Origin of the sequence: Sphingomonas abietis (assembly GCF_027625475.1) — a bacterium.
GTDB classification, from domain to species: Bacteria; Pseudomonadota; Alphaproteobacteria; order Sphingomonadales; family Sphingomonadaceae; genus Solisphingomonas; species Solisphingomonas abietis.
On record NZ_CP115174.1, the window covers coordinates 2,123,474 to 2,238,816 of the forward strand.

A 115,343-nucleotide genomic window follows, 5' to 3' on the forward strand; every position below is an offset into this window, starting at 1 on the left:
TGCCCGAGCAATGTATGTGGCCCAACTTGTCGACGAGGGCACGATGCGCGCCTGGATTACCAGCATGGGCAGGCGGACCAGCATCCAGCGGGCCGCCCATCTTATGTGCGAGCTCTATGTTCGCGCCACCAGCATTGGACTGTCGCTCGACGGCGTGGTTCGCTTCCCGCTATCGCAGTTGCTGCTAGCCGACGCGCTCGGCATGACCCCGGTGCATCTCAACCGGGTCCTGAAAGAATTGCGGGAGCGCGGTGTGATGACGCTGAGCCGCGGTAGCCTCTCGATTACAGATGCCAATCAGCTCCTTTCGATCGCAGGATTCGACGAGAATTATCTCCACCGCAGGCTGCGATCCGCGTAGCAGTCGATGTTCTGTGCAAAAACCCAGAGGCTTTCGGATCTGGTGAGCCAAGACCGAACCTGACTTCTGAGTATTGATGTGCATCAGTAAATGCATCTTTGTTCGCGAAAATAGCTATTATTGGACGATTTTCGTTCGCAGCAGGAACGTATGGTCGCCGCATTCGCTGAACGGATAATCCTAAAAACAAGGAAACATGCATGTTCATGCACAACAAGCGCCTGCAATATACTGTGCGGGTCGCCGAACCTAACCCTCGTCTCGCCTGCCTGATGCTCGAGCAATTCGGCGGCGCTGATGGCGAACTTGCGGCAGCGATGCGCTATTTCACGCAGGGGCTTGGCGAAATCGACCCCGGTCGCAAGGACCTTCTGCTCGACATCGCCACCGAGGAGCTGAGTCATCTTGAGGTTATTGGTTCGATCGTCGCCATGCTCAATAAGGGTATGAAGGCCCAGCTCGCCGAGGGTGCGCTCGAGGAGGCTGAACTTTATAATATGATCGGCGCGAGCAGCGCGAGCGCCAAGGAAGCGCTTCTGTTTGGCGGAGGTCCGTCGCTGACTGATTCCGCCGGCGTTCCCTGGACTGCGGCGTATATCGACAGCCGCGGCGATCCCACCTGCGATCTACGCTCAAATATTGCTGCGGAAAGCCGCGCCAAGGTTGTGTATGAACGGCTGATCAACATTACCGATGATCCCGGCATCAAGGAAGCACTCGGCTTCCTGATGACGCGTGAGATCGCGCATCAGAAGTCGTTCGAGAAAGCGCTCTATGCGATCGAGGACAATTTCCCGAGCGGCAAGCTCCCCGGCATCGCGGCCTATGCCAACCTTTACGTCAACACCTCGCAGGGTGAGGGTGATGTCGAGGGGCCATGGAATAGCGGCACGCAGTGGGATCGGATCGACGATCTCGAAAAGACGATGCCGATCGACGATGGTGACGGCACCGCGTCCGTGACGCTTTCGGCCGCCGATGAGGCCGTCGCGGCGAAGCTCGCCCTTCGCACCGCATCTGATCCTTCGACCGATCCCGAAACCGGCGTGGATCTGGGCGCGGGTCCGGGTGCAGGGTTGATCTCGGGCGAAGACATGGGCGCCGCGAAGGATATCGGCGAAGCGGTCAAGATGGCGGACGCCCTCTGACGAAGTTCGGCCGGCGGAAGCCGGCCGGGTCCTGTTTCAGGCCACCATCAAACCCGTCAATCAGGCGCAAGGTCCCCGGCCATAAGGTCCGGAGAGCCTCATATATTGGCTGTGATCGAGCCCTGATCGTCGACGATTGACTAATGTTTAGACGCGATGGCTCGAAAACGTCCATCGTCGACTTGGAAACACAACAATGGAGTGGATTATGCAGCGAATTTTGATCGCGGTCGCCATGGCGACTGCGCTTCCCACCGTCGCGTCCGCGCAGATGGCCAGCGCTCACAACCCGGCGGTGACTGATCCGTCACCCCGAACGACAAGCAACGCGGTGCAGGGGCGTAATTCCTTCACGCAATCCCAAGCGCAGGGCCGTATTGCGAAAGCCGGATACAGCAAGGTCGGCAAGCTCGCCAAGGACGAGAATGGCGTCTGGCAGGGCAAGGCGATGAAGGACGGGAAACCCGTCACTGTCGCGCTCGATTACAAGGGCGACGTCACGTCCCGCTGAACAGCTTTTTTAGAAAGACAGTTATGACCCAGACAATCACGCGGCTGTTCGACAGCTATCCCGATGCCACTTCCGCCGTCCGCGCGCTCGAGGCAGCGGGGACGTCGCACGACGATATCAGCGTCATCGCCAATAATGCCGATGGCACCCACGCAGAGCGCGCCAACGATGGCGTCGACACCCATGACGGTGTCAACGACCATGGCGATGTAACCCGCGGCACGTCAACGGGTGCCGTGCTCGGCGGTGCTGGCGGACTGCTCGCCGGCCTTGGCCTTCTCGCTATCCCGGGGCTCGGGCCGATCGTCGCCGCCGGTTGGCTTGCCGCAACCGCCGCTGGTGCCGGCATCGGCGCCGTCGGGGGTGCCGCGACAGGCGGCATCGTCGGCGCGCTCAAGAATGCTGGGCACAGTGACGAGGACGCGCATGTCTATTCCGAGGGGGTTCGCCGCGGCGGGACGCTGGTGAGCGTTCGCGCGCCAGAAGATCGCCGTGCCGCGATCGAGGCGATTTTCGACCAGAATGGCTCGGTCGATGCGGCGTCGCGCGGCCAAGCCTATCGCGGCTCCGGCTGGAACGGCTTCGATGCGGAGGCACCAGCCTATGATGCATCGCAGGTCCAGGGCGAACGCGCCCTCTATGCTCGGGACACCACGCGCGTCTGAAGATCAGTCCGCAACGGGCTCGCTCGAAGCTGAGTGGGCCCGTCGGGGCGAACGACACACACTGTCCGGATCGGATCATTTATGAAAAAGCCCATTCTTCTCGCCTCGGCCTTCGCGCTTTTTGCCTCTGCCGCCCCCGTCTGTGCCCAAGATCCCGCCTCGATGACGGGATCGATGACTGCGACAGACGTCGGCGCCTCGCCGATGACGGGCACGTCGGCGACCGACTATGTGAAGCTCGCCGCCGATGGCGACAATTACGAAATCCAGTCGAGCAAGATCGCCGAGATGCGCAGCAAGCGCGCCGATGTGAAGGCGTTCGCCAAGCAGATGATCAGCGACCATATGCAGACCAGCAAGTCGCTGATGGCGGCGCTCAGCAATGCCGACCGCAAGATCGCGCCGCCGTCGATGACCTTGTCCACGGCGAACATGTCGAAGATCCAGTTGCTGAAGAAGGCGCCGCGCGCGAGCTTCGACGACCTGTATCTCCAGCAGCAGCTTCAGGCGCACCAGATGGCCTGGTCGCTGCACAAGGGCTATGCGACGACCGGCAACGATCCGGCGTTCAAGCAGGTTGCCTCCATGGCGGTACCGGTCGTCGAAATGCACCTCCAGCATCTGAAGTCGATGACTGGCGCAATGAGCACCAACTGAGCACGATCGCCAAACCCTCGAAACGTCGGTTGAGCCGGCATACTATCGGAGACTGAACGATGCGTGCACTGTGCTGGCACGGTAAGGGCGACGTTCGCGTAGACACCGTCGCTGATCCCGAAATCAAACATCCGCGCGATGCGATCATCAAGGTGACCGCTTGCGCGATCTGTGGGTCCGATCTCCATCTGCTCGATGGCTATCAGCCAACGATGGAAGCCGGTGACATTCTCGGCCATGAAAATATGGGCGAGGTCGTGGCGCTCGGTTCCGAGGTCACCAACCTTAGGATCGGCGACCGTGTCGTCGTCCCCTTTACGATCAGCTGCGGTGAATGCTGGTTCTGCCAGAAGGGTCTGTTTGCAGCGTGTGAGCGCACCAACCCCAATGCCGAAATGGCGGTCAAGGCGATGGGTCACTCGCCTGCGGGATTGTTCGGCTTCAGCCATATGCTGGGTGGCTATTGCGGCGGGCAGGCCGAGTATCTGCGCGTGCCCATGGCCGATATCGGGCCCATCAAGGTGCCGGACAATGTCACCGACGAGCAGGCGCTGTTCCTGTCGGATATCTTCCCAACCGGATACATGGCCGCCGAGAACGCACAGATCGAGCCGGGCGATACCGTCGCAGTCTGGGGTTGCGGGCCGGTCGGGCAATTCGCGATCCGTTCGGCCCTGATGCTCGGCGCTGGTCGGGTGATCGCGATCGACGAGGTGCCCGAGCGGCTCGCTATGGCGGTTGCTGGCGGTGCCGAGACGATCAACTTCGCCGAGACCGATGTCTATGACGAGCTTCAGGCCCGCACCAAGGGGCGCGGCCCGGACAGCGGCATAGATGCCGTCGGCTGCGAGGCCGCAGGCCATGGCGGCGCAGACGCCGTGCTCGACAAGATCAAGGCTGCAACCATGCTTGCGACCGATCGCGTCCATGTGCTCCGCCAAGCGATCATGAGCTGCCGGATGGGTGGCACCGTCTCCGTCCCCGGCGTCTATGTCGGCATGGGCGACAAGATCCCGCTCGGCGCGATGATGAACAAGGGGCTGACGATCAAAACCGGCCAGACTCACGTCCAGGCCTACACCAAGCCGTTGCTCGCCCGCATCGAGGCCGGCGACATCGACCCCAGCTTCGTCGTGACCCACCCCGCAAGCCTCGAAGACGCGCCCGAGATGTATGCCAAGTTCCGCGACAAGGAGGACGGCGTGATCAAGGTCGTATTGCGGCCGGGGCTCTGACCATATCCTCCTCGGTGGCGGGTCCGCGGCTCGCTTAGGGCATTCTTCAGAGCCGTCTCAGCCGGTCTTTTCCTGATCAACCGGTGCGGTGGAAAACTCCAACAAGTAAGGAATTACTATGTCAACGCCCGAAGACCTCAAGGAAATCTACACGGACGAACTGAAGGATCTCTGGTCCGCCAATGACCAGATGGCACGCCTTCTCAAGAAGATCACAGCGAAGGCCAGCGATCCGGCACTAAAGGATATGCTGTCGAGCTCGCATGAGGGCATCATGAAGCATACCGACATCCTCAAGGAACTGATCGCCGGTCAGGATGAGAAGGTCTCCAAGGAGCATTGCAAGGGCATGGAGGGTCTGGTCGCGGAAGCGACCAAGCATTTGCTCGAAGAGGGGCCCGCCAAGGGCCCGCTTCTCGATGTCCTGATCATCGCGCAGTATCAGCGCATGACTCACTATGGCATAGCCGGCTTCGGTACGGCCGCTGCCTATGCGAAGGCTTTAGGGCTCAAGGACGACAACAAGAAGCTGCGTGAGGCTACCAAGGAAATCTACGGTGGCGACGAATATATGACGAAGCTCGCCGAAACCGGCGTCAATCTGCACGCCGAAGCGGCGTGATCCGATCGCCCATCGCCGCATGGCGATGGGCGATCCTTTAAAAGGCGATCTGCTGATGGCGTACTCCGCGATCTTCTTCGACATCGACGGTACGCTCGTCGACAGCAACGATATGCATGTCCTCGCGTGGGAAGAAGCGTTTGCGAGCATCGACGTCCATTTTGAACGATCGGAAATCCATGGTCAGATCGGCAAGGGCGCCGACATGCTCATCCCGGCGCTTTTGCCAAATGCTAGCAAGGCCGAGCGTGAAGCGCTTGCCGACGCGCAGGGCGCGGCGTTCAAGTCGAGGTTTCTCGAAATGGTCGTGCCCTTCCCCGATGCCCATGCGCTGTTGAAGCGGGCAGCGGAGGGCGGCCAGACCGTCGTTCTCGCTTCTTCCGCCTCACAGGGCCAGCTCGACCATTATCTCGATTTGCTCCACGCGCGCCGGCTTGTGAGCGCGACGACCAGCGCCGACGATGTCGGCAACACGAAGCCAGCGCCGGATATCTTTGCGATCGCATTGAAGAAGGTTGCGCCGCTCGGCCCGAGCGACGTCGTCGTCATTGGCGACACGCCCTACGACATAGAGGCGGCCGCGAAATGTGGCATCGCCGCGATTGGGCTGCGGTCCGGCAAGTTCACCGACGAGGTGCTAAACGGGGCTGGCGCGATCGCTCTCTATGACGACGCCGCAGCGCTTCTGAAGGACTATGATGCGTCGCCGCTCGGTGCTGCGCGGTAGGCGACCCCGGCTTGCGAATGGCGCTGTCGGCTCCTCCGACACGGCATCATCACTGCGTCACGTGGACTACGACATCCATGGAGAGCGCATCGTCCGGCGTCCCGAGATAGCCACCCGTTACGGGCATGATGCGCTGGTTGCTTTCACCCACCGCAACGGCGATCAGATTTGCGGCCACCATGCGGCGGTGGGTGGGGTCGAAGGCAATCCATCCTGCGCCCGGGAGGAAGATTTCAGCCCAGGCGTGGGTCGACCCGCCGTCCGGTGAGATCGGATCGGGGTCGAACAGATATCCCGATACCGCTCGTGCTCCAAAGCCAAGATGGCGGGCGGCGGCAATGAAAAGCGCCGCGATGTCGCGGCATGAACCGCTCGCGATCTCGAGAGTTTGCTCAGGTGATTGGGTGCCTTCTTCGTCCCGGACCCGGTAGGCGACCGCGCCCAGGACCCCTGCATTGAGATCCTTAAGCAGGGACAGGGTGTCGGTCGGTACCCCGGCGACGAAGGCGTCTGCCCACTGACAGACCCGAGGGGCGATCGCGTCTGCCGACGAAAGCGCGCCCAGATCTCGCAGGTCGGCCGCGGCGTAGGAAAAAGGGTAGCTATGTGCAGCGGGGTCAATGAGCAGAACCGGCCAAGCCGGTGCACATTGCTCGACCTCGGCTTGCCCTACAATCTGGAGATTGTCGGTGGGCCGATCGAAGTTCGCGGTGGCAATGACGTTCCCGGAGACATCCTGCGACCAGTGAAAGGTTGCCGTCGGCGTGCAGCACAGGCTTGATGTGAGCAGGGTCAGGTCGTGACCACTACGCGGCGTCATCATCAACCGGTGCGCCATCAGTGTCACCGGCTGCCGAAACTGATAGCGTGTCTCGTGCCTGATCAGGAGCTTCATGCAAAAGGTCCTTCGCGCAATGCTCTCACAAGCGTCGGCAGATCAAAGCTGATCGTCTATCTCGGTTCTCATGCAACGAGGTCGACCACCACACCGGTGAGCGACGCGTCGGTGCGGCACCTGCACCGCCCAAGACTGTGCCTTCACACATTCACGCGACACCGAGCGAAGCGTTACTGAAACGCCGAACGACCTCTTGGGCGACCCGCTTCGGTCGCCTGGTTGCTGTATCGATGCTGCACCAGACCGACCTGATCTCGGCGACAATCTGATCACCGCGGCGAATGACCGTGTCGAACATTGCCTTCGCACCCTGGAAGCCGGTCGCGGCAACGGTCGCGGACAGGGCATCCCCAAGGAATGCCGGGCGACGATAGGTGATCTCATGCTTGATCGCGACCCAGATTGTCGTTGCCAATTCAACATCCGATGCGAGACCCGCCCAATGCTTGACGACGACATCCTGTACCCAGCTTAGGTACACCGCGTTGTTGACGTGGCCCATATGATCGATGTCGGCCTCGATCGCACGAAGATCGAACTCGTTGCACGGGCGGCGGCCAGTTCCGGTATCGGGTGGTACGACGCGAAGGTCCGCTTGGGCGGTCTGCATGGGAGACGCGGGAGCGACGGCACTTGAGCTTGCGGACGGCATTGACTGGGTTCCTGACATGCCGGCTGGCACAATTATGGTGCGGACATCGGATGCCGTAGCTGACGCCAGCCGGCGACTTTCTAGCCTATCCAGCAAAGCACCGATTATATTAAATCAAGTTCGGTCTGCATCAGTGACGCGTGGATCTCCGTCCGTCGCACCTGGATGACGGAACTATATGGCCCGGCGCACAAGGGCATGAGACATTTCCGCCGATGCCAAAGTCAAAACTATCCAAATAGCCTTTTTACCGAATAGTCGGTACGTCTCCCGGGCATTCAGTGTCATCCGGTCACTAGCCGGTAATCCGGACAGCTATTGATATCCGCCTTACTTACGCTCTTCGGCCGCATCCTTCTGCGCCTTGAGGTTAGCGTCCTCTTCATCCGCCTTGGCTGTGTCTGGATCTTCCTCAAGGGTGTTCGGCGAGCCATTGTCCCGGTCCTTCGGCAGCTCATCCACGTCGCTTTCGAAGCCGGGTTCTTCGCCCTGGGGTGTTGTAGCCATGATATATCTCCTCGTTCCCATCAACGATCGGCCACTGAATTCGGTGCGTGCCGGGAACGTCGCGTTCTTCAAGATCCTGCATTTTCAGTCTCTCAGTTTTTTCAGTGCATCCAGAGAGGTGCGGTTAGCTTCCGCTCGACCATTCATATGAGATCGAGCCACCGAGCTGCCGCTTCACGCGGCGCTCGATAAGCGTGGTTCCGGATCCATGCGCCCCACGACCCGCGCCACAGTGGCGCCCACTACGCTCCATCCATATCAAGAGGATCTCGCCGTTATCGGAGGTGCTTGAAATGTCGAGCGTACCTGCCTTGCCAGATAGTGATCCATATTCTCGGATGCTGCGGCAATTACTCCGTCCGTGCGTTTGCTGATGTGCGGCATGCGAGGATGGCTGGTGGCGAAATCGGAACAAGACAAGAGACAACCCGATCGCTCGCAGCTGCATGCGATCATCGGACAGCTGTCCGACGGGGTGACGTTGGTCGAACCGGACGGGAGCATAAGTTGGGCGAACGAAGCTGCGCTCGCGATGCACGGCGTTCGCACGCTTGACGAACTTGGTCGGACTGTCGCCGCGTATCGCAAGCATTTTGACCTCGCCTATCATGGTGGCCGAACCGTTCCTGCCGACGCCTATCCCATTGCCCGCTTGTGCCGGGGCGAAGCATTTCAGGATGTCGTCGTCGACGTCTGCAGGGCGGGGCGCTCCGAACCGGACTGGATCCATCGCAACCGCGGCATTATCGTTCCTCATGGAGCCGACGAGGCCGACTGCCTCGTGCTGATCATCACCAACGCGACCGAGGCGTTCGAGGCGGAAGAGCGCTTCGAAAGCATGTTCAACGCCAATCCTGCCCCGGCCTTGATCGCGCGGCTGGATGATTATCGCTTCGTTCGTGTCAACGAAGGCTTCCTCGAACTTTCGGGATGGAGCCGCGACGACATCGTCGGTCACACCATCTATGATGTCGATATCCTGGGTGCGGCGGAATCGAAGGACCTGGCGAAGGCGCTGCTCAAGAAGGGCCATACCATCCCGCAAATGGAGGCGGAACTGCCGACGCCCGGCGGCGGCACCAAGCTCGTGCTGTTGGCAGGACATCCGGCCGAGATGAATAACGAGCCCTGCATGATCTTCACCTTCGCCGATCTCGAGCCGCGTCGAAGGGCCGAAATGGCGCTGCGTCAGAGCGAAGAGCGGTTCGCCACCACATTTCGCTTCGCGCCGGTGCCGATGATGCTGACGAGCCTCGATGGCCACCGCATCCTCAACGTCAATCATGCCTTCCTCGAGATCAGCGGGTGGGGCTATGAGGCGGTGGTGGGCCGAAAGCCGTCGGACATTGAGCTTTGGGAGACGGCGGCGACCCGCCGCGAGATCGAACAGAAGATCACCGAGAGCGGCTCGTTCCGCGGCTACGAACTTCAGCTGAAAACGAAGGACGAGACGCTCGTCACTTGCCTCGTCTCGGCCGAAACCGTGATGATCAACGGCCAATATTGCATCCTCGGCGCGTTCCAGGACATCAGCGATCGCAAGCGCACCGAGATGGATCTGATCGCCGCTATCGAGGGAGCCATGCAGGATTCCACCTGGCTCAGTCGGAAGATCATGGATCGTCTGGCGGCGCTCCGCGCGCCGGCGGAGCCGTCGGTATCATCGGGCGTGGGAGTCGAGCTTACGCCACGCGAGCGCGACGTCTTGAGACTCATTACAAAAGGCAAAAGCGACGATGCGATCGCGGATGCGCTTGCGCTCAAGCGAAACACCGTGCGCAACCACGTCGCGAGGCTCTATGCCAAGATCGGAGCGCATAACCGGGGCGAAGCGATCATCTGGGCGCGCGATCGTGGCCATCATCTCGGCAGGCACGACCAATAAAAGCGACCATCAGGTGCGCAGGCACTAACACCTCAGGTGCCTGTGCATCTTTGGGGGCTTCGAGAGACACACTAGATTCTTCATCGGCGGAGTGGTCCGTCCATTGCGTGGGAGATCAACATGTCCATCATCGCCTGGATCATTCTCGGTCTGATCGCCGGATTCATCGGTAGCAAGATCGTCAACCGCACCGGTGAGGGCGTGTTGCTCGACATCGTGCTGGGCGTCGTCGGCGCCGTCGTCGGCGGCTTCCTGTTCAACCAGTTCGGCGCGGCGGGCGTGTCGGGTCTCAACCTCTACAGCCTGCTCGTAGCCGTCGTCGGCGCCGTGGTCGTGCTGGTCATCTATCATCTCGTCATCCGCGGCACGGCGCGCTGAGCGCGACGGGTCCGGAATTAGCGTTCAACGACACACTTCAGGAGAGCGACATGACAAAGACCCTTACAGGCTTGTTCGACCAATATGACGACGCGCGCCGCGCCGTCCAGGATCTTGAGGCGAGCGGCGTTCCCCACCGCGACATCAGCATCGTCGCGAATAATGCGCGCGGCGCCCACAAGGCAGATGCGGTCGCATCCGAGGCGGGCGAGGACGCCGGCAAGGGCGCTGGCATCGGAGCGGCTGTTGGCGGCGTCGGTGGCCTGCTTGCCGGACTTGGACTGCTCGCTATTCCGGGCCTGGGCCCGGTCGTTGCAGCCGGTTGGCTCGCAGCGACGGCGGTGGGTGCTGTTGGCGGTGCCGCGATCGGCGGGGCCGCCGGTGGCCTCATCGGCGCGCTCACTCATGCCGGTGTTCCCGAGGAGGACGCACATGTCTACGCCGAAGGTGTGCGACGTGGCGGCAGTCTCGTCACGGCGAAGGTCGAGGAGGACCTCGTTCCGACGGCGCGCAGGATCCTGAACGACGATCGCAGCGTCGATCTGACGTCCCGGCGTGCTGCGTATCGCAACGAGGGCTGGAACGGCTTCGACGCCGCCGCACCGGAATATTCGGCCGACGAGATCGAAGCCGAGCAGGAGCGGTATCGCCGCCTCTGAACCTCTTTCAAGGATGATGATCATGAAGACGTTGATTTGTGCGTCCATTGCAGCGGCACTCACATTCGCTACCGGCGCATTTGCCCAGTCGCAGGCGGCCAGGTCCACATCGGCGATCAAGACGGCGCATACCGTCAATGACGGGACCGCTGAGGCCGGCCACAACTCGTTCACCGAGAAGCAGGCCCGCGAGCACATCGCGAAGTCCGGCTATACGGCCGTATCACCGCTGAAGAAGGGTGATGACGGCATCTGGCGCGGCACCGCGCACAAGGATGGCCGGACGGTCAACGTCGCACTCGACTTCAAGGGCAACGTGTCGACGAGCGGCCAGTAACCGACACGGTGGAGGCGCTTCGTTAAGGTTGCGCCTCCATATCGTTTCAAGTCAGGCGCTTGCAGCGCGTCTGAGTGAAGCCAGCCGGCCGGGACAAAAAGCCGCAGGCTGAGGGAGGATCGTTTGAAAGTCGGAGCCCGCGTCAGATCGATCGCCCTGTTCGAACAGCTGGGGCCTGGTTTAGTCACCGGCGCCGCCGACGACGATCCGAGCGGAATTGCCACCTACTCTCAGGCCGGCGCCCAGTTCGGTTTTCACCTGCTCTGGACGATGGTGCTGACCTATCCGCTGATGACCGCGATCCAGCTGGTCAGCGCACATATCGGACGGGTCACCGGGTGCGGCCTCGCCAAGAATATGGGCGAGATCCTGCCGCGCTGGTTCGTGACCGGGCTTGTCGCATTGTTGTTCGTCGCCAATACGATCAACATCGGTGCGGACATCGCGGCGATGGGCGATGCGGCCGAGCTCGTCGTGGGCACGGGCGGACATATCTTCACGATCCTGTTCGCCGTCGTATCGCTCCTTCTCCAGATGTTCATTCCGTATCGCCGCTATTCCAACCTGCTCAAATGGGTGACGCTCAGCCTGCTGGCCTATGTCGCCCTCCTGTTCATGGTGAAGCTGAACTGGGCTGCGGCGGCCAAGGGGCTGGTCTGGCCCGTAATTGATGGAAAGGATGCGCTGGTCACCGTCGTTGCCATCTTCGGCACCACCATCAGCCCTTATCTCTTCTTCTGGCAAAGCGCGCAGGAAGTTAAGGAAGTAGATCAGAATGATGCGGCCGAGCCCCTCGTTGACGCGCCCTGGCAAGCGCGCCGCGAGTTCCGGCGCATGCGGCTTGACACCTTCGCCGGCATGGCGGTCTCCAACCTCGTCGCGCTCGCGATCATGATCGGCACGGCAGCGACGCTAAATGCGTCCGGCCATAGCGGCATCCAGACTGCCGCTGATGCGGCCAAAGCCTTGCAGCCGGTCGCCGGCAAGTTCGCCTTCCTGCTGTTCGCGCTGGGCATCATCGGCACCGGTCTCCTCGCGGTACCCGTGCTGGCAGGCTCCGCCGCCTATGCGATCGGTGAGACCCGTGGTTGGAAATGCGGGCTCGAACACAAGCCCTGGGAAGCGGTCGGCTTCTATGTCGTCATCGGGCTTGCGACCCTGCTCGGCATAGCGATCGACTGGTCGCCGCTCGATCCGATCAAGGCGCTGTTCTACAGCGCGGTGATCAACGGTTTCGTCGCCGTGCCGATCATGGCGGCGATGATGCTGGTGGTCAGCCGTGGCTCGGCGATGGGCAAGTTCACCGCGAAGCCTCGTTTGCTGTTCTTCGGCTGGGCGGCAACGATCATCATGGCAGCAGCCGCGGTGGCGATGATCGTCGCACAGTGAGGCATGCCCTTTGTGTCCTAGTCGGCGGCGGGGTCGGCCTCGTCGCGATGTCGCCAGCGAAGGCGGATGACGTCCCACCCATCCTTACCGTCTCGGTGCGTGATACCGCAGACTTCTGGGACAATGCCGCGGGAGGCAGGAGAACCGGTACTGCAGTCCTCAACAAGCTCCAGCTCGGTGGCTCGTTCGCGGGGGACCGGCTCGGTCTGACCGGCTGGACCCTTCACCTGCAGATATTCCGCACCGACGGCAACAGCCTGAGTGATAAGGTCGGAGACATCCAGACCGTCGACAGCATCGACGCGCGTCCCGTGACGCGTCTGTTCGAGAGCTGGATCGAGAAGAAGTTCGGCGACGAGGACCGCTCGCTCGCCTTTCGCTTCGGCTTGATGGACCTGAACTCCGACTATGACTCGATCCAGACATCGAGCCTGTTCGTCAACTCCTCGCAGGGGATCGCTGCCGATCTCGCGCGGAGTGGTCGCAACGGCCCGTCGATCTATCCCATCAGCTCGCTGGGGTTTCGGATCAGCTGGTTGCCGTCCAAGGCCTGGACGTTCCGGCTCGCCGCTTTTGACGGCGTGCCGGGTGATCCGAACGACCCCAACGCGTTCGTGTCCGTGAAGCTAGGCCGGACTGATGGCGCGCTGCTGATCGGACAGGCCGACTATCACCTTTCCGACAAGGCCAAGATCGAGGCCGGTGTCTGGCGCTACAGTACGCTGGTGCCTGCTATCGGAGCACAAGCGTCTGACAGGGGTGCAGACCAGGGCGCTTACCTCTCGATCGAGGGACCAATCCCGAAGCTCGACAAATGGAGCGCCTGGGCGCGCGTCGGCGTGGCGAACGGGGCGGCGCAGCAAGTGAGCCGCTATCTTGGTGCAGGTCTCGTCGGGCAAGGCGTGGTCGCGGGACGCCCCGAGGATCGTATCGGACTCGCGATCGCGCGCGCTGAGAACGGCAACCCGGCGAGGCACACCTTCGACTTGCGAGGCGCAGAGACGAGCTGCGAACTGTCCTATCAGGTGAAGGTGCACGACACGGTCGCGCTGCAGCCAGACCTCCAATATGTTGTTCATCCTTCGGCCGAAGCGCAGGTCCGCAACGCCCTCGTGATCGGTCTACGCGTGGTGCTGACCGCCGGCTATCCGAAGAAGGCGCCCGCCAACGAAGCGACCGACCCGACCGTACCGCCGGAGGGAGCGCAGCCGACCGATGACAACGGGCCAGACAGCGGCGGCTCTTCCGGCAAGCCGAAGACCGGTTCCTCTTCTTGAGAGGCCGAGCGCGATGATGGATGGGCCGGGCTGCTCGATCATGACCGCTGGCAAGGGCTAACCCGCTATCTAAGCCGGTTAGGCCCTTCCCAAGCCGTTATCTCAATAATGGTCTGAGCTTCGCCAGATCGTTCCGGATCGTGGTTGCGGCCACACCACCTTCGCCCATCGCATGGCTGATCTGGTCCAGACCTAGCACGACATCGCCAGCCGCATAGAGACCAGCGCAGGTCGTGCGCTGGTGGGCATCGACCAGCAAACATCCCTCGTCCGACATCTCCGCGCCGGTGGGTCTAGCCAGCTCAGACCGGATGATCGATCCGAGCGCCGGATAGATGCTGTCGAAGGAGAGACGACCGGCACCAGTCGCGAGGCTCAACCTGGCGTCGTCGATGCTGAAGTCGTCCGCCGGCCCATCGATCAGGACCACATCGGCTTCTGCCGCGCTTCGTCTGTCGGAATCTTCGAGAGCATGTGGACCGTCCGGGGCGATCAACGTGACGTCGGCGGTGAAGCTACGAAGGAAGATCGCTTCGCGAAGGCCGTGACTTCCTGTTCCGATCACGGCGACTCTGGTGTCGGTGACTTCGAAGCCATCGCAGATCGGGCAATAGCGTATCAAGCCGCGGCCCAGCGCCTCGTCATGCAGGTCCACCGTCATCTCCGGGCGGCGGTTAGTGACGCCCGTGGCCAGCAGAACGGAGCGGGCATGCAAATTCATGTCCTCACATCGTATGAGGAAACCGTCCTCGTGCTTCACCAGATCGTGCACACGTCCGTTGGTGAGGATTGCCCCGGACTCCTCGGCCTGGGCCGCCATCCGGTTCAGAAGTTCAATACCCGCGATACCGCCGGGATATCCGGCATGGTTGCGGGTTTTAGGAATCAGCCGGGTCCGACTCTGGCCCGCATCAAGGACGCGGACGGCGAGATGGAAACGAGCAAGATAGATCGCCGCGGTCAGCCCGGCGGGGCCGCCTCCGACGATCACGCAATCGTACCAATTGGATACCGCGTCTATTGCCTCGTTACTGGCATCCTGCGTCATCCCCCCGACCCCGCGACAGCCCGAGGCTCGCGCTCCGGCCAATCCCTTGGGTCGACGGTCGGAAGCTGGTCGATCTCGTTCGGCGATAGCCGCGTCCGGAATGTTTCTCCGGCCTGCATGTCCTCCCACGAGATGGCACGAAGCGCCGCGCCTAGGCCTGTGGATGTGCCGCGTCGCACGACGAGGTAGGCGATCCTGCCGCTTGCGCACTCGGCCATCGCACCGACGATGTGTGCGAATGTCTGACCATCGCTGCCTTCGACCGGCCGACCCTCGAGAGACATCACCGGAAACAGGGGATTGTGATTGCTTCCGCTCTTCTCGACAGCCGCCCGCGCACCGTCCTCCAGTTTCGCACGCTGGCCGAGCCAACGGTAGACCCCGACCACGTCGACAACGCCCAGGAAGGCGTTCGACCACAGCAAATTCGGTTGGTGCGTCAGAATAGCCTCGACGCACCAGCCGATCGCGCCGATCGTGAAGACGACGAAGCCCCACCCCGTCACCCGCGTGCCAAGGTTGGCCGCGGTCATGACCGCGGCGATCATCGTGGCGGCGGGCGCTATCCAGCCAGCGATCTCTTCCACTGGAATGCCTCCGTGAACGGTCTAACAGATGTATGCGCCTGGAGCCTGATCGCGATGCCTATCGCTGATCCGCCCGGCACCTAACCAGCGGTCTGTTCGGCGTTTCCAGCGAGGGCATATGCCCGGCAATGCTCGAGATATGCGGCTTCGTGCGTGCCGGACAGATCGACCACGCTCTTCCAGAGCCAGGACGGTGCGGCGATGTCGGCGCCGCGATGCTCGAGCAACGCACCACGCCATCTCGAGCGGGTTACCGCGTCCATCTGGCGGGCATGTGCGTGCCCCACAACCCAGGCGAGGTAGCGAGCAGCGCGAACCGCCTCGCTACGGCTGAACTGTTCGACCTCGAGCTTCAGGTCCTGCGGCATGAGTTCGCGCACGAAGAGCGATCGATCGAACATCGTCGTCGCTGCCATGCGATCGCCCAGGTTCGGCGAGAGCGCCCGTGCGCCTGTCACGACGCGCAAAGCTGGATCCGAAGGCATGGATGCCGGGTCCGCCACGGGCGCTACAGGAGCAACGGCTTCTTTAAGATCGATCAGCGCGTATTTTTCTCGCTTCGATGCGCCTTTGATCGCAATGAGCGCGGCGTAGCGGAGGAGGCCAAGCGAACTGCAGCCCTTCATCCAATAGGCTGCGTCCACCAATCGCGTCGTGACGTCCTGCTCGCCTTCCTCGAGCGACAATACAGTGCTCGCGAGCCGTGGATCGGCGAACACGTTGCGCAACGCGGCGCGCTCGTCGTCTTCGATCGCCCAGAATTTCTTGCCGAGCGGGATGGCGGGCTCGATGTCGCGGATGCGTTCGCGCGCGAGGTGTCGCCAGCGCCGTCCCAGAGCATGGCGGCGAACGGTGCGGACCGCATCGGGCTCCGGACCCGCATCTTCGATCCCATCATCGGGATGGCCGAGCGCCTGTTCGTAGCCATCGACCATCGACTCCACCATCAACGCCGTCGTCACGCCCGGCAGGTCGGAGCCACGCGCGGCACTGGCCAATGAAAGTCCGAGCCGGATGATGTCCAGGGCAGGATTGCCGATGACCGTCTGGTCGAGATCACGGATCTGCATTTCCACGCGCCCGTGACCGTCGGAGAGAGGCCCGAGGTTTCCCAAATGACAGTCCCCGCAAATCCAGATGGGTGGTCCCTCCGGAAGCTTTGCCGCAGCCGGCGAGGAGGAGAGCCACTCGTAGAATTTGACGGTATTGCCCCGAACATAGGCATGGGCGGACCGCGCCATCTTGAGCGTCCTGGCCCCATCAAGGACACTCGCCCTGTCGATCTTCGCCGTCATGTGTCCCCCGAAGAGCCTAATCCTGACCCCTAGAACCCCTCAGATCGACGCATGGGCCCGGAGCATGGACTTCTGCAGGGCTGCGCTGGCATGCGAATCCGATGAAGCAGCGATCACGCTCCAGATTGAATGTCTTGCCGAACCCCCGGGCATGGTGGCGAAAAGCGTCGGAAGAGAATGCATGAGCGATTTTGCCGCAGGGCAGGTGCGGCGAGACGCATCAGACGACCTCCGATCCGGCGCTGACGATGACCCCCCAACAGGGTGCGGCGATCGCTGACGCGCAGAACAGCCTCAAGATCGGCGGGCGTGGTCTGTCAAACGACGTCGGGAACTGGGCCGGTGGCGACACTGAGAACTGGGCCCCTCGTTGATCAAACTGTAACCGGTTCAAGCGTCGCAGCGGCCTTTTGCAAAAGGCCGCTGCGACGCTTTTCGCGTAGTCGGTAGCTATCACCCCGGATGGTGATGACGTGGCTGTGGTGAAGCAAACGGTCCAGGATCGCCGTCGCGACAACCGGGTCTCCAAAAACCGTTCCCCATTCCCCCACGCTGCGATTGGACGTGATCAGCATGGCTCCCCGCTCGTATCGGCGCGATACCAGCTGGAAGAACAGATGGGCGGCATTGGGCTCGAACGGCAAATAGCCCAACTCATCGACGATGAGCAGCTTTGGCTTTCGCCAGAAAGGCGAGCCGCTCCTCAAGACGCCCCTCGCCATGGGCCTTCACCAGCGCTGCGACCAGGGCCTGGGCGGTTGTGAAAAGGACCGTGTAGTTTTGACGGATGACCTCTCGCCCGAGCGCGATCGCGAGATGCGACTTGCCGACGCCGGGCGGTCCCAGCAGCAACACCGCCTCGCCATGGGCAACCCAGCGAGCTGTCGCCAACTCGCGAATTTGAAGAGGATCGACACTGGGCTGAGCATCGAAGTCGAAGCTTGCCAGCTCACGGGCGTGCGGGAAATGCGCGATCTTCATTGCCATTTCGATCCGCCGTTCGTCCTTGCGCGCGATTTCCCGCTCGCACAAAAACGCCAACGCCTCGCGCAGCGTCAGGTCCTGACGTGCTGCCTCGTCGAGCAGCGAGTCCAACTGGTCGCGGATGGCGGTGAGCTTGAGCCGCGTCAGCCAGCCCAGCATCGTCTCGTGGTCGACAGCCATCACCACCGCCCTCCGGCCAACTGCTCATATTCGACCAGCGGACGGAGAAGCTCGGGGAACACTGGCTGTGGCATCTGAACCGCCGAGGGACGCCGTACCGGGCCAGAGGCGCCTGCGACGCCGACGAAATGTGCAGGGTCGGTCAGTCGACGGTGTCGACCTGTCGCCTCGGCATGCTCCGCGACCAGCTGGCCTGCATGGAAGACGCATACCCGCGCCGCGCTCACCACCACCTGCACGCTCTCGCCGACCAGGCGCCACGGGACGGAATAGGCGTTCGTGTCGATCTCGACCGCGCAGTCGCTGTGCACCTTGCGCACCAGTTCACGGATCTGGCGAAACGGCGGTCGGCCGTTGAGCGGCTTCAGCCGGCTGGCCTCGTCGCGCACGAAGCGCTGCAGCGGCAGCTCGCCGGTGGTGCTGTGGCAATGCAGATCGCCGACTTCGCGCATCCACCACGCCAGGTGCTGATCGAGCGCCTCCATGCTCGCAAACTCGTGCCCCGCCAGAGCATTGCCCTTCACGTAGCCGACACCGCGTTCGTCTTTCCCCTTGGTCCGCGCCCGGTACGGCGCACAGGCGCGCGGCCGGAAACCCCAGTAGCGCGAAAAGGCATGGAGCCGGTCGTTGAAAACAACCTCACGTGTCGTCGCGTCGTGGTGGGTGACCAGCGCTACTGCGTTGTCGAGCAGAACTTCCTCGGTCACGCCGCCGAAATGCTGGAACGCTCCTTCCATTCCGTCAAACCAGGCTGATTGACGCTCATGGCGAAACGCCATCGTGAAGGGACGGCGTGAATAGCCCAACGTCGCCACAAACACGTACACCCGCATCTGCTCGCCACCGACGACGACACCCATTACGATACCATGCAATTCTGCCCGTTGGGCACTTTACGTTTGTCTTGCGTCAGACCCGATCGAATGGCGGACTTCGACTGTCTCAGAATGAACATTCCGTAATGTCCAAAATGGATGTAAATCTGATCGAACTGTAGATTCCCAAAATATCGATCTTTTCCGCAGCTGCTTATGGTTTATAAATCTTAATCTGAGCTTCCGTCTATCGGCCTGCCGCAAATCCTACTCAATCATGAGTTTCTCTCACTTGACCGGATTGTGTCGGCATGTTTCAAAGATGTCGGTCCAGGGGGTATAGTGGCGTGAGCAAGATGGGGGTGGTGTCCGGCCTTGTGCTGGGCGCGGCGCTGACGCTTGGAATGGCGCCCGCGGCCGCAAAAGACGAACGCTTTCAGAGCGATGGCTGGGGCCTCGCGGTTCGGCATGATCGCTTCACGGGTCAAACGCGCTGCGTCCTGACCTCCGTCAACAGGCGGTCCCGCTATCAGCCGGGCGCCATCGGCTTCCTCATGGGCAAGCGGCGGGACACGCTGACGGCCTGGTACCGGGTCGACGACGGTGCGCCGATACAGTGGCAAGCTCGCACAGCCTCACTCATCGCGGCGAACGTCTCCATCGATGGTCCCGGCCTCGACAATCCGACGGGGGCCTGGGTTTGGATTCCGGTATCCGAGCTCGAACAGGCAAAGACGGTCGCGATCCGTGCGAACGATCAGGGCCGCATCCATCATTACCGATTGGCGGGCTTCGTTCGGATGCTCGATGCGGCCCGCCGCCTGGGCTGTGGCTCCGACGATGCCTTCCGGATCTGAGCGATGCTCCGCGGATATCGCGCGCTGGCCGCGCCGGCGCTTGCCCTTGTCCTCGCGGCGCCCGTCGGCGCCGAGACGCTGGCGGATGCGATCGCGCTCGCCTATCGGACAAACCCCACGCTCGAGAGCGGTCGCTACGATCTGCGCGCGACCGACGAGGGACTGGTCCAGGCGCGCTCGCAGCTTCGTCCCAGCGCGGAACTGGATGTGACCGGCACCTATGCCCGCACCGTGGAAGGCCGCACATCGCAGCGTGCCAACCCGTCCGGGCCGGAAGCCTTCGACCGTAACAGCAACCAGGCCGAGGTAGTGCTGACCCAGCCGATCTACACGGGAGGTCGGGCGACCGCAGCGCGTCAGTCGGCGATCGCGGCGATCCGCTCGGGGCGCGAGACGCTGCGAGGCGCGGAGGGCGATCTGCTCCTCTCGGTGATCACCGCCTATGTCGATGTTCGCCGCTACGCGGCGGCGCTGGGCGTCTGGCATGCCAGCGTCGATGATCTCGAAAAGCTCACCAGGGAAATCGACGCGCGCAAGATCGCGGGCGAGGTCACGCTGACCGACGTCGCCCAGGCGCAGGCGCAGCTCTCGATCGCCCGCCAGCAGGTGGTCGCGACGGAACAGGCGCTGGAGGCGGCGCGCACCGACTATGCGGCGCTGGTCGGACGTGATCCCGGCGATCTTGCCGAAGAGCCGACGCTGCCCAACCTGCCGCTCCGTGTCGAGGATGCCTTCGAACTGGCCGAACGCCAGAATCCCGAGCTTCAACGTGCGGTGTTCACCGAACAGGGCTCGCGCGCCAACATCGTGGCGGCGAAGGCACAGGGGCGGCCGACGCTCAGCCTGCGTGGCACGGCTGAGCTCAGCGGCAAGGCGGTGCCCTACCATCTCCACGATCAGGATCAGGGCTATACCGGCGCCGTGGTGCTGAGCGTGCCGCTGACCGCCGGCGGGCTCGTCGCCTCGCAGATCCGCCAGGCCGAGGACCGCAACGGCTCGGACCGCTTCAAGATCGAGGCGGTACGCCGTGAGGTCGACCGCGCCGTGTCCTACGCCTGGAACCAGATGGTGACCGCCGGGCAGCAAGCCGACCTCCAGGACGAGCAGCGCCGCTTTGCCGAAACCCAGCTCGACGGCATGATCAACGAATATCGGGTCGGCCTGCGTTCGACCTTCGATGTGCTCTACGCCCAGCAGCAGCTTCGTGACGCGGAAGTGGCGCTGCTCGGGTCCGAGCGCGACCGTTATGTGTCGGCGGCGACACTGCTGCGCCAGGCTGGCCTGCTCGAGGCGCGCGCGATCATGACCGGCGTGCAACTCCACGATCCGGCGAAGCATCTGCGCGATGTCGAGCACAGGAACGCGGTCCCGTGGGACAGGCTGCTCGCCGCACTGGATAAGGCGGTCGCGCCGCGGGCGCGCCAGCGCACCCTCCAGCAACCCGGCATAAGCGGCGAGACGCCTGTTATCGTAGCGGCCAGCACCAGGCCCGCGCAGCCCAGCCTGTCGCGGTCGCTCCCGCATGTGCCGATCGCCGGAACGGTCGGCCGTTCCGTCCCAGTCGATCACCGGAAACTGCACTGATGAGCGAGGCCGATTCCCATCGTGTGGACGAAAACAGCGAAAGCGGCCTCGATGCGTTCGCGACCTTGCTCGCCATGCACCGCATCGCCGTCGATCCGGCCCAGCTGCGCCATGGCCTTGGTCATCATCAGGCGGTCAGTCCGCGAGACATCGTCCGGATCGCGCAGGGGCTGGACGGCGTGCGTGCCCGGTCACGCAACGCACGCTGGAAGGATCTCGAACGGATGCCGTTGCCGGCGCTTGCCAACGGCAGGCTCGGCTGGTTCCTGATCGGGCGCGTCGCCGGCGAGGAGATTCTGATCCAGCGCCCCGACCGCACGATCGGCAAGCTGACGCGCGCGGAGCTGGACGAGGTCTGGTCGGGCGAACTGGTATTGGTCACCACGCGCGAGAATGTCGGCCTGACACATCAGGCATTCGATTTTACCTGGTTCATCCCTCAAATCGTGCGCTACCGCAGCCTGATCGGCGAGGTGCTGCTGATCACGTTGGCACTGAACCTGCTGGGGCTTGCGGCGCCGCTCTTTTTCCAGAACGTCGTCGACAAGGTGCTGGTCCACGACACCATGTCGACATTGACCGTGCTCGCCATCGGCTTCGTCGGCGTGTCGACCTGGGAGACCGTGTTTGGTTGGCTCAGGACCAAGCTCTATTCCGAGACCAGCCAGAAACTCGATGTCGAACTGGGCGCCAAGCTGTTCCGCCATCTGCTGCACCTGCCGCTCAGCTATTTCGAGGCGCGGCGTGTCGGCGATACCGCGATGCGGGTGCGCCAGCTCGAAACGATCCGCGAATTTCTGACCAACGCGTCGCTGTCAGTGCTGGTCGACCCGGCCTTCACCATCGTCTTCCTGGTCGCGATGTGGATCTACTCGACCAAGCTGTTCGTCATCTCGGTGCTGACAATCCCCGCCTATATCGCCGTCGCGGTGCTGATCACCCGGCCGCTGCGCGCGCGGGTGAACGAGAAGTTCGAGCGCAGTGCCGCCAACAACGCGCTGCTGGTCGAAAGCATCGGCGGCATCCAGACGGTGAAAGCCAGTGCGGTCGAGCCGCAATGGCAAGATCGCTGGGAGCGCCAGCTGGCCGGCTATAGCGAGGCGAGCCAGCGGGTGATCAGCCTTGGCAACACGGGCAGCCAAGCGATCCAATATATCTCCAAGCTCAACATGGCGGCGATCCTCTATTTCGGGGCGCAGGCCGTAATCGCGCACAAGATGACGGTGGGTGGCCTCATCGCCTTCAACATGTTCGCGCAGCGCGTGTCGGGGCCGGTGATCCGGATGGCGCAGCTCTGGCAGGATTTTCAACAGGTCAAGATCGCGATCGAGCGGCTGGGCGACGTGCTCAACCAGCCCACCGAGCCCGGCGCGGGGAGCCGTACCGCGCTGCCCGCGATCAAGGGTGAAATCCGCTTCGAAAGCATCAAGTTCCGCTACGACCTCGAAGGTCCCTGGACGCTTGAGGATATCGACCTCGATATTGCCGCCGGGTCGACACTGGGCATTGTCGGTTCGTCGGGCTCGGGTAAGTCGACCCTGACCAAGCTCCTCCAGCGGCTCTATACGCCGGCTGGCGGACGCGTGCTCGTCGACGGTGTCGACGTCGGGCAGATCGATCCGGCCTGGCTGCGCCGCCAGATCGGCGTGGTGCTCCAGGAGAACCTGCTCTTCAATCGTTCGGTGCGGGAGAATATCGCGCTCGCCAATCCGGCGATGCCGCTGGAGGCGGTCAATGCCGCGGCGACGCTGGCCGGCGCGCACGAATTCATCGTGCGGATGCCGCAGGGCTATGACACGATCATCGAGGAGCGTGGCGCCAACCTGTCGGGCGGCCAGCGCCAGCGCCTCGCCATCGCCCGCGCGCTAGTCACGCAACCGCGCATCCTGATCTTCGACGAGGCGACCTCGGCGCTCGATGCGGAGAGCGAGGAGATCATCCAGGCCAATCTCAAGGCGATGGCGCAAGGCCGCACCGTGCTGATCATCGCGCATCGTCTGTCGGCGATCCGGCAATGCGACCGGATCATCACGCTGGAGAAGGGCCGGATCGTCGAGACCGGCAGTCATGACGAGCTGCTGCGCCTAGACGGCCGCTATGCCGATCTTCACCGCCGCCAGATGGGCGTCACGCACGGAGTTGCCGCATGAACGCGATTTCCCACCACTGGCGGGTCGCACGCGAAGCGCTCGTTCAGGAGAAGGCGCGCGCGAAAAGCGCTAGGCGCAGCGCAGACTCGCGCTTTCTACCGGCCGCTCTCGAGATCATCGAGCGTCCCGTGTCGCCGACAGGGCGGATCACGGCATGGGTGCTGCTCATTGGGCTTGTTGCTACGTTCGCCTGGCTGATCATCGGCAAGGTCGACATCGTCGCTTCCACGCAGGGTCGGATCATGCCGACCGATGATGTGAAGATGGTCCAGGCGTCTAACACAGGCATCGTAAGAGCTATCTACGTCCGTGACGGCGACGCGGTGAAGAAGGGGCAGCCGCTGATCGATCTCGATCCGACGGTGTCCACAGCAGACCAGACGCAGGCCGAAAAGGCGCTCCTGTCGGATGAGCTCGACGTTGCGCGCGATCGGGCGATTGCCGACGCGCTGTCTGGACGCGGCCTTCATTTTACGCCGCCTGGCGGTACGCCCGCCGACGTCGCAGATACCCAACGCCGCCTGATTACTGCCCAGGTAGCTGAGAGCGAAGCCTCGATGGCGGGCATGGCGGCGGCACGCGCTTCATCGCTTGCGGAAGCAGAAGCCGCGGCAGATCAGATCAGGACTTCCGACCAGACCTTGCCGGTCCTCGATCGCGAGCTCGAGGCGATGCATGGGCTGGAGGCCAAAGGGTACGCGCCCGGTCTCAAGCTTATGGAAATGGACCGCCAACGTCATTCGGAAGCGGGACAGCGCGATATCGCCGTTGCACAGCAGGCGAGGGGATTCGCCGATGCCCGCAAGTTCGGTCAGCAGCTCGCACAGACCCGCGAACAGGCGAGGCAGACGGCGCTTGCCGATCTGGCGAAAGCGCAGAGCCAGGCGATGCTTCGCAAGGAAGAGCTCACAAAAGCCCAGCAAAAGAGCCATCTTCAGCGCCTCGTGGCGCCGGTGGACGGAACAGTCCAGCAGCTCGCGGTGCACACCGTCGGCGGTGTCGTCGAGGCGGTTCGGCCTCTCATGATCGTGGTGCCCTACGGGGCACTGACCGTCGAAGCCAAGGTGCTCAACAAGGACGCCGGTTTCGTCCATCGTGGTCAGGACGTAGCAGTGAAGCTCGAAGCCTTCCCATTCACACGCTATGGGACGGTACCCGGCCGGATCGAAAGCGTCAGTACGGATTCGGTGGACGATAAGAAGCTTGGCCCTGTCTACACGGCGCGTGTGAATCTTCTGCGGTCGACTATCGACCGAGGCGATCGCGTCGTTCCTCTTGGCCCAGGCATGACCGTCACTGCCGATATTCGGACGGGCCGTCGCTCGATCATGAGTTATCTAATTAGTCCAATTGACAAGGCCCGCCTCGAAGCGGCGCGGGAGCGATAGGTTCATGCTGCACATTATAACTCATGGAGACGATCGATGACGGCAGAGCGTATAGAGAGCAGCCAGGCGCACACCGTCAGCCACATTTTTGGGGAGATTACGTGGCTGCTTTCTCAATCTTGGCAACATTCCGATCTCTTAGTCACCGATTTGAACTGGTTGGTGATGCCGCCAATCCTCAACCAACAATTTCACATTTTCAGAAAGGCCAAGCGTCCGGTCGGGGCGGCGCTCTGGGCGCTATTCGATTCGGAACGTCAGACTAAGCTTGAGGGGAAACTCAAGCTGCCAAGTTTTGATCTGGACCCCGGTGACTGGAAAACGGGAAACGATTTATGGCTCATCGCCCTCATCGCGCCGTTCGCTAATCCCGAAAACGGCGAAGCAGAGGTCATGCTCGCCGACCTGATTGCAGGTCCTTTCGCACAAAAGCCGTTTCGAATGATATATACCGATCCCGTAACGGGCCAGCGTTCAATCATAAGGGTAAGCGAAAACGCTAAAGAAGAGCTCGTCTATAGAATGAAAAAGCAAATCCTCGAAGCTGAGGATCAGCGGTGACAATCGCTCTCGCCCTTATTATTGCATTGCAAGCCGCAATCTTGCCGCAGAACGATGCGAGCCCTGAGGTGCTCCATCGTCAGCCGTTTGCCGTTATAGAGCGGTCGGCCAGCGGAGGAGACAAATATGCGCAATTCGAGCTTGCCGAGCGTTATGAAGCTGGAATCGGAGTCGACCGAAACGTCAAGAGAGCTATCTACTGGTATAGCAAGGCTGCGAAAACTATTGTCGTTCCGACGTATGTGTACTTGGGGCCCATAGGGAAGGCTTCGCGGGGACGCGCTATAGAGATCGGCCAACCGCAAATAAGGCCTGGGCTGCCTCAGGCTGCAGCGCGTTTGAGCGCCCTCGAACCCGGCCGGAAGGCACCAATCACGCCCGGTCTTGATATACCGGCCAACTCTCCTAGCTCGCAGCCGCTAAAAGGTCTCAGCCCACCCGCGTCTGAAATTCTCGTTGCCTCCGGAGTCGATTTGGCGGTCTTGATGGCGACGCCGCCAGAGAAACCAGTTCCATTGCGTATTGCGGGAATAGATGGTTTCGCATCGTACGACCGTAATAAGTGCGCCGCTGGTGAACTGGATATCCCGTCGAGTGAGTGCCACGTCAGTTCGATAAAATTTCAGGCGAACTTCCCAGTGAAGGTGTGCATCTCGATAGAGAAAGCAGAAATCTTTTTGGAGGCCCACGGTTGGCGCACTCCAGCGGAACGGTCAAGACCGAGTTTCCACATTGGCGCAAGTGGCGAGCCGAATTTGCCTCCAATCCAAGAGGTGTTTGTCGATAGGTTTGGCGATGCAATCAGCCTGTCTCCATACCTAAAAGCGTCATGCCTTAATCAAGCGAAACTCGATCTAGCTCACGAATAGGATACCGCCATGGCATTCAATACACAAGTTGAAGCGATGTTTCAGGCGCTGAAGGTTAGTTATCTGGCGTCGGGCGGATCGTTAGCCAACTTTACAGCGTTCTATAATTCGATCTCGGCAATCCCGTCTCTCGTGTCGCGGTTCAACGATGCCCAAGAGCAAGGCACACTCAAGTCCATAGCCTTTAGTCCTGCGAACGGCTTATCGAACTACTCGAACAATTATTTGCATTGGGATCCCCGCAATAAGTGGACCGGGGTTCCGGGAGCAACAACTGGAACGATCACATTCGATCCTTCTGCGTTGAGCGGCAACGGTACCACCGCGGCTGGGCAGCGCGATCTGACGGGCGCGTTTATTGCCGCTCACGAAATCGCCCATGCCATAAACGCCACCAATGCAAATAAGGACTATATCAGTCAACTAAACGCCGCGGCAACGTATCTCGCGGCTCAACCGCAAACACAACCTATAAATGTGACTCAACAGGTCGCATCAATTATGAATACTGAGTTCAACGAAGAGGCGCGTGCGAGCTTCAGCGCCTACAATGACTTAATCACTGCGTTGGGAAACGCAGGCCAGCCAGCGACGCCTGCAGAATTGCAAACGCTAGCGTCCTCAACAGGATATGCGAGTTATTTCATCAATAGCTCCACTGGCCTATTAGATACGTCCATTCCTGTGCAGGCCAACGGGTTAATTAGCCTTGATCCGACCAGCGTTGCTGCTGGCGCGGGGCTTATGCGCTCCAAGGAACCAGACGCTATCGACAACCATGCTGTGCAGTATGGCGTCGCGGCCCTTGCTTTCATGTGCGCGCAACCGAGCAACGCGGTTCTAACCATCGATTCGAACCAACTCGGCGTCTCGAATTCGAAGGTTAGCTTTTCAGACGCACTGCTCAAGTACATTGGCGACTTCAAAACGAACCAAGTAACCCAATGCGTAATCCGGGATACGGCAAGCGGGCAACAGGCCACGGTGAACACCTCCGCTGCGGGCGCTCCACGGATTGTAGTGCACGATCCCCTTGATCCGAACGGTCCGACGACGTCGGTCACGTGGGGCGATGACGACGCAGTTGATGGGGAGAACTCATATAATGACTCGGTGACGGCTACAGTCGATTCAAGCGGGAAAGTCATTGGCGTCACAATCGTAAAAGGTGGGATTGCAATCACCTTAACCGGCGATGATTTAGGGGCTGCCGCAGCTCAGATCGCTGATCTCGTCTCGAAATCATCAAACGCGAGCCCCGAACTCCAGTATGGTGATATTTCTGAGCTATTTGAGATGGACAGCAACGTTACTGGTGGCGGAGTAACGTCTCAAATCGATGCCGACCTTCTCTCAGCCAGACTAGATGATCAAGGAAACCTGGTTTTATCGGGCCATACAACTAAGCTTCTAACCTTCGATCCGCGCAGCAGTGTCGGTCGCTTCGCAGTTAGTGCCGGCCAAGACGAGTATGGTCGGGATATTTCGCAAGAGTGGGACGTGGACCTACAAGACGGGTCACATTCCTATACCGGGATAACTCAGACATCTGATGGTGATGTAACTGTTACTAAAGACCCAAATGGCCCAACAACGATCCGCCTTACCGATTCGCCAGTTAAGATCGACTTTGTTGACGCCGCTGAGATCCTCGCTAACACATTCGGTCGCTACATTGCGGGGGATAATTTACTTACCCAGACGGTCACATCCGCCGCATTGAAGACGGTAGCCGATAACTTCGGTGATGTCCTCAATTCTGTTGCTTTTGATGGCGGCACCGCGACCTCCAATAATCTGGCACACGCTTTCGATGGCCTTGGCGAGGAGTTTGTAGCGAATTTGCGGGACGCTGGAATCGGCGCTGTGAGTTCGTATCTGAGTGCGCAGCTCGTCGATGCTATCGGTATTCACGGTTTGCCTGGGCAGTTTCTGAATACAGAGGCGAGCCAAGTTATTGACACGATCCTCAAAAACGCGGCGGACGGCAACTACATATTTAAAGGGCTAAGCGCGACGAGCCTCGAGAACACCGCGGGAGCATTTGTCGGTACGGAGCTTGCGAATACGATTGCCGACTGGGACGAGGTTGGCGAACAGATCGGGGCTCAGATCGGAAGCGCCATCGGTGCTACGATCGGTACTGCGATCCCAATTCCCTTTCTGGGCTCCGCGATTGGAGCATTTTTCGGTGATTTGATCGGAGGTCTTATCGGCGGCCTCTTCACGGGCAAGCCGGAGTCCGGCGCGATCGTTGGCTTCGATGCGGTGAGTGGGACATTTGAGGTTCAAGACGTTTGGAAGAAGGACGGCGGCAAAAAGGCCGTCGCACGTCAGCTCGGGAATTCCGCGGCCTTGACGCTCGATGGCATCATTCAAACGATTGGCGGCGAGCTGTTGAACGGTAGCAGCGTGGATGCCGGTTCCTATGGCATGCGTGCGAAGTCCTACGTCTATTGGGAGGACGGCACCGCGAGCGACAATCGCATGAAGTTCACGTCGGCCTCTGACCTGGTCCAGTATGGCGTCATGCAAGCGGCCCGGCAGATGCAATTTCTCGGGGGCGACATTTACGAGAAACGCGCGTTCTACAATACCTTGGCTCAACCCCTGCAGACGAGCACAGTGGCAGACGCCGATCCACTCAATGAGGGCGGCGATTTGACTAAAGTCGATTTTGGAATGAGTACCCTGCTCGGCAATCTCGACGTAGCTAATCGCCTGAAAACCTATCTGAATAATTCCGCATCGATTAATGCACTCATTGCTGCTGAGCCGGATTCGGTGTTTGCTTCGGAGTGGTTGCTGACGCTTTCCCAGGCGAGCGACCTAGGGTTGCTTAAGCGGAACACGCATGATTGGGATGGTGGCTTCTCGTATCTGCTCGAGCAGGGTGGTATCGACGCCCGGACGGTGGGTTTCGAGTTCGATGCCTTAACGCGTGCTGGTAACGGCGAGCGCGTAATGACGCTAGATGGGGCAGTTCTCGAAGATACTGTCGACAGCGGCTCGAAGACCGTCATCCAAGGCTCCAGTTCGGACGACGTGATAACGGCTACGTCCGGAGGCACGCGAGACGGTGCTACTCAAGACTCGTCTTATCATATCTCGAACGTTTTTCATGGGGGCGGCGGCGACGATATCATCCGGGCCGGGGACACGGGTGATGATCTGTTCGGCGACAGTGGAAACGATATTGTCGTCGGAGGCGCACTCGACGACTGGTTGTTTGGTGGCGACGGGAATGACGTCCTTGATGCCGGCGGCGGAAGCGGTAACTTACTCTCCGGCGGTGCAGGTGACGATCATCTCCTGGGCGCCGACGGCGTTTCATCGGATCCGATGAACAGCGGGTCCGATTGGCTCGAGGGCGGGTCGGGAGACGACGTGCTCCAGGCGCGTGGCGGCGACGACTATCTCGAAGGTGGGCAGGGCAACGATACGATCGATGGCGGAGCGGGCAACGATACCGTTATCTTCCGAAAGGAGGATGGGCACGATCAGCTAAACGATTCTGGAACATCTACGACTGAACATGATGTTCTTGATTTCGGTGATGGGATTGCTGCGTCTGATATAACCGTGGTTGCACATTCCGCTGGCGTGGATTTGTCGCTGCTCGTCGGAGGGACCTCTTCCGGTGACCGGATCGACATGCGCGGTGCGGTGACCAACCTCGGGGAAGGCATCGAGGAGGTCAGTTTCACCAATGGTGACTGGAGCAAGAGCGATCTCGCCTCTCACACGACCTATGCCGAGACAGCTGGAAACACGATTCAGGGGACTTCGGCCGACGAAACCCTCAAAGGCACCGTCTACGACGACACACTCAATGGCGGCGGCGGCCACGATAGCCTGTCGGGCGGCGATGGCTCGGACACCTATCTGTTCAATCTAGGAGATGGCGAGGTCACGGTCGACGACGTCGGTTCGGCGGTCGATGTCGACACGGTGGTGTTCGGCGCCGGCATTACCGTCTCCGACATCTCTGTCAGCTACGACCCGGCCAATCCGACAGATATCATCCTTACGATCGGCTCCAACGGCGACAAGCTGACGCTCAAGCATCAGGACGTGACTGATGGCGCGCGGTCGATCGAGGAGCTTCGCTTCGCCGACGGCATCAGCCTGACGCTCCGCGACCTCTACAATATCGGGACCGGACCCAGCTTCGCGGGCGCGGTCAAGGACACGGCCAGCGTCGCTTGGGATCATGATCTGGGTGGCGGCGACGGGGCCGATACGTACAGCTATGCCGTTGGTGACGGGAATGTCCGCATCAGCGACAGCTACTCGAGCTGGAACGACACGCTCGTGTTCGGCGCGGGCATCCGCGCCGAAGATCTGGTCGTCACCCACGATCCCCAGAATAGCGGCAACGTCTGGATCCGTTTTGCAAACCACACAGGGTCGATCCTGCTCAATGGCCAAGATTCCGGCGGAGGAACGGGCGTCGAGCAGATTCAGTTCACTGACGGCACCGTCTGGGATCGTGCGGCCCTGAGTCAGGCCAGTGTCGACCGTGCGGGCACTGGCGGTAACGACACGATCTTCGACGGCGCGTCCGCCACGATCATCGCGGCGGGGGCTGGCGATGATATCGTCTATGCCGGCGACGGAGACGACACGATTACCGGAGGCCTCGGCGACGACGACCTCCACGGTGGCGTCGGGAGCGATACCTACGTCTACAATCTGGGCGATGGCAACGACCGCATAACGGAAGGCTATTGGGACGGCGGCAATGACACGCTGGCCTTCGGCGCCGGCATCACGCCCGCCGACCTGATCCTCACACGTGACGTGCTCGACCCGCGTAACGTGCTGATCCGCTTTGTTGGCCACGACGGCTCGATCGTGCTCGAAGATCAAAGCGATGGCGCCAACGCCGGCGTCGAGCAGATCCGCTTCGCCGACGGCACGGTCTGGGATCGCGCCGCGATCGACGCGAGCTTGGTCGGGCAGGCCCTGTCCAGCCAGAGCGACATCGTGCGCGATGGCTATTTCGGCGACACCATCGTTGCGGGCGACGGTAACGACGTCGTCTATGCCGATCGCGGCAACGACACGATCACTGGCGGCAAGGGCGACGACGACCTCTACGGCGGGACCGACAGTGACACCTACATCTACAATCTCGTCGATGGGAACGACCGCATCACAGAAGGCTATTGGGATGGCGGCGTCGATACGCTCTCCCTGGGCGCCGGTATCGCGCCCGGCGATCTGATCCTCACCCGTGACGTGCTCGATCCGCGCAACGTACTGATCCGCTTCACCGGCCACGATGGCTCGATCATCCTCGAGGACCAGGGCGACGGCGCCAACGCCGGCATCGAGCAGATCCAGTTCGCCGATGGTACTGTTTGGGATCGTGCGACGCTCGACGCGCAGATCATCGCGCAAGAGCTTTCGAGCGGCAATGACATCATCCGCGACGAGTATTTTGGCAACACCATCGACGCAGGCGCCGGCAACGACGTCGTCTATACCGACCGCGGCAACGACACGATCACCGGCGGAACGGGTGACGACGACCTCTACGGCGGGACCGACAGCGACACCTATATCTACAATCTCGGTGACGGTAACGACCGCATCACCGAGGGCTATTGGGATGGCGGCACCGACACGCTGCAGTTCGGTACGGGGATCGCGCCGGCCGACCTGATCGTCAGCCGCGATGTGCAGGACCCGCGCAATGTGCTCATCCGCTTCGCCGGGCACGACGGCTCGATCATACTGGAGGATCAGGGCGACGGCGCCAACGCCGGTGTCGAGCAGATCCAGTTCGCCGATGGTACGGTTTGGGATCGTGCGATGCTCGACGCGCAGATCATTGCGCAGCAGGTCTCAAGCGGCAATGACATCATCCGCGACGAATATTTCGGCAACGTGATCGATGCCGGCGCCGGCAATGATGTGGTCTATGCCGATCGCGGCAACGACACGATCACCGGCGGCACGGGTGACGACGACCTCTACGGCGGCACCGACAGCGACACCTATGTCTACAACCTAGGTGACGGCAACGACCGCATCACCGAAGGTTATTGGGATGGCGGCGTCGACACGCTGTCATTCGGCGTCGGTATCTTGCCAGGGGATCTGATTCTCAGCCGCGACGTGCTGGATCCGCGCAATGTCCTGATCCGCTTCGCTGGCCATGACGGCTCGATCATCCTTGAGGATCAGGGCGACGGCGCCAATGCCGGCATCGAGCAGATCCAGTTCGCCGACGGCACGATCTGGGATCGTGCGGCGCTCGACGCGCAGATCATTGCGCAGCAGGTCTCGAGCGGCAACGACATCATCCGTGACGAGTATTTTGGCAACACCATCGATGCAGGCGCCGGCAACGATGTCGTCTATGCCGACCGCGGCAATGACACGATCACCGGCGGTACGGGTGACGACGACCTCTATGGTGGGACGGAAAGCGATACGTACATCTACAATCTCGGTGACGGCAACGATCGCATCACCGAAGGCTATTGGGACGGCGGCACGGACACGCTGGTCCTCGGCGCGGGGATCGCGGCTGCCGACCTGATCCTCACCCGCGATGTTCTGAACGGCAACAACATCACGGTCAGCTTTGCCAATTCAGGCGGGTCGATCCTTCTCCAAGATCAGATGGGCGGCGCCAACTCTGGCATCGAGCAGATCCAGTTCGCTGACGGGACGCTATGGGACCGTGGTACGATCGAGGCCCATATCTCGGCACGCGCGGCCGATATCACCGGATCGAACGGCGACAATGACCTGACCGGGACGGCGGGTCAGGATCAGATCTATGGGAATGACGGCGACGACACGCTGCGGGGCGGCCTCGGCAACGACTTCCTCGCCGGAGGCAATGGCGACGATACCTATGTGTTCAATCGCGGTGACGGCTTCGACACCATATACGATGACTCTGGCAACGACACACTGCGGTTTGGTAGCGGCATCAGCGTCTCCGATCTTGTCCTGACGCAAGCCACTACCGATAATGATGGCTATGGCCTTTTCATCGGCATCGCGGGGACAAGCGACCGCATCTACATCCGGAACCAGAACGTCAATAACGGGCGCGCCGTAGAGCGCTTCGCGTTCGCCGACGGCACGGTTCTGTCGGATGCCGACATGCGTGCACTGCTCGTGACCGGCACCCCCGGGGACGATCGGATCAGCGGAACGCCCTTTGCGGACCAGGCAACCGGTGGGGCCGGGAACGACGAACTCAATACGGGCGACGGTAACGACACCCTGACCGGTGGGCTTGGGGACGATTATCTGAACGGTCAGGGTGGTGACGACACCTATGTGTTCAACCGCGGGGACGGGTCCGACACGATATTCGACGACTGGTACGGTAACGACACGCTACGCTTCGGTGCGGGGATCAGCGCCTCCGACCTCGTCCTCTCCGTGCCGACCGTCGACGGCGACTTCCAGGGCCTGATCATCACGATCGCGGGGACCAGCGATCGGATTTACATCCGCAACCAAAACACCAACGGCGGCCATGGCATCGAGCGTTTCGAGTTCGCCGACGGCTCGGTGTTGACCGATGCGGACCTCCGCGCACAGTTAATGGCGGCGATCCCCACGGATGGCGACGACAAAATCTATGGCACGAACTACGACGATGTCATCAATGCTGGGAACGGCAATGACGAGATCACGTCGGGCGACGGTAACGACACGCTGACCGGCGGCAAGGGCGACGATTATCTCGACGGTCAGGGTGGTGACGACACTTACGTGTTCAACCGGGGCGATGGGTCGGACACGATATTCGACGACTGGTACGGCAACGACACGCTGCGCTTCGGTGCGGGGATCAGCGCCTCCGATCTTGTCCTCTCCGCGCCGACCGTCGACGGTGACTTCCAGGGTTTGATCATCACGATCGCGGGGACCAGCGATAGGATTTACATCCGCAACCAGAACAGTAACGGCGGCCACGGCATCGAGCGCTTCGAGTTCGCCGACGGCACGGTACTGACCGACGCTGACTTGCGCGCGCAGTTGATGGCGGCGATTCCCACCGATGGCGACGACAAGATCTACGGCACGAACTATGACGACGTCATCAATGGCGGCCTGGGCGATGACGAGATCACCTCAGGCGACGGCAACGACACCCTGACGGGCGGCAAGGGCGACGATTATCTCGACGGCCAGGGTGGCGACGACACCTATGTGTTCAATCGCGGCGATGGGTCGGACACGATCTACGACGACTGGTATGGCAACGACACGTTGCGCTTCGGCGCGGGGATCAGCGCCTCCGACCTCATCCTCTCCTTGCCCACCGTCGATGGCGACTTCCAGGGCCTGATCATCTCGATCGCGGGCACCAGCGATCGGATCTACATCCGCAATCAGAACACTAACGGCGGCCACGGCATCGAGCGTTTCGAGTTCGCCGACGGCACGGTGCTGACCGACGCGGATCTCCGCGCGCGACTGATGGCGGCGATCCCTACCGATGGCGACGACAAGATCTACGGCACCAATTATGCCGACGTCATCGACGGCGGGAATGGCAATGACGAGATCACGTCGGGCGACGGCAACGACACCCTGACCGGCGGCAAGGGCGACGATTATCTCGACGGCCAGGGCAACGACGATACCTATATCTACAACCGCGGTGACGGTTCCGACACCATCCTCGACGATTGGGGCTACGACACGCTCAAGTTCGGCGAGGGGATCGATGAATCCGACATCATAGTCTCGCAGGCGCTCGTCGACGGCGACGTGAACGGGATCATCCTGTCGATAAAGGGCACCGACGATCGCATCTATCTGCGTTCCGAGTTCGACGGCAATCGCATCGACCAGGTCACCTTCCAGTCAGGCGCAACCTGGAGTGTCAGCACGTTGCTCCAGCTTCTGCGCGGGAACAATGTCGATGGCAGCACCGTCGCCGTCACGATGGGCGACGACACGGTCATCGGCTCGGCTGGCAACGATACCTTGCACGGCATGAAAGGCGACGACGTCCTGCGCGGCGGTGCGGGTTCCGATACCTACAGCTTCGCACGAGGTGACGGCCACGATACGATCTATGATCCGACCGATGCGGGTTCGACCGACACGCTGGTGCTCGAGGGCATTAATTCCGGCGATGTGAGGGTGCTGGTGTCGCCGACCGATGCGCAGGATCTGATCCTCTATATCGATGACGACAATGTGATCTATCTCGATCAGCAGAATGCCAGCGCCTCGTCCGGTATCGAGCAGGTCCGCTTCGCCGACGGCACGGTCTGGGACCGTGCCACGCTCACCGCGAAGGCCAGCGGGCAGGGAACGACCGGCGACGATACGCTGATCGGCACCAACTTCGCCGACACGCTTCAGGGCGGTCTCGGCAACGATACGCTGATCGGCAGCGGCGGCAATGACACCTACGTCTACAATCTCGGTGACGGCGACGACACGATCGTCGACGACAATGGCGCCGGAAACGATCCGAGGCAGCCGGGAACCGCCGGTAATGTCGATACCTTGGCCTTCGGCCCAGGAATCGGCCTCCCGGATATCCGCCTGACGCAGCCGGTCGATGGCGGCCCCCTGGTCATCAACTTCGCCTCGCAGCCGGGCTCGATTACGCTCAAGGGTCTCGATACCGGCGGTCGTTCGGGTGTCGAAGTGATCCGCTTCGCCGACGGTTCGACCGTGACGATGGACCAGCTGCGAGCTTCGGCCATCAGCGCAGCGGCAACGGCCGGTGACGACCTGATCCGCGGCTTCGCGACTGCCGATATCCTCGACGGTGGGGCCGGAAATGACACGCTGGCCGGCGGCGCGGGCGCGGACACCTATCGCTTCGCGCTTGGCGGCGGGTCCGACACCGTCGTCGAAACGGCCGATGGCTCGACCAATGTGCTCGCCTTCGGCGACGGAATCGCCGCAAGCGACATCCGCTTGATGCGGACGCCCGATGCACCGGATGACCTGATCCTCGCTCTCGCGAACGGCACCGACAAAGTGACCATCAAGGCTCAGTTTGCGAATGGAGGAGCTGCCGGGATCCAGCAGGTCAGCTTTGCGGATGGCACGATATGGAAAGCGGCGGATTTCGAGGCGCTCATGCTGGCGCAGCCGGCCACGCCCGGGGCAGACTATCTCGTGGGAGATTCGAACGCGAACATCATCGACGGTCTCGCCGGCGATGACACGATCATGGGCGGTGACGGGGACGACACACTCTCCGGCTCCGATGGCAACGACACGCTATATGGCGGCGGCGGGAATGATAAGCTTTACGGTGGGACCGGCGACGACGTTCTTTCCGGTGACACCGGAACCGACCTGCTCGACGGTGGCGACGGCTTCGACACCGCCGACTACAGCTTCTCGATGGATAGCTGGTCGATCGATCTTTCGGCGGGAACGGCACAGATTGTCACGAGTGGAACGGTCAGCCAGACCGAAGCACTGACGAGCATCGAGGCCGTTATCGGCGGGCTCGGCGCCGATGCGATCATCGGTGACGACGGTGCGAACCGGCTCCAAGGCGGTGGTGGCAACGATACGTTGAAGGGTGCCGGCGGTGACGACGTTTTCGTCTTCGATGGCGACGAAGAAGGCGTTGATGCGATCGACGGCGGCAGCGGCAACGACCGCATCGAGGCCGCGTCGGATGGCACGATCATCGGACTGTCCAGCGTGACGGGGATCGAGCTGATCACCGCCGCTGGCCATTCCGACGTCCATATTGAAGCCACCGACGATACCGACACACTCGATCTTTCGGGCGCGGTCCTCGATGGGATCGCCTCGATCGACATGGGCGCGGGCAATGACGTCGTCACAGGCTCGCTCGGAGCCGATGTGATCAACGCCGGCGATGGTGATGATACGATCCGCTATGTGGGTGTCTCGACGGGCGGCGATCAGGTCGACGGCGGCGCCGGTACCGACACGATCGCGGCGGGCGCCGACAACACGGTCATCCGCCTCGCCGGTTTCCAGAATGTCGAAGCCATATCGGGCGCGGGTTTCGCCGACGTCGTGCTCGCCCGCACCGACGCCAGCGAGACCACCGATCTGAATGGCATCTCTGTTGCCGGGATCGCCTATATCGACCTGGCAGGAGGCGACGACACTTTCATAGGCACGACGCAGGCCGATGTCGTGCGAGGCGGAGCCGGTGATGACATCCTTACGGGGGGAGTTGGTGACGACATCTTCCAATATGCGGCAGCGGATTCCGGTCACGATACGATCGACGGTGGCGATGGCTATGACAGACTGCAGGCCGCGACCGACGGTGCGGTCATTGGAATCCATACCCTCACCAATGTCGAGGCGATCGACGGCAATGGCTTTGCCAATGTGACGATTGCGTTGGGTGACGGCGACGATCATCTCGATTTGAGCGGCGTAGCGCTGACCGGCATTGCCGGCATCGTGGGTGGCAAGGGCGACGACGTTATTCGCGGCAGCGGTGGTGACGACACTTTCCTTGTGTCCGGAGCCGATCAGGGGTCCGATGACCTGGATGGCGGAGCCGGACAGGACCGGATTCTGGCCGGTGCAGACGGCTCTGTCATCGGCGTAAGCCGGATCGCCAATATCGAGACCATCGACGCCGGAGGTCACGCGAACGTGCGTCTCGCGACAACAGACGGCAACGACAATCTGTCGCTGCAGGGCGTAACGCTGACAGGGATCAGCGAGATCGACCTTGGGGCCGGCAATGACAGCTTCGCTGGCTCGTCGGGCAACGACACCGTTTCCGGAGGCTCCGGCAACGATACGCTGTCGGGCGGCGCAGGCGACGACGTCTATCTGTTCGACCGCGGCGACGGGAATGATGTCATTCGCGAGAAAGATGCCGATGGCGTCGGCGGCGGTAACGACACGCTGCGCTTCGGCACCGATGTCTCGAAGTCTGATGTCCAGGTTACCCGGGTCAATGGCGGCAACGACTACCTGCTCACGCTTACCAACGGCGGCGGCACGGTGCTGATTGCCGGCGGAGCGGGCAGCGACAGCGCCAACTGGATCGAGAATATTGCGTTCGCAGACGGTACGGTCTGGACGCGGGATACGCTCGATCAATCGCTGGTCCCGTTCACGGACGGCGACGACAACATCCAGGGCACCAACGACTCCGAGACCCTGCATGGCGGCGGTGGCAATGACGTCATCGCTGCATATGGTGGAGATGACGGCGTCTACGGTGACGACGGCAACGACACCCTGCAGGCAGGCGACGGCAACGATGTCCTCGTTGGCGGCACAGGCAATGATCGGCTTGAGGGCGGAAGCGGCACCGACCTGTATCGCTACAACGCCGGCGACGGAGATGACTCGGTCTTCGACTATGGCGGTAGCCGCGACAATCGGCTGGTGTTCGGACCCGGTATCTCCCCCGACGAGGTGAGCTTCGCGCGCACCGGCGACTTCAACTCGATTTCGGTGATCTTTACCGACCAGGCGGGTTCCATCTATCTCGATCGCCAGTGGTGGGGCGATGCCGGCGTCGAGTATTTCGACTTCGCCGACGGTACGACCTGGACCGAGGCCGACATCGCTGCCCGTTATGTCGCGGCCGAGACGACGGCCGGGAACGACACGATCTGGGGCACGTATGGCAACGACACGGCCGATGGCGGTGCCGGCGACGACACCATCCAGACCTCGGACGGGAACGATACCCTTACGGGCGGCAGCGGCAACGACCGCCTGGAGGGCGGTAGCGGCACCGATATCTACCGGTATAACGCCGGCGACGGAGACGATTCCATCTTCGATCAGGGTGGGTCGCGGGACAACCGACTGGTGCTCGGGGCGGGCATCACGCCGGACAGCGTCAAGGTCACGCGGACCGGCGACTTCAACTCGATCGAGCTCAGCTTCACCGACCGCGCGGGCTCGATCTACCTCGACCGCGAATGGTGGGGAGATGCCGGCATCGAATATATCGACTTCGCCGATGGCACGACCTGGACGGAAAGCGATCTTGTCTCGCGCTATCTCGCCAGCCAGCCGACGAGCGGCAACGACACCATTTGGGGTACCTACTATAATGACACCGTCAATGGGGGTGCCGGTGACGACACCATTCAGACCTCCGACGGCAACGATGACATCACGGGTGGCAGCGACAACGACCGGCTCGAGGGCGGGAACGGCACCGACATCTACCGCTACAATGCCGGCGACGGTGACGATTCCATCTTCGACTATGGTGGCTCGCGCGACAACCGCCTGGTGCTTGGCGCGGGCATCACGCCCGACAGCGTCAAGGTCACGCGGACCGGCGACTTCAACTCGATCGAGCTCAGCTTCACCGACCGCGCGGGCTCGATCTACCTCGATCGCGAATGGTGGGGTGATGCCGGCATCGAATATATAGACTTCGCCGACGGCACGACCTGGACCGAGAGCGACCTCGTCTCGCATTATCTTGCCGGTCAGCCCACGAGCGGCAACGACACGATCTGGGGCACCTATTATAACGACACCGTCAATGGCGGTGCCGGCGACGATACGATCCAGACGTCGGACGGCAATGACGACATCACCGGTGGCACCGGCAATGACCGTCTCGAAGGCGGGAACGGCACCGACGTCTATCGCTACAATGTGGGCGACGGTGACGACTCAATCTTCGATTATGGCGGCTCACGCGACAACCGCCTGATCCTCGGGGCGGGAATCGGCCCGGACGATGTGCAGGTGCTCGAGGTCGGTGATGGCGCCTCGGCGCAGCTCGTCTTCGCGCAGGGCGGCTCGATCTATCTCGACCGCGAATGGTGGGGCGACGCCGGCATCGAATATGTCGACTTCGCCGATGGCACGACCTGGACCGAAGCCGACATTGCCGCGCGCTTCAACGCCGCCGGCAACGACAACCTCACGGGAACGAGCGGCAACGACGTGCTCGAAGGTTATGCCGGCGACGATATGCTGAGCGGGCTGGACGGCGATGACACGCTGATAGGAGACAGTGGCAATGACCTGCTCGTTGGCGGAGCCGGGGCCGACACACTGGCCGGGGGCGCTGGAAACGACGCGCTCTATGGCGACGGTTACTTCGCGACAGGCCCGAATCTGATCGTCAACGGCAGCTTCGAGGATTTCGGCAATCCAGCGGATGACGGATATCCGGGCTGGGGGACCACGACTGGAGATATGCCTGGCTGGACGAGGAAGAGCGGGGCCTTCTTCAAGGCCGTCGGAAGCGGCTATGCCGGTGTCGCCGCCACCGATGGCGGGCACTGGCTCGACATGACGTCCGATGGTGGCGGTCAGGACTATATGGATATCGAACAGAGCGTCACGGGACTCCCCGCGGAGCAGAAATTGCTGCTTCAGTTCGATGCCGCCAAACGTGACGGTGCCGCAGACTCCACGATGCAGGTCCTTTGGAATGGTCAAGTCATCGCGACGATCGAGAATGTCGGGACGCAGGCCAAATCCTTTTCCTTCTTGGTCGAGGCGACAGGCGGATCGGACGATATCGAGTTCAAGACGATCAGTGGACCAAGCTATCAGGGGGTCTCGCTCGACAATGTCCGTCTCTTCGCGACCCAGGCCGCCGCTGGTGGCGACGATGTGCTGACCGGCGGGGCGGGCAATGACTTGCTCGACGGAGGAGCCGGCAACGATACCGCCGTGTACGCCGGCGCGATGGCTGACTATTCGGTCATCACCTCGAACGGCAAGGTGACCATCACTGACAACCAACCAACCTTGGATGGCGACGACGGCACCGACACCTTGGTCGGGATCGAGACGCTCCAGTTCAAGGACGGCAGCACCTCGTTGGCTTCACCGATCGTGCTCGATCTTAATGGTGACGGCGTCCACCTCGTTAGCAAGGCGGCATCGGGTGTCCAGTTCGACTGGAAGGGCGAAGGTACGGCCGAGAAGACCGGCTGGATCTCCCGGGGAGACGGGCTGCTCGCGTTTGACCGGAACGGCGATGGGACGGTGTCGGGCGCCGACGAGTTGTCCTTCGTCAATGACGTGGCTGGAGCGACATCGGACCTTGCGGGCCTCGCGGCGTTCGACAGCAACGGCGACGGTCAGCTCTCTGCCGCCGATGATGCGTGGTCCCGCTTCGGGGTCTGGAGCGATGCCAATGGCGACGGCAAGGTCGATCCGGGCGAGTTCCTGAGCATGGCGCAGGCTGGGGTTTCGTCGCTCGATCTGTCAGGTGCGCCGACGGAAGAGAAGCACCGGCTCGGAGAGAACCTCGTGGCGAACACGGGCTTCTTCACTCGAACCGACGGATCGACCGCCGCGTTCGACGATGTCGCCTTCGCGTACGGTGGAGCGGACCTGCCTCTGCAGGAGCGCCTATGGGGTGGTCCGTTGCAGATGCGGATGCGCGGCGTCGAGGGCGTGGATGCAGGCTCGGCGAAGACGAGCGATGTGCTCGCCAACGCAGAGCGCTTTATTCAGGCGACGGCGTCCTTCGGATTGCGGGCAAGCGCCGAACTTTCGGCAGACAATGATCCAAGCGCCGTCATCGATCGGCACCGCTGGGACTTCGCACACTCTTCGGCCATGGGCTGATGAACGCAGGGCGCGAGACGACACGTTGCTGCGGACAGAAGCCGGACATCGTCTTCCGGCTTCAGTCTTCCCAGGTCCATTGGTGGCACGTCGATCCATTGCGACCTTGGCTCGGCTGCCACCACGGGGGCCGGTCATCGTTCGGGGGTAAATCGATGCCGGCGCTTCTCGGCCCATGATGGCGGTATCCGCGAAGCCTCGGCCACACGATCATGCTCGAGGATGGACAGCAGCCCATGATCCCGGATCAGCGCCCCCGGTTCTCCGGTTTGCGTACTCAATACGAGGAGCAGTCCGTCATTGACCGGCAGGGCCGTGGGCGAGGGGTGGCCGAAGTCCGGCCGGATCCAGACCATGCGTTGCAGCATGATGGGCCGCAATCACTTCGCGCAGCTTAAACACCGGGCGGGAGGAGTCTCCATGGCGTCGTTGGTTCGCGGGTCAAAAGGCGTCGCGCTTCCGCAGCTTTGCGGATCGGGGGGATCGATGAGCGCCGCTAGCGAGCGGTCGAGCAATGCTCATTAGTCGATATTCCCGTCCTCGCGTTGACTGAACCGTGTATCCCAGCCGGATTTCGCCGCTTCTTTGGCAGTTGAGGCTAGCCTTCGCCAATCTTGATGGGTCGGGCAACCTTGGCGCCCCGGCCGGAGTGAACACCGGCCGGCCGCGCTCTGCTCCACCCGCCCTCTAAAGGGCGGGCTCCGTCGGGCCGCCGTGCCGGCGTCCCGATCGTGCCGGCGACGATCGCATGGCGCTCTGTCCGGGGCCTGCGGCCCCGGAATGCGGACATCGCGCGTGCCGCGCGATGGCGTCGTCGGTGGGCAGCCCCCTTGGGCGCGGAGGCTGGTCGGCGCGCCCTGCTAGGCCCGCCGCGGCCAACGGCAAGCCGTCGCTTCGCGCCGGCTGCTCCACTTCGTTCCGCCCCTGCGCCACCCCATCGCGCGAGCGCGATGGGGACCCCGGACTTGGGTGCCGCCCGCCGCTTGGCGCGGGCCTTTCCGGTCGCTTCGCCGCCCACCCCCCACGCCCGGCGGGGCTGCGGCGGTTTTGTGGGATGGAGGCTGACGATGCGCCAGATGAGCAAGCGCCGTGCGCGGGCCGAGGGGGGACAGACGACCGCCGCCAGCGCCGCGCCCCGGACGAACCTCTATGACGAGGTGACGCAGAGAATCATTTCCGAACTGCAAGCGGGGCGTTTTCCATGGGTCCAGCCTTGGAGCACCGCGACCACGGCCGGTCCCGGCCTGCCGCGCAATGCGCTCACCAGCCGTCCCTATTCGGGGGTAAATATTCTCTTATTATGGGGCGCCGCGATCGGCGGCGATTTCCCCTCGCAATCGTGGCTCACCTTTAGACAGGCCGTGCAGGCGGGGGGCTGCGTCCGCAAGGGCGAGCGCGGCACTACCGTCGTCTATGCCGATCGGTTCACGCCCGAGATCGAGAAGGAGCGCGCCCGCGAGTCAGGTGAGGAAGCCAAGACGGTTCCTTTCCTCAAGCGGTTCGTCCTGTTCAACGTGGCGCAATGCGACGGCCTGCGCGACGGGCTGGCGGCCGATCCCGCGCCGCTGCCCGAATGCGAGGTCATTCCCGTCGCCGAGGCGCTGATCGCGGCGACCGGCGCGGACTTCCGCATCGGTGGCGACAAGGCCTACTATGTCCCTTCCGCCGACTATGTTCAAGTGCCTCCGCAACTCGCGTTCCATGAACAGATCAACTATTACCGGACCTGTTTTCATGAACTCGGTCATTGGAGTGGTGCAAACCACAGGTTGAATCGCGATATGTCGGGTGGATTTGGTTCCAAATCCTACGCTCGCGAGGAACTTGTCGCCGAAATGTCGAGCGCCTTTGTCTGCGCTTGGCATCATTCCGACTGTCCGTCACGCCGACTATATAGCCGCGTGGATCAACCTTCTCAAGGAAGATAATAGAGCCGTCTTCCGCGCAGCAAGCCAAGCCAGCAAGGCAGCGGACTTCCTGCTGGCCTTTGGCAACGCGCCTGATGGTGAGCCTGCCACCGCCGCGATGACACGCACCGAGGACCGGAAGCTGCCCGTGGCGCGAAGCGCAGAGCTGTGGGCGGCGGCATGATTATCTTGCCCCCCGATATCCGCTTCGCGTTACGCACAAACAACATCGCCCGCCGTGCCGCCCAGCGCGACGGTCGGCCCGAGCCGGACGCGGTTCCGGTCCTCAAACTATTCAACCCGATCGGCCCGGCCATATGGATCGCGACCGAACTCGGGGCGGATGACGACGCCCTGTTCGGAGCAGCGGACCTCGGATTCGAGTGTCCCGAGCTTGGGTATTTCAGTGCCTCCGAGATCGCCGCCATCCGCCTGCCGTTCGGTATGCGTATCGAGCGCGATACCGCTTTCGCCACGCGCACGCCCCTGTCGGTATGGGCCGACATCGCGCGCCGTCTATCGTCGTTGCGCGAGGCCGAGGCCGCCATTGCACGCACCGAGCGCGGCACTCCTGATCCCCGCAGCACAGGCGGCGGATGAGCGCGCGGGCTCTTTCCCGCGCATTGGTCCGGCCCGCCCGCAGCATCCGTTAAATGATCGGACGGGCCGGTTCACCCCATGAAGGATGAACCATCATGAAACTCCTGAACATCGAGCTTGGCAAGCTCTCCGTGTCTGCCCTCAACATGCGGCACGGCAAACAGGCCCCCGATGTCTCCGACATGCTTCCGTCCGTCCGCGCACGCGGCATCCTCGTTCCCTTGCTCGTGCGGCCGCAGGCGGCGACGCTATCCGGGGACGAAGAAGCGACATCAGACGGCTATGAGATCGTCGCCGGGCGGCGGCGCTATCATGCCGCGCTGATCGTGGCGCAGGAGAATGGGGACGAGGAACCCGTCCCCTGCGCGATCATGGATGCGGGCGACGATGCCGCCGCGCTGGAAGCTTCGCTGATCGAGAATATCGAACGACTCGATCCCGACGAGGTATCCCAATGGACCACGCTCACCCGGCTGATCCAGAAGGAGGGGCGCAGCGTCGAGCAGATTGCGCAGACCTTCGGCGTGACCGACCTCTATATCCGCCGCGTGCTGGCGTTGGGCAATCTGTTGCCCGCGATCCGGGAGCTTTACCGGGCCGAGGAGATCGATTCGGCGACGATCCGGCATCTGACGCTCGCCAGCAAGGCACGCCAGAGGGAATGGCTGGCGCTCCACGACGACCCAAAAAGCCACGCCCCCACTCGCGGTCAGCTCCGGGCATGGCTATTCGGCGGAGCCGCGATCTCGACCAAGGTAGCGCTGTTCGACCTCGCTGGCTTCAAGGGCCGGATCAAAGCCGACCTGTTCGGGGAAGGCGGCGTCTTCGATGATCCCGACCAGTTCTGGAAGGCCCAGAACGAGGCCATCGCAGCGAGGCGCGACGCCTATCTGGAAGCCGGATGGAGCCATGTCGAGGTGATGGAGCCGGGCAGCTATTTCCATAGCTACGAGCATGAGCGCGTGTCCAAGGATCAGGGCGGCAAGGTCTTCATCTCCGTTCGTCATGACGGAGAGGTGGAAATCCACGAAGGCTATCTCTCGTCCAAGGAGGCAAGACGTGCGCGCAGTGCCGCCGCGAAGGGTGCGACCAGCGAAGCCGACAAGGCGACGGCGCGGGCGGGCCGGTCCGAAGTGACCAGCGCGCTCCAGACCTATATCGACCTCCATCGCCACGCCGCCGTGCGCGCCGTGCTGGCCGATCATCCCCCGGTCGCGCTGCGCCTGATGGTGGCCCACGCCATCACCGACTCTCCGCTGTGGAGCGTGAAGATCGAGCGGCAGGCCGGTCGCGCCGAGGCTATCACCGAAAGCGTAGAAACATGCGCGGCGGAGACGGCTTTTGACACCAAGCGTCGCGCCGTCCTCGCCATGCTCGGCCTGCCGGATGACGCGCCGACCGTGGTCGGCGCGAACGGTAGCGGCATCTCCAACGGCTCCCGGACGGTGGCGATCTTCGTCCGATTGCTGGCGCTTTGCGATGCCGATGTGCTGCGCGTCATTGCCATCGTCATGGGTGAAACGCTCGCGGCGGGCAGCGCGGTAGTCGAGGCGGTGTGAGGCTATCTCAAGCCCGACATGGCGAGCCTCTGGCAGCCGGACGAGGCGTTCTTCGATCTGATCCGCGATCGGGAAGTGGCGAACGTCATGCTGCGCGAGGTGGCGGGCAAGAAAGTGGCGGACAGCAACGTCACCGAGAAGGTCAAGACGCAGAAGGACATCATACGCGATTGCCTCGCCGGTGCGAACGATCGTCCCAAGGTCGAGGGCTGGGTGCCCAAATGGTTGGCCTTCGCTCCCGCCAGCTACACGGCCCGGCCGTTCGAGACGCTGATGCGCTGGAAGACGGTGGCACCCCTGCTGAAAGGCGCGCCCGCCCCGCAGCCGGTTCCGGCCGAACCGCCCGCGCCGCTCGCCGTCGCGGCGGAATGATCGATGGGACGGCGGCATATGCCGCCGTCCCTTTTTCCCATCCCATCGAAAATCGGCGCCGCCCGCGTGCCCTGGCGGGCATCGCGGGCGGCGGAAAGGACCATCACCATGACCATCCAGCAATTGATCGACGCGCTCGCCCGGCTCGTGGAGGAGGATCCGTGGCGGGCCGGTATGTCCGTCACCTTCGGCCCCGACTTCATGCCCATCGAAGGTGGACTGATAGGCCGCAGGCACGGACTTGTCGTGCTCAACCTTGCGCCCGTCCCGCTCGACAAGGTGGGCGGATTCTGACGCGCCATCGTTCTCCCGGCCGACCCGTCGAGCCCCCGTGCCCCGTGGCGCGGGGGCTTTCTCATGGCCTCGCCTCTGTCGCCATGACCAGCTAGGGCGAGGACATGACCGAGGGGACCATCCCGACCAGCATCGATTTCCGCGATGCGCTGCACTCCCGTTTCCAGCGCGGCGAGGTGCTGGGACTCGCCTTCGTCGAGATCATCTCGGGCGAATTGCACCGTGTCGTCGGCGGCTATCCCGGACCCGCGCACCGTATGCCGTCATGCTGTGCGGCGATGCGCGCCGAGCAGCGCGGGGGCGACCAAATCCTCCATGCGCCACCGTCCGGAGACGGCGCGACGTTGCGCATCCGCTATCGGTTGCCGCGCTGAACGCGAGGCAGTGCGGGCAGGCATCGCTCGACCCTGATGACGGCCTTCAACTGTGAGGAAGGGCCTATGCGTACCCGGCTGAATGTCTATTTCCCGCCCGAACTGGCGAAGCAGGTCGGCGAGCTCGCGATCCGCCGGCGCATATCGCGCTCGGCGATCGTCGAGGCCGCCGTGGCGTCCTATTTGTCGCCGGACGGTGCCGACCGGCTCGAGGCCGCCTTCGCGCGACGGCTCGACAGGCTCACCCGGCAGGTGCAGCGGCTCGAACGCAACACCGGGCTTACGACCGAGGCCGTCGCATTGTTCGTGCGCTTCTGGTTGTCGGTGACGCCGCCGTTGCCCGATGAAGACCAGGCCGCGGCACAGGTCAAAGGCCGCAAACGCTATGAAGGGTTCGTGCAGACACTCGGGCGCCGCTATGCGAGCGGAAAGAGCTTGCTGAATGAAATTTCGGAGGAAGTCGCCGAAGGTAACCCCTTCAGCGAAACCGACGGCATCGCCACGATGTCGGTCAGATCGGGGCATGCTCCTTGAACGTCGCCATCAGCAGCCGATCCTGGATCGGCTTGGTCAGGATGATCATCGGTGCGGTTCGTGGATGGCAGGCATCGGGTGTCCCGGTGACGAAGATGACCGGAACCTCTCCATGCTCGGCCAGGATGGCTTGCACGGCGAACGGGCCGGTCCCCTCCGCGAGCCGTACGTCGGATACGATGATAGCGGGCGGGTGCGCCCTTGCGGCCGCAATCGCTTCTCCTTCGGTCGCAGCCTGATCGATCGAGGTTGCGCCAGCAAGTTCCATCAGCTGGCATATGTGATCGGCAATCAGGAAATCATCTTCAATCACAAGGACGTGGCACATGCAGCATTCCAATCTGAATGCCCAACCCCGGAAGAGCTATAATCTATCCCTTGATCCAGATTAAAATTAAGCATGTTGCGGGTGCGCTACGTGCGTAAGCGATATTCTCATACGGTGGCGGTGACGCAGAATTGCACGCCTTGCGGGCGATAGGCGATCTCGGCCTTCCCCTTGACGTGCTGCGCGAGGACGCGCTCGATCATCCGCGTGCCGAACCCGGTTCGCTCCGGTGGCCTAACGGGCGGTCCCCCGCTCTCGATCCAGGAGAAGGTGAACCGATGGCTCGCTGAGCCGTCCACGAGAGCCCATCGGATTTCGACATGTCCACCAGCGACGGATAGGGCGCCATATTTTGCGGCATTGGTCGCGAGCTCATGGACGGCCATCGAAAGTGCCAGAGTGATGGCAGGAGAGAGACGGACATCCGGCCCCTCGATCGAGAAGAGCTTGCCGTCACGATCGGCGAACGGCGCGAGCACACGGGACACGAGGTCGCCGATCGATGCCCCTTCCATCTCATCGTGCACCAGTAATTCATGCGCTGTCGCGAGGCTGGCGATGCGGCCGGCGATGATCTCATCGGCATCGGCGATGGACGTGGCGTTGCGGAGCGTCTGACCGACAATGGCTCCAACCGTGGCGAGGGTATTCTTGACGCGGTGGGTCAGCTCGTCGGCCAATACGCCACGCTGTTCCTCGGCAAATTTTCTCCTGGTGATATCGGCGGAATATCCGGTGATGGTGAGCAGCGTGCCGTCGGAATGCATCATCATTTCGCCGCGGATGTGGACCCAGCGCTGCTCGCCTGTAGGCGTGAGCAGTCGATATTCGATATCATATTCGCATCCGGTCGCGATGACCTGGGCGACTGCGGCTTCCATGCCGGGACGATCCTCGGGGTGGATGGATGCCAGCAGGTCCGCATAGGTGAACGGATCATCGACGTCGCGACCGAAGATGGCCTTGCAGCTTGCCGAGGCTACGAGGGTGTGCGTCGCAATCTCGTAGCTCCAGGATCCAAGGCCGCCTGCCCGCAGCGCGAACTGAAGACGGGCGTCGCGTTCGACGAGTGCTGCTTCGCGCGCCACCGCCTCGCTCTCAAGCGCGTCGCGATCCGCCTGCAGGCGCACCAGCCGATGTCGCTCGAGCGTAGCGTCGAATTGAGAGCCGACGAAATAGGACAAGGCGCCGTGAGCGTCGAAGACCGGCGTCACCGTCAGGCGGTTCCAGAAGGGTGTTCCGTCCCGCCGATGATTGAGCAGATCAATCTCGATTGCCTCGCGTCGGGAAATGGCATCACGTAAACGGTCGACATCATCTGGCCGAGTCAGCGGTCCCTGGAGAAACCGGCAGTTGCGACCGAGGATTTCGCTGGGTGGAAAACCCGTCAATCGCTCGAAGGCCGCGTTGGCATAGATGATCGGATTGTCGGGAAGCGTCGCATCGCTAACCGTCATTGGCAGGATTGCGTCCTGAAATCCGATGACGATCGGGTCGCCCTGGTCCATCCGGCCGCGAAATGCGTCGATCGCCGCCTGTACGTCTGCGGGAGGAATGAACGGCGCTGACGCGCCATGGGGAAGGGGCTTTCGGTCCAAAACAGGAACGCTATTAGCGACGAACCTTGCGGGCAGCAATCCAAAGCATCGCCGGGCGGGATACTCGTGCCGTTAGCAGGAAGCAGAGATGATCGACGGCATCATGTCTACGTGCCGCGCTGGTACAACTCTATCGGTGCCGAGGCAGTGATGATCGCGGCGCCCCAGACCTCGAACGGCGCGACCTCCGGCAGGGCCACGTGCAGGTTTGTCGTCAACGGGATCCAGGCCGGCTCGATCTCGCCGACAACGAACAGATGTTCCCGGTCCGGCAATTGCATCTCAAGAGCGAGAACGAGAATCCAGTGCTCGCTGGTGAGGTCAGGCCTGGCCCGGCCAGCGCTGATGCCCGTCACCGCCGCCCAGGACACCATGGTTTCGCGGCCCCGCGACCCGGACGGTGAGGCCGCGATCGGTCGCACCGATGATCCTGTTGCGCGGCTCATGCTCCATGCTCGTCCTTCCACTCAGCACAATGGCACACCGCGTATCGTGGTTTCACCCACCAGGATCTTGGCGGTGCCGGGGCCTACGATCGTGTTGACCGGGCCAAGCGCGGTCTCGACCCTGTCTCCGGGAAAGACGATCTCGACAACGTGGGAGTTCGCGACAAGCAGCCCATCGGCATCGATGACGGCAGGGAAGGGGACGAGTTGCACCCGGTAGGTCGGTAACCTCCCTTCGGCTTCAGTCCGCATGGCCTTGTTCAACACCCAATCTCCGCATCATCCGGGAACCGCGCCCGATAGGCCTCATCGTGCGCACCACAGCCGAAGCGGCGGATCGCAGCGTTCTCCGCCATCACCGCCGCGGTATAGGCCGCCAGGACTTTGTCGCCTCTCGCGCTGCCGTAGGCGAGCTCGGCATCGTGCCATCGCGCGAGGATTTCGTCGTCGCTCATGCTGCCGTTGATAGCGGCCTTCCACATCTCATAAAGTTCTATTTCCATATGCCGCTGAGTATGCTTCTAATTCAGCGCAATGGGATCATTCGCAAGACAAAACTTAACACCGCATTAGGAAGAGGAATCTTGTGCGGACAGGTCGGCGGATTTGCCGGTCTATATACAGAGTGGTAGACATTGCGAACATCTGTTCTATGTGCTCCGGACCCTATGTCGGAGATTGCCCATGCCTGAAAACAATCTGATCGAACTGACCGCGGATATCGTTTCTGCTCATGTCAGCCACAACAGCACTGCGACCACCGATCTGCCAAATCTGATTCAAAGCGTTTTTGCGGCGCTTTCCGCGACCGCTCATCCTGTCGCGCCCGAAATGCCGAAGCAGGAGCCGGCAGTCTCGGTGCGTGCCTCGGTCAAGCACGATTACATCGTGTGCCTGGAGGACGGCGCGAAGCTGAAGATGCTCAAGCGCTATCTGCGTACCAACTTCAATATGTCACCCGAGGAATATCGCGCGAAGTGGGAGCTTCCGAGGGATTACCCGATGGTGGCACCGGCCTATTCCGAAACGCGCCGTGCGCTGGCACATTCGACTGGCCTCGGCCGCAAGACGGACGTTGCCCCCGCACCGAAGACAACCTCGAAGCTGAGCATTGCAGCGGCGAAGGAGCATCTTTCCGGCGAGGCACCCGCCGCCAAGAAGCGTGGGCGTCCGGCCAAGACGAAAGCTGCAGCACCTGCAGGCGCTTCAGAAACCGCGGAAGCCTGAACGTGACGGAGCGGGCCGTCCACCAACCTGGTGGCGGCCCGCGCCGCCTACTTCCACTAGGGTCGGAAGATAGACCGAAACCGGCCTCGCTTCGTCGCCGGTCGACCGCATGCGGCGCAAGATGGGTATGCGGAGCCTAACCCCGCCACCCCCCCGGCTCGGCGCAAAGCGCTGGCACTTTGCAGCGACGTCTTTGTTACAGGTACTTCGGCAATCGGAGTGCGAAACTGATGCTACCAAACCAGCGTATCGTGGCCGTGGGCTTGCTGACCCAGAGGGACGTTTCCCTGCTGGGGCCGAACTTCGATCGAATGTACCCGATCGACGAGACGCCGCATTTTGCTGAACTGCTCAAGGCGATCGATGACGCAGATCGCCGCCTGCTGGAAAACCGGGACGGGAAAACCACACCACCTGACTGATATCGTGACGCGGTACCGCGTGACCACGCCGAGGGGTTAAAACTCTTACCTTGTATCGCGTGCGGGCCATGCCGGCGGACACGTTTAGTTGAAACCCGCCTCGACAATCCGTTCAGCCAGAATACGTTCGATACAGAGGCGTGCGAGCTCCATGCGTTGCCGGTTCACGGCGGACCAACGGATCTGTCGTCGCCGTTTCCTGGTCACATTGATGAGCCGACGCACGAACGATAAGAGTTGGTCGGGCGCGACCTGCTCTGCGAATCCGGCCAGCTCGTCGGACGGGCAGGGCAGGATCATGCCCGCCTCATCCGTCTGCAACGACGGTGGAAAAGACAGCGGGCGCCGCTCCCGGTCGAAGGTCAGGCTCATGCCGCACCTCGCGACATCGATTTTGTCGGTGTGCGGCCGAAGATGACAGCGACGTGGATTCCGAACCACTGGACTTCCAGGTAACGGACTTGCCCTTCGGTCATCTCCGCTTCGGTGATCGCGTCGAGCCGGAAGGCGTTGATCCTGCCCCAATCATACCAGGGCTGGATGGCATAAAACACGCTGTGGCTTGCGCCGCGCATCTTGCGCGCGAACTTGGCCAGCCGCGTGCTTGGCGGTATGGTCTTCATAGCCAATCACCTCTCATCAGGTGTTGCGGTCAGGCCGGTTCAGGGAGTCCTACGTCCTTGTTCCGGCCGCTTGCCTCCAAAGATGTGGTGCTAATATACCCACTTGGCTATTGTTGTGTCAAATGATTATGGTGATATTGTCGCCGGATGGATGGGGACCAATGCCGAATGGCACGTGCAGCTTTGAAATGGTCGATCGACGATCTGGCCGCCGCTTCGAAGGTCGGCCGCAACACAATTGTTCGTTTCGAAGCAGGTACACAGGCACGCATCGCCACCATCTCCGCGTTGCGCACGGCCATCGAGAGCGCTGGCATAACCATTCTCAACGATGGCGATCATTCCTTGAGCGGAGGCCGCGGTGTTCGCCTGAGTCCATAAAAGCTGTTATTATGAGTGCGGACCGTGGCAGTCAACGTCACCGGAGCCGGCCTCCTATAGGTAAGCCTAGGCGTGCTACCTGCTGAGCCACATCGGTTTGGCGCCGGCCGAGATCCCTTGCAATGTCCACGATGCGCAGGCGGTCGGCCAAGAGCATTCTGAGGCGATCAAGCTCCTCTTCTCTCCATTCCTGATTTTGCTGCCGCATGCTGTCTTCCCCCACCGGCAATCGCTTCTGAGTCGAAGCGTTTCCGTTCTAAAAGGAAACCTATCAAACTACATTCTGTTTCGTCAGGGCCGGAGGCGCGACTAAGCGCGCGGACCAAGCGCGAGATGAAGCGCGGGCGTTGAGGGCTGAACGCGAAGCAACCATTCGAACCGTTCCGGATAGACAGAGTAACAAACCGGCTCGTGATCTGGATCTGCACGCGGGGTAGACCGAACCGCCGATACGGTACCACCGGCGTGGATCGCTCCGGCATAGGCAGCGAATCACTCTTACTCGTCGAGGCTGCGAATAACTCGGGATAATCAGAACTGACAGGCAGGGCGATCCGCCGCCTGCAAGTATTTGCCGCCGCCGCTACTACGCCTGCACGGCGCTGTTGCGTTGGGTCATTTTCTGTCCCTCTTGATTATCCCCTGAAGCCCGGCGGCTCCTCGCCGGCGCTTCGCAGGGGACGCAAGTGGCTGTTCAACCGATCCGATCCGAAGCCAGTTCGCGCGGCGCGCGAATGCTGCGCACGGCGCTCGGACCCTCGATCACGGCATGGCTGGAACAGGCCGCAACAATCGAGGTGATGCTGAACCCGGACGGCCGCCTGTGGGTCGACCGGCTGGGCGAGGGCATCGCCGATACCCGCGAAACCATGACTGCGGAGGATGGCGAACGCATCGTGCGCCTGGTCGCGCACCATGTCGGGGCCGAGGTTCATGCCCGAAGCCCGCGGGTGTCGGCCGAGCTGCCGACCGGGGAGCGGTTCGAGGGATTGATCCCGCCGATCGTCTCGGCGCCCGCGTTCGCGATCCGCAAGCCCGCCGTCGCCGTGTTCACGCTCGACGATTATGCCGCGACAGGGATCATGTCCCGTCTTCAGGCGGCGGCGCTGCGCGAAGCTGTCGCCGATCGCCGCAACATCCTGGTGGCGGGGGGCACCGGCACCGGCAAGACCACGCTCACCAACGCGCTGCTCGCCGAGGTGGCGAAAACGTCCGATCGCGTCGTGCTGATCGAAGACACACGCGAGCTGCAATGCGCCGCGCCCAACCTCGTCGCCATGCGGACCAAGGACGGTGTCGCCTCGCTGGCCGAGCTCGTCCGCTCCTCGCTGCGGCTCCGACCCGACCGTATTCCGATCGGCGAGGTGCGGGGCGCCGAGGCGCTCGACCTGCTCAAAGCCTGGGGCACCGGTCACCCCGGCGGCGTCGGGACCATCCATGCCGGCAGCGCCATCGGCGCGCTACGACGGATGGAGCAACTCATCCAGGAAGCCGTCGTCACCGTGCCCCGCGCGCTGATCGGCGAAACCATCGACCTGATCGCGGTGCTCGCGCGCAATGGCCATGGCCGCCGGCTGTCCGAGCTGGCCCGCGTCGAGGGGCTGGGTCCCGACGGTGATTACCGACTCATCCTTCTTCCATCCGTACCACCGGGAGACCTGTCATGACATCCGACAAACCCACGCTTTTCCGAGGCTCGATCCTCGCCCGCTTCGGTCGCGCCGGCATCTCGACCGCAGGCCTGTTCACGGCGTTGCCTGCGCACGCGGCCGGTTCGTCGATGCCATGGGAGACGCCGCTTAACGCGATCCTCGAATCCATCCAGGGTCCGGTCGCCAAAATCGTCGCGGTCATCATCATCATCACCACTGGCCTCAGCCTCGCGTTCGGCGACACGTCGGGCGGCTTCCGCCGTCTGATCCAGATCGTCTTCGGATTGAGCATCGCCTTTGCGGCGTCGAGCTTCTTCCTGTCCTTCTTCTCCTTCGGTGGCGGGGCGCTCGTCTGATGGAGAGCGTCGATCCAATCCCCGGTTTCACCGCGCCGGTGCATCGCGCGCTGACCGACCCAATCCTGCTCGGCGGGGCACCGCGTGCGTTGGCGATCGCCAACGGCACGCTCGCCGGCGTGATAGGGCTGGGCCTGCGCCTCTGGCTGGCCGGGATCGTCCTCTGGGCGATCGGCCATGCCGCCGCCGTCTGGGCGGCCACGCTAAGCGGTAGCGGTGCGACCAGCCGGGAGCACATCCTGATCAAGCCCACCCGGCCCGATCTCGTCACCAACCTCGTCATCAACACTGACAGGCGAACCTACCATGTCGAATTGCGCGCGACGCCTGCGACCTACATGGCGTCGGTCTCCTGGACCTATCCGCAAGACCGCCTGATCGCGTTGCGCGGCGCGAACGCTGCTGCGACCAGTGCTGCGCCGATCGCGGCCGGGATCGACGTTGCCGCGCTCAACTTTCGCTATGCGATCGGCGGCGATAATCCGCCGTGGCGGCCGCTTCGCGCCTTCGACGATGGGCGACAGGTATTCATCGAGTTTCCCGCCGGCATTGGTCAAGGCGAGATGCCGCCGCTGTTCGTCGTCGGGCCGGGCGGTGCCGGCGAGCTGGTCAATTACCGGGTGCAGGGCCGCTATATGGTCGTCGACCGCCTGTTCGCTGCGGCCGAGTTGCACATGGGCGACAAGAGATCGGAGCAGCGGGTGCGGATCGTGCGCAACGATGGCAGGCCGGCGAAGGGGAGGGGGCGGTGAGCGAGCCCATCGCATCCTCGACATCCGCGCCGGCTTCCGATCTTCGCCTGCGGGGGACGCCGCCCCGGGTCATGCGCCTGTCGCGCAAGACGCTGGCCGCGCTCGGCGTCGCCGCCGGCCTCGGCATTGGCGGGTCGCTGATCTATGCTTTGAGACCGGCAAGCCACGTGCAAGCGAAGGAGCTGTTCAACACCGACAACCGCACCACGGCGGACGTGATCACCAGCGGGCCGAAGGATTATAGCCAGGTGCCAAAGCTCGGGCCGCCCTTGCCTGGTGACCTGGGCCCTCCGATCCTGTCAGCCGAACAGCGGCAGAGTGGTAACATAAGCCCGACCGCAGGCGATGCGCCCGTGGCCGGGGCGCAGGTGAGCGCCATCGCCGAAGCTCGCCAGCGTGCAATACAGGAGCGCGATGCGGCGCGGACCAGCAAGCTGTTCCTCGGGGAAGGTGTGGCGGCTGCCGCGGCCGCAGATGTGGCGGGACCATCCGGTCCAGCCGGCGTCACCGCGCCGTCGGGAGCTGCCGCAGCCGCAGCCGGACAGCCCGTGCAAGCGGCGCAGGATGGCCAGGCGGAGAAACGTGCGTTTCTGCAAACTGGCGGCGTTGCGCAGACGGTGAGCGCCGAAAGGCTGGTGTCGGTGCCGTCACCCTATGTGGTCCAGGCCGGTAGCGTCATCGCCGCCGCTCTCCTCACCGGCATCCGTTCGGATCTGCCGGGACAGATCACCGCCCAGGTCACCCAGAATGTCTATGACAGTCCGACGGGCAAAATCCTGCTCATCCCGCAAGGATCGAAGCTGATCGGCGACTATGACAGCCAGATCGCGTCCGGCCAAAGCCGGGTGCTGCTTGCCTGGAACCGGCTCATCCTCCCCGATGGGCGCTCGATATCGCTGGATCGCCAGCCCGGCGCCGATGTGTCCGGTTATGCCGGTCTCGAGGACGGCGTGAACGAGCATTGGGGCAAGCTGGTCAAGGCCGCGATCCTGTCGACCATTCTCAGCGTCGGCTCGGAGGCGGGGACCAGCCAGAGCGAGAATAATCTGGCCCAGGCTTTGCGTTCGGGCGCGGCCAACGGGTTCAGCCAGACCGGCCAGCAGATCGTCAGCCGTGAGCTTGGTATTCAGCCCACGCTGACGATCCGGCCCGGTTATCCGGTGCGCGTGATCGTGACCCGCGATCTCGTGCTCGATCCTGCAGGAAAATCTTGATGATCAAACTCAAGCTCGATCCGATCGTGCAGGACAAGCCGGTACGGGTTTCTGTCGATCTGCCCGGATCCTTGTTCGAGGATCTCAAGCTCTACGGCGCGCTGCTGGCAGGCGAGGGGGCGGCGGTCGAGCCGCCCCGGCTGATCGTTCCGATGCTTCAGCGCTTCGTCGCGACCGACCGCGCCTTTGCCAGAGCGCGCCGTTCGAGCAAACCCTGACCGGGGGCAGTCCGTCATGGCATGTCGAAGGTCAGCGAATTACGCCGGCGCATGAAGCCGAGGAATGCGCGCAGGGCCGGATTGTCGTTATCGGCACGCCAATAGGCCGAATAATGGACGAGAGCGACGCCGTGCGGTCCCAGGACCTCGCGGAGCACGACATTTGGATAGCGGGTGCCCAGGGCGCCCTCATACGTCACACTGATCGCCGAACCGCCGCCCAACACGCTCATGATGGATTCCCGGCTGATAGCGCGCATCTTGATGTCAGGCCGCCAGCCGTCCCGGGCGAAGCGCCCGATCAGCATGTCACAGATATCGGGCCCCGGGTCCGAAGCCGTCAGCATGAAGGTCTCGTCGCGCAGATCCGACCATTGCAGGATTTCTTTGTCGGCGAGCGGGTGCGACCCCGGAAGTGCAGCAAGGATGCGCTCGCTCCACAGCGATGCCCGGCACATGCCGGGATACCGCACGCTGCCCTGGAGGATGGCGAGATCGAGCGCGCCCGCATCCAGGGCGGCGTGAAGGTGGCGCCGTTCGGCTTCGGTGCCTTCGAGCTCGACCTCCGGATTGCGCTCTCGCCAGGCCAATATCGTAGCGCGCAGATGCCCGGCGGAGATCGGACCATTATAGCCAAACGCAAGGTGGCCCGAGCGCCCCAGAGCGGTCGAGCGCATGCGCTCGATCAGGCGATCTGTCTTGCAGACGAGGTGCCGGGCTTGTGGCATGAATTCCTTGCCTGCCGGCGTCATGACGACGCCCGCACGCGAGCGTATGAACAGGTTGGTACCGATTGCGTGCTCAAGCCGCACGATCTTCCGGCTGAGCGTCGACTCCTCGATGTGCAGGGCTCTGGCGGCACGCTGGAAACTGCCGTGATCGGCGGCCGCGATGGCGTAGCGCAGATGGTGGATACTGAACATAAGCGTACTGAGACCTCCAGTTCGTCGAAATGGAGGCGGCACAGTCCTGCCGCGAAGTTGGGCGTTGGTTAAGATCATCCTCAAATTGTCGTGTTCGCGTCCGAGGCCGTGCGTCTGGATGTAATCATCAGTGCTTTCATTCTTGTGATCGATCGCTTCGTTTAGAAGAGCGCCGTAGATCCAGCCGGGCCGAAGCCGATTGATCATGTGGTTTGCATGGCTGCGCGCCGGGGCCGGGCGACCGCGATATGACCAGGGTGACGCCAGTTTGCGCCGCGGCACGATATTGGATTTCAAGTCTTTCTATGCAACAAAGTTCGTAAATTAGCCTGCTCGCCCGTTAGTCTATGGCGACTCGGCGCAGAGCCGATTCCGTTCGGCAAAAGGAGAGGGGTTGTATCGAGGAAAGGTGATAAATGCCCCGTCGCATTCGTTCGTTGCTCAATGCGCTCAGTGAACAGGTTACCGATCATGCGAAACAGGCCGAGACCATTGCCGGTAGGACGAATCTTCTCGCGTTGAATGCGACGATTGAAGCGGCGCGAGCGGGCGACGCTGGCCGGGGCTTCAGTGTTGTCGCCCAGGAGGTCAAAAACCTGGCCGGGCTCGCAAGGGCTTCTGCCGCCAGCTTTCGGGACGAGGTCCTGAAGGACTTGCAACACGGCACCGCTATTGCCGACGAGCTCGCGAGAAACATAGAAGGTGGCCGCCTCGTCGAGCTGGCGCAATCGATCGCGGATGCTCTTTCCCGGACGATATATGACCGATCGATAGACGTACGAATGCTGGCCACCGACTATTCCGTTGTCGAGGCTCTAATTACGGATAACTCTCCCCCGCGTGCGCAGTTCAGGGCGATGAACCGGCTCAGATCTCTCCTCTCTTCTTCGCCTTATTTTCTTAACGCATTCCTGGTGAACACGTGCGGAGACGTCGTCGTTTGCGCACATGAGAACGCAGCGGTCAAGAACGAGAATTTCGGTGCGTATGACCAATTTCAGCGCGCGATTTCGGCGCCTGCGTCTATCGAATGGATGACGGACGAGGTGTGGGATAATCCATGGTCCGATCATCGCAAAGTTTTGATTTACGTGGCGCCCGTGCGTGACGAAAATTCCACTGTCGGCGTCTGTTATCTTGAATTCGATTTTGAAGGGCAAGCGAATGCCGTGATGAGCGTGATCAATAAGGCTTCCGCCGACGCTGTCGCATCGATCGTGGACCTGCATGACAGGGTTCTGGCGACGACCGGAGATTACACCTACCATGCCAGGCACCCTCACGCGGTCCCTGGCACGGAGGCCGTAATCCGCACCTCTGATGGTCTCACTATCGCTCAGGCGACGGTTGCCTCCGATCACGGGATAAGCGGCCTCAAATTCAGATGCATTATTGAAGAATTCGTGGCAACCGATGACGAGATTGCCCGCACGCTGGCAACGCGCCGCGCCCAAGCTAGAGTAGAATCCGATCACTCGAGTTCATATCCTGCGGCTGTGAAGTAGTTTCGGCACTCAGCCGGGGAGAAGCGGGGCAGTGCGTCGCGGATCGCATCCCAGAGGTCTTGGATGTTTCGGGCGAAAGTCCCGTGCAGAATGGCTTTGAGTTTGGAGAAATCTTTGTCGATCGGGTTGAAATTTCGCGAGTAGGGCGGAAGAAAAAGCATCTGCGCGCCTGGCACTTCGCTCGCGTGGAGTGCGACCGTGTTATGGTCCGCGCGCTCGCGCTCATCCTGGAGGAGCATCGCTTCCCCGATGCCCTCAAAGTCGGCGGCGAGAATCGGCAGAGGATCGAGACGCCGAGGCAGGTGAGATGACCATAGGGGGTGCGGGGCAGGTCGAGTGCGGCCTGCAACAGCGGTTTTCGCTCCCATCGTCATAAACCAAGAGACGGATGTTCTTCATCGCCGCCTCGTTCGTAGCCTATGAAAGACCATGGTCACGGGAGACCACACTCCAAAGGGGATAGTAACTATGACCACGTTTGCGGATGGCTGCTTTTCAACTGCATCGGCAGCGACATTGGCGATTTCCATTGCCGAATCGCTCGAATATCTTGAGCACATCATCCTCGGGTCGTCCCGCTAAAATCCTTCAGTACCGACCTCTCTGAATCCCAGAGTCTTCATCGGCCGACTGTCCGTGAAAGCCGCAATCAATAAGCAGCTAATGCCATGTCACTGATGGCAAAGGTCAGGGCTTTGGCAGCATATCCTTCAGATACTGGCATGTTTGGCGGTTAGGTGACGCTCTCCAAGGCTACTGCGCCGCGACGATCAGCCGAAACGACCCGATTCCTTCCAGTCTGCTTCGCGGCATACAATGCCCCATCCGCAGCCGCCACGAGTTCATTGGCCTTCGTGGCGTTGTCTGGCATGCTGGCAACGCCGAACGAGGCGGTCACGCGACATTGATGGTTGTCGGAGAGACTTTCGATCCGAGCTCTCAGGACGTTCGCTTTGGTCACCGCATCATCGAGCGAACAATCCGGCAAGATGACGAGAAGCTCCTCTCCACCATATCGGCAAGCGACATCGCAGGGACGGATCGCGCCGACGATGGCGCCGGCCACTTCGCGAAGTACCGCATCGCCAAGCGCATGGCCGTGTTCGTCATTGAGCAGCTTGAAATGATCGAGATCGATCATCACGACGGAAACGGGACTGCCATTACGCTCCGAGAGATTGACGCATCGCTCGAGGACATCCTCCATGTAGCGGCGATTATAGAGACCGGTTAGCGGATCCCGCAGAGCCTGGGTCCGGAGTTTTTCGCGCAAGGATATGTTTGATAGCGCAAGCGACATCGCATCGGCGACGGCTGCGGCCAGAGGCATGATCTCGTCGAGACGCGCCTCGCCTTCCTCGCCTCCGGATTGAACGCAAAGGAGGCCATAGACCTCGCCGCGCGCCATCATCGGAATTTCCAGGACCAGAATGCCAGCGGCCAGATGCTCACACCGCAGCGCGGCCGCGCCGACATGATTGACGTGCGGCTTTCCGCGCTTGAGGGCCCAACAATGCGAAGGCGACACCGTATCCGGTGGAAGATGATCCTCCGGCCACGCCCAGCATGTCGAGAGATCTAGCCGATCCCGCGAATTGTTGAATACATAGAGCGCGCCGCCAAATCCGGCTAGCAATTGCGAGGCGGTGGCGCGAAGCACCGCATTGGCATCATCATATCCGAGCGCGCTTTGCAGCATGTCGGTCATCTGGAACAGATTCTCGATGCGTCGGCGGGATTCCAGCGCGCTCGCAGCGTAGCGGCGCCGCTCCCCCATTTCCCGGATAGCCAGGGGCGCGCCCCGCGCCAAAGCAATCAGGCTGACCGCCAATGCGGCAATATCGATCCAGGAAAGCGCGTCGCCATACGAGCGCATGCCCCCGACATGGCCGAGGATGGTACAAACGAGACCGAGAACCAAGGCGAACAGAAGAATGATGGCCGCCCGGAAAACCCGACGATCTGATGCGGTGGTTTCGATACGGACTTCAGCTAGCTTCACGTCCTGATCCAGTACAGATACGGGTAGCGTTTTGTACCTTTGGTCCGTTAACCGTTCCTTCAAAGCCACTCCGATAAGACCAAAGTCTTATCGGAAGATTCCAGATTAATCGGTCGTTGGTTTTTTGGAGCAGATCCGGGCGTCTATCATATGCTCACGTAGCGTGATCAAGCCGCTTGCGCGCTTATTCTGCGAATCCCATCGAGGCTGGCGTCATGCAAAGCGGATAATCTTTCATCCATCTCTATGGTGGTGAGCGGTTTGCTGAAGAGGTAGCCTTGCAAATGTGTGCAGCCTGCTGCGACCAGGGCATGCATCTGCTCTTCCGTTTCGACGCCCTCGGCGACAATCCCCATGCCGAGTTGCTCGCCCAGGCCGACCACGGCCTGAACGATCGCGCGCGACGCGCGCGACGTCGTGATGTGATCGACAAACGATTTGTCGATCTTCACCTTGTCGAACGGGAAGCGCTGAAAGTAGCTCAGCGAAGAATAGCCGACGCCGAAATCATCCATGAGGATCTGGATGCCCAGTGCCCTCAGACGTTCGAGTTCCATGAATGTTCGCTCGACATCGCGGATCACGAGACCTTCGGTTACCTCGAGCTGGAGGCGATTGGCGGCTAGCCCCGTATCCTGGAGCACGCTCTCCACCGTTTGGGAGAGATCGCCGGACTGAAACTGCAGCGGTGACAGATTGACCGCCACACGAACGCTGGACGGCCACCATACGGCGTCGGAACAGGCGAGCCGCAGGAGCGCTTCGCCAAGCGTCCTGATCAGCCCACATTCCTCAGCCAGCGGAATGAAAACGTCAGGTGGTATCGGACCCTTTTTGGGGTGCGACCATCGAGCAAGTGCCTCCACACTCGTGATCTCGCCGGTCAGCGCCGATAGAACGGGCTGATAGACAAGCTTGATGTCGCCATCGGCGACAGCAGTCCGGAGATCGGCTTCGAGCGTACGTCGATCGCGTGACGCCTCATCCATCTCCGGATCGAAACAGCATACGCTGCCGCGACCTCGCTCCTTGGCGCGGTATAGCGCGAGGTCGGCGCATTGGCGTAGCTCACTAGTGGTCGTCGCGTCGGTGGGAGCCAGGACGATACCCACCGTCGCCCCGCAATATGCAACCACGGACCCGGCGGCGAAAGGCTGGCCGAGACGCTCGGTGACCTGCCGAGCAACATTGTCGGCCCGCTGCGCTGCTGTTTCCCCGATCAATATGATACCGAACTCGTCACCGCCGACGCGAGCGACAAAGTCATCGGGTCCTGCGATCGAGCGCAAGCGCTCCGCGACCTGGTTCAGCACTTCGTCGCCGACCAAATGTCCGAACTGGTCATTTACAGCTTTGAAGCGATCCAGATCAATGCTCAGCAAGGCGAGAGGCGTGCCTTCATCTGTGAGATGGCGCAAGCGATCGACATAGCTGCCGCGGTTCAACAGCCCGGTAAGCGAATCGTTGAACGCAAGCTTGCGGATTTTAGCCTCGGTGCGAAGACGTTCACGCTGATCTCGCACCGCGATCACGGTCTGGATCTTGTGGCCAAGGGCCAGTTCGCATCGCAGGACGCGGACCGGTACGATCCGGCCCGACAGCATGACGAGCCCGACTTCACGCTCTTCGCGCTCGGGAAGCCTCGAGAAATCGACATCGGGAAACAGGGCATCCACGCTGGTCCCAGCCAGTGTGCCCGATCCGTAGCCCGCGAGCTGTTCGACGCTGTCGTTGGCGGCTACGATCGCATTGCCCTGACAGATGAGCAGCCCTTCCAGGGCGACGTCGGCCAGTTCGCGAAGACGGCGCCGGTCTTGGCGGAGCCGGGCAACTGCTGCGAGGTCGAAGCGCCATCCGGTCAAAGCCAGGGCGATCAGAGCCAGCGACACACCGGCTACCACAGGCGTGATCGCCGCCGGCGAGACTGCGTCCGAGGGAAATGTCTTCGACGGATCGAACCGCAGGCGCATTGCCGCCATCCCGCAGAAGTGCAGCACGGCTATCGAGAACAGCAGCAGCGGGGCGGCGGTCCGTCTGACAGAGCGGGATCGGCTTCCAGCCGCGACCATGCCCAAACCGGACAGGGGCAGGCTGATCATGATCGAAGGGATCACCAGCCCTAGATTCCAGTAAACCTGTCCCTGAACGAGATAAGCGGCCTGACCGATATAGTGGAGCGCGGTGATGCCCAGACCCAATACGAGGCCGGCTAGAAAATGCATTTGCACACGACGGGTGCGTATCGAGATCGAGACGCCAACGCCAATCCCGGCAATTGCAGACGCCAACGAGGCAGCCGTCAGAAGCGGTTCGAAAGCCGAGGGCATCCCGGGCTTGAACGCGAGCAGCACGATGAAATGCGTCGCCCATGCCGTACATCCACTGGAGAGTACGCTGACGAGCCCCCATCGCATGCGCACTTTTCCCGTAGCGCGTGCGGCATGATGAGCGATTGCAAACGACGCGTAGATGCCGATCGCACAGACGACACCCGCCGCCGCAATGAGGCGGGGATCGTGCATGTTCTCCATGCAATCGAAGACGGATGCCAATAGGCCGATCATGTGGCGTAACTAGCCGAGGATTCTTAACAATGTGCGGTCTTGCGTGGGTTATCGCGCTTACCCACAGGCAGACTTTGCACCCATCAAACGGCGAGGCGCGGCCATCAAGACGCCCGCTGCTCGCCCGGGAAACGAAAGCTGCGAACCCAAAGGACGATTGATCTCGGTATCGACGATCGTGCTGGATAACTAAAAAATGACGAGCCGGACCGTTCGATCCTATTTCTTGTCGTTCTCGCGGCGGCGCAACTCGTTATCGATCGCCTCTCGGATGAAAAGCGCGATCTGGCGCTGCTTCCCTTGTAGCGCCTCGATTCGTTTGAGGGTCTCGACAGGTAGCCTGACCGTCGTCGGCTTCATTCCAAGTGGGGGGCGTCCCATGCTGGCATCCGTATGCGCAGGCGGAATGATCTCCAACATCTCCATCTCAAAAACTCCGGAAAAGACCTATACGACATCGTTTTTCCCATAAACGATGTCGTATATAATCTTTATGCGCCGCTAAGCGCAGCCCCCGGACGAAGGGTGGGCGAGGCGGCACGCGATTTGCCGGGCTGATGCCCGAGCCGGCCAAAGGAGGACGCGATGGGCGACTCGATCTACGACGCGATCTACAACCCCGAAGCGCTGATGGCGCGGGTAGGTCAGCCGCATCATTCTCACCTATACTAATGCCGAGGTCCGCGACTTCAACAAGGCGATGCGGAGCAGGCTTCGCGATGCCGGAGAACTGGACGACCAAGTCGCCCTTCAGATCGAGCGCGGCGAGCGGCATTTTGCATCCGGCGACCGGGTCATGTTCCAGCGCAACGAGCGCAGCCTGGAGGTGAAGAACGGCACGATCGAGCAGGTCAGCGACCGGCACATGGCGGTGCGCACCGACGTTGGCCGCTCCGTGTCGTTCGATACCAAGGGGCGGCTGGTCCGCACGCTGTCACGCGATCGCGCCAAGGATATGGCGAGCGACTACGAACGCGCCGATCCAGCCGCGCAATTCGCCGCACGGCGCGGGATCACGATCCTGCGCAATCGCCGGCAGGCGCTCGGGATCGAGATCGAGACCGGCCGTCGGCTCGCCCACGACCTGGCCAGCAGCGCGGGTATCGGACTGGGCTGGGGGCGCGGGATAGATTTGTAAAAGGAAGGACCATGGAGAACGCACAGCATCAGGACGGTCAGGTCGATCCGGCAACGGCGGCTTTCTCTCGCCTGGAAAGCGAGGTGGGCGAGGTCCACAAGCTGGTCGCCGCAAACGATCAGAGCATTACGCTCGGCCAGATCAGCGTCAGTCTCGAAAAGATGCGCAAAGCCGTCGAGGGCATAACCCGACAACCCGCGCTGGGGCTCTCGCCCGAGGCTATGTCGTCGCGGATCGTCGCTCCTGGTGAAACGGCGCGGAAGGCTGATAGCGCGACGATCGCGCAGGCAAGGGATCGGATCGATCGGGCCGCGCGAAACATGGAGGCGCTGGTCGGCACGGCGGCGACAATCCGGGAGCAGCGGCGGCGGCTTCTCTGGGGCTGCGGCGGGAGCGCGGTCGCCGGAATGTTGCTATGGTCCATAGTACCGGGCGTCGTCTCGCGGAGCATGCCCGAAAGCTGGCATCTTCGGAGCGGATGGCGGTGCGGGCGATGAGTGCGCCATCCATGTGGCAGGCGGGGACGCAGCTGCTGAAGGTCGACAGTCCGGCCGCCTGGGCAGGGCTGGCGGATGCCGCTACGATCTTGCAGGGCAATCGGAAGGCGATTAAAAATGTCGGAGCGATGCTTCGCGGAGGAGGGGGCGCGTATCGTGCAAGATGTTGATTAAATGATCGCCGAAGCATAAGTTGGATATAAAGCGGTATCCTCCAGATATGTCCTGATCACTCGCCTCGCACGTTTAACAGATCTACGTTTGTATCATATGTTTTAGGCTCGCTCCTGTTGGACGAGATTACGTCGGCGCGTTCCTCACAAAACCCTTTGCCACAGGCGTGGGCTTCGTCGATATGCAGGGTTGAGGGGGGCCTCTGATATCGAGGGGTGAATGCCATTGACGACCGTTCCGCGTTCCGCGGCCGCGCCGAAATCAGGTTTCGATTCGCGAACGGCCGCAGGGTTAGCGCTAGTCATCTTGTTCTTCATCGCCAGCGGCTGGGTCGCGATCTCGAACATCAAGACGCTTCGGGATGACGCCGCCCAGATCCAGCATTCGCACGAGGTCATCTCGTCGCTCGACGAGCTCCTGTCCTCCGTGCAGGACGCGGAGACGGGTCAGCGCGGCTTCCTTCTGACGAGCCGAGAACAATATCTCGCGCCCTATAACGAGGCGCTCGAGCGCACCGGCCCTAAACTTAATCAGATCGGAGCGCTCACGCGGGACAATGGCACTCAGCAGCAGAGGCTTGTGCTGCTGCGCCGGCACGTCGAGGCTAAGCTCGCTGAACTGAAGCAGACCATTGATCTGCGTCGCAGCGCTGGTTCTGCGGCGGCACTGGCAGTTGTTCTAACCGACCGAGGCAAGGTCGAGATGGACGCGATTCGCACCCAGCTCGATGAGATGCAGCAGGAGGAGGCACGGCTTCGGCAAGTCCGCCTGGACGACATGGCCGGTGCGTATCGTACGGCCTGGGTCAGCGGCGTCGCATCCTGCCTGCTCGGGGTCGCCCTCACTCTTCTCGTCGGTTTCCTGATTCGCCGTGTGGCTTTGGCGCGCGAGCGTCAGCAGTGGCTGCAGTTCGGGCAGGCAGAGCTCGCATCCGCTATGTTGGGAGATCCTGCCACGGATCGATTGGGTGACAGCGTCCTTTCGTTCTTAACCCATTATCTTGGCGCGCATGGCGGGGTGTTGTTTGCCGGCGAAGGCAACCATTATCGTCGGGTGGCGACGCATGGTGTCCCTGCGGACGCGCGAATCGTCGAGCGTTTCGCCATTGGCGATGGTTTGCTCGGCCGCGTCGCTACCGATCGCGAGGCTGTCGTCGTGTCCGATATCCCGGACGACTATCTGGCCATCGGATCCGCCCTCGGTCAGGCAAAGCCCCGGCATCTCACCATCTCGCCAGCCTGTGCCGACGAAATCGTTCAGGGCGTAATTGAACTCGGATTTCTGCAACCTGTCGGTGACCATGTCCTGGCTTTTCTCGATCAGGCGTCGATTGCGATCGGGACGGCGCTTCGATCGGCGCGCTTCCGCACCGAGCTGCAGAACCTGCTCGAGGAGACGCAGCGGCAATCGGAAGAGCTGCAGGTCCAGAGCGAGGAACTACGGGTTTCCAACGAAGAGCTGGAGGAGCAGGGCAGGGCGCTCAAGGAATCGCAGGCGCGCCTCGAACAGCAACAGATCGAGCTCGAGCAGACCAATGCGCAACTTGAGGAGCAGGCTCAGCAGCTCGAAACCCAGCGCGACGATCTTGCCAAGTCGAATTCGGTCGTCGAACTGAAGGCGCGCGAGCTTGAGCAGGCCAGCCGATATAAGTCGGACTTCCTCGCCAACATGTCGCACGAGCTGCGCACGCCCCTTAATTCGTTGCTCATCCTCTCCAAGCTGCTTGGCGACAATCGCGACGGCAATCTGTCGGACGAGCAGGTCAAATTTGCTCAGACCATCCAGTCGTCGGGCAATGACCTGCTGACACTGATCAATGACATCCTCGATCTGTCGAAAATCGAGGCCGGCCACGTCGAGGTTCGCCCTGAGACGGTGCCGCTGAAGGGTTTCGGCGCGGATATGCGTCGGCTGTTCCAGCCCATTGCCGACGAGCGCGGCCTTAAGATCGATATTGAGGTAGACGACGGATGTCCCGAGGCGATCGACACGGATCGGCAGCGGCTGGACCAGATTCTGAAGAACCTGCTGTCCAATGCGTTCAAGTTCACCGAGACGGGCGGCGTCACGTTGAAGATCGCCTGCCATGGTGATCGGGTCACCCTCACCGTCGCCGATACCGGCATTGGTATCGCCGAGGATCAGCAGCGCGCGATCTTTGAGGCGTTCCATCAGGCGGATGGAACGATCAGCCGGAAATATGGCGGCACAGGGCTCGGCTTGTCGATCTCGCGCGAGCTGGCGCGCCTACTCGGCGGCAGCATTTCCCTTCGCAGCAAAGCAGGTGAAGGCAGCCGCTTCACCCTTGATATCCCGATCGCCTACGATCCGTCGCTTGTCGCAGCACGCGAAGAGCCCACAGCGCGTCCTGCGGCTGTGTCCGAGAACGCGTCACGACCGACAGCTTCCGCAAAACCGGCCATGCTGCCGCGCCGCGTCGCGGATGATCGTAACGTTCTCGGATCCGGGAAGCGCGTCCTTCTCGTCGTCGAGGATGATGCGAGCTTCGCCGGCATTGTTCGCGACCTTGCCCATGAAATGAGCTTTCAGTGTCTTGTCGCGGGCACGGCGGAGGAGGCACTTCAGCTCGCGCGTCAATATAAGCCGAGCGCCGTTGTGCTCGATGTCGGCCTGCCGGATCAGTCTGGCCTGGCCGTACTCGACCGTTTGAAGGCAGACGTGGCGACCCGGCATATTCCGGTGCATGTCGTGTCCGGTGCCGACCACAGTCAAACCGCCCTTGCGCTGGGCGCGATCGGCTACCTTGTGAAGCCGGTCAAACGCGAGGAATTGGCCGACGTGCTGGAGGCGCTGTCGGCTAAGCTTTCGCGCAGCGTCAGGCGTGTACTGATCGTCGAGGACGATCCGGTCCAGCAGGATGCTGTCTCCAAGCTGCTTTCCTCAAACGATGTCGAGACGGTCGGCGCTTCGACCGCCGCCGAGTGTCTGGAGCGGCTGCGCGATGAGACGTTCGACTGCATGGTGCTGGACCTCAGCCTGCCCGATGCGTCCGGCTATGCACTGCTGGAAAAATTGCATGAGGACGGCAGCCATGGCTTCCCACCGGTCATCGTCTACACAGGGCGGGACCTAACGGCGCAAGACGAGCAGAAGCTGCGTCGCTATTCGGATTCTATCATCATCAAGGGCGCGCGTTCCCCCGAGCGGCTGCTCGATGAGGTGTCGCTGTTCCTTCACCAGGTGGTGACCGATCTGCCGCCCGAGCAGCAGAAGATGATCCAGAAAGCCCGCAACCGCGACGCCTTGCTGGAAGGGCGTCGCATCCTCGTGGTCGAGGATGATGTCCGTAACATCTACTCGCTGACCAACATCCTCGAGCCTCGTGGCGCCGTGATCGAGATCGCCCGGAACGGCCGCGAGGCGATCGAAGCGCTCGACAAGGCAGTCGAAGCAGGCGGCGATGCGATCGACCTCGTCCTCATGGACGTGATGATGCCGGTAATGGATGGCCTCACCGCGACACGTGAAATCCGCAAGGACTCGCGGTGGAAGAAGCTGCCGATCATCACGCTCACGGCAAAGGCCATGCCGGATGATCAGAAGCAATGTGTTGAGGCCGGTGCGAGCGACTACATGGCCAAACCACTGGATGTGGACAAGCTACTCTCGCTCGTCCGCGTCTGGATGCCGCGCTGACGCCATGTCCGACATCATCGAAGACATCGAAATCCGGCTTCTGCTGGAAGCGCTTTATCAACGCTTCCACTATGATTTTCGTGATTATGCCCAGGCTTCGATCCGGCGACGGCTGCGGCAGGCCCGTGATCAGCTGGGCTTTGCGAACTTCTCGGCGTTGCAGGAGCATCTTCTGCACGACGACGACATGCTGCCACGGCTGCTCGGATATCTCACCGTCCAGGTCAGCGAGATGTTCCGCGACCCAAGCTTCTTCCGGACGATCCGTGAGAAGGTGGTGCCGCATTTGCGGACCTATCCTTCGCTTAAATTGTGGGTTGCGGGTTGTAGCGCCGGCGAGGAGCTATACTCCTACGTCATCCTCTTTCGGGAGGAGGGCTTGGAAGACCGGACCCTCTTCTACGCGACGGATATCAGCGAGGAGGCCCTGGCGGCCGCTTCCCGCGGTATCTATTCGCTCGATCGCATCCGCACTTTCACTGAGAATCACCGAGCTTCCGGCGGCAAATCGTCGCTGTCGGACTATTACACGAGTGCTTATGGTAATGCGGTTTTCGACAAGAGCCTGCGTGATCGCGTTGTGTTTTCCGATCATAGCCTCGTCACCGATGCCGTTTTCGGCGAGATGCAGTTTGTTTCCTGCCGTAACGTGATGATCTACTTCAATCGCGAGTTGCAGGATCGTGCCATCGGTTTGTTCAATGACTCACTCATGCGCAACGGCTTTCTCGGCCTTGGTTCCAAGGAAAATCTGCGCTTTTCCCGCCACGCCGACGCCTTCACCGATTTTGTCCGCGAGGAGAAGATTTACCAGAGGCGGGAGCAATGAGCGGCGTTTTACCACGTGCCGTGGTCATCGGAGCCTCGGCCGGCGCGCTGCAGGCACTCTCGCAAATCCTCCCCGAGCTTCCGGCGGACTTCCCCGTTCCGGTTCTCATCGTCGTCCATGTTCCGGCCGATCGCCGAAACATGCTGGCCCCCTTGTTTCAGGCGAAGTGTCGGATGCTTGTCCGCGAGGCCGAGGATAAGGAGCCTGCAATGGCGGGGACCATCTACTTTGCGCCGCCAGGCTATCATCTGCTCGTCGAAGCGGATGGATCGCTATCGCTTTCAAGCGATGAGGAGGTGCTGTATTCGCGCCCCTCGGTCGACGTCCTTTTCGAAAGCGCCGCCGACGCCTATGGGCCGAACGTCGTTGGGATCGTTCTTACGGGGGCCAATCCTGACGGCGCGCAGGGATTGAGGGCGATCTGCGAAAGCGGTGGCACCGCCATCGTCGAAAACCCTGCCGATGCCTATGCGGGTACGATGCCAGAGGAAGCGCTCAAAGCATGCCCGAAAGCCCATGTGCTAGCACTTGGCGAGATCGCAGCCCATTTGTTGAGAGTATGCCCGGCATGACGGCCGATCTTGGTAAGGTATCGTTTCTTCTCGTCGATGATCTGGAGGAGAATCTTGTCTCGCTGGAAGCGCTTCTCAAGCGCGAGGATTTGACCATATTAAAGGCCCGTTCTGGAGAAGATGCGCTCGAACTTCTGCTCCGACACGACGTGGCGCTGGCGTTGCTCGACGTGCAGATGCCGGGGATGGACGGTTTCGAATTGGCAGAGTTTTTGCGCGGCAGCGAGCGCACGCGGCATATCCCGATCATTTTTGTGACAGCCGGCAGTGCAGATCAGCAACGGCGCTTTCGGGGCTATGAAGCCGGCGCGGTCGATTTTATCCAGAAGCCGATCGAGGCTGATATTCTCCGTAGCAAGGCGACCATCTTTTTCGATCTCTATCGTCAGCGCCAGGAGATAGCCTCTCAACGCGACAAGCTGGCCGAGGTCAGCCAAGCCCTCCGCGATGCCGATCGGCGCAAGGACGAGTTCCTCGCCGTGCTGGGGCACGAGCTTCGTAATCCGGTGGCAGCGCTCGGTGCCGGGGTTCATCTTCTTCAGAAAGCTCAATCGCCAGATCGGGCGGCCGCGATCTGCATGCAGATGGATCGGCAGCTCTTCCATCTGTCGCGCCTGGTCGAGGATCTCCTCGATATCGCACGGATCAGCGAGGGCAAGATCTCGCTCCAGAAGCAACCGATCGAACTCGCAACGATTTTGCAGTCCGCGATCGAAGCCGGTCAGCCCAAATTGGAGGCCGCGGGTCACGAATTCACCGTAGCCATCCCGGATGAGCCTATATGGTTGGAGGCCGACCATACGAGGTTGGCACAGGTGGTGTCCAATCTGCTCAACAACGCCGCCAAATATACTCTGCCGGGCGGGTCCGTATCGCTTACGGCACGTCAAGCGGACGGCCACGTCCAGATCGATGTGGCAGACAATGGGATGGGCATTCCCCCGGAGATGCAGTCGCAAATCTTTCAGATTTTTGCTCAGGTTGACGCGCATCGCGAACAATCGGCCGGCGGCCTAGGTATTGGGCTCGCGCTCGTCCATCAATTGGTCGCGCTTCATAACGGCTCGATCGCTGTCAAAAGCGAGGGGCACGGCAAAGGCAGCACCTTCACTGTGAGGCTGCCCGTTGAAAACACTGCGGCACAACAAAAGCCGTGAGGCCGGCCGCGCGATATCATGTGCGGTCTGGATCTCCAAGGCCTCACCAAGGGATTGATGATCCTCCCCCGCTCGAGTTGCGCACACGGCTGAGAGGCGACGGCTCTCGCCAGCCGTCGTGAATGAGTTCGTCGATTCGATCAGCGGAATGAACCGCCCCGGGTTTACCGGAGGCGTTGGGTTGTGAGTCACGCTGCCATATCGATGGTGTCTGCGGCAGCATAATATTGATCTTCGGCTTCGGCAGGCGGGATGTTGCCGATAGGCTCCAGCAGCCGACGATGGTTGAACCAGTCGACCCATTCGAGCGTGGCGTATTCGACGGCTTCGAAACTGCGCCACGGCCCACGCCTATGGATCACTTCGGCCTTGTAGAGGCCGTTGATCGTCTCGGCCAAAGCGTTGTCGTAGCTGTCTCCGACACTGCCGACCGACGGCTCGATCCCGGCTTCGGCAAGGCGCTCGGTGTACTTGATGGACACGTATTGCGACCCGCGGTCGCTATGATGGATGAGGCCGCCCCGATGAGCCGGCCGGCGATCATGAAGCGCCTGCTCCAAGGCATCGAGAACGAAGCTGGCATGCGCCGTCCTGCTGGCCCGCCAGCCGACGATCCGCCTGGCATAGGTGTCGATGACGAAGGCGACGTAGACGAACCCCGCCCAGGTCGCGACATAGGTGAAGTCCGACACCCACAGCATGTTCGGCGCCGGCGCGTAGAACCGGCGGTTGACGTGATCGAGTGGGCACGGCGCCGCTTTGTCGCTGATGGTCGTGCGCACCGGCTTGCCCCGGATCACTCCTGCCAAGCCCATCTCTCGCATCAACCGCGCGACAGTACAGCGGGCGACCGGAAAGCCTTCCCGCATCATCTGCCGCCAGACCTTGCGCACGCCGTAGACCGCGAAGTTCTCGGCGAACACGCGCGCGATCTCCGGCTTCAGGGCGACATCCCGCTGCGCCCGCGCCGATAGGCGTGTTGGATCCTGTCGCTGCGCGACGCGCTCGTGATAGGTGGATGGGGCGATCGGCAGAACGCGGCAGATCGGCTCGACCCCATAGGCATCGCGGTGATCGTCAATGAAGGCGATCATCGCCGGAACGGGCGGTCGAGCTCCGCCTGAGCAAAATACGCTGACGCCTTGCGCAGGATCTCGTTGGCCTGTCGCAGTTCGCGGACCTCGCGCTCCAACGCCTTCACCTTGTCGGCAACCTCTGTCGGGACGCCCGCCCGCTTGCCGCTGTCGACCTCGGCCTTCTTCACCCACTCATGAAGCGTCTGCGGAACGCAGCCGATCTTTCCCGCGATCGAAACCACCGCCGCCCAGCGAGAGGGATAATCGCGCTCGTGATCGACAACCATCCGCACCGCCCGCTCGCGGACCTCAGGCGCAAATTTGTTCGTCGTCTTGCTCATACAGGCTCCACCTTCTCAGGAGTTGGAGCCTCCGGCAAACCCGGCGCGGTTCATTTGCACGTCAGACAAGTGCTTTTATACTGGGGCGATTACGGGGTTCGCAGGGTTTGCACCCGCTCCAGACGCTCAACTTCGCGTTCAAGCACTTCCCGTATGAACGCGGCGCGGCGCTTCGGTCCGACCAATGCATCAATGCGCCCGGCAAGCCCGTCTGGCAGTCGGACGTTTGTCGATTTTACTCCGAGCGGCGGTCTTCCCATTCCGGCTTGGTATCCAACCCTAGCCGGCTTTCAACCGCAAGCTGGATAAGCGGCACCGCTTATTGACATTTATCCACTAAGACCTGCATAAGCGGCACCGCTTACTGGGAATAAGCGAGAAACTTTGGTTGATGGTCTAACCGAATCGATCAGTGGGTGCGGAGGTGCGCATGTACGCTACCGGTCCTTTTTATAACGAGATCTACAACCCCGAAGCGTTGATGGCGCGGGTTGGTCACCTGAGCCGAAGCCAGCGCAGGGATATCGAGCATATCACGCGCATAATCCGGGTGAGCTTTGACGGCGCCGGCATTTTGCATCCGAAGCCGCGGATCACGAAGATCATGCTGACCGGTCGCTATGCCAGGCGGACGTGGGGGGAGGAAGAGGATCCGCTGACCACCCCGGCTTATGACGTCTGGATCATCGTCAACGATCGCCTGCTGAGCCGCAAACGCCTGTGGCAGGCGACCACGGCTCGGCTCGAAGCGGAACTGGGCGACCGATGCAGGGTCAACCTGTCGTTCACGTCTGCCGCCGCCTTGAAAGCCGGCAAGCGTAACGGCGACGAGTATATCCTCGAGCGTATGCGCTCCAGTATCACGCTCTATCGCGCCAAGCGCGACGATCCCATTTCGAGAAAAGGAAAGAGTGCCGGGACCTGGGCAGAAGCGTTGGCGAGCTACGAGGCCGGGCAAGCCGCGTTCCTGCCGGCGTCTGCCACCTTCCGTGATGCAGACCGCGACTATTTTGCGGCGGTGGCCGAGCACCGCGACGGCAAACCCATTTCAGAAGACCGCGCTCGCCAAATTCATGCCACGCTCGAAGCCGCCACCGCCGAAGAGAAGCGGCTTGGCACGATCGCCCATGGGGCGGGGCTGGCGCTGCTTCACACCCCCGCGCCAGACCTCGGCGCCGTCATCCGCAAGCTCGAACTGGTCCGCGACGAAGGTGATAGCGATGACCACGCCATCGTTTCCATCCTCGCCGATGTCCGCTGGATCGCGCGCCGCCTCGCGGAGCAGAGGAGGCGGCCATGACGGACGATACCGCGTTTACGCGGGCGGCTGGGGAGGGGCGCCGGCGAACCATGGCGCGCATCGGCCATCTCATCCCGCGAAAGCAGGTGGAGATCGAGCGCGCGGTGCGTCTACTGCGTGCCCATTTCATCAGCCACAGGCGGCGTGCGCCAAAGCGTGGCACCATTCACCAGATCATGCTGGTTGGGCCATATGCCAGGCCCGGCGATCGCCCATATCGTGAGAAGGGCGAGATCAACGGCTATGATCTGTGGGCGTTCGTCGATCACGCGGCCTATAAGGGCAAGAACCGCTATTGGGGTCTCGCCCAGCGTGCCGTGGCGATGGCACTGCGCGGTCGAGCAGAGATCACGCTGTCGGTCTTCACCATCGATGAGATCGATCGGCTGCGGCAAGCCCGCAATCGCTTCCTGACCGACCAATATGACGGCGGGGTGATCCTCTACGACAGGGCTGCAGATAGCGGCGTGCCCCCTAGCGGGGAGGACGGGTGATGCGCACCGACCTCGACCATCTGCCCTATGCCGTGCAGGAGGAACTGGACCACGCCACCCACATCCTGTTCGAGGAGTTTGCCGAGGCGATGTCCGGCAAGCAGGCCGCGCACCGCAAGGCCGGTCGCATCCTCAAGCTGATCCTGTTCGGTGCCTTTGCCGATCCCGACTGGAACGCTAGCGAAACCGGCGAAAGCATCGTCGCCTTCGACATACTCGTCGTCGTCAATCACGAGGAGCTCGCCGATGCCCACCGTTACTGGCGCTTCGCCATCGATCGGCTGTATCGCGGCTGGCAGGGCGGCACGCTGCGTCGGCCGGTTCGGCTGACATTGTCCAGCCTCGCTGCATTCAACGGCGCGCTCGTGAATGGCGTACCGTTCTTCACGGCGATCGCAGAAGGCGGGGTGGCCCTCTACCGGTTCAGCGACAGGCCGCTGGCGACGCCGCGTCACATGGCCGACGCCGAGCGCCATGCGCGGGCGCGTCGCGCTTTCGACAAATGGTTTCCGAAGGGCAGGGCGTTCCTCGCCGGTGCGCGCTTCTTCCGCGACGCCGGACAGAGCGCCATGGCGGCGCTGTTGCTGCATCAAGCCTGCGAGCATCTCTACCAGTGCGTCCTGTACACCGTAACGCTGCACGGCCGGCGAACGCATGCCTTGCACGAGCTCCGCGATCTCGCCGAGCAGCGGGACAACCGGCTTCGCGCGGCGTGGCCGGGCAACACCCGCTTCGAGCGACGGGCGTTCGGATGCATCCGCCGCGCCTATGTCGAAGCGCGCTACGGCGACCATTACCGGATCGCTGCCGATGAACTCGCATGGGCCATCGAGCGGGTTGAGGCGTTGCTGATGGCGGTTGCATCGATATGCGCTGAGCACCTTGGCGCTCTTCAACCTCCGACGCGTGCGCTCGTCCCATTCTCGTTGCCTTCGGGATGGGTAGCGGCAGCATCACGCCGCAGTCGGTCTGCGTTGCCACAAATGCGCAGAGTGCGTCCGGGCTTCCGCTGGAACCGACTCCGCTGTGAGGGCCGAGTTCGCCCGGATGTCACGCGCTCGTCGTGGCCACGTTGGTGGGAATTGGCAGTGTTCATCGCGATCGGCTTCGAGGGCGGTTTTGGCGTCAGCACATGGGTGGATCGCCATTATGTCCAGACCGCGCAGGTTTATGATTTCGGTGAGCCCCACCAGCCTGCCGATCCCACCGCGATCCTGGACTTCAACATCCGCGCGGCAACGGTGCTGGAGGCGGTGGGCGGTGTTGCCGAACGTGCCGGGTACAGGTTGCAGTCGAACGATGCGCTATGGGAGGCGCGCTGGACCGGCGCCTATCGCGCGAAGGCGACGACGTTCGATGCGCTTTCCGACATTCTCTACGGCACCGAGCTGTGCCCGGTGATCCGCGACGACCTGATCACCGTCCGGCAATGCCAAGGTGGTTCGAAGACCAGGTCTTGATCCGCGGCCGCGATCGGCGCGAAGATGGTGATCTGACCAAATAGGCGACAAGCCATGGCTGAGGCAGACATTGATCGCGACCGTATCGACGACGCCGTGCTGGCGCTGCTCTATCTCACGGTCCACCAACGCGCCTTTGGGGGTGCGCGGGCGTGGAAGGGCTTCGAGTGGGAAACGCTCGGCCGTCTCTATGATAAGGGCTTCATCTCAGACCCGGTCGGCAAGGCCAAATCGGTGGTACTGACCGAGGAGGGACTGCAGGCGAGCGAGGCGCTATTCAACAGCATGTTCGTCAAAACGCGGAACGACGGCTGAAAGCGTTTACACATCGACAAGCAATGCAGCGCGATCGATCACTGCCGCAGCGTTCCGCACCGTTATGCGCGCTTCGCCTCGATGTTCACGCGTTTGCGCTCGGCAGTATCCTCCACGCTGCGCGCCATCTCTTCCCAAACGGCCGCGGAGCGCTCGTGCATCTCGCGGCGGTTGGGCAGATTTGTCCGGGATGCGGCGTCGCGTTCCTGCGCCGCATGGGCGAGATAGATTTTTGAGGGCATGTTGGCGCAGTTAGCGGATCGAAGCGGAAAAATCCACGGCGACCGCGCCGAGAGCCATCGGCCAAGTTGAATGGCAGACACCTCATGTGCCCATCACGGTTTCTTGCATCGCCCGAGCGGGACGAATAGCTTTTGGCCATGACCGAACGCCGCAAAACCCTCTCACTCCGATTGAGCGCGAAAACGCCCGACGAAGCGGCTCTCGACGCCCAAACGCTGATCGAGCAGGCGATCGCCCATCATCTCTGTGTCCGATGGAGCTACAACCGCACAATGATGCGGGCGGCGCCGCAGATCCTGTATCGCAAGAAAGGTGGCGTCTACCTCGACGCGATCGTCATCGAACGCGGGGGCGCGGCGCCGGCTGAAACGAAGCTTGGCAGTTTTAAGCTCACCGGTCTCACCCACCTTGTGATCACGACCGAGGCGTTCACCCCCGACGCCAGCATCGACATTGGCGACGCGCGCTACAGCGAAGGTGTCATCGCCCGCGCGACCGCCTGAGCACGCATTACGGATCATTGGCTAACTCCAGACCGGCGAACTCGCGCTTGCCGCGTATGCGCAGAGCGAAACTGCTTGCGCTGCGGCCCGCCATTAGACGACCTCATCAGGTCAATAGCTCCCAACTGGATCGGCGCCGAAAACGGCGCCCCGGTAGACCTGGTCCAAGCTATTTAAATCGTGTCTAAGTTTCACGCAGTTGGGGGGCGATCGGCACCGATCGGGGCCCCATCATAGCTCGCTGTTCTCGAGGGATTGCAGATTATTACATCGCTCGGAGCAGAAACCGCTTTCGGCGCCTTTCCACAATTGAGGGATATTATAACCGGCGGCGGATCCACTCCGCGCTCGGATACAAGACCCCGGAACAGGCCGAACGGCAAATGGCCTAAACCCGTGTCCACAAAATCGGGGGACTATCAAAACATCGATTTCCGGTACGCTGGTGTGGCATGGGCGACGATCGCCCCACACGATAGGGATTCGTTCAGTCGATCCGCGAGTGGCTGGATGACGTTGGCGCGCAGGGGGCTCGCAACGCGGATTGTTCGTGGATCGAACCAGACGATAGCCGAGTCGAACCAGCGCAAGCTGATCCGCCGGCCGATCCACCCACTGCTGTAGCAGCAAAGGGTGGCCAAGATGCGCTCATCCTCGGGTCATTGCTATCGTCGTCTCATGCGGACCTCATCGCGGAATCGATCCAGCCATCCGGTCAGGCGCCCGAACGTCTTAGAACCCCGGCCCAGAAACTGTGCCAGTTCGCTTTCGGCATGTTCGCGCCTCGCGGCCGCGGCCTCCGGTAGCGGCGGGAGGACGTGCGCGAAATATGTCTTGTCGAGCAAGCGGTGCAGGAGCCGCTCGCCCGGAAATGGCTCGCTGTTGTTCAGCGCGCGTGCGGCTTTCAGCAGCGTTCTGATATCATACTGCGTCGGACTGATGTCGGCCACCTGCTTGCGCAGGCCGAGGAGGGTATACACCGCCACGCGCGCCGTACGGATCGAACTTTCCATGGTGAAAATGATGTCGTTGCTGGTCTCGACAAACTGGCCGAGCAGGCCGAGGTTGGTACAGCCTTCGGGAACGACGTGCGGTCGATCGCCTGCCGCGCGCGGCATGAACTGTGCGGTGATGTAGGGCATCAGCGCCAGGCGCACTTTCGTGTTCGCTGCCACGGCATCCAGTTGCCCGACGATCCCGAGATGATAGCAGAGTTCCGCCAGTATTTCCCTGCCGGTGCAGGCTGGCATCGGCTTCTTCACATGATTGCCTTCCCTGTCCATCAGGAGCGCATAGGCCCAGATCACCAGCACGTCCTCGGGCTGGGTCGGAAAATGCGGCTGGCGGTTGCAGGTGAAGCTCAGCACCCAGTTCGAGTCGGTGAAGGTAATGACGCCGCCCGTCACCGTCCGGCCGGAATAGGGATCGTTGACCGAAAGCGCCTTGAGCTTCTCAACCAGGGGGGAGGGCCTGCAGGTCAGCGTAACCGATTCCCACATCGAGCCATCGACGTTGCCGTAGAATTTTTCCGGTTTGCCGAAGATCGGGGATTTCCGCGCCAGATTGCGCCACAGCGTCCAGTCGCTCTCTTCGCCTGGCTCGTGACGGCCACGCCTGAGCACCGGGGCGGTATCGAGATCGCCGTAAGCGGTGCCTTCCGTCATCGAGCCTGTCAGAGCGAAAACCACATCGTCGGGACCGAGCGCGACGACTGTCTCCTTGCCATCGACGCTGGCACGCATGGCTGTGACGGTCCGTGCCCCGGCATCCGTCGCCATGTCCAGATCGTGGACCCGGGTGTTGAACTGCAACCTGACGCCCTTGTCGCGGAGCAGACGCATCAGCGGTACGACGAAACTGTCGAACTGGTTGTATTTCGGAAAGACCAGCGCCGACATGTCGGCCAGCCCGTCGATGGCATCGAGAAAACGATGCATGTAGAGCTTCATCTCGAGCAGGCTCTGCCAGTTCTCGAAGGCGAACATCGATCGCCAGAGATACCAGAAATTGGTCTCGAAAAAGCTTTTGCTGAAATATTCCTCGATGGTGGCGTCGTCGAGGTCCTCCTTGCGCTTGAGCAGCAGTCGGATCAGCTCCCATTGGTGCGATTTCCGCAGGCCGAGTGTCGAGAAGTCGCGGATCTGGCCCTGCTTGTGCAGGAGCCTGGATTTCGAGAAATTGGGATCGTTGTCGTTGATCAGCCGGTATTCGTCGAGAACGCTGTAGCCTGCCGGCAGTTCGAGGGCCGGCACGTCCTGAAACAGGTCCCAGAAGTTGTCGTAGTTCCAGTTCATCTCCCGACCGCCGCGGATGATATACCCCTCGTCCGCATCTCCAGCGCCGTCGAGGGAGCCGCCCTCGATGTCCAGCGCATCGAGCATGGTGATGTCTTCGCCCTTTATGCCGCCATCGCGGATCATGTAGAAGGCGGCCGCGAGCCCGGCGATACCACTGCCGACGATCCACGCCTTGCGACCTGCGACCGGCTGGACGGGCGCGGGGCGGTTACGCATATAGGGGCCGGTCATGTCCGGCGGTGGGAGCGTGTCACCGGCGCCTTTGTGCCAATAGGCGGTCGTGGCGTCAGCCTCGACCTTGAAGCTGGTTGGGGCAGTCTTCCGGGCGCGGGGCGCCGTATCATTCATGACAAACTATCCTGCTACAGTGCTGATCGACAGTCCTTTATCCGTACCCGCCTAATTCGTGATCGCGGGAGCCGTAGTCGCCTATGTCGGCACCGTTTACACAGACCGCGAGACTTCGAAACTGATTTATCGGGGATCGCATAAATATGTTTAGACGTCTATGCTGCTCCGCGAAGGCATTTCATATATATTTCGGAAATATTATTAAAGATTAAATTGTATACTCGTAAATATATATTTAGTGTCGTATTTGTCGGCAACGTTGGGTGCGTTGCGCAGAAACTCTCCCTTCATAAGCAAGGCAGCGCCGAAGTCTGCCTGTATCAACCTCGGTATCACCCAGTACCGCACCTGCTCTTCTATTTGGGTTCCCGCATAGGAGCCGGAGCGCCCCATCTTATCCTGAACGCCGGTCGACGCAAAACTGTCGGTTAGAGAATCCAGTTGCAATGCACGTGCCATCACGAAGACGCTCACCCGATTGCTCGGCGCCACTTCCAGCCTGAGTCCTAGCGAGCGAATATTCGATCGGGTAAGCGGTCCGTAGAGCCCCGCCGGCCCAAAATCGGTGCGCGTGGCACCATATAGGGTATCGAAACGGGTTATGTGGTTTTTGTTCGCATCGTTCCCGGTAGCGAGGTCCGCATGGAGCGACAGGCGCGGTCTCCAGGGCAGGGCGAAGGAATATCCGAGTTCCGCATGAGCAAGATAGGCTACGACCGGGAGGCTGTTGCGGTCGGTTGCAGCGCTGGTCGCGCGTTCGTGCCCGGATTGGCGGGCCGCCTCGATCTCGAAGTCGAGCTCTTTTATAGTATGCGCGCGGAAGACTCGGGCACCGTACGTCAGCAGATGCCGCCCCTTGTTCGGGTGGGTCGTCGACCGCGCCTCGGCCAGTCCGTAAAGATAGGCCTCCACCGAGACGTCTTTCAGCACGTGCGTCTTGGTAAGGTCGGCGCCGAAGAACTGTACGTTGGGGCTGGCCAGATCAAGATGCGGATCGTTGTCGTGCAGATCTTCGGACGTGGAAGGCAGGCGCGTGCTCGGCATTGTCCAGAAGAGAACGACACGATCGCCGGATTTGGCTCGCCAATCTTCTAGAATGCCAGTGTAGCTGTTGACACTGTCGGAATAGTCCGGACTGCCTATCAGGCGTTCGGATCCCAGTGCCAGCGTGAAGCGGCCGACTTTGACCTGCGTGCGGCTGCCGTCGCTTCCCATGTTTGGCAGCGACAACCCGACATAGACTTGAAGTGGCTCGAGTGCATTGACGTCGCTGGGGCTCACGGATGAGTTTTTTCGCTCGCCATAACCCCGCGCATCACGAAGCTCAGCGCCGATCAGGAAGATGTCCGGGTGATATTCCGCAAAGATATCGGTCCGCAGCGAGACGAACGTGTCATGATGCGCATCGGCCGGACGGAACTGTCCGTCTATGGTTTCGACACGCGAGCGGATCGTGGCGTTGAGTGTCAGGTCGTCCGGGTCACCCACCGCCTGCAACAAATGGTTGGGAGCGTCCGCGTGGGCTTGTTGGGCGAATGCGACCAGAGCCGAGACCGCGATCAGCGAAGCGCCCCAGCGCTGCCTCATACCGGTCTCTGATGGTATCGCCGAAGCACAACGGCGACTGCAACCAGCAGGGCCACCGGCACGACGAAGGGCATCGACATATATTTGTTCAGCACCGTACCGATGGCGGCCATGATGCAATATGTCAGCCAGGCTGCGCCGGGCAGGACGACTTCCGGTAGCGCGGGACGCTTGCTGCCGTCCGATGGCGCTTCTACATAGCGCCCAATCAGGGCATCCGAAAACTTCACCATGTTGTTGGTGACGACCAGTGTCTGAAGGCTTACCCCGCCGAAACGCGAGATCGCGATGCCCTGCATGCTCAGCGCCCAGGCGAGCAGCGGCAACTCGACGGGAAAACGCAGGGCCGGCCAAAGGCGCACCACGCTGGCCGCGACGAGAATGCACGCCATCAGGAGCAGTTCGACCGTCGGGCTCTCCAGTTTGTTGCGCACCAGCGCGGAGATGAAGCAGCCGATGAAGAAGCTACCGATGGCGTAGAGGATGGAGTAGAACATCGTCCAGTTGGAAGAGGCAAAATTCAGGCCCAACTGTACCGTATTTCCGGTCATGATCGCAGGGTAGATGTGCCCTACGTCCGTATATCCAATCACCTCGACGATGCCGCACACCGATGTGAGTGCGATAACGCCGAAGAGTGCCCGTCGCAGCGACGGGGCAGGCGCTGCCACCCCACCGCTCACGATCCGAACTCCGCGCGCAGGCTGGCGCCGTGCTGGTCGAGATCGGGGGCCGCGGTGCGCCTGTCGCTGTCAGGAAAGCCCGAGATCTTGATAGGGTTGCCCGGCATCTTCATGCCGCCCGCCTCAACTACCATGTTGCGCACTTTCGTCTGCTCCAGCGTCGCCGCCTCTGCGACCGTAAGCAGCGGGGCGACTGGCACACCCGCATCGTGGATCGCGCTCAACCAGTGCGCGGCGTCCTGCGTAGCGAAGATCGCTTCGAGCCGGGTTTTGAGCGCAGCCTCGTTGCGGTTGCGATCATCGTTCGTCCTGAACAGCGGATCGTCGATCAGCTCGTGAAGGCCGAGCATGTTGGCCAACAGGCTGAACAAATGGTCGTTGCCGCAACAGATGACGAACGGCTTGTCCTTCGCCTGAAATACGTCGAATGGCGCCATGGATGGATGGCGGTTTCCGATCCGCTCCGGCCCTTCGCCCGTCGCGGCATAGGCCATGAACGGATGCTCCATGAAGGCGAGGGTAGAATCGAACATCGCGATATCGACATGAGCGCCCTTGCCGGATCGCTCGCGCTCGAAGAGCGCGGTGGTGATCCCGGCGTACATGAACGTGCCCGCGCACAGGTCGGAGATCGAGGTGCCCACCCGTGTCGGCGGCCCACCGGGAAAACCGGTCGCATCCATCAGCCCGCTCATCGCCTGGATGACGGTGTCGTAGGCCGGAAACGTCGCTAGGGGACCGGTATGGCCGAAGCCAGAGGATGAGGCATAAACCAGCCGCGGATTGATCTTCGCCAGTTCCTCGTAGGAGAAGCCCAGCCGGTCCATCACGCCGGGCCGGAAGTTTTCGGTAAGAACATCGGCCTGTTTGACCATGCTGAGGAAGATCGCGCGATCCTCCTCAGCCTTGAGGTCAAGGACGATGCTCTCCTTGCCCCGGTTCACGCAGGCGAAATAGAGCGATTTTCCCCCCACATATGGCGGGTTGGAGCGGGTATCGTCACCGTGTACTGGCGGCTCGATCTTGATGACCCGCGCGCCCAGGTCGGCCATCAGTGCAGTGCCAAACGGGCCGTTCAGGACATGGGTGAGATCAATCACCAGCACGCCGGAAAGCGGACCTCGCGGGCGGGCGCCATCCACAGTCTGACTGGTCGTCATACTGAATCTTCCTTTATCTGAGCATCTAAGGTGCCGGCGCATCACGCGCTGGCTCTACGCGGGCGACCACACGCGCGATCACAGCCCGATGAGACTCGCGCATCGGGCTGTGATTTCGACGCGAGTGGATTACTTCTTCGCGGCGGTGGGGTTGAGTTTCTGGATGTGGCCGCTTTCGGTACCGACATGCGCGTCGATCACGGCGTTGATGAGTGCAGGCTTGCCGGAGGCGATCGCTTCGCGAAGAGCGGAGCGCATTTCCTCGGGCGTCTCGACATAGTAGCCCTTGCCGCCGAAGGCCTCGATCATTTTGTCATACCGCGCGGAGGACGAGAGTAAAGTCGGTCCCGGATCGGTGCCGCCCGACCGATTGACGTCGTCACCGCGATAGATACCGCCGTTGTTGAGGACCACGACCGCGACTGGCAACTGGTAACGGCAGATCGTTTCGATCTCCATGCCGGAGAAGCCAAATGCGCTGTCGCCTTCCAGTGCGACAACCGGCTTGTTCTGGGTGGCGGCTGCTGCAATCGAAAAGCCCATACCGATGCCCATCACGCCCCACGTGCCGCTGTCGACGCGGTGGCGGGGAAGGGACTGGCTGATGAGGTTGCGCCCGGTGTCGAGCGTGTTGGCGCCTTCGCTCACCAAAATGACGTCAGGGTGCTCGGCCAGCACTTCGCTTACCGCGCCGATGCTGCTGTAGAAGCTCATCGGGCTGGGATTGGCTGCGAGCCGAGCGGCCATCTTCTCAGTGTTCTTGGCCTTGTGCGCCTCGATGCTTCCCAGCCAGTCCGCCGGAGCTGTGACAGGCGTAGTGGCGAGGCCCGCACGCAATGCCGCAACGCTTGAGGCCAGATCCCCGGCGACCGGGGCATCGACGCGGCGATTGCTGTCGAATTCCACTGGATCGACGTCGAGCTGAATAAGCTTGGAATCCGCCGCCCATTGCGGCGGTTTGCCGTGCCCCAGCAGCCAGTTCAGCCGGGCACCCACCAGCATGACCACGTCGGCCTGCGCGAGGACGAGCGAGCGGGCTGACGATGCCGCCAGCGGGTGATCGTCGGGCACCAGCCCTTTGGCCATGGACATCGGCAGGAAGGGAATGTTCGTCTCTTCGAGGAAGGCCCGGATATCGTCCTCGATCCGGGCATAGGCGCCGCCCTTGCCGAGGATCACGAGCGGACGCTTGGCCGCGGCCAGTACATCTAACGCGCGCTGGATAGCGATGGGCGAGGGGATCAAGGCGGGGGCTGCGTCGATCACCTTGATCAGCGATGCCGCGCCCGCATCCGCAGGCATGGTCGCGGGTAGCACGGCGGCTGGGAGATCGAGATAGACCCCGCCCGGGCGGCCCGACATGGCGGCGCGGATCGCGCGGGCAATGCCGATGCCGATGTCTTCCACCCGCTCGATACGGTAAGCCGCCTTGGCGAACGGCTTGGCCGCCTGCATCTGGTCGAGTTCCTCGTAATCGCCCTTCTGCAGGTCAACGATTGCGCGGTCGCTCGATCCCGAGATCAGGATCATCGGAAAGCCGTTGGTCGTGGCGTTTGCCAGCGCAACCATGCCGTTCAGGAAACCAGGCGCCGAAACGGTGAGGCACACGCCCGGCCATTGGTTGAGGAAGCCGGAAATCGCTGCCGCCTGTCCGGCAGGTGTTTCATGCCGGAAGCCGAAGAAGCGGATGCCCTTTTCCTGGGCGAGGCGTGCCAGATCCGTGATCGGAATGCCGACAACGCCATAAATTTCCTTGATATCGTTCAGCTGCAGCGCGTTGACGACAAGATTGAAGCCGTCGATTTCCTCTGTGGTGGAAATTCCGTCTGTCATGACAAAGGTCCTTGAATAAATAGGATCGGCCGCAAGGGCAGGCGAGGGGCACCCGGAGGCCGCTCCTGCATGCGCCTGCCCCGGCCATCGGTGTTCAGATGACGCCTTTTTCCTTGAAATCGGCGATCTGTGCATCGTCGTAGCCAAGCCCAACGAGAATCTCGTGATTGTGCTCACCCAGCAGCGGCGAGCCGGTGATCTTGGGCGTGAAGGCCGAGAATTTGGGCGGGCAGCCGACAGTCAGGTATGATCCGCGTCCCTTATGCTCAACCTCCACGATCGAGCCGTTCTCGCGCAGCGAGGGATCGTGCAGCAGCTCCTTGGTCGTTAAAATCGGGCCACACGGAATTTCGAGTTTGCGCAAGATTTCGACCGCTTCGTGCTTATCTTTGTCAGCGAGCCACGCCTCGATCGCGTCGAATACGTCGAAAATGTGAGACTTGCGTGCATCCTGCGTCGCGAAGGCGGGATCCGTGACCCATTCCGGCTTTCCGATCACCGCGCAAACGTGCTCCCAGCCCCAGGGCTGGAGAATGATATACATGTAATCGTTCGGATCGGTCTGCCAGTTCTTGCACTTGAGCATCCAGCCGGGAACACCACTGCCGCTCGCATTGCCACCGCGCGGCACGGTATCGCTGAACGGGGTATGCGGATACTGCGGATATTCGGTCAGTTCGCCCGTCCTCTCGAGTCGCTGCTGATCCCGGATTTTGACACGAACGAGATTCATGACCGCATCTTGCATCGACATGTAGACGCGCTGGCCCTTGCCTGTCTTTTCGCGATGAAGAAGTGCCGCCAGAAGGCCGATCAGGAGGTGCATGCCGGTGTTACTGTCGCCCAGCGCGGCAGCGCTGATAAGCGGCGTTCCGTCGACAAGGCCGGTAGTCGAAGCAGCCCCGCCTGCGCACTGCGCAATGTCCTCGTAGACCTTGAGGTCGTTATAGGGCGAATTCTCGGGGAATCCCTTGACCGTGCCGTAGATCAGGCGCGGGTTGAGCTCGTGGAGATGCTCCCATGTGAAGCCCATCCTCTCGAGCGCCCCGGGAGCAAAATTTTCGACAAATATGTCCGCTCCGACGATCATCTGTTCAAGGATTTTCTTTCCCTCAACAGTCTTCGTGTTCAGCTCGAGGGAGCGCTTGTTGCTGTTGAGCATCGTGAAGTACAGGCCATCCTGATCGGGGATGTCCCTTAGCTGTCCGCGCGTGACATCGCCCTTGCCGGGCAGTTCGATCTTGACGACATCGGCGCCGAACCATGCCAGCATTTGCGTACATGATGGTCCAGCTTGCACTCCGGTGAAGTCGATCACTTTGATATTTTCAAGAGGAAGCATGATATACCTTTCATGTACGCCGGAAAGCAAAGTCGGCAAAAATCCGTGGCCAACTACGGTATGCCAGCCAGCTCCGAGGCGGCACATAAGGGAACACCCGTATGTTTCGCCCGCAGCCTGACAAGCTACTCGGTGTGCGCCGGGTTATCCGCCTGGAGGTGAGGTGTCCTTCGAACGTGGCTTGCCGCCATGACGCTGCTTCTGCATACCAAAAGGCGATGCGAGGCGGCGTCGGGCCGCTCGCGCACTCGCAGTGAAAGATGTGTGCTGGTATGAACGCTGACTTCGAACAGGCAACTGTCACTGGTGCAACGATCATTGCGAAGCTTTTGCGCGCCGAGGCGGACAAAGTCTTTACTTCAAAGCGAGAAATTCCGCCGGAGATGGTAGAGGCATTAAATGCGGAAAATGTATCGATCGTGAAGTTGCCCTCGGCTGCTGCTGCTCTTCAAGCGGCGATCGGGTACGCATCTACCTCCGACAAGGTAGGATGCGCGCTTTTGATGAAAAGCGATATAACCGCTGGTGTTCCCGCTATAGGGATAGCGTGGGAAACCGATAGTGCTGTTCTGGCGATAGGTCTCCAAGATGAGCACAGTACAGTCTTGAGCCCATCCCTGACGGATATAGTGCGGCCGATCACCTGCTTCGCTGATATCGCCTCTGACCTTGATGGGATAAACAAACAGCTTCGGCGAGCGCTGCGTGCCTGCCATCTGTTAGCCGGCGGTCCGGCCTATCTTGAAGTGAAAAATGAGGCGCTACATGACGATGTCGCCGCTAGTTCGTCCTGTCGTCGCTGGGAACCAGAAGCTTATCGTCTGACGACCCGCGATCAGGGGAGTGACTTGGATATCGAGTCTCTTTCGGTTCTGCTGATGGGAAAGGCGAAGCCCTGTGTAATATTGGGAGAGCAGGTCGTAAGGTGCTCCGCTGGCAAGCAAGCCGAGGTGTTTTGCCGCGAACTTAATGTTCCGGCGATCATAGATGATGGCGCCTGGGCTGGAGTCGGATCGCGAGAGGCTCATATAGTCGATCGTGCTCGGCTTTATGCCTTGACCCAAGCTGATCTCATCGTGTCGATTGGTTGCGGTAAAAACGGCTGTTCATTTCCCCTGCCGAATGTGCCGCTGATCGAAATCGACTTGGACGCTTCCAATCTGGGAGTCAGGCAAGACATTGCGGCCGGCGTCGCGGGAGATTGTGGCCTCGTGATGGAAGGAGCGCTGGGAATGCTCGGCCACGCGGAGGATGATGGCGCCATGGAGCGAATTGTCTGGGTCGAGCAAATACGCGTTGAGGAGCAGAATCTGGCTGCAGTCAGGCAGCAGGAATCTGAGGCCTGTTCGCCCAAGAAGTTTTTTATTGATAAAATCAGAACAAGCCTCAGCTCAGATAACATTGTTATTGATGGCATTGGATTTTCTAAATTGGAGGGCGGCTCTGTTTTTAATAACGTTGAGGCGTGGTTTCGAGTAGGCAATCGGAGGCCATCAGATTTCGGGGTGTTCTTTTCCATCGGCGCGTGCATGTCGAACCCCGGCAGGACAATGATTTATTTGGTATTCGACGACACTCTGGAAGACGCTTTGCATATGATGGACGAAGCGGGAGTGACAGGAATGGTTGGAACAGTCATAACGAATGATGCAGGTGGGTCGAAATTCAAACACGCATTAAGTTCATATTCATCTTCTATTAGTGTGAATTTTGAAAATATCCGACATCCAGATGATATCGGAGCGGCGCTCTCGCGCGCGCGACTTGACGAGGGTTTAATCTTGGTCGGGGTGCCGAGATGACCTCTCGTCGGGAGGCGATGGCTAGCACTACTTTGGCACCTTTAGATTGACGGCGTCTGCGAGACGCTCGTTACAGTGAGGGCAGCGCAGTGGCGGTGGCTGGGCGAAGAGGTTGAGGATCGCCTGCCTGATGGCCGGCATGCTCGGCTGTGGCGGCGGGCCCCCGACTCTTTTTTTTCCGTCCCGCTGCCGTTAGGCGACGGGATTGGAGGAAGGCGTAGGCGATCATCGTCATCAAGGCATGTCGGTGTAATCCCGTCCAGGATCTGCCCTCGAAGTGGTCGAGGCCCAGTTCCTCCTTGAGCTGCTGATGCGCCTGCTCGCAGATCCACCTCGCCTTGATCGCGGCGGCGAGCGCTTTGAGCGTGGCATCGACCGGCAGGTTCGACACGTAGTATTTCTGCTCCCCAGTCGATCTCCGCTCGCCGACAAGCCAGACCTCGTCACCGGGCATGCATTGCATGCGGTTGTCGAGCATGCGGTGCTTATGGCCTTCGGCGATACGGACACGACGAGCGGCAAAGAGGCACGTCAGACGGCCTTTGATGCCACGCCGCCAGCTGATCTTCCGCCATTTCTCGCCGGACAGCATCGCCTCGGCCGAGACCGGCGGCCGGTCGGGCATGTGGTACTGGCGGCGCCTGCCCTTTGCAGCGACCGGGAAGACCAGGCCGATGTCGGCGGGATAGACGTTCTGCCGTCGCGAAAGCCCTACTGCCCAGAGCAGGCCGCGCTCGCTCAAAGCCTGGCGGAAAGGGCCGCTCGATCCATATCCCGCATCGGCGAGCACACAGCCGAACCGCACGCCCGAGGCGATGACGCGGTCAATCTCTTCGATCCCGATCTCGGGTTTCGTCAGTGCCTTCTGTCGGTCGAGCGGGACACGCGCCCGCGTCATGCGCTCGGCATTCCCCGTCCAGCTCTCGGGCAGGAAGAGCCGCAGACCTATCATTACCGGCACCTCGCGCGAGGCGAGCGTCACCGACACCAGCGACTGACAGTTGGAGGTCTTGCCGAGCGAAGATGCATATTGTGGCGCAACGCCGACAGAGTGCTGCCCCTTCTTCGGCAACGCCGTGTCATCGATGACGAGAAAGCCAGCCGGATCACCGACCAGGCGATCCGCCTCCTTCAACAAGGCCGCCTCGAGCGGGACGCTGTCCCACACGCCGGCAGCAACGAAATGATGAAGCTGATCGTAGCCGACATCGCCACTCCGGGCGGCCATCGGCTGCACGCTCTTGCGGTCGCCAGGGCCGATCAGGCCGGCGATGTAGAGCGGGCACATCCGGCGCCGCGCTGGATGCGAAAGCCCCGTCAGAAACGGCTCAAGCCATCGCTCCAGATCGAGCCGCCAGCCTTCGTCCACCACCATCGCCGTTGATCCGTCAGCCTACACTGACAAACGGGAATCAACGACGATTCCAGCTGGTTCCCTCAACCTGCCAAAGTAGTGCTAGAAGCCCGAGTCTTTTCAGCACTGTGCCTGATTACGCATGTCCGGCAGAAGTCAGGGGCAATTCAGAACGGCTGGGAGGCACGCTCTTAAGAACCTGGCAACCATAATGCCTTTGAGGTGACCGTCCACAAGCGATCGGTTGGAATGCCGTGCGCCGTCGGCGCGTTTTCGAAACTGAGAACGAGATCACGATGGTGCAAGCGCGCGAAAACATTGTTGATATTGTCCAGAATGCCAACGTTGACAATGGCTTGGACGTTTCCATTCGCGCCGAGGTCGAGCGTTTTCTGGGAGTTGGGCCGCTGTCAGCGAACGATCCCTGGATGATGATACCGGTGATTACCGTATCGAACATGGAGATCGGGCTGACGCCCGGCGTTCCGTTGCGCGACACCCCGACACCCCGACACCGCGCCGTTCACCCCGCATACCCCTTTTCGGACCAAGCCGCCGGTTGGTATGCCAATCAGGAACAGGGCCCGCGCGAGGAATCCGGTGCCAACGAGAATGGCAAGGATGAGGAGCGCATAGACAGGCTCTCAACAAGTGGACGCCCGGCATGAAGTCGGTCAGACCAAGGACGGTCGGACAGTGACCGTGCGGTGTAGAAGGCTCGGGCGGCGCGAATCTCCAGATGTCGACGCATTGCCAGCCACTGGCTGTCGCCGAGATGAGCAAAAAACCGCCCAAAATTGGGTCGAAGACGTCAGCACTCTGGCCTGACTTTCGTCGCTGCGCGTGCCAGGAGCACCGCTACCGCGCAGGAGGCGAGGCGGGTCCGCACACTGTCCGAACGGCTTGTCAGGACGATCGGCGCGCGCGCGCCGAGCACGACGCCCGCCGCGTCCGCGCCTGCCAGGAAAGAGAGTTGCTTGGCCACCATGTTTCCCGCTTCCAAATCAGGGACCATCAGGATGTCTGCTTTCCCGGCGACGGGCGAGACGATGCCTTTCTCCCTCGCCGCCGCCTCGCTGATCGCATTGTCGAAAGCGAGGGGACCATCGATGACGGCTCCGATGATCTGGCCGCGATCGGCCATCTTGCACAACGCAGCGGCGTCCAACGTGGTCGGCATCCTAGGATTGACTGTCTCGACCGCCGCGAGCAGCGCAATCTTGGGCAGGGTGATGCCGATCACGTGGGCGAGGTCGATAGCGTTGCGCAAGATGTCGGCCTTTTCCTCCAGTGTCGGTTCGATGTTGATCGCGGCGTCGGTAATGATGAGCGGTCGGGGGTATCCGGGCACCTCCATCAGATAGGCGTGGCTGATCCGCCGGTCAGTGCGTAGCCCCGCCGTCGCCGATACGACAGCTGCCATCAACTCGTCGGTGTGGAGCGAGCCCTTCATCAGTAGCTTCGCGTCGCCTGAGCGGACTTGCGCGACCGCCTGGACAGCGGCGGCATGGCTGTGGGGGGTGTCGATAAGGGGGAAGGGCGCGATATCGGCGTTGGCTTTCCGCGCGGCGGCTTCGATCTTCGCGCGCGGCCCGATCAGGATCGGCGCAATGAATCCGGCCTCGGCGGCCTCCACCGCCGCGGTGATCGCGTCTGGGCTGCACGGATGGGCGATGGCTGTGGCGAGCGGCTCCCCCGCCCGAGCCAGCTCCGCGAGCCGGCGGAAGTGATCGTGACGGACGATGCGCACTTCCGGTAGTGCGACGCGCGGGCGGCGCACCTTCGCTGAAGGCGCCTTCACCTCGGCCTGGCCGGTGATAACCGTCTCGCCCTGCTGGTTCACGCATCGGCAGTCGAGCAGCACAATGTGATGCTCGGGGTGCTTCTCGATCACCGTGACGGCTGCGGTGATCCTGTCGCCGAGGCCTACCGGGTGGCAGAAGCGGAGCGATTGCCCCAGATAGATTGTGCCTGGCCCCGGCAACTCGGTGCCGAGGATCGCGGAGATCAGTCCGGCACCCCACATGCCGTGGGCAATCACGTGGTGGAACATGTCCGTCTCGGCATAGGCCAGGTCGAGATGGGCTGGGTTCACGTCTCCCGATACGGCGGCGAAGATCTGGATATCGTCGGCGGTGAGCGCCCGAGTGATGCTCGCGGTTTCGCCGATACTGATCTCGTCGAAGGTGCGGTTCTCGATGAGGGGGCGACGTCCATGGTTTAGCGCTCCAGTACATAGCTGCCGGACGCGTCGGCGAGCGGGGGATAGCCCTTGTCCGGCGCGCCGAGCGGGGGCGGCACGACCGGCTCGCCCGAATGATCGCCCAGCCATTCTCCCCAGGCCAGCCACCAGCTTCCCTCGCGCGGCTCGGCGGCCGCTGCCCAGTCATCCGGTCCGCGGGCGGGGCCGTCTTCCCCGCGCGTGGCCATTCGGTAATGACGATGCGGATGACCAGGCTCGGAGACGATGCCGGCGTTGTGACCGCCGCTGGTCAGCACGAAGCGGATCTCGGCGCCGGTGAACATGTGCAGCTTGTGGACCGAGCGCCACGGCGCGACATGATCGCGTTCGGTGCCGACCATGAATACGGGTTGCCGGATCGCCGACAGCGATATCGGATGGCTGGCGACCGGATAGCGGCCTTCCGCCAGATCGTTGTTAAGGAACAGCCGCCGCAGATATTGCGAGTGCATGGCATAGGGCATGCGCGTGCCATCGGCGTTCCAGGCCATCAGGTCGTTCATCGGCTCGCGCTCGCCCGCCAGATAGGTGGAGAGGATGCGCGACCAGACGAGATCGTTCGATCGCAACATCTGGAAAGCCCCGCCCATCTGGCTGCTGTCGAGATAACCCTGCGCACACATCATGCCGTCCAGCAAACGGAGCTGCGCTTCGTCGATGAACAGGCCGAGCTCGCCCGGCTCGCTGAACTCGGTCTGCGCCGCGAACAGGGTGAGGCTCGCCAGCCGCTCGTCATGGTCGCGCGCCATCGCCGCCGCCGTGATGGCGAGCAGCCGCGCCACCTTGCGCGCGCCCTTGGCGGCCAGTTCCATCTGTCGACCAGGCGACGAGAGGAGGTGGACCCACCAGTCCGAAGAGGATTGCGCCATCGTCGCGGGTGACAAACCGGAGGTGATCCGAGCTGTTGCGGCGGAGGTTGCGCGATCCATTATATCGGCCAGCCCGTGGAGCGCATCGGGGGCGGCTCGTTCCGAGGGATTCGCAGTCATGGCGTTTCACTCCTGGCGTTGCCGGCCGCACGCCTGCCGTTCGCGGCGCGCTGGCGCACTCCGTAATGTCCCTAGCTCACGAGCGATTCTTGCCACTTGTTTTGCATTCGCAACCGGCCCGAGCCGGCGCATGACACATACGTAGGCTTACGCATGTCCGGCGCCCTGGCCGTCCTCTAGGGGCTTCGGCAGCCTCAGTTTGGAAGGACGGAACGATGGATCGGGATATGGATGAGCGGACGACGCGCTCCGGCTTCACGTTCCACGTGCGGACGGCGACGGACATCGACGATCCCTTGCTCGCGGACTTCTTCGCGCATGTGAGCGAGGACGATCTGCGCTTCCGCTTCCTGTCCGCAATGCCGCATGTCAGCGAGGCGCAACTGCGCGCGATGACCCATGTCGATCATCGCCATACGGAATCCTTCGTGGCTTTCACGCAGGATGGATCGCTGCTAGTCGCCACCGCGATGCTCGCCTGCGATCCGGCGCTCGCCCATGCCGAGGTCGCCATCGCGATCCGCGCCGATCACAAGGCGCGCGGGATCGGCTGGGAATTGCTCCATTATATCGCCGGTGTCGCGGCTGCGCGCGGCATCCAGACGATCGAATCGCTCGAAAGCCGGGCGAATCATGCGGCGATCGAGGTGGAGCAGGATTCGGGATTTCGCATGGAGAGTGTTCCCGACGACCCTACCGTCGTGCGCGTGGTCAAGACGCTGTCGCCGGCATGAGGCTTGGTCAGGTCGTCTCCCGCTGCGCCGTCGCCATCGCGGCGGCGTCCGGACTTGCCATGGGCGCATTGGCCCAGGAGGCAGTGATCGGAGCCGGGTCGGTCGCGAACGCGATACATGCCCTCAAAGCCGGCGAGTTCCTCTGGGCGCCCGAGGTCGCGCCGAGCGGCCCGGTGCTGGTGATCGTCAGTATCGAGACCCAACGCGCCAATGTCTATCGCAACGGTGTGCTGATCGGCGTGTCGACCGCCTCCATCGGCAAGGCGGGCCACGAGACGCCGATCGGCATCTTCACGATCCTCCAGAAGCAGATGGAGCACAAATCCAACCTGTACGACGACGCACCGATGCCGTTCATGCAACGGCTGACCTGGGAGGGTGTGGCCATGCATGCCGGCAACCTGCCGGGCTATCCTGCCTCCCACGGGTGCATCCGTCTGCCGCTTGTCTTCGCCTGCGACCTTTACGGCGTGAGCAAGCTGGGCATGACGGTGGTCGTCACCGACGGCGCCTCAGTGCCACGGGTGGCGCCGACGCCCGATATTCTGAACGATATGGCTGGTATGGCCGAGACCTCCGATACGGCCTCCGTCTGGCAGCCGGAGCGCGCGCCAACCGGGCCGCTCTCGATCGTCATCAGCGGGGCTGACAGGCGCCTGCTGGTGCTCCGCAACGGTGTCGTCATCGGCTCGACCCCCATCTCGATGAAGGAGCCGATCATCGCACCCAAGGCGTTCAGCCTCCGATCGGTGGAGGGAAGCGTGCTTCACTGGATGCAATTGCCTTTGCCTGGCGAGGCGGTGACGGATGCGGAGCCGGCCGATACATCGAAAATGTGGATCCCCGATCCCTTTCGCCGGAAGCTCGCCGCGATATTGGCCCCCGGCGCCACGGTGGTCATGACGCCGGATACGCTGGCGCAAGGGGATACCGGCCATGCCCTGACGGTGATCGCCGGGCAGGACGAGAAATAGGCCCGGGCCGCTATTCATGGGCGAGAAGCAGTGGCACGCGCGCCTCGCGGAGCATCGTCCGTGTGGCGCCGCCGAACAGCGCCTCGCGCGTCCTGCTGTGCCCGTATCCGCCCATCACCAGATAGGCCGGATGTCTGCGGCGACATTGTGTGACGATCATCGAACCAGCTGCCTCGATCAGCGCGTGCCTGGGCAGCGCGTGACTGACGATACCGTATCGGGCGAGGTAGGTGACCCCGCTTTCCGCGGGGATGTGAACCGACCCGTCGTCGACCTCGAACAGAGCGATCGAGCGGGCGCGCGTAAGCAGCGGGATGGCGGCGCGCATCGCCGCGATGCAGGAGCGCGATCCGTCCCACGCGATCATGACATGGCCTTCGACATCGAACCCGTCCAGCGATTCGGGAATCGCGAGGATCGGCCGTTTCGCGCGGACGATCAGCGCATCGCTGAGTCCGCCGACGCGATGCGTGAGCCCTGATCCGCTGATCGTGCTGGCGACGATGAGATCCGAGAGCGCGGCCGCGCGCACCAGGCATTCCTCCGGATCGCCGAACGCCTCGATCCAGTCGGCATCCACGCCTTCGAGCGCGAGATAGTCCGCGACCCGCTGCTGGTTACTCGTTTCCCGCAGGCGTTCGCGCTCGGTTACCACCTGGGCGATCCCGCCGAACGGATCGCCAGCCGGGTCAGGTACGACGAGGTCGATGCACACCAGCCGCCCATCGACCGCACGCAGGCTGTCGAGTGCTGCGCGCAGCCGTGCATTCTGGCCGGCATCGTCGTGGACGGGAAGCAGGATCGTTCTCATTGTCCGGTCAGGCTTTCAGTGCGCGAGGAAGAGGGGGACGCGTGTTTCCCGAAGCAGCGTTCGCGTAACGCCGCCAAGCAGCGCCTCGCGCAGTCGATTATGGCCGTATCCGCCCATCACGATATAGTCAGCCCGGCGATTGCGGACCTCGGCCAGCAATCGCGCGCCGACATCGTCGTTGCGCTCTCGGATGAGATCGACAGTCGCCCGCCCGCCATGCCGGGAGAGATAGGCCGCAGCATCCTCGGCCGAGGCGTCACCGCACGGCTTGCCGACTTGCACGATGGTGATCTTTTCCGCCAGAACGAGAAGCGGCGTCGCAGCGCGCAGCGCGGCGCCCGCCGCGTCGGATCCGTCCCACGCCACGAGTCCGTGGCCCTTCACATCAAGGGACGTCGCCGTGTCCGGCACCGCGAAGACCGGCGTTTTCGTATCGTGAAGCAAGTGGTCCGCAACGTGGCGCATGTCGGGCGAAAGGATCGTGTCGAGGCCGCGATTGACAACAATCAGGTCGGCGAGGGTGGCTTCGCGCGCGAGACACTCGCTGAGTTCGCCGGTTATGTCCCGCCAGTTCCAAGGCACGTCCTCGCGCGCAAGTCGCGGTTCAAGCCTGCTGCGATTGGCCGATTCCCGCTCGCGCTCGTCCTCAAGGATCATCGCTGTCGCACCATAGAAGTCACCCGCGACGTTCGGCAGAATGGACACGTCGAGGCAGTTGAGATGGCCATTCAGCCCACGCGTGAGGTCAAGTGCGACCTGCAGCCGCGCCTCTTGGCCGGGATCATCGTGAACGAGGAGCAGGATGGTCTTCATGTCCGTCGCCTTTGAATGTGTTCGCTTGCTGTATGCGGGGCACCGGGTGCGCGCTCTATCCGTGATGTTACGGAAGGCACGGTCCATCCGTACAATCCCGGGTGTCAGCCCTGCTCACGACCGCATAGAGGCCGGCGGTTATGGCCAATGCATTCGTCCGAAGGATGGCATAGACCGTGATGACGAAGTCACTTTGTCGGAAGGAGCGCCACAACTTGCTCTCATGGCCTGAGCGATCGAGCTTGAGCTGCTACGTGATCGCGTTCGGTTTCACGCTTGCAGCTGCGCTCCTGAGGTTGGCATTGGCGCCTATCCTGCTGGAGCGCGAGCCTTTTCTGTTCTTCGCGGTTTCGGTCGCCGCTGCTTCTTTGTGGTGCGGGTGGCGTCCTGCGGCGATCGCGGCTTTTCTCTCGGCCGTGACGGGGACATGGTTGTTTCTCGACACGCAGGCCTTGCACGCCGTGGATGTCGTCGAAATCACGGCATTCCTTTCGACCTGCGCTGCCGTCACCATCGTCGTCGAGATGATGCGGCGATGGCGTGCCCGCGCTGACGCGCATGCAGCCCTTGCGGAAGGGCGTCTCGATGCGGCGAACCTCCTCGCCGAGGAACTCGACCTGCTGATCGACGGTAGTCAGGGACAGGCCATCTACATGCTCGATCCTGCGGGCCGCGTGACGATCTGGAACAAGGGCGCCGAGCGCCTCAAGGGATGGACCGAAGAGGAGGTTGTCGGCCGCTCCGGCGCCATCTTCTATCCCGCCGAGGCGATTGCGGCAGGCAAGCCGGAAGCCGATTTGACCAGAGCGCGATACGAGCGGCGGTTTGAGGAAGAGGACTGGAGAGTTCGCAAGGACGGCTCCGAGTTTCTCGCAAGCATCTCTTTCACCGCGCTCCAGGACGAGACAGGCACACTGCGTGGCTTCGCCAAATATGTGTCCGACATCACTGAGCAACGTGCGGCCGAGCAGGCGTTGCGCTCGAGCGAGCGGCATCTGCGCTCGATCCTCTCTACCGTCCCGGATGCGATGATCGTGATCGATGAGAAAGGGCTTATCCTCTCGTTCAGCACCGCCGCCGAGCGCCTTTTCGGTTACAGCGAGGAGGAGGTGCGCGGGGCGAATATCAGCCGATTGATGCCGTCGCCTGATCGAGAGCGACACGATAGCTATCTCCGGCGCTACCTTGCCACGGGTGAGCGCCGAATTATCGGCATCGGTCGCATCGTTTTCGCACAACGACGGGATGGCACGACCTTTCCCATGGAGCTGTCGGTTGGAGAGGCGTTCGGCGATGACCAGCGCCTGTTCACCGGTTTCATCCGAGACCTGACCGAGCGTCGACAGGCCGAGGAGCGGCTGGAGGAGGTCCAGTCGGAGTTGATCCACGTTTCGCGGATCAGCGCGATGGGCACGATGGCCTCCACGCTCGCGCACGAGCTCAACCAACCCATCACCGCGGTCGCCAATTATGTCGAGGCGGTGCGCGATCTGTTGGCCGATCCCGATATGGGCGACATGCCGATGATCCGCGAGGCGCTTGATGACGCCGCGAAGGAGAGCATGCGCGCCGGCCATATCGTCCGGAGGCTGAGGGACTTCGTCGCGCGGGGAGAGAGTGACAAGACGGTCGAAAAGCTGCCGGCGCTGATCAACGAGGCCGCCGTGCTCGGTCTGATTGGGGCGCGGGAGAAGGGGGTGCGTCCGCATTTCGATCTCGATCCCGACGCGACGCCCGTGCTTGCCGATCGGGTCCAGATCCAACAGGTGCTGATAAATCTGATCCGCAACGCGATCGAGGCCATGGCCTCTACCGCCCAAAAGGAAGTAACGGTCACCAGCCGGAACGACGAGCGCGATATGGTCCGCATCACGGTCAGCGATACCGGGCCTGGCGTCGATCCGAAGGTCGGCGCACAGCTTTTCACCGCCTTCATCAGCACCAAGAGCGAGGGCATGGGGCTCGGGCTGTCGATCTGTCGCACGATCGTCGAGGCGAATGGGGGGCGGATTTGGATGGAGCCACGTGATGGCGGTGGTACACATTTTCACTTCACCGTGCAGAAAATGCATATGGAGATCAAAGATGCCGGATAAGCGGCTTGTACATATCGTCGATGATGAGGAGGCGATCCGTCGCTCGGCCAGCTTCATGCTCAGGACATCGGGCTTTGCGGTCGAGACCTGGGAGTCGGGCGTGACCCTGCTCAAGGGAGTCCGTCACGCCGATCAGGGCTGCATACTGCTCGACGTCCGCATGCCGGAGATGGATGGGCTCGAGGTCCAGCAGGCGCTGGCCGAGCGTGGCGTGACCATGCCGGTCGTGATCCTGACGGGGCACGGCGATGTATCGATCGCGGTACGGGCGATGAAGGCTGGCGCCGTCGACTTCATCGAGAAACCGTTCGAGAAGGCCACATTACTCGGGGCGCTCGACGCTGCGTTCGGACGCCTGGAACGCGCCACGCAGCGCGATGAGCGGGCGGCAGACGCCACGGTGCTGCTCCAGGCGCTGACGCCGCGTGAGCGCGACGTCCTGGCCGGCCTCGCCAACGGGTTGCCGAACAAGACCATCGCCTATGATCTCGGCATTTCGGCCCGCACTGTCGAGGTCCATCGGGCCAATCTCATGATCAAATTGGAGGTGCGCAGCCTTTCGGATGCGCTCCGCATCGCCTTCGCCGCCGGCCTCGGTGCCTGATCTCTGACGGGTCCATGAGTCATATCGACGCGGCCGGGATTTAGCGCTTCGGACGTTCGAGGGCTTCGTTCCGTCCGCTGCTCCATGCGATGGGATACCACCGGTTCCGTAGCGGCGGGTCGAAACGGCCCCCCTGTGCCGGTGCGTCGGGGGGCGGCAAGAAGGTGCCGTGATCCGGGTGTTTACGTAAATCGCGCCGGCCAGAGCCCCGCTAAGCCGCAAACTGGTATCCCGCCTCTTCTTCCGATCGGACCGTCATGATAGCTCCCACACCCGCCGCATCGCCCTCGTCGCGCCCTCGCATCCTGCTGGTCGAGGACGACAGCGCGGTGCGGCGTTCGTTGCAGCTCCTTCTGCAGGCGCGCGGCTGGGATGTCCGTGCCCATGCGAGCGGTGCCACGATGCTCGAAGATCCGGCATGGCGGCAAGCGGCCTGCATGGTCGCCGATTACCAGTTGGCGGGACTGGACGGCTTCGAGGTGCTGGCACGCCTGCGCGCGAAGGGCTGGGCCGGCCCGGCGGTCCTGATCACCGCCTATCCGTCCGCCGAACTCACGGACCGCGCGGCGGCCGGTGGTTTTGCCCAGGTGATCGAGAAGCCGTTTCGTGAAGGCGCGGTCGCCGACGCCGTTGCGCGCCTGACCCGGATGCATTGAGATGCGGAACGAACCCATCAACAATCGCCTGCTGCTGTCACTTCCTCCCGAGACACTGCAGCGGCTCATGCCGGAGATGGACCTGATCCAGACCGAATCCGGCGCGGTCATCGATCATATCGACGGTCTCATCGAGCATCTCTATTTTGTCAATCGTGGCATCGTCTCGCTGGTCAAGGTGATGCATGACGGCCGATCGGTAGAGGTCGGCGCCATTGGCATCGAAGGCGTGACGGATTCGAATGCGCTGTTCGGCGTCGATGTTGCGATTACCGAGACGATGGTCCAGGTGCCTGGCAGCGCTTTCAAGATCGGCCGCGCCTTCCTCAGTCGTGAGTTGGAGAATGATCGCGCATTGCGGCGCATGATGGAGCGTTATTGGCGCTTCGCCTTCGGCCAGCTCGCGCAGACCGCCGCCTGCAATCGGCTGCATACACTTGAGGAGCGCTGTTGCCGCTGGCTTCTCACCAGCCACGACAGTGCGCTCGATGATTCGTTTCCGCTCACCCACGAATTTCTGGCCACGATGCTGGGCGCGACGCGTTCCAGCGTGTCGCTGACCGCCAAGGTTCTCCATCGCGCCGGCTGCATCGATTACACGCGCGGCATCGTCACCATCGCCGACAGGCTGGGCCTCGAGGAGACCGCGTGCGAATGCTACTCCGAGACCGCGACCGAGATGAACCGGCTGTTCGGCCCGGACACCCGGCCACCGCACTGAAACGCCCGCCGACGAAAATGTGCTCGACGCTATGTTGGGAATCGAACAGACGAATGTCGATCCCGTAACGATCTTGCCTTCGATGCAGCCGATTCGATCGGGACGTGGGCCCAGCCCCTGGCCCGCGCAGTGCTGTGAGAGAAAGCTGGAGCGTATGCGTAATGAGCAAGGATGGGTCGGAACGGGGCGCTGACGAAACGGCGTGGATTCATCGCCAGAATATCGCCCGCTATCGTGCGCTGCTTGCCAATCCCGGCCGCGCTGACGATCACGATCAAATCCGTAAGCTACTCTTCGAGGCAGAGGAAAAACTGCGCGTGCTTGATGCGGATTGAGCGCCATTGTCCGCATGACGCGTTAGTATATACTATAGCGCTACACTTCCTTTCTCTTAATTCCGTTTGTAACGTTACGGAAAGAAGAAATGAATGAATTCAAATAATATGGGCAAGAAGTCCGCTGAAATCCATTTCGACCTGGCGCGATCTATGATCGCCGCCTCCAAGAAAATGTGGAATGGTACACGTATCTGGATCGCGTACTGGTGGAATATCTTTATCGATGGCTGTTGGCTGCCGCGCGATTTGAGTCGACGTGATTGACGGCGAGGTGGGAGGAGATCTTTTTTATCTTAATTCAGGCGCGCGGCTTGTGGCGATGGCCTCTCCTCATCGATGGGCGCCCCGGCTCCCGCCGGCGGAAAACGGCCGGACTGTTCGCGGCCGAGTCGATCGTCGCATCTTTATCTTCCGATTTTGTTGAGCGCGTTGATACGAAGTGGAACCAAGCGGCATGCAGGGCCACCGCCAAGGCCGTCGCCACGCAGATGAGGAAGGCCGTGGTGCCGACGATTAGGCCGGCGGCCTTCGCCATGGCCGACAGCAGGATAACTCCGAATTGCCCGATCGCCACTACGAGATAAACCATGGGCGTCTCCGATCCGGATGAAATTGCCGATGACGGCGGTCAGCGAGCGCGGGCACTGGTCTTGCGCGCCCCCCAAACGGGCGGAACGCTGATCAGCAGCAGCGGCAGGGACGCGATCAGAAGCGTCCCGATGCCAATCAGGCGATAAAGGAGGACGCCCACGATACCTCCGGCAAGGAAAAAGCCAATGGTCTGAAGATGCAATCGCAGCTTGGTGACCAGTTCCTCGTTTTCGCCGGCCTTGTCACGTTGCCGGCGCTGATGAACCAGCTTGGCAAGTTCGATGCCGACGTCGGTTGCCATTCCCGAGACGTGGGTGGTTCGGATGCGCGCGTTGGAGATGTGGGTTACGACCGCGTTCTGGAGGCCCATGAGGAAGCTCAGGCCCAGGATCAGGAGCGGCACGCCTGACACGAGTCGTGGCAAGGCCACTTCCGTGAGCCATAACAGCGCCAGCAGCAGCGCTTCTGCGATGACGACTCTGGCATAGATCGGCCTCATCCCACGTCGCAGTCCGGCGTCGATCACGAGGGTGGACGCCATGGCTCCGCCTACGAACGTCATTACGATCGACAGATACCCCAGACCCTGCAGCCATCGGCCATAAGCGAGCAGGCTGGAAAGTGCCGAGACATTGCCGGTCATATTGGCGGAGAAGAAACCAACGGCGTGGAAGACCGCCGCATTAAGGCCGCCAGCGACGCTGGCGAGCACGCTCGCCAGCCATCGGTCGATGCGCTCATTACGTTTATCGCCTTGTCGGATCAGCATGAGCCGATCCTAGCGGGTAGATAGTGCGTTCGATATCCGTCCGAAGCGTGTTGCAACCGATTATCGCCCGGCGGCGGGACAGGCTCGCAAATGCGGCAGCCACTTCGTAGCCGCGGGCGAGGGCATCGAGCCCTTTTCCCGCGGCCGCCACGCGAGCGGGGGCGACGCTGTCGATCCATTGTCGGCGCATTCGCCTTCCGTCATCCCCATCTCGCGCTCAATCCGACCACGTCCAGTTCTTGACCTGCGGGAGATCGTCAAACTGTTCGCGGATATAACGTTCATGCTCGGCGAGCAGGCCCTTGCAATGGTCGAGCAGGTCGCCGCTTGTCGCGATGGCACCCGGCACGTAGCGCAACACGTCGAGGCAGAGCTGGAGCCGGCTGATGCCGTTCAACACCACCATGTCGAACGGTGTCGTGGTGGTCCCTTCCTCGTTGTAGCCGCGGACGTGGAAGCGATCATGCGCGGAGCGACCGTGCAGCAGGTCATGCACCACGCCTGGATAACCATGGAAGACAAAGAGCACGGGCGCGTTCGCCGTGAAGATGTCTACGAACTCGGCGTCGCTCATCCCATGCGGATGTCGGTCCGGTGGGCATAGCCGCATCAGGTCGACGATGTTGACGACACGCACTTTCAGATCGGGCGCGTAGCGACGCAACAGCCAGGCGGCAGCGATCGTCTCCTGTGTGGGGATGTCTCCGGCGCAGGCGAGCACGATGTCGGGCTGTTCGGGCTGGTTGCTGTACATGTCCCAGATGCCGGCGCCGCGTGCGCAATGGGCTTGGGCTTCCTCCATCGTCAGCCACTGGAGTTGCGGCTGCTTGTCGATGACGATGAGGTTCAGGTAGTTGCGGCTTCGGAAGCAATGATCGGCCACCGAAAGCAAGCAATTGGCATCTGGCGGAAGATAGACGCGCGCCACTACCGGCTTGCGGTGGATGATCGTGTCGATGAAGCCCGGTCCCTGGTGGCTGAACCCATTATGGTCGTTGCGCCAGCAGGTAGAGGTCAGCAGGTAGTTCAGTGACGGCACGTCCGCGCGCCAGGGAACCCTGCGGGCATGCTCGATCCATTTGGCATGCTGCATCGCCATCGAATCGATGATCATCGCGAACGCCTCGTAGGTCGCGAACAGACCATGGCGCCCGGTGAGCGTGTAGCCTTCCAGCCAGCCGTGACAGCAATGCTCGCTGAGCACTTCCATCACGCGCCCTTCGGCCGAGACATGGTCGTCGCCCGGTTCGATCCGGCTGACGAGGCAACGGTCCGAGACCTCGAACACCGCACCCAGCCGGTTGGAATTCGTCTCGTCGGGACAGAACAGGCGGAAATTGTCAGGATTGGCTCGGTACAGGTCCCGCAGATACTGGCCGAGCACGCGGGTGGATTCGATCCGTTCGCGCGCGCGCTGCTTGAAGCGGATCTGATAGGTCGAATAGTCGGGTAGCGCCAGCGGCTGGGTCAGCAGGCCGCCATTGGCTTGAGGGTTGGCGCCCATCCGCCGCTCGCCCTCGGGCGCGAGCGCTGCGATCTCGGGCTGGAGGCGGCCGTCCGCATCGAACAGCTCTTCCGGGCGGTAGCTGCGCATCCATTCCTCCAGGATGCGGAGATGGTCGGGATTGGTCTTCACCTCGGCCACCGGCACCTGGTGCGCGCGGAACGTGCCTTCCACCTGCACGCCGTCGACCTCCTTGGGACCCGTCCATCCCTTCGGCGTGCGCAGCACGATAGCGGGCCAGAGTGGGCGGCCGCTCAGCCCATTCGTGCGGGCATCCTGCTGGATCGCGCGGATGCGCAGCACCGCCATCTCGATAACGTCTGCGAACTGGCGATGCACCGTCATCGGATCGTCGCCCTCGACGAAGACGGGCGCATAACCTTGGCCCTCGAGGAACTTGGCGAGATCCTTGTCGCTGTGCCGCGCCCATACGGTCGGCCCGGATATCTTGTAGCCGTTGAGGTGCAGAATCGGCAGGACGGCGCCGTCGCGCACGGGGTTGATGAAGTCGATGCTCTTCCAGCTTCCAGCGAGTGGCCCGGTTTCGGATTCGCCGTCGCCGACGACGGCGGCGACGAGCAGGTCGGGATTGTCCATCACCGCGCCGAACGCATGGACCAGCACATAGCCGAGCTCGCCACCTTCGTGGATCGATCCGGGGGTGGGCACGCTGACATGGCTGGGCACGCCGCCCGGAGTCGAAAATTGCCGGAACAGGCGCAGCATGCCGGCCCCGTCCCGAGTCACATCGGGGTAGAACTCGCTGTAGCTGCCTTCCAGCCAGACGTTGGCGATCAGCGCCGGCCCGCCATGACCGGGGCCGGCCATGTAGATCGCGTCGAGATCATATTTGCGGATCAGCCGGTTCAGATGGACATAGACCAGGTTGAGCCCCGGTGACGTGCCCCAATGACCGAGTAGGCGCGGCTTGATATGATCGGTCGTGAGAGGCTCACGGAGCAGGGGATTGGTGGACAGGTAGATCTGCCCGACATTCAGGTAGTTGGCGGCACGCCACCAGGCGTCCATCCGCGCCAGTTCGTCTTGATCAAGCGATGCGGGTCGGGGCGCGATGATCGTTTCCACGCTTACGTCCTTCCTGATTGCTGTGTCTTCTGGCGCGTTCAGCTTCCGTCGCCGATCGACGCGAGGGGAGGGCCGGTACGGCGCTCTGCGGCTAACATGGCGCACACGCGCCGCGCGCGTTCCTGGACATCGAAGAAATACTGCCCGGCGAACCGCTCCGACAATCCTTCGATGATCCCGCCGAAATGAAGATGCTCACACGACGCCATTTCGAAGGCATTGCGCAGATAACGGGTCGACAAGTTGCGGAGCGATTCAACTTGGCCCTGCTCGTCGAGCCACACCTCGCGCGCACCAGACGTCGTGATACTGAGCATATGCCGTCCGCTTAACACGCCGGTCGCGGCACGGTCCTGGATCTGGCGGGCCGTCACCTCCGCCCCCAGAACGCGATCAATATAGCCCTTCAGGATCGCGGGCGGCATCGCGAACCACACTGGGTAGACGAGCACATACATTTCCGCGCCGCGGATCGCTTCGATCTCCGCACGCACGTCGGGCGAGAGGCTGATCCCGCCTGCTATGGGCCGCTCCTCCTCCTTAAGCAATGGATCGAAGGCCAGCGCATAGAGATCGCGGACCTCTGCCACCTGCCCACATGCACGAACCGTTTCACAATATCGGTCCGCGACCGATGCGTTGAAGCTGTCCGGAGACGGATGGGCGCGTATGACGATATGCCGGATGGGGGCAGGGGTTTGCTCGGTCATTCGTCTCTCCTCAGTTCATCCGCCTCGCCGCGTTGTCGGCGGCAACGGCTGCACAGATCGAGCGGGCGCGGTCGTCGACCTGCGCCAGGTTCGCGTCGACATAATCTTGGTCGAGGCCCTCGACCGTTTCGCCGAAGTGGAGGTCGTCATAAGCTTTCATGCCAAAAGCATGCCGCAGATAGCGTCCAAAGACGTCGCGCAACGAATCGATCTGATCCTGCTCATTGAGCCAGGCCTTGCTCGCCCCCGATGAGGTGATGCTGACCAAACTCTTGCCGCGCAGCAGTGTGTCGGCGGTGCGATGCTGTACCTGTGCCGGCGTGACGCCTGCCCCGAGCACGCGATCGACATATCCCTTCATGATCGCCGGTGGCATGCCGAACCAGATCGGGTAGATCAATACGAGGACGTCGCATCCACGGATCGCGTCGAGTTCAGCCTCCACGTCTGCAGACAGGTGAAATCCGGTCATTCCCGGTCGCTCGCTATTCTTCAGCAGCGGATCGAAGCCGAGCGCATAGAGGTCGCGAACGATCGCCTCCTGCCCACAAGCGTGCACGGCATCGCAATAGGCATCTGCGACCAGTCCGTTGAAGCTGGCCGGATTGGGATGCGCCAGGATCACGGCATGGCGGGGTCGGAAATATGCGAGTGGCTTCGACATGCGGACTCCTTTGCTTCCTGCTAGCGTTTGTGGACGCTTCCTCCTCTTCGGGAATCTACGGAGGTCGGGTCGCGACGGCTCTACGCACTATTGCGGATGGCCGGGACCCGGGCATTGTCCGGTACATAGCGGCATCGAAGGAACTGCCGATGCACGCCTCGCAAATCCCGTCGCCACTGCTGTCGCCAACCGCCCGGCAGTGGGTTCACGATCTACGCAGTTTATTCGGCGTCGTAGCATCGGGGTGCCATTCTCTTGGTGACCTGCCTCCCGACAATCGTTCCCGCCGCCCGCTCGACGCTATCGAGCGGGCGGCGGTGCGCGGCCGCACATTGACGGCGGATATTCTGACGGAACGCAAAGGCAATCCGGGCAGCCTCGACGTCCATCGCCGGCTCGCATTGCTGGAGCCCATGCTGCGTGTGATCACGGGCCGTACGGTTGATCTACGGCTGGACGCGCGAGAGGCTGGCTCTCTCATCCGTATGCCCGCCGAAGCTTTCGACACTGTTCTCGGCGAGCTAGTCGTCCATGCTTACAGGAACCTGCGGACGCGAGGCCGCATCCTGGTGCGGGCCCGAAGCGTAGCCGGGGCCATGCGAATTGCAGTCGCCCATAATGGCCGCGGCATGACAAACTTCTCGGCGCCCGGGGCGGGTGGCGGCTCGTGCAGCGAGGCGGACGCCCAGAACATGGGACTGGGGCGCGTCCATCGCTTTGCGGGCGAGGCCGGTGGCCGATTACGCGTCCGCAGCCAGCGCGGGCGAGGGAACGTTGTCTGGCTGATGCTGCCGCTGGAATCCGGCCGGCTCGTCCCTCTCGCGCCTATCAATTCTTTTCAGGGAGGTACCTGTGCGGACCGATCGCGAATTGCTGCATGATATTGCGGCCGAGCTCCGGTGGGAGCCAAGCGTTACGCACGATCATATCCACGCTACGGTTTCGGATGGTGTTGTGACATTGTCCGGTATCGCTTCCAGTTTCGCCGAAAAGGTCGCCGCGGAGAAAGTGGCGAGGCGGATTTCGGGAGTTCGTGCCATCGCAGACGAGATCGGCGTTGGACGTGTGGCCGGCGACGATCATGACGATACCGGGATCGCTTCGAAAGTGGCATCGATTCTTGAGTGGAACGTTTCCGTGCCAGCAGGTCGCATCCGGATCGAGGTCGAGAAGGGCGTCGTCACACTGACGGGCCGGGTCGACTGGAAATTCCAGAGCGAAGCCGCGCGAAAGGCGGTCAGCGGATTGAGCGGCGTGACAGGGATTGCCAATCTGCTTGAAATTCACAATCCCGTCTGTCCCGGCGACATACGCGACGGCATCGCGGCGGCCTATCAGCGCCTTGCCGCGCTCGACACGGAGGCCGTATCGATCGACACGGATGGCAGCGCGGTCGTCCTGCGCGGCCGGGTAGGCAGCCATTATGAACGCGATGTCGCGGAACGTGCGGCTTGGGCGTCGCCCGGCGTCACCGAGGTGCGCAACGACATTGTTGTGGCAGCTTGATCGGTCGCGTTCTCGACGGCAATCGCCGGGCATCTGCTTGATTTCCGCCGCATGACTTAGAAAAGGGCCGGCCGCCGCCCTCGCTGCTGCCTCTCCAATCCGGCGTCGACGATATCGCCTGACGCGGTTCTGACGGGCTTGCTCGACAGCCCGTCCGAGGACATGACGGCTTATACCGAAGTGGTTCAGGACGGCATGCTGGACCTTCTAAATGGGGGCAAGCTGCGCAGAATTTTTTGCCCGGCACTTCGCGATGACTACCGGCCGGCTCTTACGGACTAAATACTCCGATGCTGCCTGATAAGGCTTTCGCCCTGCATCAGCGCTAGATCGAGACGGGCACGATGCGGCTTGATCGATAACGACATACCGTTCCGGTATGTTTCTAAACGAAGACAATGTTGGCGTGCCGGGGTTTAAGAGCGCATCTGTCGGGTGCCGGCATGGTCCGGCATCACAGGACGCAAACTATGTTTTCGTTGAAGACCGCCTCTCTTTCCTTCGTCGTCACCGTGAACCTGCTGGCTGCGCCGGCTTTCGCCGAAGCGGCCGGCATCCCGAGCTTCCGGTCGATCGAGTTCGGTCCCGACCCCGCCGGGATGGTGGACGACGTGCGCGCCAACCTGGCCGCCCGGCTTCCGGCAGGTAGCTCAATTGCCGATGCACGTGCACTTCTGCGCGGCGCGGGTGCGCATTGCCGGGCGCCGAAGGCGAGCGGCGGAATGCGCTGTCGCTACAGCGACATCCAAATCCAGGACGATATCATGCAGGATGTCAGCTGGACGGTGAACGTCGGGACGGTGGACGACAAGGTCCTCTCCTTCACTGTCACGCGCGACCCGGCCTCCGACTAATCGCACGATCATTCTCCCATGGGCGCCGCGGAACCCCGCTCCCTGATTTCGTGGCCGTTCCCCGTGGCGAGCCGCAGGCCGTTCCCTGACAAGGGAACGGCCTGCTGTGACGGACTTGTCGATGCCTTCTTCTCGCTGAAGACGCTCGCGGCCGCTTTTCTGGCGTATTACATCTCGCTCCGGATTGGACTGGCGCGGCCTTACTGGTCGGTGATCACCTGCTACATCGTCGCCCAGCCGCTGGCCGGCGCGCTGCTTTCAAAGGGCCTGTTCCGCCTGATCGGAACCGTCGTCGGTGCCGGCATGGCGATCGTCCTGGTGCCAAACCTCGTCAACACGCCCGAACTGCTGACCCTGGCGCTCGCGCTCTGGCTCGGTGCCTGCACTTATGTCGCAGCGCTGGACCGGACTCCGCGCTCCTACATCTCGCTGCTGGCCGGCTACAGCGCGGTGATCGTCGGCTTTCCGTCCGTCGACACGCCCGGCGCGATCTTCATCGTCGCCCTGTCTCGCGTGCAGGAGATCGGTATCGGGATCGTCTGCGTCTCCCTGGTGCATGCGCTGCTGTTTCCCCGCCCCGTCTGGAGACAGGTGCGCGAACGCCTGGACCTGATCCTCGCGGATGCCGAAGCCTGGTCGCTCGACGCGCTGGCCATGCCGGTTGAGCCGGATGCAGTACTTCGGCAGGACCGACGTCGGCTGGCGAATGATCTTCACGATCTTCATTTGTTGTCGGTCCATCTCCCCTACGACATGGCCAGCACCGTCATAGAGCCTGCCAGCTTGCGCAGCGTCGAGATGCAGCTCGGCAGGCTTCTGCCGCTCGCCGGCGCGGTCGAGGATCGTATCGAGGCGCTGCGGCAACGGGATGCCTATACCTCGCCGCTTACCGATCTGGTGGAGGACGTGCGCGACTGGATCGTGCGCGAGGCGCCGGGGGACGGGCACCCGCTGATCGAGCGGGCCCGTGCACTGGAACCTGCGCTGAAGGCGCCGGAAGACTGGGTGCAACTGGTGCGTCTCAGCCTGCTGGACAGACTGGCCGATCTGATCGAGACCCATGCCACCGCACGTCGGCTGCGCAACCGGCTTGTCCGTGGCGCTTCTTCGGAGGGTTCGGATGCATCCATCCGCCCCGGCGACACGGGGCGGCGGGTCCTCCATCGCGATCATAGGATGGCCTTGCGCGCCGCATCGGCGACGACGCTGACCGTCCTCGCCGGCTGTGCCTTCTGGATCGTCACCGCTTGGCCCGATGGCGCCACCGCAGTCGTGAGTTCTGCAATCATCTGCGCACTGTTCAGTCATCTGGACGCACCGCTGGGTGTCGCACGGCGCGTCTTTTACGGAACGATCGGAGCGGCCATCGCCGCAGGCTTCTGTGCCTTCGTCCTGATGCCGCGCGCCACCGATTTCGTGACGCTTTGCCTGGTTCTGTCGCCCTTCCTCTTCCTGCTCGGCTGGCTGCTCGCCCGGCCTGACAGGGCACCATACGGGATCGGCGCCGTGCTGGCCTTTCCGGGATTGGCAGGCCTGAACGCGGACTATGGCGGCATGTTCGGCACATTCGCGAACCAGGCGATCGCGCAGGTCCTCGGCTCGCTTGCGGCCTGCCTGATGCTGGGCGCGGTGCGCGCTACCGACGCAAAAGGAACTGCACAAAGGCTGGCACGGGCGGGCTGGCGAGAACTCGTCCGCAAGACGGAGATGCGATCGGAACCCGATACGCCGGCTTGGATCAGCCGTACGCTGGATCGCATGGTACTGCTCAGCCCGCACCTTCCTGATCTGGTCGAAGGCATGTCGGAGGAACGGAACCGGCTGCGCGACCTGCGGATCGGTATGGCGCTTGACGATCTCCAGCGTGCCGGGGCGAACATCGGCGAGCGGCAGGCACGCTACATCGACCTGTTGAAAAGTCGGTTGCGTGACTGCTTCGTGTCCGCGCAATGGATCGGTGTGCTGAAGGCCGATCCTGCTTTGCAGCGTACGCTCAACCAAACGCTTGCAAACGCTAATCTCCTGCCACCGACGCCTGGCAAGCGTAGCCTGCTGCTGGCGCTCGTAGGTCTTTCGCGTAACCTGTCGCCTTCGGATTAATCTTCGTTATACCGATGGGGATCTATGACAATTGATCCGGCAACTGCGATACTTTCTGGCCGTTGCGGTAGAGCGCAGCTTCACGCAGGGGGCCCGGCTCCTGAATATGGCGCAGGCGCCGCTCAGCAAGCGTATCCAAGAACTGGAAGACGAATTGTCCGCTCAGCTGTTCGATCGCGACAGCCGTCCCATTGCGCTGACGCCCGCCGGCAGGCTGCTGCAGGAGGAAGCGCTTCGCGTCGTGCGGGGGCTGGATCAACTCCAGGCGACGATGCGACGTTTCATCGCCGCCGAGCGTCCGCGCTTTGTCATCGGGCTCGTGCCCTCCACCCTCTATGGCCGCCTGCCCGAGATCATCGCGCGGCTTCGCGAGGAGACCAGCGGGATCGACATCGTCCTTGCCGAAATGGACAGCCTCGATCAGGTGGCAGCCTTGAAGGACGGGCGCATCGACGTCGGCTTCGACCGGATCATCGTGGAGGATCCGCTCGTCGTCCACATGGTCCTGCGCGAGGAGCCGCTGGTCGCCGCGCTGCCCCACGGGCACGAATTCCTCCTGCGGGGCGGCAGCGTGGGGCTGGCCGAAATCGCAACCCTGCCGCTGATCGTCTATCCCGGAACACCGCGCCCCAGTTATGCCGACCTGACCTTGTCTTTCTTTCAGAACCGCGACCTGATGCCGACGGGCATCATCGAGGTGAGGGAATTGCAGACGGCGCTGGTGATGGTGGCGTCGGGCGCCGGCGCCTGCCTCATTCCGGAATCGGTCCAGCGCCTCGCGAGATCCGATATCGGTTATGTCACGATCGACGAACCGGTGACGGCTCCCTTCCTCCTCCGCCGCCGAATAGGGGAAATCCCGGATACCCTCCAGAAACTGGTTCGCCTCTACGATTGAGGTGTCGGTACGGGCAGTTCACGCCTTTCCTTCTGCAACATACCTCTCCGGTATGATGTCAGAGGAAGACGATGTTGGCCTGCGTGCCGGCGGCGGCGCATTGCCGGCCGTAAGCCGGCCGTAAGCCGGCCGATGCCGGACCACATTTGGGCTAGTCCAGGAGGAGGATGACATCATGATCTTCGCGAGTACCAACCCCTATACCGGCGAGGTCGTGAAGACATTCCCGGTTGCCACCGACGAGGACATCACATCGGCGGTCAGCAGGGCCGATGCGACTTTTCAGGCGTGGCGCGGGACCAGCTTCGTCGAGCGCGCCAGGGTGATGCAGGCGGCCGCCGACATTCTGCGCCGCGACATCGATAGCTATGCGCCTATCCTGACCCTTGAGATGGGCAAGCTCATCGCGGAGGCGAAGGCGGAGGTCGAACTGTCGGCCGCGATCTTCGAATATTATGCGAAGAACGCCGAGACCCTGCTCAGGCCGGAAAAGCTTCCGGTCGCCACGCCGGCGGAGGGCGAGGCGATCCTCGTTTGCGAACCGCTGGGCGTGCTGCTCGCGATCGAGCCGTGGAATTTCCCTTATTACCAGATCGCCCGCATCATTGCCCCGCAGCTGTCGGCCGGCAACACGATGCTGCTCAAGCACGCCGCGAACGTACCCCAGAGCGCGCAGGCGTTCGAGAAGCTCATGGCGGAGGCGGGGTTGCCCGACGGAGCCTTCATCAATCTGTTCGCGGACCATGAGAAGGTCGAATTGATCCTGAGCGATCGTCGCGTCCACGGCGTAGCGCTCACGGGATCCGAAGCTGCCGGCGCCGCTGTCGCCGCGACCGCGGGCAAGGCGCTCAAGAAATCGACCATGGAACTGGGCGGATCGGATGCGTTCGTCGTGCTGAAAGACGCCGACCTCGAGAAGACCGTCAAATGGGCGGTGTTCGGCCGGCACTGGAATGGCGGTCAGGTCTGCGTCTCGTCGAAGCGGATGATCGTCGCCGACGAAATCTATGACGACTTCCTCAAGCGCTATACGGAGGGTGTCGCCGGGCTGCGGATGGGCGACCCGTTCGATCCGGACACGACGCTTGCCCCGCTCTCATCGCAGAAGGCGGCGGACGATATCAAGGCCATGGTGCGCAAGGCCGTCGAGCATGGCGCGACCGCGACCGAGGTGGGGTCGCAGGCACCGAACCAGGGGGCGTTCGTCCGGCCGACGATCCTGACCGATGTCGGTGAAGACAATCCCGCCCGTTACTGGGAGTTCTTCGGACCAGTTTCGATGATCTTCCGCGCCAGGGATGAAAATGACGCCGTGCGCATCGCCAATGACTCGCCTTATGGGCTCGGTGGCTCGGTGTTCACGTCCGACACGGCGCACGGCGTGGAGGTTGCGAGAAAAATCTCCACCGGCATGGTGTTCGTGAACCACCCAACAATGGTCAAGGCCGACCTGCCGTTCGGTGGCGTCCGCAATTCGGGCTACGGTCGCGAACTGCTCGGGCTCGGGATCAAGGAGTTCGTCAATCACAAGCTGATCAATGTGGTCGACATTGACGCCGCCTTCTGACGGCCAGCACAAGGATCCTATCATGCAGAAGACCATGAAGGCGGCCGTCGTCCGTGAGTTCGGCAAGCCGCTCGTCATCGAGGAGGTCGCGATCCGAATGCCCGGCCCCGGACAGATTCTCGTCAAGATCGCAGCAACCGGCGTATGTCATACCGATCTTCATGCGGTCGATGGCGACTGGCCCGTCAAGCCCAATCCGCCCTTCATTCCCGGGCATGAAGGCGTCGGCCACGTCGTCGCGGTCGGCTCCGGCGTCACCCATGTCAAGGAGGGCGATCGCGTCGGCGTGCCGTGGCTATACACCGCGTGCGGGCATTGCGTGCACTGCCTTGGCGGCTGGGAAACGCTCTGCGAAAGTCAGGAGAATACAGGCTATTCGGTGAACGGCAGCTTCGCCGAATATGTGATCGCCGACCCCAACTATGTCGGCCACATTCCCGATGGCGTCGGCTTCGTCGAGATTGCGCCGATCCTGTGCGCCGGCGTCACCGTCTACAAGGGGTTGAAGGTCACGGACACTAAGCCCGGCGACTGGGTCGCCATATCCGGCATCGGTGGCCTGGGTCATATGGCCGTGCAATATGCCAGGGCCATGGGCCGCAACGTCGTCGCGGTCGATATCGATGACGCCAAGCTGGCCCTGGCGCAGGAACTGGGCGCGACCCTGACGGTTAATGCGCTGCACAATGATCCGGCGGCGTTCATCAAGAAGGAAATCGGCGGCGCGCAGGGCGTGCTGGTCACTGCGGTATCACCCAAGGCTTTCCAGCAGGCGCTCGGCATGGTGCGGCGCGGCGGCACCGTCTCGCTCAATGGCCTGCCCCCCGGCGATTTCCCCCTGTCGATCTTCGACACGGTGTTGAACGGGATCACGGTGCGCGGCTCGATCGTTGGGACGCGGCTCGACCTCCAGGAATCGCTCGATTTCGCAGCGCATGGCAAGGTCAGGGCGACCGTGTCGACGGATACGCTCGACAACATCAACGACGTCTTTTCACGGATGCATCATGGCCAAATAGAAGGACGTATCGTGCTCGACTTCGAGCAGGAGGCTGCCGCGATCGGGATGGAAGCTGAGCGGGTCGCGTCCGTTGCATGACCGGCGAAATGCGCTTGGCCATCATGCTTCTAATGGGGTTCGTACCATCGTCAGAAAGATCCATGGATCGATGGTCGCTTAGGGTGGCGGACCGCGCGGCGCTCCCGTCAGCGCCGCGCGGCCCGTTTTTCCAAACGGGTGGGGAAATCTCAAAAGCGAAGTCAGAAGTCGGCACGTGGAGCTTCGCCCCGTTGATCGATTATCCCAGCCGCTCCCTCTGGAGAAGGGCGGCCCCACCAAATGTGCATCAGAGTGCAATTGAGCAATTGACGCTGATTGACAACTTCGTGTTCCACGAGCAGCACACATGTGCTGGTGCCAGCCGAACATTTAGCCTAACATCAGAGCTTCGAGTTCCACGCTCGATATTGATGAGGATTCCACATGGCTGAGAAGCCCACGAACGTCGCGCAACCGCAGTATAAGGTTGAGTATCGTGAAATCCAGCCGTTCGGAACCCCTCAAGAAGCTCCCGCTGGCGCTTGAGTACAATGCTCGCTCTCAGAGCGTCGCCATCCTCAATCAGATACTGGTTGATACGATGACTCTGCGCGACCTGTATAAGAAACACCACTGGCAGATGTCGGGAGCGACCTTCTACCAGCTCCACCTCTTGCTGGATAAACATTACGAGGAACAGGCCGCGCTCGTCGACATGATCGCGGAGCGCATTATGGCGCTGGGCGGCATCAGCATCGCGATGGCGCCGGATGTGGCAGAAGCCACGAATATTCCACGGCCGCCAAAAGGTCGCGAAGATGTCCCAAGCCAGCTCGCACGTTTGCTGGAAGCACACGAAATCATCCTGCGCCAAGCTCATGAGGGTGGCGATGCTGCGGACGAGGCTGGTGATGACGGCACCAATGATCTGCTCGTAAGCAACGTTATCCGTACCAACGAGCCGCAGGTCTGGTTTATCGCGGAGCATCTCGCCGAGACGGAGCTCGTTCGTTCCGATAAGTGACGGAGGCTTCATGCGGCGGCTCGGAATAGCCCTAGATCGATTCTGCCGGGACTGAGCTTGCCTGCGGCTCGTTCAAGGGCTCCAATGCTTGATCGCAAGTTGAGTATAGAGCGGGTCCCCGCAACCAAAAAAACGCATAACCCCCGGCTCACCACGGCCGGGGGTTTCGTGCGTCCGGACCCCAAGCAGCCATGACCGCGCAGGCCGCGGCGCGTCTTCTTCACCAGATCCTTAAGGAACAGCGCGTTCATCGTGCCCTCGCTTCTGTGTTGTCGTT

Annotated in this window: 102 protein-coding genes, 8 pseudogenes and 1 other annotated feature (2 of these 111 running past the window's edge); of the genes and pseudogenes, 68 read left to right on the top strand and 42 right to left on the bottom strand. The window is 62.0% G+C overall.

All coding sequences use genetic code 11. The features are described 5' to 3' along the window. From PBT88_RS10190 to PBT88_RS10225, 8 genes are all read left to right on the top strand, one after another. A protein-coding gene (locus PBT88_RS10190; RefSeq protein WP_270079056.1) for a Crp/Fnr family transcriptional regulator crosses the window boundary here: on the top strand, nucleotides 1–361 show its 3' portion. The gene continues 359 nt to the left of window position 1, outside the view; 361 of the gene's 720 nt are visible here — the last part of the coding sequence; the start codon falls outside the window, past its left edge; the stop codon is at nucleotides 359–361. A gap of 233 nt (nucleotides 362–594) precedes the next feature. Further along, a complete protein-coding gene (locus tag PBT88_RS10195; RefSeq protein ID WP_270079057.1) occupies nucleotides 595–1,509 on the top strand; it encodes a manganese catalase family protein in 915 nt (304 codons plus the stop codon). A 235-nt stretch (nucleotides 1,510–1,744) separates the two neighbouring features. Then, the gene (locus tag PBT88_RS10200; protein WP_270079058.1) at nucleotides 1,745–2,020 is read left to right on the top strand and encodes a hypothetical protein; all 276 of its coding nucleotides are present in this window, start codon (nucleotides 1,745–1,747) and stop codon (nucleotides 2,018–2,020) included. 23 nt (nucleotides 2,021–2,043) lie between these two features. Next, entirely contained in the window at nucleotides 2,044–2,685 is a 642-nt protein-coding gene (locus PBT88_RS10205; protein WP_270079059.1) for a hypothetical protein, read from the top strand. A gap of 174 nt (nucleotides 2,686–2,859) precedes the next feature. Then, nucleotides 2,860–3,342 carry a DUF4142 domain-containing protein gene (locus PBT88_RS10210; RefSeq protein ID WP_270079060.1) on the top strand — a complete coding sequence of 161 codons (483 nt, stop codon included), beginning with the start codon at nucleotides 2,860–2,862 and terminating at the stop codon, nucleotides 3,340–3,342. A 59-nt stretch (nucleotides 3,343–3,401) separates the two neighbouring features. Then, nucleotides 3,402–4,577: a zinc-dependent alcohol dehydrogenase gene (locus PBT88_RS10215; RefSeq protein WP_270079061.1), complete on the top strand. Its 1,176-nt coding sequence runs from the start codon at nucleotides 3,402–3,404 to the stop codon at nucleotides 4,575–4,577. 118 nt (nucleotides 4,578–4,695) lie between these two features. After that, a complete protein-coding gene (locus PBT88_RS10220; RefSeq protein WP_270079062.1) occupies nucleotides 4,696–5,199 on the top strand; it encodes a ferritin-like domain-containing protein in 504 nt (167 codons plus the stop codon). A 19-nt stretch (nucleotides 5,200–5,218) separates the two neighbouring features. Beyond that, the gene (locus PBT88_RS10225) at nucleotides 5,219–5,926 is read left to right on the top strand and encodes an HAD family hydrolase (protein WP_270079063.1); all 708 of its coding nucleotides are present in this window, start codon (nucleotides 5,219–5,221) and stop codon (nucleotides 5,924–5,926) included. Between the two features lie 49 nt (nucleotides 5,927–5,975). On the opposite strand, the gene PBT88_RS10230 is transcribed toward PBT88_RS10225, so the two are convergent. From PBT88_RS10230 to PBT88_RS10240, 3 genes are all read right to left on the bottom strand, one after another. Then, a complete protein-coding gene (locus tag PBT88_RS10230) occupies nucleotides 5,976–6,821 on the bottom strand; it encodes a transglutaminase family protein (RefSeq protein ID WP_270079064.1) in 846 nt (281 codons plus the stop codon). 151 nt (nucleotides 6,822–6,972) lie between these two features. Next, nucleotides 6,973–7,434, bottom strand: coding sequence for an acyl-CoA thioesterase (locus PBT88_RS10235; protein ID WP_326521580.1), 462 nt, complete (start codon nucleotides 7,432–7,434; stop codon nucleotides 6,973–6,975). A gap of 372 nt (nucleotides 7,435–7,806) precedes the next feature. Beyond that, a complete protein-coding gene (locus tag PBT88_RS10240) occupies nucleotides 7,807–7,983 on the bottom strand; it encodes a hypothetical protein (RefSeq protein ID WP_270079065.1) in 177 nt (58 codons plus the stop codon). Between the two features lie 361 nt (nucleotides 7,984–8,344). On the opposite strand from PBT88_RS10240, the gene PBT88_RS10245 reads away from it, so the two are divergent. From PBT88_RS10245 to PBT88_RS10270, 6 genes are all read left to right on the top strand, one after another. Continuing rightward, complete coding sequence (locus PBT88_RS10245; protein ID WP_270079066.1) at nucleotides 8,345–9,868, top strand: helix-turn-helix transcriptional regulator; 1,524 nt, start codon at nucleotides 8,345–8,347, stop codon at nucleotides 9,866–9,868. A 120-nt stretch (nucleotides 9,869–9,988) separates the two neighbouring features. Then, nucleotides 9,989–10,246 carry a GlsB/YeaQ/YmgE family stress response membrane protein gene (locus tag PBT88_RS10250; protein WP_270079067.1) on the top strand — a complete coding sequence of 86 codons (258 nt, stop codon included), beginning with the start codon at nucleotides 9,989–9,991 and terminating at the stop codon, nucleotides 10,244–10,246. A gap of 71 nt (nucleotides 10,247–10,317) precedes the next feature. Further along, nucleotides 10,318–10,905 carry a general stress protein gene (locus PBT88_RS10255; protein WP_270079068.1) on the top strand — a complete coding sequence of 196 codons (588 nt, stop codon included), beginning with the start codon at nucleotides 10,318–10,320 and terminating at the stop codon, nucleotides 10,903–10,905. A 22-nt stretch (nucleotides 10,906–10,927) separates the two neighbouring features. After that, complete coding sequence (locus PBT88_RS10260) at nucleotides 10,928–11,242, top strand: hypothetical protein (protein ID WP_270079069.1); 315 nt, start codon at nucleotides 10,928–10,930, stop codon at nucleotides 11,240–11,242. A gap of 123 nt (nucleotides 11,243–11,365) precedes the next feature. After that, nucleotides 11,366–12,631: an NRAMP family divalent metal transporter gene (locus PBT88_RS10265; RefSeq protein ID WP_270079070.1), complete on the top strand. Its 1,266-nt coding sequence runs from the start codon at nucleotides 11,366–11,368 to the stop codon at nucleotides 12,629–12,631. A gap of 95 nt (nucleotides 12,632–12,726) precedes the next feature. Next, on the top strand, nucleotides 12,727–13,908 hold the full coding sequence (locus PBT88_RS10270) for a carbohydrate porin (RefSeq protein ID WP_270079071.1): 1,182 nt from the start codon (nucleotides 12,727–12,729) through the stop codon (nucleotides 13,906–13,908). Between the two features lie 97 nt (nucleotides 13,909–14,005). Here the strand turns inward: PBT88_RS10270 and PBT88_RS10275 are convergent, their stop codons facing one another. The 6 genes and pseudogenes from PBT88_RS10275 to istA form a co-directional block, all read right to left on the bottom strand. Then, complete coding sequence (locus PBT88_RS10275; protein ID WP_270079072.1) at nucleotides 14,006–14,956, bottom strand: NAD(P)/FAD-dependent oxidoreductase; 951 nt, start codon at nucleotides 14,954–14,956, stop codon at nucleotides 14,006–14,008. Next, on the bottom strand, nucleotides 14,953–15,543 hold the full coding sequence (locus PBT88_RS10280) for a PRC-barrel domain containing protein (RefSeq protein ID WP_270079073.1): 591 nt from the start codon (nucleotides 15,541–15,543) through the stop codon (nucleotides 14,953–14,955). The genes PBT88_RS10275 and PBT88_RS10280 overlap by 4 nt, the downstream gene beginning before the upstream one ends. 80 nt (nucleotides 15,544–15,623) lie before the next feature. Next, the gene (locus PBT88_RS10285) at nucleotides 15,624–16,838 is read right to left on the bottom strand and encodes a DUF2252 family protein (protein ID WP_270079074.1); all 1,215 of its coding nucleotides are present in this window, start codon (nucleotides 16,836–16,838) and stop codon (nucleotides 15,624–15,626) included. 374 nt (nucleotides 16,839–17,212) lie between these two features. Further along, entirely contained in the window at nucleotides 17,213–17,491 is a 279-nt protein-coding gene (locus PBT88_RS10290; RefSeq protein WP_270079075.1) for an ATP-binding protein, read from the bottom strand. Between the two features lies 1 nt (nucleotide 17,492). Further along, a complete protein-coding gene (locus PBT88_RS10295) occupies nucleotides 17,493–18,002 on the bottom strand; it encodes an ATP-binding protein (RefSeq protein ID WP_270079076.1) in 510 nt (169 codons plus the stop codon). Continuing rightward, a pseudogene (gene istA, locus PBT88_RS10300) lies at nucleotides 18,002–18,856 on the bottom strand (IS21 family transposase); the annotation flags it as partial. The pseudogene istA and the gene PBT88_RS10295, both read right to left, overlap by 1 nt. A gap of 308 nt (nucleotides 18,857–19,164) precedes the next feature. Here istA and PBT88_RS10305 point away from each other — a divergent pair. From PBT88_RS10305 to PBT88_RS10335, 7 genes are read left to right on the top strand one after another with little or no spacing between them, the layout of a single operon-like run. After that, entirely contained in the window at nucleotides 19,165–19,674 is a 510-nt protein-coding gene (locus PBT88_RS10305; RefSeq protein ID WP_270079077.1) for a hypothetical protein, read from the top strand. Nucleotides 19,675–19,677: 3 nt separating this feature from the next. Then, nucleotides 19,678–21,258, top strand: a complete 1,581-nt coding sequence (locus PBT88_RS10310; RefSeq protein WP_270079078.1) for a TolC family outer membrane protein — start codon at nucleotides 19,678–19,680, stop codon at nucleotides 21,256–21,258. Continuing rightward, nucleotides 21,258–23,408 (top strand): type I secretion system permease/ATPase, encoded by a 2,151-nt coding sequence (locus tag PBT88_RS10315; protein WP_270079079.1) that lies wholly within the window; start codon nucleotides 21,258–21,260, stop codon nucleotides 23,406–23,408. The genes PBT88_RS10310 and PBT88_RS10315 overlap by 1 nt, the downstream gene beginning before the upstream one ends. After that, the gene (locus PBT88_RS10320) at nucleotides 23,405–24,796 is read left to right on the top strand and encodes an HlyD family type I secretion periplasmic adaptor subunit (protein WP_270079080.1); all 1,392 of its coding nucleotides are present in this window, start codon (nucleotides 23,405–23,407) and stop codon (nucleotides 24,794–24,796) included. Before PBT88_RS10315 ends, PBT88_RS10320 begins: the two co-directional genes overlap by 4 nt. A gap of 36 nt (nucleotides 24,797–24,832) precedes the next feature. Continuing rightward, entirely contained in the window at nucleotides 24,833–25,357 is a 525-nt protein-coding gene (locus PBT88_RS10325; protein ID WP_270079081.1) for a toxin-activating lysine-acyltransferase, read from the top strand. After that, the gene (locus tag PBT88_RS10330; protein ID WP_270079082.1) at nucleotides 25,354–26,226 is read left to right on the top strand and encodes a tetratricopeptide repeat protein; all 873 of its coding nucleotides are present in this window, start codon (nucleotides 25,354–25,356) and stop codon (nucleotides 26,224–26,226) included. The genes PBT88_RS10325 and PBT88_RS10330 overlap by 4 nt, the downstream gene beginning before the upstream one ends. A gap of 9 nt (nucleotides 26,227–26,235) precedes the next feature. Then, nucleotides 26,236–41,760, top strand: a complete 15,525-nt coding sequence (locus PBT88_RS10335; RefSeq protein ID WP_270079083.1) for a calcium-binding protein — start codon at nucleotides 26,236–26,238, stop codon at nucleotides 41,758–41,760. A 134-nt stretch (nucleotides 41,761–41,894) separates the two neighbouring features. On the opposite strand, the gene PBT88_RS10340 is transcribed toward PBT88_RS10335, so the two are convergent. Continuing rightward, nucleotides 41,895–42,128 (bottom strand): hypothetical protein, encoded by a 234-nt coding sequence (locus PBT88_RS10340; protein WP_270079084.1) that lies wholly within the window; start codon nucleotides 42,126–42,128, stop codon nucleotides 41,895–41,897. A gap of 708 nt (nucleotides 42,129–42,836) precedes the next feature. On the opposite strand from PBT88_RS10340, the pseudogene PBT88_RS10345 reads away from it, so the two are divergent. From PBT88_RS10345 to PBT88_RS10375, 7 genes and pseudogenes are all read left to right on the top strand, one after another. Beyond that, nucleotides 42,837–43,851, top strand: a pseudogene (locus PBT88_RS10345) (ArdC family protein). Further along, nucleotides 43,848–44,267: a DUF2958 domain-containing protein gene (locus tag PBT88_RS10350; protein WP_270079085.1), complete on the top strand. Its 420-nt coding sequence runs from the start codon at nucleotides 43,848–43,850 to the stop codon at nucleotides 44,265–44,267. The pseudogene PBT88_RS10345 and the gene PBT88_RS10350 overlap by 4 nt, the downstream one beginning before the upstream one ends. A gap of 95 nt (nucleotides 44,268–44,362) precedes the next feature. Next, on the top strand, nucleotides 44,363–45,826 hold the full coding sequence (locus PBT88_RS10355) for a ParB/RepB/Spo0J family partition protein (RefSeq protein WP_270079086.1): 1,464 nt from the start codon (nucleotides 44,363–44,365) through the stop codon (nucleotides 45,824–45,826). Nucleotides 45,827–45,844: 18 nt separating this feature from the next. Beyond that, the gene (locus PBT88_RS10360) at nucleotides 45,845–46,198 is read left to right on the top strand and encodes a hypothetical protein (protein WP_270079087.1); all 354 of its coding nucleotides are present in this window, start codon (nucleotides 45,845–45,847) and stop codon (nucleotides 46,196–46,198) included. 108 nt (nucleotides 46,199–46,306) lie between these two features. Further along, on the top strand, nucleotides 46,307–46,492 hold the full coding sequence (locus PBT88_RS10365) for a hypothetical protein (protein WP_270079088.1): 186 nt from the start codon (nucleotides 46,307–46,309) through the stop codon (nucleotides 46,490–46,492). Nucleotides 46,493–46,596: 104 nt separating this feature from the next. Then, nucleotides 46,597–46,866, top strand: a complete 270-nt coding sequence (locus tag PBT88_RS10370; protein WP_270079089.1) for a hypothetical protein — start codon at nucleotides 46,597–46,599, stop codon at nucleotides 46,864–46,866. A 66-nt stretch (nucleotides 46,867–46,932) separates the two neighbouring features. Further along, the gene (locus PBT88_RS10375) at nucleotides 46,933–47,400 is read left to right on the top strand and encodes a ribbon-helix-helix domain-containing protein (RefSeq protein ID WP_270079090.1); all 468 of its coding nucleotides are present in this window, start codon (nucleotides 46,933–46,935) and stop codon (nucleotides 47,398–47,400) included. Here PBT88_RS10375 and PBT88_RS10380 read toward each other — a convergent pair. From PBT88_RS10380 to PBT88_RS10400, 5 genes are all read right to left on the bottom strand, one after another. Further along, nucleotides 47,378–47,740 (bottom strand): response regulator, encoded by a 363-nt coding sequence (locus tag PBT88_RS10380; RefSeq protein WP_270079091.1) that lies wholly within the window; start codon nucleotides 47,738–47,740, stop codon nucleotides 47,378–47,380. The two genes, PBT88_RS10375 and PBT88_RS10380, sit on opposite strands and share 23 nt — an antisense overlap. A 95-nt stretch (nucleotides 47,741–47,835) precedes the next feature. Further along, nucleotides 47,836–49,236 carry a PAS domain-containing protein gene (locus tag PBT88_RS10385; RefSeq protein ID WP_270079092.1) on the bottom strand — a complete coding sequence of 467 codons (1,401 nt, stop codon included), beginning with the start codon at nucleotides 49,234–49,236 and terminating at the stop codon, nucleotides 47,836–47,838. A 197-nt stretch (nucleotides 49,237–49,433) separates the two neighbouring features. After that, nucleotides 49,434–49,772 (bottom strand): hypothetical protein, encoded by a 339-nt coding sequence (locus PBT88_RS10390; protein ID WP_270079093.1) that lies wholly within the window; start codon nucleotides 49,770–49,772, stop codon nucleotides 49,434–49,436. 21 nt (nucleotides 49,773–49,793) lie between these two features. Then, the gene (locus tag PBT88_RS10395; RefSeq protein WP_270079094.1) at nucleotides 49,794–50,036 is read right to left on the bottom strand and encodes a hypothetical protein; all 243 of its coding nucleotides are present in this window, start codon (nucleotides 50,034–50,036) and stop codon (nucleotides 49,794–49,796) included. Beyond that, nucleotides 50,033–50,227, bottom strand: coding sequence for a hypothetical protein (locus PBT88_RS10400; RefSeq protein ID WP_270079095.1), 195 nt, complete (start codon nucleotides 50,225–50,227; stop codon nucleotides 50,033–50,035). The genes PBT88_RS10395 and PBT88_RS10400 overlap by 4 nt, the downstream gene beginning before the upstream one ends. 229 nt (nucleotides 50,228–50,456) lie before the next feature. Between PBT88_RS10400 and PBT88_RS10405 the strand changes: the two genes are divergently transcribed. Continuing rightward, entirely contained in the window at nucleotides 50,457–50,999 is a 543-nt protein-coding gene (locus tag PBT88_RS10405; protein WP_270079096.1) for a MucR family transcriptional regulator, read from the top strand. A 257-nt stretch (nucleotides 51,000–51,256) separates the two neighbouring features. After that, the gene (locus PBT88_RS10410; protein ID WP_270079097.1) at nucleotides 51,257–51,421 is read left to right on the top strand and encodes a hypothetical protein; all 165 of its coding nucleotides are present in this window, start codon (nucleotides 51,257–51,259) and stop codon (nucleotides 51,419–51,421) included. 84 nt (nucleotides 51,422–51,505) lie between these two features. On the opposite strand, the gene PBT88_RS10415 is transcribed toward PBT88_RS10410, so the two are convergent. Next, on the bottom strand, nucleotides 51,506–51,793 hold the full coding sequence (locus tag PBT88_RS10415) for a hypothetical protein (protein WP_270079098.1): 288 nt from the start codon (nucleotides 51,791–51,793) through the stop codon (nucleotides 51,506–51,508). After that, entirely contained in the window at nucleotides 51,790–52,044 is a 255-nt protein-coding gene (locus PBT88_RS10420) for a hypothetical protein (protein WP_270079099.1), read from the bottom strand. Before PBT88_RS10420 ends, PBT88_RS10415 begins: the two co-directional genes overlap by 4 nt. A gap of 168 nt (nucleotides 52,045–52,212) precedes the next feature. Here PBT88_RS10420 and PBT88_RS10425 point away from each other — a divergent pair, with 168 nt between their 5' ends. The 7 genes and pseudogenes from PBT88_RS10425 (at nucleotide 52,213) to PBT88_RS10450 (ending at nucleotide 56,617) form a co-directional block, all read left to right on the top strand. Continuing rightward, nucleotides 52,213–52,425: a helix-turn-helix domain-containing protein gene (locus PBT88_RS10425; RefSeq protein ID WP_270079100.1), complete on the top strand. Its 213-nt coding sequence runs from the start codon at nucleotides 52,213–52,215 to the stop codon at nucleotides 52,423–52,425. A 686-nt stretch (nucleotides 52,426–53,111) separates the two neighbouring features. Next, the gene (gene trbB, locus PBT88_RS10430) at nucleotides 53,112–54,092 is read left to right on the top strand and encodes a P-type conjugative transfer ATPase TrbB (RefSeq protein ID WP_270079101.1); all 981 of its coding nucleotides are present in this window, start codon (nucleotides 53,112–53,114) and stop codon (nucleotides 54,090–54,092) included. Then, on the top strand, nucleotides 54,089–54,433 hold the full coding sequence (locus PBT88_RS10435) for a TrbC/VirB2 family protein (RefSeq protein WP_270079102.1): 345 nt from the start codon (nucleotides 54,089–54,091) through the stop codon (nucleotides 54,431–54,433). The genes trbB and PBT88_RS10435 overlap by 4 nt, the downstream gene beginning before the upstream one ends. Beyond that, nucleotides 54,433–54,633, top strand: a pseudogene (locus PBT88_RS21290) (VirB3 family type IV secretion system protein); the annotation flags it as partial. The gene PBT88_RS10435 and the pseudogene PBT88_RS21290, both read left to right, overlap by 1 nt. Before the next feature lie 42 nt (nucleotides 54,634–54,675). Continuing rightward, complete coding sequence (locus PBT88_RS10440; protein WP_456115224.1) at nucleotides 54,676–55,185, top strand: TrbG/VirB9 family P-type conjugative transfer protein; 510 nt, start codon at nucleotides 54,676–54,678, stop codon at nucleotides 55,183–55,185. 71 nt (nucleotides 55,186–55,256) lie between these two features. Continuing rightward, nucleotides 55,257–56,399, top strand: coding sequence for a TrbI/VirB10 family protein (locus tag PBT88_RS10445; protein WP_407696544.1), 1,143 nt, complete (start codon nucleotides 55,257–55,259; stop codon nucleotides 56,397–56,399). Next, nucleotides 56,399–56,617, top strand: coding sequence for a DUF2274 domain-containing protein (locus tag PBT88_RS10450; protein ID WP_270079104.1), 219 nt, complete (start codon nucleotides 56,399–56,401; stop codon nucleotides 56,615–56,617). Before PBT88_RS10445 ends, PBT88_RS10450 begins: the two co-directional genes overlap by 1 nt. Nucleotides 56,618–56,631: 14 nt before the next feature. Here the strand turns inward: PBT88_RS10450 and PBT88_RS10455 are convergent, their stop codons facing one another. Next, complete coding sequence (locus tag PBT88_RS10455) at nucleotides 56,632–57,747, bottom strand: LysR family transcriptional regulator (RefSeq protein WP_270079105.1); 1,116 nt, start codon at nucleotides 57,745–57,747, stop codon at nucleotides 56,632–56,634. A 209-nt stretch (nucleotides 57,748–57,956) separates the two neighbouring features. On the opposite strand from PBT88_RS10455, the gene PBT88_RS10460 reads away from it, so the two are divergent. Next, nucleotides 57,957–59,045 (top strand): methyl-accepting chemotaxis protein, encoded by a 1,089-nt coding sequence (locus PBT88_RS10460; protein WP_270079106.1) that lies wholly within the window; start codon nucleotides 57,957–57,959, stop codon nucleotides 59,043–59,045. Here the strand turns inward: PBT88_RS10460 and PBT88_RS10465 are convergent. From PBT88_RS10465 to PBT88_RS10480, 4 genes and pseudogenes are all read right to left on the bottom strand, one after another. Then, nucleotides 59,012–59,215 (bottom strand): annotated as a pseudogene (locus PBT88_RS10465) (IS630 family transposase); the annotation flags it as partial. The gene PBT88_RS10460 and the pseudogene PBT88_RS10465 overlap by 34 nt on opposite strands. 563 nt (nucleotides 59,216–59,778) lie before the next feature. Further along, nucleotides 59,779–61,047, bottom strand: a complete 1,269-nt coding sequence (locus tag PBT88_RS10470; protein WP_270079107.1) for a GGDEF domain-containing protein — start codon at nucleotides 61,045–61,047, stop codon at nucleotides 59,779–59,781. 167 nt (nucleotides 61,048–61,214) lie between these two features. Further along, nucleotides 61,215–63,578 (bottom strand): bifunctional diguanylate cyclase/phosphodiesterase, encoded by a 2,364-nt coding sequence (locus PBT88_RS10475; protein WP_270078483.1) that lies wholly within the window; start codon nucleotides 63,576–63,578, stop codon nucleotides 61,215–61,217. A 252-nt stretch (nucleotides 63,579–63,830) separates the two neighbouring features. Next, on the bottom strand, nucleotides 63,831–64,037 hold the full coding sequence (locus tag PBT88_RS10480) for a hypothetical protein (RefSeq protein ID WP_270079108.1): 207 nt from the start codon (nucleotides 64,035–64,037) through the stop codon (nucleotides 63,831–63,833). A gap of 220 nt (nucleotides 64,038–64,257) precedes the next feature. Between PBT88_RS10480 and PBT88_RS10485 the strand changes: the two are divergent. The 6 genes and pseudogenes from PBT88_RS10485 to PBT88_RS10510 all read left to right on the top strand — a co-directional run. Beyond that, nucleotides 64,258–64,629: pseudogene (locus PBT88_RS10485) on the top strand (Ti-type conjugative transfer relaxase TraA); the annotation flags it as partial. A gap of 131 nt (nucleotides 64,630–64,760) precedes the next feature. Further along, a complete protein-coding gene (locus tag PBT88_RS10490) occupies nucleotides 64,761–65,246 on the top strand; it encodes a DUF6118 family protein (RefSeq protein ID WP_270079109.1) in 486 nt (161 codons plus the stop codon). A 393-nt stretch (nucleotides 65,247–65,639) separates the two neighbouring features. Further along, nucleotides 65,640–69,077, top strand: a complete 3,438-nt coding sequence (locus PBT88_RS10495) for a response regulator (protein ID WP_270079110.1) — start codon at nucleotides 65,640–65,642, stop codon at nucleotides 69,075–69,077. A gap of 4 nt (nucleotides 69,078–69,081) precedes the next feature. Then, the gene (locus PBT88_RS10500) at nucleotides 69,082–69,906 is read left to right on the top strand and encodes a CheR family methyltransferase (RefSeq protein ID WP_270079111.1); all 825 of its coding nucleotides are present in this window, start codon (nucleotides 69,082–69,084) and stop codon (nucleotides 69,904–69,906) included. Next, the gene (locus PBT88_RS10505; RefSeq protein ID WP_270079112.1) at nucleotides 69,903–70,478 is read left to right on the top strand and encodes a chemotaxis protein CheB; all 576 of its coding nucleotides are present in this window, start codon (nucleotides 69,903–69,905) and stop codon (nucleotides 70,476–70,478) included. The genes PBT88_RS10500 and PBT88_RS10505 overlap by 4 nt, the downstream gene beginning before the upstream one ends. Continuing rightward, the gene (locus PBT88_RS10510) at nucleotides 70,475–71,635 is read left to right on the top strand and encodes a hybrid sensor histidine kinase/response regulator (protein ID WP_270079113.1); all 1,161 of its coding nucleotides are present in this window, start codon (nucleotides 70,475–70,477) and stop codon (nucleotides 71,633–71,635) included. Before PBT88_RS10505 ends, PBT88_RS10510 begins: the two co-directional genes overlap by 4 nt. Nucleotides 71,636–71,823: 188 nt before the next feature. On the opposite strand, the gene PBT88_RS10515 is transcribed toward PBT88_RS10510, so the two are convergent. Next, nucleotides 71,824–73,052 (bottom strand): IS3 family transposase gene (locus tag PBT88_RS10515; protein ID WP_270077083.1). Its coding sequence is split into 2 segments (ribosomal slippage): nucleotides 71,824–72,764 and nucleotides 72,764–73,052, totalling 1,230 coding nucleotides; the frame shifts between segments, so codons are not numbered across the junction. Then, nucleotides 72,655–72,771: a sequence feature (AL1L pseudoknot), on the bottom strand. (Overlaps the previous gene by 117 nt.) Before the next feature lie 430 nt (nucleotides 73,053–73,482). On the opposite strand from PBT88_RS10515, the gene PBT88_RS10520 reads away from it, so the two are divergent. The 4 genes from PBT88_RS10520 to PBT88_RS10535 are packed head-to-tail and all read left to right on the top strand — an operon-like array spanning nucleotide 73,483 to nucleotide 76,621. After that, nucleotides 73,483–74,352 carry a hypothetical protein gene (locus PBT88_RS10520; protein WP_270079114.1) on the top strand — a complete coding sequence of 290 codons (870 nt, stop codon included), beginning with the start codon at nucleotides 73,483–73,485 and terminating at the stop codon, nucleotides 74,350–74,352. Beyond that, nucleotides 74,349–74,846: a hypothetical protein gene (locus PBT88_RS10525; RefSeq protein ID WP_270079115.1), complete on the top strand. Its 498-nt coding sequence runs from the start codon at nucleotides 74,349–74,351 to the stop codon at nucleotides 74,844–74,846. Before PBT88_RS10520 ends, PBT88_RS10525 begins: the two co-directional genes overlap by 4 nt. Further along, entirely contained in the window at nucleotides 74,846–76,306 is a 1,461-nt protein-coding gene (locus PBT88_RS10530) for a HEPN domain-containing protein (RefSeq protein WP_270079116.1), read from the top strand. The genes PBT88_RS10525 and PBT88_RS10530 overlap by 1 nt, the downstream gene beginning before the upstream one ends. Before the next feature lie 54 nt (nucleotides 76,307–76,360). Beyond that, the gene (locus PBT88_RS10535; RefSeq protein WP_270079117.1) at nucleotides 76,361–76,621 is read left to right on the top strand and encodes a DUF6429 family protein; all 261 of its coding nucleotides are present in this window, start codon (nucleotides 76,361–76,363) and stop codon (nucleotides 76,619–76,621) included. A gap of 62 nt (nucleotides 76,622–76,683) precedes the next feature. On the opposite strand, the gene PBT88_RS10540 is transcribed toward PBT88_RS10535, so the two are convergent. Beyond that, nucleotides 76,684–76,863: a hypothetical protein gene (locus PBT88_RS10540; RefSeq protein WP_270079118.1), complete on the bottom strand. Its 180-nt coding sequence runs from the start codon at nucleotides 76,861–76,863 to the stop codon at nucleotides 76,684–76,686. A 138-nt stretch (nucleotides 76,864–77,001) separates the two neighbouring features. Here PBT88_RS10540 and PBT88_RS10545 point away from each other — a divergent pair, with 138 nt between their 5' ends. Further along, on the top strand, nucleotides 77,002–77,367 hold the full coding sequence (locus tag PBT88_RS10545) for a hypothetical protein (RefSeq protein ID WP_270079119.1): 366 nt from the start codon (nucleotides 77,002–77,004) through the stop codon (nucleotides 77,365–77,367). A 665-nt stretch (nucleotides 77,368–78,032) separates the two neighbouring features. Here the strand turns inward: PBT88_RS10545 and PBT88_RS10550 are convergent. The 6 genes from PBT88_RS10550 to frc form a co-directional block, all read right to left on the bottom strand. Beyond that, a complete protein-coding gene (locus tag PBT88_RS10550) occupies nucleotides 78,033–80,012 on the bottom strand; it encodes an oleate hydratase (protein WP_270079120.1) in 1,980 nt (659 codons plus the stop codon). Between the two features lie 204 nt (nucleotides 80,013–80,216). Continuing rightward, nucleotides 80,217–81,602 (bottom strand): alginate export family protein, encoded by a 1,386-nt coding sequence (locus tag PBT88_RS10555; RefSeq protein WP_270079121.1) that lies wholly within the window; start codon nucleotides 81,600–81,602, stop codon nucleotides 80,217–80,219. Continuing rightward, entirely contained in the window at nucleotides 81,599–82,285 is a 687-nt protein-coding gene (locus tag PBT88_RS10560) for a YoaK family protein (RefSeq protein WP_270079122.1), read from the bottom strand. Before PBT88_RS10560 ends, PBT88_RS10555 begins: the two co-directional genes overlap by 4 nt. Beyond that, nucleotides 82,282–83,445 carry a CoA:oxalate CoA-transferase gene (gene yfdE / locus PBT88_RS10565; RefSeq protein ID WP_270079123.1) on the bottom strand — a complete coding sequence of 388 codons (1,164 nt, stop codon included), beginning with the start codon at nucleotides 83,443–83,445 and terminating at the stop codon, nucleotides 82,282–82,284. Before yfdE ends, PBT88_RS10560 begins: the two co-directional genes overlap by 4 nt. 129 nt (nucleotides 83,446–83,574) lie before the next feature. Then, nucleotides 83,575–85,278 carry an oxalyl-CoA decarboxylase gene (gene oxc / locus PBT88_RS10570; protein ID WP_270079124.1) on the bottom strand — a complete coding sequence of 568 codons (1,704 nt, stop codon included), beginning with the start codon at nucleotides 85,276–85,278 and terminating at the stop codon, nucleotides 83,575–83,577. 94 nt (nucleotides 85,279–85,372) lie between these two features. Next, nucleotides 85,373–86,596, bottom strand: a complete 1,224-nt coding sequence (gene frc, locus PBT88_RS10575; protein WP_270079125.1) for a formyl-CoA transferase — start codon at nucleotides 86,594–86,596, stop codon at nucleotides 85,373–85,375. Between the two features lie 296 nt (nucleotides 86,597–86,892). Between frc and PBT88_RS10580 the strand changes: the two genes are divergently transcribed. Further along, nucleotides 86,893–88,422, top strand: coding sequence for a thiamine pyrophosphate-binding protein (locus PBT88_RS10580; protein WP_270079126.1), 1,530 nt, complete (start codon nucleotides 86,893–86,895; stop codon nucleotides 88,420–88,422). A gap of 70 nt (nucleotides 88,423–88,492) precedes the next feature. Here the strand turns inward: PBT88_RS10580 and PBT88_RS10585 are convergent, their stop codons facing one another. Then, a complete protein-coding gene (locus PBT88_RS10585) occupies nucleotides 88,493–89,797 on the bottom strand; it encodes an IS701 family transposase (protein WP_270079127.1) in 1,305 nt (434 codons plus the stop codon). 275 nt (nucleotides 89,798–90,072) lie between these two features. Here PBT88_RS10585 and PBT88_RS10590 point away from each other — a divergent pair, with 275 nt between their 5' ends. Continuing rightward, entirely contained in the window at nucleotides 90,073–90,444 is a 372-nt protein-coding gene (locus PBT88_RS10590) for a hypothetical protein (protein WP_270079128.1), read from the top strand. 143 nt (nucleotides 90,445–90,587) lie between these two features. On the opposite strand, the gene PBT88_RS10595 is transcribed toward PBT88_RS10590, so the two are convergent. From PBT88_RS10595 to PBT88_RS21075, 3 genes and pseudogenes are all read right to left on the bottom strand, one after another. Further along, on the bottom strand, nucleotides 90,588–91,976 hold the full coding sequence (locus PBT88_RS10595; protein WP_270079229.1) for a bifunctional enoyl-CoA hydratase/phosphate acetyltransferase: 1,389 nt from the start codon (nucleotides 91,974–91,976) through the stop codon (nucleotides 90,588–90,590). Between the two features lie 20 nt (nucleotides 91,977–91,996). Continuing rightward, a pseudogene (locus tag PBT88_RS10600) lies at nucleotides 91,997–92,791 on the bottom strand (PHA/PHB synthase family protein); the annotation flags it as partial. Nucleotides 92,792–92,890: 99 nt separating this feature from the next. After that, a pseudogene (locus tag PBT88_RS21075) lies at nucleotides 92,891–93,007 on the bottom strand (poly-beta-hydroxybutyrate polymerase N-terminal domain-containing protein); the annotation flags it as partial. Nucleotides 93,008–93,222: 215 nt separating this feature from the next. On the opposite strand from PBT88_RS21075, the gene PBT88_RS10610 reads away from it, so the two are divergent. Together PBT88_RS10610 and PBT88_RS10615 are read left to right on the top strand one after the other, a co-directional pair. Further along, complete coding sequence (locus PBT88_RS10610) at nucleotides 93,223–93,741, top strand: GNAT family N-acetyltransferase (protein WP_270075321.1); 519 nt, start codon at nucleotides 93,223–93,225, stop codon at nucleotides 93,739–93,741. A 59-nt stretch (nucleotides 93,742–93,800) separates the two neighbouring features. Then, on the top strand, nucleotides 93,801–94,715 hold the full coding sequence (locus PBT88_RS10615; RefSeq protein WP_270079230.1) for a L,D-transpeptidase: 915 nt from the start codon (nucleotides 93,801–93,803) through the stop codon (nucleotides 94,713–94,715). A 10-nt stretch (nucleotides 94,716–94,725) separates the two neighbouring features. On the opposite strand, the gene PBT88_RS10620 is transcribed toward PBT88_RS10615, so the two are convergent. Both PBT88_RS10620 and PBT88_RS10625 read right to left on the bottom strand, forming a co-directional pair. Then, entirely contained in the window at nucleotides 94,726–95,526 is an 801-nt protein-coding gene (locus PBT88_RS10620; protein ID WP_270075322.1) for a universal stress protein, read from the bottom strand. A 15-nt stretch (nucleotides 95,527–95,541) separates the two neighbouring features. Continuing rightward, nucleotides 95,542–96,339, bottom strand: coding sequence for a universal stress protein (locus tag PBT88_RS10625; RefSeq protein WP_270075323.1), 798 nt, complete (start codon nucleotides 96,337–96,339; stop codon nucleotides 95,542–95,544). Between the two features lie 179 nt (nucleotides 96,340–96,518). Between PBT88_RS10625 and PBT88_RS10630 the strand changes: the two genes are divergently transcribed. The 6 genes from PBT88_RS10630 (at nucleotide 96,519) to PBT88_RS10655 (ending at nucleotide 101,018) form a co-directional block, all read left to right on the top strand. Further along, the gene (locus PBT88_RS10630) at nucleotides 96,519–98,435 is read left to right on the top strand and encodes a PAS domain S-box protein (RefSeq protein ID WP_407696453.1); all 1,917 of its coding nucleotides are present in this window, start codon (nucleotides 96,519–96,521) and stop codon (nucleotides 98,433–98,435) included. Then, nucleotides 98,425–99,039, top strand: coding sequence for a response regulator transcription factor (locus PBT88_RS10635; protein WP_270075325.1), 615 nt, complete (start codon nucleotides 98,425–98,427; stop codon nucleotides 99,037–99,039). The genes PBT88_RS10630 and PBT88_RS10635 overlap by 11 nt, the downstream gene beginning before the upstream one ends. Before the next feature lie 257 nt (nucleotides 99,040–99,296). After that, nucleotides 99,297–99,695 (top strand): response regulator transcription factor, encoded by a 399-nt coding sequence (locus PBT88_RS10640; protein ID WP_270075326.1) that lies wholly within the window; start codon nucleotides 99,297–99,299, stop codon nucleotides 99,693–99,695. Between the two features lies 1 nt (nucleotide 99,696). Continuing rightward, the gene (locus PBT88_RS10645) at nucleotides 99,697–100,416 is read left to right on the top strand and encodes a Crp/Fnr family transcriptional regulator (protein WP_270075327.1); all 720 of its coding nucleotides are present in this window, start codon (nucleotides 99,697–99,699) and stop codon (nucleotides 100,414–100,416) included. A gap of 161 nt (nucleotides 100,417–100,577) precedes the next feature. Then, the gene (locus tag PBT88_RS10650) at nucleotides 100,578–100,751 is read left to right on the top strand and encodes a hypothetical protein (RefSeq protein ID WP_270075328.1); all 174 of its coding nucleotides are present in this window, start codon (nucleotides 100,578–100,580) and stop codon (nucleotides 100,749–100,751) included. Between the two features lie 108 nt (nucleotides 100,752–100,859). Then, complete coding sequence (locus tag PBT88_RS10655) at nucleotides 100,860–101,018, top strand: hypothetical protein (protein ID WP_270075329.1); 159 nt, start codon at nucleotides 100,860–100,862, stop codon at nucleotides 101,016–101,018. A gap of 34 nt (nucleotides 101,019–101,052) precedes the next feature. Here PBT88_RS10655 and PBT88_RS10660 read toward each other — a convergent pair whose 3' ends face one another. The 5 genes from PBT88_RS10660 to PBT88_RS10680 all read right to left on the bottom strand — a co-directional run bounded on the left by PBT88_RS10660 (nucleotide 101,053) and on the right by PBT88_RS10680 (nucleotide 106,078). Next, a complete protein-coding gene (locus PBT88_RS10660; RefSeq protein WP_270075330.1) occupies nucleotides 101,053–101,343 on the bottom strand; it encodes a hypothetical protein in 291 nt (96 codons plus the stop codon). Between the two features lie 39 nt (nucleotides 101,344–101,382). After that, nucleotides 101,383–102,114, bottom strand: coding sequence for a YoaK family protein (locus PBT88_RS10665; protein ID WP_270075331.1), 732 nt, complete (start codon nucleotides 102,112–102,114; stop codon nucleotides 101,383–101,385). A gap of 217 nt (nucleotides 102,115–102,331) precedes the next feature. After that, nucleotides 102,332–104,704, bottom strand: coding sequence for a phosphoketolase family protein (locus PBT88_RS10670; RefSeq protein WP_270075332.1), 2,373 nt, complete (start codon nucleotides 104,702–104,704; stop codon nucleotides 102,332–102,334). 38 nt (nucleotides 104,705–104,742) lie between these two features. Beyond that, nucleotides 104,743–105,414, bottom strand: a complete 672-nt coding sequence (locus PBT88_RS10675) for an NAD(P)H-dependent oxidoreductase (RefSeq protein ID WP_270075333.1) — start codon at nucleotides 105,412–105,414, stop codon at nucleotides 104,743–104,745. A 10-nt stretch (nucleotides 105,415–105,424) separates the two neighbouring features. Then, the gene (locus PBT88_RS10680) at nucleotides 105,425–106,078 is read right to left on the bottom strand and encodes an NAD(P)H-dependent oxidoreductase (protein ID WP_270075334.1); all 654 of its coding nucleotides are present in this window, start codon (nucleotides 106,076–106,078) and stop codon (nucleotides 105,425–105,427) included. 149 nt (nucleotides 106,079–106,227) lie between these two features. Between PBT88_RS10680 and PBT88_RS10685 the strand changes: the two genes are divergently transcribed. From PBT88_RS10685 to PBT88_RS10725, 9 genes and pseudogenes are all read left to right on the top strand, one after another. Continuing rightward, nucleotides 106,228–106,959: a sensor histidine kinase gene (locus tag PBT88_RS10685; protein WP_270075335.1), complete on the top strand. Its 732-nt coding sequence runs from the start codon at nucleotides 106,228–106,230 to the stop codon at nucleotides 106,957–106,959. Further along, a complete protein-coding gene (locus tag PBT88_RS10690) occupies nucleotides 106,931–107,584 on the top strand; it encodes a BON domain-containing protein (protein WP_270075336.1) in 654 nt (217 codons plus the stop codon). Before PBT88_RS10685 ends, PBT88_RS10690 begins: the two co-directional genes overlap by 29 nt. An 18-nt stretch (nucleotides 107,585–107,602) precedes the next feature. Next, nucleotides 107,603–107,812: pseudogene (locus PBT88_RS10695) on the top strand (propionyl-CoA--succinate CoA transferase); the annotation flags it as partial. A 251-nt stretch (nucleotides 107,813–108,063) separates the two neighbouring features. Then, the gene (locus tag PBT88_RS10700) at nucleotides 108,064–108,438 is read left to right on the top strand and encodes a hypothetical protein (RefSeq protein WP_270075337.1); all 375 of its coding nucleotides are present in this window, start codon (nucleotides 108,064–108,066) and stop codon (nucleotides 108,436–108,438) included. Nucleotides 108,439–108,456: 18 nt separating this feature from the next. Next, on the top strand, nucleotides 108,457–110,538 hold the full coding sequence (locus tag PBT88_RS10705) for an FUSC family protein (RefSeq protein ID WP_270075338.1): 2,082 nt from the start codon (nucleotides 108,457–108,459) through the stop codon (nucleotides 110,536–110,538). A 31-nt stretch (nucleotides 110,539–110,569) separates the two neighbouring features. Further along, a complete protein-coding gene (locus PBT88_RS10710; protein ID WP_270075339.1) occupies nucleotides 110,570–111,436 on the top strand; it encodes a LysR family transcriptional regulator in 867 nt (288 codons plus the stop codon). Nucleotides 111,437–111,611: 175 nt separating this feature from the next. Next, nucleotides 111,612–113,003 (top strand): NAD-dependent succinate-semialdehyde dehydrogenase, encoded by a 1,392-nt coding sequence (locus PBT88_RS10715; protein ID WP_270075340.1) that lies wholly within the window; start codon nucleotides 111,612–111,614, stop codon nucleotides 113,001–113,003. Between the two features lie 22 nt (nucleotides 113,004–113,025). Then, nucleotides 113,026–114,102, top strand: coding sequence for an alcohol dehydrogenase AdhP (adhP, locus tag PBT88_RS10720; protein ID WP_270075341.1), 1,077 nt, complete (start codon nucleotides 113,026–113,028; stop codon nucleotides 114,100–114,102). A 436-nt stretch (nucleotides 114,103–114,538) separates the two neighbouring features. Then, a complete protein-coding gene (locus tag PBT88_RS10725; protein ID WP_270075342.1) occupies nucleotides 114,539–115,066 on the top strand; it encodes a Dps family protein in 528 nt (175 codons plus the stop codon). A gap of 247 nt (nucleotides 115,067–115,313) precedes the next feature. On the opposite strand, the gene PBT88_RS10730 is transcribed toward PBT88_RS10725, so the two are convergent. Further along, nucleotides 115,314–115,343, bottom strand: partial view of a helix-turn-helix transcriptional regulator gene (locus PBT88_RS10730; protein WP_270075343.1) — the end only. The gene runs 195 nt beyond the window's last position; 30 of the gene's 225 nt are visible here — the last part of the coding sequence; the start codon falls outside the window, past its right edge — the gene reads right to left on this strand; it ends in the stop codon at nucleotides 115,314–115,316.

What these genes read in the sequence shown, in the direction of transcription:
- PBT88_RS10200 (WP_270079058.1), top strand. Translation starts at nt 1,745, where the DNA reads ATGGCGACTGCGCTTCCCACCGTCGCGTCCGCGCAGATGGCCAGCGCT.
- PBT88_RS10205 (WP_270079059.1), top strand. Translation starts at nt 2,044, where the DNA reads ATGACCCAGACAATCACGCGGCTGTTCGACAGCTATCCCGATGCCACT.
- PBT88_RS10210 (WP_270079060.1), top strand. Translation starts at nt 2,860, where the DNA reads ATGACTGCGACAGACGTCGGCGCCTCGCCGATGACGGGCACGTCGGCG.
- PBT88_RS10215 (WP_270079061.1), top strand. Translation starts at nt 3,402, where the DNA reads ATGCGTGCACTGTGCTGGCACGGTAAGGGCGACGTTCGCGTAGACACC.
- PBT88_RS10220 (WP_270079062.1), top strand. Translation starts at nt 4,696, where the DNA reads ATGTCAACGCCCGAAGACCTCAAGGAAATCTACACGGACGAACTGAAG.
- PBT88_RS10225 (WP_270079063.1), top strand. Translation starts at nt 5,219, where the DNA reads ATGGCGATGGGCGATCCTTTAAAAGGCGATCTGCTGATGGCGTACTCC.
- PBT88_RS10230 (WP_270079064.1), bottom strand. Translation starts at nt 6,821, where the DNA reads ATGAAGCTCCTGATCAGGCACGAGACACGCTATCAGTTTCGGCAGCCG.
- PBT88_RS10235 (WP_326521580.1), bottom strand. Translation starts at nt 7,434, where the DNA reads ATGCAGACCGCCCAAGCGGACCTTCGCGTCGTACCACCCGATACCGGA.
- PBT88_RS10240 (WP_270079065.1), bottom strand. Translation starts at nt 7,983, where the DNA reads ATGGCTACAACACCCCAGGGCGAAGAACCCGGCTTCGAAAGCGACGTG.
- PBT88_RS10250 (WP_270079067.1), top strand. Translation starts at nt 9,989, where the DNA reads ATGTCCATCATCGCCTGGATCATTCTCGGTCTGATCGCCGGATTCATC.
- PBT88_RS10260 (WP_270079069.1), top strand. Translation starts at nt 10,928, where the DNA reads ATGAAGACGTTGATTTGTGCGTCCATTGCAGCGGCACTCACATTCGCT.
- PBT88_RS10275 (WP_270079072.1), bottom strand. Translation starts at nt 14,956, where the DNA reads ATGACGCAGGATGCCAGTAACGAGGCAATAGACGCGGTATCCAATTGG.
- PBT88_RS10285 (WP_270079074.1), bottom strand. Translation starts at nt 16,838, where the DNA reads ATGACGGCGAAGATCGACAGGGCGAGTGTCCTTGATGGGGCCAGGACG.
- PBT88_RS10295 (WP_270079076.1), bottom strand. Translation starts at nt 18,002, where the DNA reads ATGGCTGTCGACCACGAGACGATGCTGGGCTGGCTGACGCGGCTCAAG.
- PBT88_RS10310 (WP_270079078.1), top strand. Translation starts at nt 19,678, where the DNA reads ATGCTCCGCGGATATCGCGCGCTGGCCGCGCCGGCGCTTGCCCTTGTC.
- PBT88_RS10315 (WP_270079079.1), top strand. Translation starts at nt 21,258, where the DNA reads ATGAGCGAGGCCGATTCCCATCGTGTGGACGAAAACAGCGAAAGCGGC.
- PBT88_RS10320 (WP_270079080.1), top strand. Translation starts at nt 23,405, where the DNA reads ATGAACGCGATTTCCCACCACTGGCGGGTCGCACGCGAAGCGCTCGTT.
- PBT88_RS10325 (WP_270079081.1), top strand. Translation starts at nt 24,833, where the DNA reads ATGACGGCAGAGCGTATAGAGAGCAGCCAGGCGCACACCGTCAGCCAC.
- PBT88_RS10335 (WP_270079083.1), top strand. Translation starts at nt 26,236, where the DNA reads ATGGCATTCAATACACAAGTTGAAGCGATGTTTCAGGCGCTGAAGGTT.
- PBT88_RS10340 (WP_270079084.1), bottom strand. Translation starts at nt 42,128, where the DNA reads ATGCTGCAACGCATGGTCTGGATCCGGCCGGACTTCGGCCACCCCTCG.
- PBT88_RS10350 (WP_270079085.1), top strand. Translation starts at nt 43,848, where the DNA reads ATGATTATCTTGCCCCCCGATATCCGCTTCGCGTTACGCACAAACAAC.
- PBT88_RS10355 (WP_270079086.1), top strand. Translation starts at nt 44,363, where the DNA reads ATGAAACTCCTGAACATCGAGCTTGGCAAGCTCTCCGTGTCTGCCCTC.
- PBT88_RS10360 (WP_270079087.1), top strand. Translation starts at nt 45,845, where the DNA reads ATGGCGAGCCTCTGGCAGCCGGACGAGGCGTTCTTCGATCTGATCCGC.
- PBT88_RS10365 (WP_270079088.1), top strand. Translation starts at nt 46,307, where the DNA reads ATGACCATCCAGCAATTGATCGACGCGCTCGCCCGGCTCGTGGAGGAG.
- PBT88_RS10370 (WP_270079089.1), top strand. Translation starts at nt 46,597, where the DNA reads ATGACCGAGGGGACCATCCCGACCAGCATCGATTTCCGCGATGCGCTG.
- PBT88_RS10375 (WP_270079090.1), top strand. Translation starts at nt 46,933, where the DNA reads ATGCGTACCCGGCTGAATGTCTATTTCCCGCCCGAACTGGCGAAGCAG.
- PBT88_RS10385 (WP_270079092.1), bottom strand. Translation starts at nt 49,236, where the DNA reads ATGGACCAGGGCGACCCGATCGTCATCGGATTTCAGGACGCAATCCTG.
- PBT88_RS10390 (WP_270079093.1), bottom strand. Translation starts at nt 49,772, where the DNA reads ATGAGCCGCGCAACAGGATCATCGGTGCGACCGATCGCGGCCTCACCG.
- PBT88_RS10400 (WP_270079095.1), bottom strand. Translation starts at nt 50,227, where the DNA reads ATGAGCGACGACGAAATCCTCGCGCGATGGCACGATGCCGAGCTCGCC.
- PBT88_RS10405 (WP_270079096.1), top strand. Translation starts at nt 50,457, where the DNA reads ATGCCTGAAAACAATCTGATCGAACTGACCGCGGATATCGTTTCTGCT.
- PBT88_RS10415 (WP_270079098.1), bottom strand. Translation starts at nt 51,793, where the DNA reads ATGAGCCTGACCTTCGACCGGGAGCGGCGCCCGCTGTCTTTTCCACCG.
- PBT88_RS10420 (WP_270079099.1), bottom strand. Translation starts at nt 52,044, where the DNA reads ATGAAGACCATACCGCCAAGCACGCGGCTGGCCAAGTTCGCGCGCAAG.
- PBT88_RS10425 (WP_270079100.1), top strand. Translation starts at nt 52,213, where the DNA reads ATGGCACGTGCAGCTTTGAAATGGTCGATCGACGATCTGGCCGCCGCT.
- PBT88_RS10435 (WP_270079102.1), top strand. Translation starts at nt 54,089, where the DNA reads ATGACATCCGACAAACCCACGCTTTTCCGAGGCTCGATCCTCGCCCGC.
- PBT88_RS10445 (WP_407696544.1), top strand. Translation starts at nt 55,257, where the DNA reads ATGCGCCTGTCGCGCAAGACGCTGGCCGCGCTCGGCGTCGCCGCCGGC.
- PBT88_RS10450 (WP_270079104.1), top strand. Translation starts at nt 56,399, where the DNA reads ATGATCAAACTCAAGCTCGATCCGATCGTGCAGGACAAGCCGGTACGG.
- PBT88_RS10455 (WP_270079105.1), bottom strand. Translation starts at nt 57,747, where the DNA reads ATGATCAATCGGCTTCGGCCCGGCTGGATCTACGGCGCTCTTCTAAAC.
- PBT88_RS10460 (WP_270079106.1), top strand. Translation starts at nt 57,957, where the DNA reads ATGCCCCGTCGCATTCGTTCGTTGCTCAATGCGCTCAGTGAACAGGTT.
- PBT88_RS10475 (WP_270078483.1), bottom strand. Translation starts at nt 63,578, where the DNA reads ATGGAGAACATGCACGATCCCCGCCTCATTGCGGCGGCGGGTGTCGTC.
- PBT88_RS10480 (WP_270079108.1), bottom strand. Translation starts at nt 64,037, where the DNA reads ATGGAGATGTTGGAGATCATTCCGCCTGCGCATACGGATGCCAGCATG.
- PBT88_RS10490 (WP_270079109.1), top strand. Translation starts at nt 64,761, where the DNA reads ATGGAGAACGCACAGCATCAGGACGGTCAGGTCGATCCGGCAACGGCG.
- PBT88_RS10495 (WP_270079110.1), top strand. Translation starts at nt 65,640, where the DNA reads ATGCCATTGACGACCGTTCCGCGTTCCGCGGCCGCGCCGAAATCAGGT.
- PBT88_RS10500 (WP_270079111.1), top strand. Translation starts at nt 69,082, where the DNA reads ATGTCCGACATCATCGAAGACATCGAAATCCGGCTTCTGCTGGAAGCG.
- PBT88_RS10505 (WP_270079112.1), top strand. Translation starts at nt 69,903, where the DNA reads ATGAGCGGCGTTTTACCACGTGCCGTGGTCATCGGAGCCTCGGCCGGC.
- PBT88_RS10510 (WP_270079113.1), top strand. Translation starts at nt 70,475, where the DNA reads ATGACGGCCGATCTTGGTAAGGTATCGTTTCTTCTCGTCGATGATCTG.
- PBT88_RS10520 (WP_270079114.1), top strand. Translation starts at nt 73,483, where the DNA reads ATGTACGCTACCGGTCCTTTTTATAACGAGATCTACAACCCCGAAGCG.
- PBT88_RS10525 (WP_270079115.1), top strand. Translation starts at nt 74,349, where the DNA reads ATGACGGACGATACCGCGTTTACGCGGGCGGCTGGGGAGGGGCGCCGG.
- PBT88_RS10530 (WP_270079116.1), top strand. Translation starts at nt 74,846, where the DNA reads ATGCGCACCGACCTCGACCATCTGCCCTATGCCGTGCAGGAGGAACTG.
- PBT88_RS10535 (WP_270079117.1), top strand. Translation starts at nt 76,361, where the DNA reads ATGGCTGAGGCAGACATTGATCGCGACCGTATCGACGACGCCGTGCTG.
- PBT88_RS10540 (WP_270079118.1), bottom strand. Translation starts at nt 76,863, where the DNA reads ATGCCCTCAAAAATCTATCTCGCCCATGCGGCGCAGGAACGCGACGCC.
- PBT88_RS10545 (WP_270079119.1), top strand. Translation starts at nt 77,002, where the DNA reads ATGACCGAACGCCGCAAAACCCTCTCACTCCGATTGAGCGCGAAAACG.
- PBT88_RS10550 (WP_270079120.1), bottom strand. Translation starts at nt 80,012, where the DNA reads ATGAATGATACGGCGCCCCGCGCCCGGAAGACTGCCCCAACCAGCTTC.
- PBT88_RS10555 (WP_270079121.1), bottom strand. Translation starts at nt 81,602, where the DNA reads ATGAGGCAGCGCTGGGGCGCTTCGCTGATCGCGGTCTCGGCTCTGGTC.
- yfdE (WP_270079123.1), bottom strand. Translation starts at nt 83,445, where the DNA reads ATGACGACCAGTCAGACTGTGGATGGCGCCCGCCCGCGAGGTCCGCTT.
- oxc (WP_270079124.1), bottom strand. Translation starts at nt 85,278, where the DNA reads ATGACAGACGGAATTTCCACCACAGAGGAAATCGACGGCTTCAATCTT.
- PBT88_RS10580 (WP_270079126.1), top strand. Translation starts at nt 86,893, where the DNA reads ATGAACGCTGACTTCGAACAGGCAACTGTCACTGGTGCAACGATCATT.
- PBT88_RS10585 (WP_270079127.1), bottom strand. Translation starts at nt 89,797, where the DNA reads ATGGTGGTGGACGAAGGCTGGCGGCTCGATCTGGAGCGATGGCTTGAG.
- PBT88_RS10590 (WP_270079128.1), top strand. Translation starts at nt 90,073, where the DNA reads ATGGTGCAAGCGCGCGAAAACATTGTTGATATTGTCCAGAATGCCAAC.
- PBT88_RS10610 (WP_270075321.1), top strand. Translation starts at nt 93,223, where the DNA reads ATGGATCGGGATATGGATGAGCGGACGACGCGCTCCGGCTTCACGTTC.
- PBT88_RS10615 (WP_270079230.1), top strand. Translation starts at nt 93,801, where the DNA reads ATGGGCGCATTGGCCCAGGAGGCAGTGATCGGAGCCGGGTCGGTCGCG.
- PBT88_RS10620 (WP_270075322.1), bottom strand. Translation starts at nt 95,526, where the DNA reads ATGAGAACGATCCTGCTTCCCGTCCACGACGATGCCGGCCAGAATGCA.
- PBT88_RS10625 (WP_270075323.1), bottom strand. Translation starts at nt 96,339, where the DNA reads ATGAAGACCATCCTGCTCCTCGTTCACGATGATCCCGGCCAAGAGGCG.
- PBT88_RS10630 (WP_407696453.1), top strand. Translation starts at nt 96,519, where the DNA reads ATGACGAAGTCACTTTGTCGGAAGGAGCGCCACAACTTGCTCTCATGG.
- PBT88_RS10635 (WP_270075325.1), top strand. Translation starts at nt 98,425, where the DNA reads ATGCCGGATAAGCGGCTTGTACATATCGTCGATGATGAGGAGGCGATC.
- PBT88_RS10640 (WP_270075326.1), top strand. Translation starts at nt 99,297, where the DNA reads ATGATAGCTCCCACACCCGCCGCATCGCCCTCGTCGCGCCCTCGCATC.
- PBT88_RS10645 (WP_270075327.1), top strand. Translation starts at nt 99,697, where the DNA reads ATGCGGAACGAACCCATCAACAATCGCCTGCTGCTGTCACTTCCTCCC.
- PBT88_RS10650 (WP_270075328.1), top strand. Translation starts at nt 100,578, where the DNA reads ATGAGCAAGGATGGGTCGGAACGGGGCGCTGACGAAACGGCGTGGATT.
- PBT88_RS10655 (WP_270075329.1), top strand. Translation starts at nt 100,860, where the DNA reads ATGGGCAAGAAGTCCGCTGAAATCCATTTCGACCTGGCGCGATCTATG.
- PBT88_RS10660 (WP_270075330.1), bottom strand. Translation starts at nt 101,343, where the DNA reads ATGGTTTATCTCGTAGTGGCGATCGGGCAATTCGGAGTTATCCTGCTG.
- PBT88_RS10665 (WP_270075331.1), bottom strand. Translation starts at nt 102,114, where the DNA reads ATGCTGATCCGACAAGGCGATAAACGTAATGAGCGCATCGACCGATGG.
- PBT88_RS10675 (WP_270075333.1), bottom strand. Translation starts at nt 105,414, where the DNA reads ATGACCGAGCAAACCCCTGCCCCCATCCGGCATATCGTCATACGCGCC.
- PBT88_RS10680 (WP_270075334.1), bottom strand. Translation starts at nt 106,078, where the DNA reads ATGTCGAAGCCACTCGCATATTTCCGACCCCGCCATGCCGTGATCCTG.
- PBT88_RS10685 (WP_270075335.1), top strand. Translation starts at nt 106,228, where the DNA reads ATGCACGCCTCGCAAATCCCGTCGCCACTGCTGTCGCCAACCGCCCGG.
- PBT88_RS10705 (WP_270075338.1), top strand. Translation starts at nt 108,457, where the DNA reads ATGGGCGCCGCGGAACCCCGCTCCCTGATTTCGTGGCCGTTCCCCGTG.
- PBT88_RS10715 (WP_270075340.1), top strand. Translation starts at nt 111,612, where the DNA reads ATGATCTTCGCGAGTACCAACCCCTATACCGGCGAGGTCGTGAAGACA.
- adhP (WP_270075341.1), top strand. Translation starts at nt 113,026, where the DNA reads ATGCAGAAGACCATGAAGGCGGCCGTCGTCCGTGAGTTCGGCAAGCCG.